Origin of the sequence: Bordetella genomosp. 6 (assembly GCF_002119705.1) — a bacterium.
GTDB lineage: Bacteria > Pseudomonadota > Gammaproteobacteria > Burkholderiales > Burkholderiaceae_B > Bordetella > Bordetella bronchiseptica_F.
Genome location: NZ_CP021107.1, coordinates 5056739 through 5163295, shown reverse-complemented (window position 1 = coordinate 5163295; position 106557 = coordinate 5056739). Strand labels below are relative to the sequence as shown.

Annotated in this window: 105 protein-coding genes, 4 tRNA genes and 1 pseudogene (1 of these 110 running past the window's edge); 82 read left to right on the top strand and 28 right to left on the bottom strand. The window is 64.9% G+C overall.

Annotation, left to right across the window (positions count from 1 at the left end; genetic code table 11):
- The first annotated feature begins 404 nt into the window (after window positions 1-404).
- The 5 genes from rpmH to CAL11_RS24295 all read left to right on the top strand — a co-directional run bounded on the left by rpmH (window position 405) and on the right by CAL11_RS24295 (window position 4718).
- Complete coding sequence (gene rpmH, locus CAL11_RS24315) at window positions 405-539, top strand: 50S ribosomal protein L34 (protein ID WP_003816025.1); 135 nt, start codon at window positions 405-407, stop codon at window positions 537-539.
- A 95-nt stretch (window positions 540-634) separates the two neighbouring features.
- Entirely contained in the window at window positions 635-1006 is a 372-nt protein-coding gene (locus tag CAL11_RS24310; protein ID WP_086094479.1) for a ribonuclease P protein component, read from the top strand.
- Window positions 1003-1275, top strand: a complete 273-nt coding sequence (yidD, locus tag CAL11_RS24305) for a membrane protein insertion efficiency factor YidD (RefSeq protein ID WP_086094478.1) — start codon at window positions 1003-1005, stop codon at window positions 1273-1275. The genes CAL11_RS24310 and yidD overlap by 4 nt, the downstream gene beginning before the upstream one ends.
- A gap of 48 nt (window positions 1276-1323) precedes the next feature.
- The gene (gene yidC / locus CAL11_RS24300) at window positions 1324-3012 is read left to right on the top strand and encodes a membrane protein insertase YidC (RefSeq protein WP_086094477.1); all 1689 of its coding nucleotides are present in this window, start codon (window positions 1324-1326) and stop codon (window positions 3010-3012) included.
- 266 nt (window positions 3013-3278) lie between these two features.
- Entirely contained in the window at window positions 3279-4718 is a 1440-nt protein-coding gene (locus CAL11_RS24295; protein WP_068927602.1) for a catalase, read from the top strand.
- A gap of 60 nt (window positions 4719-4778) precedes the next feature.
- Here the strand turns inward: CAL11_RS24295 and CAL11_RS24290 are convergent, their stop codons facing one another.
- The 10 genes from CAL11_RS24290 to CAL11_RS24245 all read right to left on the bottom strand — a co-directional run bounded on the left by CAL11_RS24290 (window position 4779) and on the right by CAL11_RS24245 (window position 15413).
- The gene (locus tag CAL11_RS24290) at window positions 4779-5660 is read right to left on the bottom strand and encodes an ABC transporter permease (RefSeq protein WP_086094685.1); all 882 of its coding nucleotides are present in this window, start codon (window positions 5658-5660) and stop codon (window positions 4779-4781) included.
- On the bottom strand, window positions 5657-6472 hold the full coding sequence (locus tag CAL11_RS24285; RefSeq protein WP_086094475.1) for an ABC transporter ATP-binding protein: 816 nt from the start codon (window positions 6470-6472) through the stop codon (window positions 5657-5659). The genes CAL11_RS24290 and CAL11_RS24285 overlap by 4 nt, the downstream gene beginning before the upstream one ends.
- A 1-nt stretch (window position 6473) precedes the next feature.
- Window positions 6474-7517, bottom strand: coding sequence for an ABC transporter substrate-binding protein (locus CAL11_RS24280; protein WP_033465669.1), 1044 nt, complete (start codon window positions 7515-7517; stop codon window positions 6474-6476).
- Between the two features lie 43 nt (window positions 7518-7560).
- Window positions 7561-8484, bottom strand: coding sequence for a TauD/TfdA dioxygenase family protein (locus tag CAL11_RS24275; RefSeq protein WP_086094474.1), 924 nt, complete (start codon window positions 8482-8484; stop codon window positions 7561-7563).
- A gap of 129 nt (window positions 8485-8613) precedes the next feature.
- The gene (locus CAL11_RS24270) at window positions 8614-9813 is read right to left on the bottom strand and encodes a M20 aminoacylase family protein (protein ID WP_086094473.1); all 1200 of its coding nucleotides are present in this window, start codon (window positions 9811-9813) and stop codon (window positions 8614-8616) included.
- A 58-nt stretch (window positions 9814-9871) separates the two neighbouring features.
- Window positions 9872-10888, bottom strand: coding sequence for an ABC transporter ATP-binding protein (locus CAL11_RS24265; protein WP_086094472.1), 1017 nt, complete (start codon window positions 10886-10888; stop codon window positions 9872-9874).
- Window positions 10885-11886 (bottom strand): ABC transporter ATP-binding protein, encoded by a 1002-nt coding sequence (locus CAL11_RS24260; RefSeq protein ID WP_086094471.1) that lies wholly within the window; start codon window positions 11884-11886, stop codon window positions 10885-10887. The genes CAL11_RS24265 and CAL11_RS24260 overlap by 4 nt, the downstream gene beginning before the upstream one ends.
- A gap of 29 nt (window positions 11887-11915) precedes the next feature.
- The gene (locus CAL11_RS24255; RefSeq protein WP_086094470.1) at window positions 11916-12836 is read right to left on the bottom strand and encodes an ABC transporter permease; all 921 of its coding nucleotides are present in this window, start codon (window positions 12834-12836) and stop codon (window positions 11916-11918) included.
- Window positions 12833-13807 (bottom strand): ABC transporter permease, encoded by a 975-nt coding sequence (locus CAL11_RS24250; RefSeq protein WP_033465680.1) that lies wholly within the window; start codon window positions 13805-13807, stop codon window positions 12833-12835. Before CAL11_RS24250 ends, CAL11_RS24255 begins: the two co-directional genes overlap by 4 nt.
- Before the next feature lie 19 nt (window positions 13808-13826).
- On the bottom strand, window positions 13827-15413 hold the full coding sequence (locus CAL11_RS24245) for an ABC transporter substrate-binding protein (RefSeq protein ID WP_086094469.1): 1587 nt from the start codon (window positions 15411-15413) through the stop codon (window positions 13827-13829).
- 116 nt (window positions 15414-15529) lie between these two features.
- Here CAL11_RS24245 and mnmE point away from each other — a divergent pair, with 116 nt between their 5' ends.
- Window positions 15530-16882 carry a tRNA uridine-5-carboxymethylaminomethyl(34) synthesis GTPase MnmE gene (gene mnmE, locus CAL11_RS24240; protein WP_086094684.1) on the top strand — a complete coding sequence of 451 codons (1353 nt, stop codon included), beginning with the start codon at window positions 15530-15532 and terminating at the stop codon, window positions 16880-16882.
- Here the strand turns inward: mnmE and CAL11_RS24235 are convergent.
- On the bottom strand, window positions 16827-18101 hold the full coding sequence (locus CAL11_RS24235) for an MFS transporter (RefSeq protein WP_086094468.1): 1275 nt from the start codon (window positions 18099-18101) through the stop codon (window positions 16827-16829). The genes mnmE and CAL11_RS24235 overlap by 56 nt on opposite strands.
- A gap of 559 nt (window positions 18102-18660) precedes the next feature.
- Here CAL11_RS24235 and CAL11_RS24230 point away from each other — a divergent pair.
- The 5 genes from CAL11_RS24230 to CAL11_RS24210 all read left to right on the top strand — a co-directional run bounded on the left by CAL11_RS24230 (window position 18661) and on the right by CAL11_RS24210 (window position 23978).
- Window positions 18661-19341: a response regulator gene (locus tag CAL11_RS24230; protein ID WP_003816057.1), complete on the top strand. Its 681-nt coding sequence runs from the start codon at window positions 18661-18663 to the stop codon at window positions 19339-19341.
- The gene (locus tag CAL11_RS24225) at window positions 19328-20791 is read left to right on the top strand and encodes a sensor histidine kinase (RefSeq protein WP_244172886.1); all 1464 of its coding nucleotides are present in this window, start codon (window positions 19328-19330) and stop codon (window positions 20789-20791) included. Before CAL11_RS24230 ends, CAL11_RS24225 begins: the two co-directional genes overlap by 14 nt.
- A 120-nt stretch (window positions 20792-20911) precedes the next feature.
- Entirely contained in the window at window positions 20912-21916 is a 1005-nt protein-coding gene (locus CAL11_RS24220) for a Bug family tripartite tricarboxylate transporter substrate binding protein (RefSeq protein WP_033465690.1), read from the top strand.
- Between the two features lie 104 nt (window positions 21917-22020).
- On the top strand, window positions 22021-22458 hold the full coding sequence (locus CAL11_RS24215; RefSeq protein WP_033465692.1) for a tripartite tricarboxylate transporter TctB family protein: 438 nt from the start codon (window positions 22021-22023) through the stop codon (window positions 22456-22458).
- Window positions 22455-23978: a tripartite tricarboxylate transporter permease gene (locus CAL11_RS24210; RefSeq protein ID WP_068927614.1), complete on the top strand. Its 1524-nt coding sequence runs from the start codon at window positions 22455-22457 to the stop codon at window positions 23976-23978. The genes CAL11_RS24215 and CAL11_RS24210 overlap by 4 nt, the downstream gene beginning before the upstream one ends.
- Before the next feature lie 76 nt (window positions 23979-24054).
- On the opposite strand, the gene CAL11_RS24205 is transcribed toward CAL11_RS24210, so the two are convergent.
- Window positions 24055-25221 (bottom strand): pyridoxal phosphate-dependent aminotransferase, encoded by a 1167-nt coding sequence (locus tag CAL11_RS24205; protein WP_033465696.1) that lies wholly within the window; start codon window positions 25219-25221, stop codon window positions 24055-24057.
- A 398-nt stretch (window positions 25222-25619) separates the two neighbouring features.
- Between CAL11_RS24205 and CAL11_RS24200 the strand changes: the two genes are divergently transcribed.
- The 20 genes from CAL11_RS24200 (at window position 25620) to rpoC (ending at window position 47757) form a co-directional block, all read left to right on the top strand.
- Entirely contained in the window at window positions 25620-25826 is a 207-nt protein-coding gene (locus CAL11_RS24200; RefSeq protein WP_003816068.1) for a cold-shock protein, read from the top strand.
- Between the two features lie 1869 nt (window positions 25827-27695).
- The gene (mnmG, locus tag CAL11_RS24195; RefSeq protein WP_033465700.1) at window positions 27696-29615 is read left to right on the top strand and encodes a tRNA uridine-5-carboxymethylaminomethyl(34) synthesis enzyme MnmG; all 1920 of its coding nucleotides are present in this window, start codon (window positions 27696-27698) and stop codon (window positions 29613-29615) included.
- Window positions 29612-30304: a 16S rRNA (guanine(527)-N(7))-methyltransferase RsmG gene (gene rsmG / locus CAL11_RS24190; protein WP_086094466.1), complete on the top strand. Its 693-nt coding sequence runs from the start codon at window positions 29612-29614 to the stop codon at window positions 30302-30304. Before mnmG ends, rsmG begins: the two co-directional genes overlap by 4 nt.
- Window positions 30301-31098 (top strand): ParA family protein, encoded by a 798-nt coding sequence (locus CAL11_RS24185; protein ID WP_003806879.1) that lies wholly within the window; start codon window positions 30301-30303, stop codon window positions 31096-31098. Before rsmG ends, CAL11_RS24185 begins: the two co-directional genes overlap by 4 nt.
- A gap of 6 nt (window positions 31099-31104) precedes the next feature.
- Window positions 31105-31911 (top strand): GNAT family N-acetyltransferase, encoded by an 807-nt coding sequence (locus CAL11_RS24180; RefSeq protein WP_033465704.1) that lies wholly within the window; start codon window positions 31105-31107, stop codon window positions 31909-31911.
- A 43-nt stretch (window positions 31912-31954) separates the two neighbouring features.
- A complete protein-coding gene (locus CAL11_RS24175; RefSeq protein WP_033465706.1) occupies window positions 31955-32872 on the top strand; it encodes a ParB/RepB/Spo0J family partition protein in 918 nt (305 codons plus the stop codon).
- Window positions 32865-33866 (top strand): asparaginase, encoded by a 1002-nt coding sequence (locus tag CAL11_RS24170; RefSeq protein ID WP_086094465.1) that lies wholly within the window; start codon window positions 32865-32867, stop codon window positions 33864-33866. Before CAL11_RS24175 ends, CAL11_RS24170 begins: the two co-directional genes overlap by 8 nt.
- A gap of 106 nt (window positions 33867-33972) precedes the next feature.
- Window positions 33973-34059, top strand: a tRNA-Tyr gene (locus tag CAL11_RS24165).
- A 188-nt stretch (window positions 34060-34247) separates the two neighbouring features.
- Window positions 34248-34321, top strand: a tRNA-Gly gene (locus CAL11_RS24160).
- 6 nt (window positions 34322-34327) lie between these two features.
- Window positions 34328-34402 (top strand) — tRNA-Thr (locus CAL11_RS24155).
- Between the two features lie 57 nt (window positions 34403-34459).
- Entirely contained in the window at window positions 34460-35650 is a 1191-nt protein-coding gene (gene tuf / locus CAL11_RS24150) for an elongation factor Tu (protein WP_003806883.1), read from the top strand.
- A 110-nt stretch (window positions 35651-35760) separates the two neighbouring features.
- Window positions 35761-35836, top strand: a tRNA-Trp gene (locus tag CAL11_RS24145).
- A 52-nt stretch (window positions 35837-35888) separates the two neighbouring features.
- A complete protein-coding gene (gene secE, locus CAL11_RS24140) occupies window positions 35889-36269 on the top strand; it encodes a preprotein translocase subunit SecE (RefSeq protein WP_068924419.1) in 381 nt (126 codons plus the stop codon).
- 9 nt (window positions 36270-36278) lie between these two features.
- Complete coding sequence (gene nusG / locus CAL11_RS24135) at window positions 36279-36812, top strand: transcription termination/antitermination protein NusG (protein WP_003806885.1); 534 nt, start codon at window positions 36279-36281, stop codon at window positions 36810-36812.
- A 63-nt stretch (window positions 36813-36875) separates the two neighbouring features.
- Window positions 36876-37307, top strand: coding sequence for a 50S ribosomal protein L11 (gene rplK, locus CAL11_RS24130; RefSeq protein ID WP_003806886.1), 432 nt, complete (start codon window positions 36876-36878; stop codon window positions 37305-37307).
- 2 nt (window positions 37308-37309) lie between these two features.
- Window positions 37310-38008 carry a 50S ribosomal protein L1 gene (rplA, locus tag CAL11_RS24125; protein WP_033465711.1) on the top strand — a complete coding sequence of 233 codons (699 nt, stop codon included), beginning with the start codon at window positions 37310-37312 and terminating at the stop codon, window positions 38006-38008.
- A 243-nt stretch (window positions 38009-38251) separates the two neighbouring features.
- Complete coding sequence (gene rplJ / locus CAL11_RS24120) at window positions 38252-38776, top strand: 50S ribosomal protein L10 (protein WP_003806888.1); 525 nt, start codon at window positions 38252-38254, stop codon at window positions 38774-38776.
- An 81-nt stretch (window positions 38777-38857) separates the two neighbouring features.
- Window positions 38858-39241: a 50S ribosomal protein L7/L12 gene (gene rplL / locus CAL11_RS24115; RefSeq protein WP_033465712.1), complete on the top strand. Its 384-nt coding sequence runs from the start codon at window positions 38858-38860 to the stop codon at window positions 39239-39241.
- A 159-nt stretch (window positions 39242-39400) separates the two neighbouring features.
- The gene (rpoB, locus tag CAL11_RS24110) at window positions 39401-43513 is read left to right on the top strand and encodes a DNA-directed RNA polymerase subunit beta (protein ID WP_033465714.1); all 4113 of its coding nucleotides are present in this window, start codon (window positions 39401-39403) and stop codon (window positions 43511-43513) included.
- Window positions 43513-47757, top strand: a complete 4245-nt coding sequence (rpoC, locus tag CAL11_RS24105; protein ID WP_033465716.1) for a DNA-directed RNA polymerase subunit beta' — start codon at window positions 43513-43515, stop codon at window positions 47755-47757. The genes rpoB and rpoC overlap by 1 nt, the downstream gene beginning before the upstream one ends.
- Before the next feature lie 106 nt (window positions 47758-47863).
- Here the strand turns inward: rpoC and CAL11_RS24100 are convergent, their stop codons facing one another.
- Window positions 47864-48268, bottom strand: a complete 405-nt coding sequence (locus CAL11_RS24100) for a TssQ family T6SS-associated lipoprotein (protein WP_086094683.1) — start codon at window positions 48266-48268, stop codon at window positions 47864-47866.
- Between the two features lie 240 nt (window positions 48269-48508).
- Between CAL11_RS24100 and CAL11_RS24095 the strand changes: the two genes are divergently transcribed.
- The gene (locus CAL11_RS24095; RefSeq protein ID WP_086094464.1) at window positions 48509-49759 is read left to right on the top strand and encodes a hypothetical protein; all 1251 of its coding nucleotides are present in this window, start codon (window positions 48509-48511) and stop codon (window positions 49757-49759) included.
- Window positions 49760-49774: 15 nt separating this feature from the next.
- Here the strand turns inward: CAL11_RS24095 and CAL11_RS24090 are convergent, their stop codons facing one another.
- From CAL11_RS24090 to CAL11_RS24080, 3 genes are read right to left on the bottom strand one after another with little or no spacing between them, the layout of a single operon-like run.
- Window positions 49775-52102 (bottom strand): CHASE2 domain-containing protein, encoded by a 2328-nt coding sequence (locus CAL11_RS24090; RefSeq protein WP_086094463.1) that lies wholly within the window; start codon window positions 52100-52102, stop codon window positions 49775-49777.
- A 16-nt stretch (window positions 52103-52118) separates the two neighbouring features.
- Window positions 52119-53225 (bottom strand): FecR domain-containing protein, encoded by a 1107-nt coding sequence (locus CAL11_RS24085; RefSeq protein WP_086094462.1) that lies wholly within the window; start codon window positions 53223-53225, stop codon window positions 52119-52121.
- Between the two features lie 17 nt (window positions 53226-53242).
- On the bottom strand, window positions 53243-53965 hold the full coding sequence (locus CAL11_RS24080) for a response regulator transcription factor (RefSeq protein WP_033465721.1): 723 nt from the start codon (window positions 53963-53965) through the stop codon (window positions 53243-53245).
- Window positions 53966-54340: 375 nt separating this feature from the next.
- On the opposite strand from CAL11_RS24080, the gene CAL11_RS24075 reads away from it, so the two are divergent.
- A complete protein-coding gene (locus CAL11_RS24075; protein WP_033465723.1) occupies window positions 54341-55048 on the top strand; it encodes a response regulator transcription factor in 708 nt (235 codons plus the stop codon).
- Between the two features lie 29 nt (window positions 55049-55077).
- On the opposite strand, the gene dmeF is transcribed toward CAL11_RS24075, so the two are convergent.
- Window positions 55078-56004, bottom strand: coding sequence for a CDF family Co(II)/Ni(II) efflux transporter DmeF (gene dmeF / locus CAL11_RS24070; protein ID WP_086094682.1), 927 nt, complete (start codon window positions 56002-56004; stop codon window positions 55078-55080).
- A 5-nt stretch (window positions 56005-56009) separates the two neighbouring features.
- The gene (locus CAL11_RS24065; protein ID WP_068924430.1) at window positions 56010-56285 is read right to left on the bottom strand and encodes a metal/formaldehyde-sensitive transcriptional repressor; all 276 of its coding nucleotides are present in this window, start codon (window positions 56283-56285) and stop codon (window positions 56010-56012) included.
- A gap of 577 nt (window positions 56286-56862) precedes the next feature.
- On the opposite strand from CAL11_RS24065, the gene rpsL reads away from it, so the two are divergent.
- The 15 genes from rpsL to rpsQ all read left to right on the top strand — a co-directional run bounded on the left by rpsL (window position 56863) and on the right by rpsQ (window position 66749).
- Complete coding sequence (rpsL, locus tag CAL11_RS24060) at window positions 56863-57240, top strand: 30S ribosomal protein S12 (RefSeq protein ID WP_005017264.1); 378 nt, start codon at window positions 56863-56865, stop codon at window positions 57238-57240.
- Between the two features lie 162 nt (window positions 57241-57402).
- Window positions 57403-57873, top strand: coding sequence for a 30S ribosomal protein S7 (gene rpsG, locus CAL11_RS24055; RefSeq protein WP_033465729.1), 471 nt, complete (start codon window positions 57403-57405; stop codon window positions 57871-57873).
- Window positions 57874-57890: 17 nt separating this feature from the next.
- Window positions 57891-59993, top strand: coding sequence for an elongation factor G (fusA, locus tag CAL11_RS24050; protein ID WP_086094461.1), 2103 nt, complete (start codon window positions 57891-57893; stop codon window positions 59991-59993).
- A 76-nt stretch (window positions 59994-60069) separates the two neighbouring features.
- Window positions 60070-61260, top strand: a complete 1191-nt coding sequence (gene tuf, locus CAL11_RS24045) for an elongation factor Tu (RefSeq protein ID WP_003806883.1) — start codon at window positions 60070-60072, stop codon at window positions 61258-61260.
- Between the two features lie 63 nt (window positions 61261-61323).
- Window positions 61324-61635, top strand: coding sequence for a 30S ribosomal protein S10 (gene rpsJ / locus CAL11_RS24040; RefSeq protein WP_003806903.1), 312 nt, complete (start codon window positions 61324-61326; stop codon window positions 61633-61635).
- Window positions 61636-61990: 355 nt separating this feature from the next.
- A complete protein-coding gene (gene rplC / locus CAL11_RS24035) occupies window positions 61991-62680 on the top strand; it encodes a 50S ribosomal protein L3 (RefSeq protein WP_033459515.1) in 690 nt (229 codons plus the stop codon).
- A gap of 4 nt (window positions 62681-62684) precedes the next feature.
- Window positions 62685-63302: a 50S ribosomal protein L4 gene (gene rplD / locus CAL11_RS24030; protein ID WP_003806905.1), complete on the top strand. Its 618-nt coding sequence runs from the start codon at window positions 62685-62687 to the stop codon at window positions 63300-63302.
- Complete coding sequence (gene rplW / locus CAL11_RS24025) at window positions 63299-63595, top strand: 50S ribosomal protein L23 (protein WP_003806906.1); 297 nt, start codon at window positions 63299-63301, stop codon at window positions 63593-63595. The genes rplD and rplW overlap by 4 nt, the downstream gene beginning before the upstream one ends.
- Complete coding sequence (gene rplB / locus CAL11_RS24020) at window positions 63596-64423, top strand: 50S ribosomal protein L2 (protein WP_033467235.1); 828 nt, start codon at window positions 63596-63598, stop codon at window positions 64421-64423. It abuts the gene before it with no gap.
- A 12-nt stretch (window positions 64424-64435) separates the two neighbouring features.
- Entirely contained in the window at window positions 64436-64711 is a 276-nt protein-coding gene (rpsS, locus tag CAL11_RS24015) for a 30S ribosomal protein S19 (RefSeq protein ID WP_003806908.1), read from the top strand.
- 3 nt (window positions 64712-64714) lie between these two features.
- Complete coding sequence (gene rplV, locus CAL11_RS24010; protein WP_003806909.1) at window positions 64715-65044, top strand: 50S ribosomal protein L22; 330 nt, start codon at window positions 64715-64717, stop codon at window positions 65042-65044.
- Window positions 65045-65053: 9 nt separating this feature from the next.
- Entirely contained in the window at window positions 65054-65845 is a 792-nt protein-coding gene (rpsC, locus tag CAL11_RS24005; protein ID WP_033467238.1) for a 30S ribosomal protein S3, read from the top strand.
- 2 nt (window positions 65846-65847) lie between these two features.
- The gene (gene rplP / locus CAL11_RS24000; RefSeq protein ID WP_003806911.1) at window positions 65848-66264 is read left to right on the top strand and encodes a 50S ribosomal protein L16; all 417 of its coding nucleotides are present in this window, start codon (window positions 65848-65850) and stop codon (window positions 66262-66264) included.
- A gap of 10 nt (window positions 66265-66274) precedes the next feature.
- Window positions 66275-66466, top strand: a complete 192-nt coding sequence (gene rpmC / locus CAL11_RS23995; protein WP_003806912.1) for a 50S ribosomal protein L29 — start codon at window positions 66275-66277, stop codon at window positions 66464-66466.
- Between the two features lies 1 nt (window position 66467).
- A complete protein-coding gene (gene rpsQ, locus CAL11_RS23990; RefSeq protein WP_033467241.1) occupies window positions 66468-66749 on the top strand; it encodes a 30S ribosomal protein S17 in 282 nt (93 codons plus the stop codon).
- Window positions 66750-66964: 215 nt separating this feature from the next.
- On the opposite strand, the pseudogene CAL11_RS23985 reads toward rpsQ, so the two are convergent.
- Both CAL11_RS23985 and CAL11_RS23980 read right to left on the bottom strand, forming a co-directional pair.
- A pseudogene (locus tag CAL11_RS23985) lies at window positions 66965-67829 on the bottom strand (alpha/beta fold hydrolase).
- Window positions 67830-67915: 86 nt separating this feature from the next.
- Window positions 67916-69343 (bottom strand): NAD-dependent succinate-semialdehyde dehydrogenase, encoded by a 1428-nt coding sequence (locus tag CAL11_RS23980; protein WP_033463380.1) that lies wholly within the window; start codon window positions 69341-69343, stop codon window positions 67916-67918.
- A 214-nt stretch (window positions 69344-69557) separates the two neighbouring features.
- Between CAL11_RS23980 and CAL11_RS23975 the strand changes: the two genes are divergently transcribed.
- The 19 genes from CAL11_RS23975 (at window position 69558) to rplQ (ending at window position 79783) form a co-directional block, all read left to right on the top strand.
- Entirely contained in the window at window positions 69558-70319 is a 762-nt protein-coding gene (locus tag CAL11_RS23975) for an aspartyl/asparaginyl beta-hydroxylase domain-containing protein (protein WP_432206080.1), read from the top strand.
- A 452-nt stretch (window positions 70320-70771) separates the two neighbouring features.
- Window positions 70772-71140: a 50S ribosomal protein L14 gene (rplN, locus tag CAL11_RS23970; RefSeq protein ID WP_003806916.1), complete on the top strand. Its 369-nt coding sequence runs from the start codon at window positions 70772-70774 to the stop codon at window positions 71138-71140.
- A 10-nt stretch (window positions 71141-71150) separates the two neighbouring features.
- A complete protein-coding gene (gene rplX / locus CAL11_RS23965; RefSeq protein ID WP_003806917.1) occupies window positions 71151-71471 on the top strand; it encodes a 50S ribosomal protein L24 in 321 nt (106 codons plus the stop codon).
- Window positions 71472-71483: 12 nt separating this feature from the next.
- Window positions 71484-72023: a 50S ribosomal protein L5 gene (gene rplE / locus CAL11_RS23960; protein ID WP_003806918.1), complete on the top strand. Its 540-nt coding sequence runs from the start codon at window positions 71484-71486 to the stop codon at window positions 72021-72023.
- Between the two features lie 12 nt (window positions 72024-72035).
- Complete coding sequence (gene rpsN, locus CAL11_RS23955) at window positions 72036-72341, top strand: 30S ribosomal protein S14 (RefSeq protein WP_003806919.1); 306 nt, start codon at window positions 72036-72038, stop codon at window positions 72339-72341.
- 10 nt (window positions 72342-72351) lie between these two features.
- Window positions 72352-72747 carry a 30S ribosomal protein S8 gene (gene rpsH / locus CAL11_RS23950; RefSeq protein WP_003806920.1) on the top strand — a complete coding sequence of 132 codons (396 nt, stop codon included), beginning with the start codon at window positions 72352-72354 and terminating at the stop codon, window positions 72745-72747.
- A 10-nt stretch (window positions 72748-72757) separates the two neighbouring features.
- Complete coding sequence (rplF, locus tag CAL11_RS23945; protein ID WP_015064757.1) at window positions 72758-73291, top strand: 50S ribosomal protein L6; 534 nt, start codon at window positions 72758-72760, stop codon at window positions 73289-73291.
- A 21-nt stretch (window positions 73292-73312) separates the two neighbouring features.
- On the top strand, window positions 73313-73675 hold the full coding sequence (gene rplR, locus CAL11_RS23940) for a 50S ribosomal protein L18 (RefSeq protein WP_015064756.1): 363 nt from the start codon (window positions 73313-73315) through the stop codon (window positions 73673-73675).
- A 15-nt stretch (window positions 73676-73690) separates the two neighbouring features.
- Window positions 73691-74215 (top strand): 30S ribosomal protein S5, encoded by a 525-nt coding sequence (gene rpsE / locus CAL11_RS23935; RefSeq protein WP_003806923.1) that lies wholly within the window; start codon window positions 73691-73693, stop codon window positions 74213-74215.
- A gap of 3 nt (window positions 74216-74218) precedes the next feature.
- Window positions 74219-74404 (top strand): 50S ribosomal protein L30, encoded by a 186-nt coding sequence (gene rpmD, locus CAL11_RS23930; RefSeq protein ID WP_003806924.1) that lies wholly within the window; start codon window positions 74219-74221, stop codon window positions 74402-74404.
- Between the two features lie 9 nt (window positions 74405-74413).
- Window positions 74414-74854, top strand: a complete 441-nt coding sequence (gene rplO / locus CAL11_RS23925; RefSeq protein WP_015064755.1) for a 50S ribosomal protein L15 — start codon at window positions 74414-74416, stop codon at window positions 74852-74854.
- Window positions 74855-74868: 14 nt separating this feature from the next.
- Entirely contained in the window at window positions 74869-76194 is a 1326-nt protein-coding gene (secY, locus tag CAL11_RS23920; protein WP_003806926.1) for a preprotein translocase subunit SecY, read from the top strand.
- A gap of 7 nt (window positions 76195-76201) precedes the next feature.
- A complete protein-coding gene (gene infA / locus CAL11_RS23915) occupies window positions 76202-76420 on the top strand; it encodes a translation initiation factor IF-1 (RefSeq protein WP_003806927.1) in 219 nt (72 codons plus the stop codon).
- Window positions 76421-76454: 34 nt separating this feature from the next.
- Window positions 76455-76568 (top strand): 50S ribosomal protein L36, encoded by a 114-nt coding sequence (gene rpmJ, locus CAL11_RS23910; protein ID WP_003806928.1) that lies wholly within the window; start codon window positions 76455-76457, stop codon window positions 76566-76568.
- Window positions 76569-76609: 41 nt separating this feature from the next.
- The gene (gene rpsM, locus CAL11_RS23905) at window positions 76610-76975 is read left to right on the top strand and encodes a 30S ribosomal protein S13 (RefSeq protein ID WP_003806929.1); all 366 of its coding nucleotides are present in this window, start codon (window positions 76610-76612) and stop codon (window positions 76973-76975) included.
- Window positions 76976-76990: 15 nt separating this feature from the next.
- Window positions 76991-77392 carry a 30S ribosomal protein S11 gene (gene rpsK / locus CAL11_RS23900; RefSeq protein ID WP_003806930.1) on the top strand — a complete coding sequence of 134 codons (402 nt, stop codon included), beginning with the start codon at window positions 76991-76993 and terminating at the stop codon, window positions 77390-77392.
- A gap of 11 nt (window positions 77393-77403) precedes the next feature.
- Complete coding sequence (rpsD, locus tag CAL11_RS23895; protein ID WP_003806931.1) at window positions 77404-78027, top strand: 30S ribosomal protein S4; 624 nt, start codon at window positions 77404-77406, stop codon at window positions 78025-78027.
- A gap of 215 nt (window positions 78028-78242) precedes the next feature.
- Window positions 78243-79229 carry a DNA-directed RNA polymerase subunit alpha gene (locus CAL11_RS23890; protein ID WP_015064754.1) on the top strand — a complete coding sequence of 329 codons (987 nt, stop codon included), beginning with the start codon at window positions 78243-78245 and terminating at the stop codon, window positions 79227-79229.
- Between the two features lie 158 nt (window positions 79230-79387).
- On the top strand, window positions 79388-79783 hold the full coding sequence (rplQ, locus tag CAL11_RS23885; protein ID WP_003806934.1) for a 50S ribosomal protein L17: 396 nt from the start codon (window positions 79388-79390) through the stop codon (window positions 79781-79783).
- A gap of 133 nt (window positions 79784-79916) precedes the next feature.
- Here the strand turns inward: rplQ and CAL11_RS23880 are convergent, their stop codons facing one another.
- Window positions 79917-80354 (bottom strand): HIT family protein, encoded by a 438-nt coding sequence (locus CAL11_RS23880; RefSeq protein WP_015064752.1) that lies wholly within the window; start codon window positions 80352-80354, stop codon window positions 79917-79919.
- A 106-nt stretch (window positions 80355-80460) separates the two neighbouring features.
- Between CAL11_RS23880 and cutA the strand changes: the two genes are divergently transcribed.
- From cutA to CAL11_RS23865, 3 genes are read left to right on the top strand one after another with little or no spacing between them, the layout of a single operon-like run.
- Window positions 80461-80802: a divalent-cation tolerance protein CutA gene (gene cutA, locus CAL11_RS23875; RefSeq protein WP_003806936.1), complete on the top strand. Its 342-nt coding sequence runs from the start codon at window positions 80461-80463 to the stop codon at window positions 80800-80802.
- 10 nt (window positions 80803-80812) lie between these two features.
- Entirely contained in the window at window positions 80813-82765 is a 1953-nt protein-coding gene (gene dsbD, locus CAL11_RS23870) for a protein-disulfide reductase DsbD (protein WP_086094459.1), read from the top strand.
- Window positions 82766-82806: 41 nt separating this feature from the next.
- Window positions 82807-83847 (top strand): DMT family transporter, encoded by a 1041-nt coding sequence (locus CAL11_RS23865; protein ID WP_086094458.1) that lies wholly within the window; start codon window positions 82807-82809, stop codon window positions 83845-83847.
- Here the strand turns inward: CAL11_RS23865 and hemB are convergent.
- The gene (hemB, locus tag CAL11_RS23860) at window positions 83844-84860 is read right to left on the bottom strand and encodes a porphobilinogen synthase (protein WP_086094457.1); all 1017 of its coding nucleotides are present in this window, start codon (window positions 84858-84860) and stop codon (window positions 83844-83846) included. The two genes, CAL11_RS23865 and hemB, sit on opposite strands and share 4 nt — an antisense overlap.
- On the bottom strand, window positions 84857-85480 hold the full coding sequence (gene yihA / locus CAL11_RS23855; RefSeq protein WP_033463390.1) for a ribosome biogenesis GTP-binding protein YihA/YsxC: 624 nt from the start codon (window positions 85478-85480) through the stop codon (window positions 84857-84859). The genes hemB and yihA overlap by 4 nt, the downstream gene beginning before the upstream one ends.
- A gap of 223 nt (window positions 85481-85703) precedes the next feature.
- On the opposite strand from yihA, the gene CAL11_RS23850 reads away from it, so the two are divergent.
- The 3 genes from CAL11_RS23850 (at window position 85704) to ccsB (ending at window position 89964) form a co-directional block, all read left to right on the top strand.
- Window positions 85704-86405, top strand: coding sequence for a c-type cytochrome (locus CAL11_RS23850; protein ID WP_033463392.1), 702 nt, complete (start codon window positions 85704-85706; stop codon window positions 86403-86405).
- 118 nt (window positions 86406-86523) lie between these two features.
- The gene (locus tag CAL11_RS23845) at window positions 86524-88620 is read left to right on the top strand and encodes a cytochrome c biogenesis protein ResB (protein ID WP_086094456.1); all 2097 of its coding nucleotides are present in this window, start codon (window positions 86524-86526) and stop codon (window positions 88618-88620) included.
- A 9-nt stretch (window positions 88621-88629) separates the two neighbouring features.
- Window positions 88630-89964: a c-type cytochrome biogenesis protein CcsB gene (gene ccsB, locus CAL11_RS23840; RefSeq protein WP_086094455.1), complete on the top strand. Its 1335-nt coding sequence runs from the start codon at window positions 88630-88632 to the stop codon at window positions 89962-89964.
- 73 nt (window positions 89965-90037) lie between these two features.
- On the opposite strand, the gene lysA is transcribed toward ccsB, so the two are convergent.
- Window positions 90038-91327 (bottom strand): diaminopimelate decarboxylase, encoded by a 1290-nt coding sequence (gene lysA / locus CAL11_RS23835; protein ID WP_086094454.1) that lies wholly within the window; start codon window positions 91325-91327, stop codon window positions 90038-90040.
- Window positions 91324-91521, bottom strand: coding sequence for an LPS translocon maturation chaperone LptM (gene lptM, locus CAL11_RS24595; RefSeq protein ID WP_085963109.1), 198 nt, complete (start codon window positions 91519-91521; stop codon window positions 91324-91326). The genes lysA and lptM overlap by 4 nt, the downstream gene beginning before the upstream one ends.
- A gap of 19 nt (window positions 91522-91540) precedes the next feature.
- On the opposite strand from lptM, the gene cyaY reads away from it, so the two are divergent.
- A complete protein-coding gene (cyaY, locus tag CAL11_RS23825; RefSeq protein ID WP_033463401.1) occupies window positions 91541-91870 on the top strand; it encodes an iron donor protein CyaY in 330 nt (109 codons plus the stop codon).
- A gap of 56 nt (window positions 91871-91926) precedes the next feature.
- Here the strand turns inward: cyaY and CAL11_RS23820 are convergent, their stop codons facing one another.
- Window positions 91927-94371, bottom strand: coding sequence for a penicillin-binding protein 1A (locus tag CAL11_RS23820; protein ID WP_033463403.1), 2445 nt, complete (start codon window positions 94369-94371; stop codon window positions 91927-91929).
- Window positions 94372-94484: 113 nt separating this feature from the next.
- On the opposite strand from CAL11_RS23820, the gene CAL11_RS23815 reads away from it, so the two are divergent.
- Genes CAL11_RS23815 through CAL11_RS23805 form a run of 3 tightly spaced genes read left to right on the top strand, consistent with a single transcriptional unit; the run spans window position 94485 to window position 97347 of the window.
- Window positions 94485-95120, top strand: a complete 636-nt coding sequence (locus CAL11_RS23815) for a shikimate kinase (RefSeq protein WP_033463405.1) — start codon at window positions 94485-94487, stop codon at window positions 95118-95120.
- Complete coding sequence (gene aroB, locus CAL11_RS23810) at window positions 95120-96196, top strand: 3-dehydroquinate synthase (protein WP_033463407.1); 1077 nt, start codon at window positions 95120-95122, stop codon at window positions 96194-96196. The genes CAL11_RS23815 and aroB overlap by 1 nt, the downstream gene beginning before the upstream one ends.
- Window positions 96193-97347, top strand: a complete 1155-nt coding sequence (locus CAL11_RS23805; protein WP_003806949.1) for a deoxyguanosinetriphosphate triphosphohydrolase — start codon at window positions 96193-96195, stop codon at window positions 97345-97347. The genes aroB and CAL11_RS23805 overlap by 4 nt, the downstream gene beginning before the upstream one ends.
- Window positions 97348-97520: 173 nt before the next feature.
- Here the strand turns inward: CAL11_RS23805 and CAL11_RS23800 are convergent, their stop codons facing one another.
- Both CAL11_RS23800 and uvrA read right to left on the bottom strand, forming a co-directional pair.
- Window positions 97521-98180, bottom strand: coding sequence for a glutathione S-transferase family protein (locus CAL11_RS23800; RefSeq protein ID WP_033463409.1), 660 nt, complete (start codon window positions 98178-98180; stop codon window positions 97521-97523).
- A gap of 55 nt (window positions 98181-98235) precedes the next feature.
- Window positions 98236-101094, bottom strand: coding sequence for an excinuclease ABC subunit UvrA (gene uvrA / locus CAL11_RS23795; RefSeq protein ID WP_086094453.1), 2859 nt, complete (start codon window positions 101092-101094; stop codon window positions 98236-98238).
- A gap of 155 nt (window positions 101095-101249) precedes the next feature.
- Between uvrA and CAL11_RS23790 the strand changes: the two genes are divergently transcribed.
- From CAL11_RS23790 to CAL11_RS23770, 5 genes are all read left to right on the top strand, one after another.
- A complete protein-coding gene (locus tag CAL11_RS23790; protein ID WP_068924443.1) occupies window positions 101250-102434 on the top strand; it encodes an MFS transporter in 1185 nt (394 codons plus the stop codon).
- 233 nt (window positions 102435-102667) lie between these two features.
- Entirely contained in the window at window positions 102668-103168 is a 501-nt protein-coding gene (ssb, locus tag CAL11_RS23785; RefSeq protein ID WP_086094452.1) for a single-stranded DNA-binding protein, read from the top strand.
- 182 nt (window positions 103169-103350) lie between these two features.
- Window positions 103351-105510, top strand: coding sequence for a TonB-dependent siderophore receptor (locus CAL11_RS23780; protein WP_086094451.1), 2160 nt, complete (start codon window positions 103351-103353; stop codon window positions 105508-105510).
- Between the two features lie 135 nt (window positions 105511-105645).
- Window positions 105646-106149: a 2,4'-dihydroxyacetophenone dioxygenase family protein gene (locus tag CAL11_RS23775; protein WP_033463417.1), complete on the top strand. Its 504-nt coding sequence runs from the start codon at window positions 105646-105648 to the stop codon at window positions 106147-106149.
- Window positions 106150-106167: 18 nt separating this feature from the next.
- Window positions 106168-106557, top strand: partial view of an HpcH/HpaI aldolase family protein gene (locus tag CAL11_RS23770; RefSeq protein ID WP_033463419.1) — the beginning only. It continues 390 nt past the right edge of the window; 390 of the gene's 780 nt are visible here — the first part of the coding sequence; the start codon lies at window positions 106168-106170; its stop codon lies off the right edge, out of view.

The window sequence follows — 106557 nt, the reverse complement described above, 5'->3', positions numbered from 1 at the left end:
GTCGCTCTTGTTCAAACCTCGATTCTACCCTGCCTGGGGGTAGGTTATCCACAGGCCGGGAAGCCGCGGCACTGCTCGGTCCCCCCTAACTGTTTGACAAGACAGAGAAAACTTGCTGAAATGATGGGCTTTTCCTAATTCTGTCTGTCAGAAGGTTCCAGGAGAAGCCAAGAGAAGCCAGGCTCACGCCTTGGCCGCTACGTGCAAGCCGCCTCATTGTGTATGCTGTGGGGCGAGCCAGTGGCGCCAACCGTGCGGCCGCCTCGGCCCCGTCTGATGACTGCCTGCCGCGCCGCCCAAGCATGCGCGCCAGCAGGCAGCCATCCAGATACCCGCCGCGGATCTTGGCCAGGAACCCCGTCGGGCAGGTCCCTTCTGACTTTTGTTCTTTTTGTGGATCGTCCATGAAACGCACCTACCAACCTTCCGTTACCCGCCGCAAACGCACCCACGGCTTTCGCGTGCGCATGAAGACCCGTGCCGGCCGCGCCATCCTGAACGCCCGCCGCGCCAAGGGCCGCAAGCGCCTGGCCGTCTGATCCAGGCGGACAACGGACGATTGCCCGGAATCGGCGGATTGCCTGTAACAGGAGCATCGCCGCCGGCCCCTGCGCCAGTCTCCGTCACGTCACCCATGCCGCGCGCCACGCTCCCTGCGGAGGCGCGATTGCATCGCCCCTCCGAGTTTGCCGCCGCCCTCAAAGGTCGGCGACTGGCCCGAGGGGCTTTCTTCATTGTCAGCGCCTCGCCCTGTACCCCGGCTGACGACCGGCCGGCGCGCGCGCGCCTGGGCCTGGTGATCGCCAAGCGCTTTGCCGCCCGCGCCGTGACGCGCAATACCTTGAAGCGTGTCATCCGCGAAGCCTTCCGGGCCCGCCGGCTTGCCCTGCCGGCCCGGGATTACGTGGTGCGGCTGCACAGCAAGCTGGCGCCGGCAAGTCTGACCGCCCTGAAACGCTCGGCGCGCGCCGAAGTAGACGCTCACTTCGAACGGATAGCGCGATGATCAGGAAGCTGCTTATCGCCCCGATCCGGTTTTACCGGTACTTCCTCAGCCCCTGGGTGGGCCGGCAGTGCCGCTTCACCCCGACTTGCTCGGCCTACGCCATCGAAGCGATTGAACGTCATGGCGCATGGCGCGGTCTATCGTTGGCGGCGCGCCGTATCGGCCGCTGCCATCCGTGGTCGCCGGGCGGCTACGACCCCGTTCCACCCGGCCACGGCGCCGGCGCGCAGGCCTGCTGCACGCATCGCCACCGCACCGAACCCGATTGACGCTACACTCGTGGGCTTTGCTGGCCCGCTTACAACTCCTCAGGCACCATGGATATCCGACGAACCGTCCTCTGGATGATTTTCTCTTTTTCGCTGTTGCTCCTCTGGAACAACTGGCAAATCCATAACGGCAAGCCGTCGCTTTTTGGCGGGCCGGCCCCCGAAGCGGCCGCCACGCAGCAGCCCAAGGCCGATGCGAACGGCACGGCGGCATCGTCCACCGCGTCGATTCCGAGCTCGCCAGCCGCCCCCGTCGCCGCATCGGTGCCGGGCGCCGCGACGCCCGCGGCCGCCAAATCCGAGCAGGTGGTAATCACCACCGACGTGCTGCGCCTGACTTTCGACTCCAACGGCGCGCAACTGATCCGCGCCGAGCTGCTGAAGTACCCGTCGAGCAGCCAGAGCGACAAGCCCACGGTGCTGATGGACCGCTCCGCCGACCTGGTCTACGTGGCCCAGACCGGCGTGGTCGGCGCGCCGCAAGGCGAATCCTTCCCCACCCACCAGACGCCGTTCCGTCTGGTTTCGAGCGAACGCTCGCTGACCGGCGACACGCTGGATGTGGTGTTCGAGGCGGAGTCCGGCGGCCTGAAGGTCACCAAGACGTACACGCTACATCGCGGCCGCTACGATGTGGACGTGCGCCACGCCATGGCCAACACCAGCGGCGCGCCCCTCAATCCGGCCCTGTACCTGCAGCTCGAGCGCGACGGCACCGACCCGGCCGGCACCTCCAGCTTCTATCACACGTTCACCGGCGTCGCGGTGTACTCCGAGCAGGACAAGTTCCAGAAGGTCACGTTCTCGGACATCGAGAAGAAGAAAGGCACGTACATCAAGCAGGCCGACAACGGCTGGATCGGTATCGTGCAGCACTACTTCGCCACGGCCTGGATCCCGGCCCAGGGCAAGCAGCGCACCAACGAACTGCTGCAGGTGCAGCAGAACCTGTACGCGGCGCGCACCATCGAAGCCGTGGGCACCATCGCCCCGGGTTCCAGCGCCAACGTCGACGCGCACCTGTGGGTCGGCCCGCAGGACCAGAAGGCCATGGCCGCGGTTGCGCCGGGCCTGGAGCTGGTGGTCGACTACGGCTGGCTGACCATCATCGCCAAGCCCCTGTTCACCCTCATGACCTGGCTGCACGGCCTGCTCGGCAACTGGGGCTGGACCATCGTCGCCCTGACGGTGATCATCAAGGCGGTGTTCTTCCCGCTGGCCGCGGCGAGCTACCGCTCGATGGCCCGCATGAAGCAGGTCGCCCCGCGCCTGCAGGCCCTGAAAGAGAAATACGGTGACGATCGCCAGAAGCTGAACCAGGCGATGATGGAGATGTACCGCACCGAGAAGATCAACCCGCTGGGCGGCTGCCTGCCCATGGTGGTGCAGATTCCGGTGTTCATCGCGTTGTACTGGGTGCTGCTGGCCAGCGTCGAAATGCGCGGCGCCCCGTGGATCCTCTGGGTGCACGACCTTTCCGTGCGCGATCCGTTCTTCATCCTGCCGGCCATCATGATGGCCACCATGTTCCTGCAGATCAAGCTCAACCCCACGCCGCCCGATCCCGTGCAGGCCAAGGTCATGATGATCATGCCGCTGGTGTTCGGCGGGATGATGTTCTTCTTCCCGGCCGGCCTGGTGCTGTACTGGTGCGTCAACAACACGCTGTCGATCGCCCAGCAATGGACCATCACGCGTAACCTGGAGCGCCAGGCCGCGGCAGCGGCCAACCGCTGATCGAGCCAGGCATCCACGAAGCGGCGCCCTGCGGGGCGCCGTTTTTTCGTCCTGGGAATGTGGCTGCTGCGTTGCAAGAAGGAGAACCGTCCCTCGTAGTTAGCTTTTATTAATTGCGTTGGATCAAGTAATCAATTTCCTAACAGCGCCCGGCTCACCTATGATGAGCAAGCGCCGTGCCGCCACCGTGTGACACGCGTTTTCAGGGCGAACCCGCGGGTTCGCGTCGTGGCCTAGCGTGCCGTACCCCGAGAAGGATGAACGCAATGACCGACAAGACCCTCACAACCGCCGCCGGTGCGCCGGTTGCCGACAACAACAACACCATGACGGCGGGGCCACGCGGCCCTGCCCTGCTGCAGGACGTCTGGTTCCTGGAGAAACTGGCCCACTTCGACCGTGAGCGGATTCCCGAGCGCGTGGTGCACGCCAAAGGCTCCGGCGCCTATGGCACCTTCACGGTCACGCATGACATTTCCCGCTACACGCGCGCGCGGATCTTCGCCGAAGTCGGCAAGCAGACGCCGTTGTTCCTGCGCTTTTCGACCGTGGCCGGCGAACGCGGCGCGGCCGACGCCGAACGCGACGTGCGTGGCTTCGCCATCAAGTTCTATACCGACGAAGGCAACTGGGACCTGGTCGGCAACAACACGCCGGTGTTCTTCATTCGCGATCCGCTCAAGTTCCCCGACTTCATCCACACCCAGAAGCGCGATCCCAAGACCAACCTGCGCAACGCCACCGCCGCCTGGGACTTCTGGTCGCTCAACCCGGAATCGCTGCATCAGGTCACCATCCTGATGAGCGATCGCGGACTGCCGCAGAACTATCGCCAGCAGCACGGCTTCGGCTCGCATACCTACAGCTTCGTCAACGACGCCGGCGAGCGGTTCTACGTCAAGTTCCACTTCAAGTCGCAACAGGGCATCGCCTGTTATACGGATGGAGAAGCCGCCGAGCTGGTCGGCCGCGACCGCGAAAGCGCGCAGCGCGACCTGTTCCAGAACATCGAGCAGGGCCAGTTCCCGCGCTGGACGCTCAAGGTGCAGGTGATGCCGGAAGCCGAGGCCGCCACGTATCACATCAATCCGTTCGACCTGACCAAGGTGTGGCCGCATGCCGACTACCCGCTGATCGAAGTGGGCGTGCTGGAACTCAACAAGAACCCCGAGAACTATTTCGCCGAAGTCGAGCAGGCCGCGTTCACGCCGGCCAACGTGGTGCCGGGCATCGGCTTCTCGCCCGACAAGATGCTGCAGGGCCGCCTGTTCTCGTACGGCGACACCCATCGCTACCGCCTGGGCATCAACCACCATCAAATCCCCGTCAACGCGCCGCGCTGCCCGTTCCACAGTTTCCACCGCGACGGCATGGGCCGGGTCGACGGCAATGGCGGTGCCACGCTGAACTACGAGCCCAACAGTTTCGGCGAATGGCGCGAAGCCAAGCACGCGGCCGAACCGCCGCTGGCACTGGACGGGCAGGCCGCCGACCGCTGGAACCATCGGGTCGACGAGGACTATTACTCGCAGCCGGGCGCGCTGTTCCGCCTCATGAACGACGACCAGAAACAGCAGCTGTTCGGCAACATCGGCCGCCACATGGCCGGCGTACCCGAGGAAATCCAGCGCCGCCAGCTCGAGCACTTCCGCCGTGCCGACCCGGCCTACGCCGCCGGCGTGGCCAAGGCCCTGGGACTGAAGTAAACGCGTAGACGCCGCGAAACAAGGCGGCCGCGCCCGCAACGGGCCGGCCGCCTGCGACACTCAGCGCTGCATGCCCCAGCGGCGCACCGTCACGCGCTCCAGCGTATCGAATACCAGGTTTTCCACAGCCAGGCCGATCAGCACCACGGCGGCCAGGCCGGCGAAAACGCGATCTGTGTATAACTCGTTGCGGTTCTGGAAGATATACCAACCCAACCCGCCTTTACCGCTGGACGCGCCGAACACCAGCTCGGCGGCGATCAACGTGCGCCAAGCAAACGCCCAGGCAATGCGCAGGCCCGACAGGATGGAAGGCAGCGCGGCCGGCACCAGGATCCCCAGCACATAGCGCAAGCCCGTCAGTCCGTAGTTGCGTCCGGCCATGCGCAGGGTTTCCGACACCGTCAGAAAGCCCGAGTACATATTCACAGCCAGCGCCCACAGCACGGAGTGAATCAATACGAAAACGAGGCTGCCCTGGCCCAGGCCAAACCACAGCATGGCCAGCGGCAGCAAGGCGATGGCTGGCAGCGGGTTGAACATCGCCGTCAGGGTGGACAGCAGGTCGCGGCCGAACCGCGTCGATACCGCCAGCGTGGTCAATACGAACGCCAGCGCCACGCCGGCCGCATAGCCCTTGAACAGCACGGAAAACGAGAGCGCGGCGCGCGCCGGCAATTGCCCCGAACCCAGTTCCTCGAAGAACGCCCGGGCGGTCTGCCATGCGCCAGGCAACAGCAGGTCGTTGTCGGTATAGCGCGCCACGGCTTCCCATGCCAGGGCCAGCAGCAGCAGGATCAGCACTTTGCGCAGCCACGCCCGACCCAGCAGGCGTTCGTGCCATGGCAGCGGCGCCTGTACCGCGATATCGGCCGGCAAGGGCGCCAATGATTGTTCGTATTCGGGCCGCGCAATGGCCAGGGGCAGGGCAGCGCGCGTCATGCGGCGGCCCATTGCGGTACGGCTTGCGGCTCGGCGTCGAACAACAGGCCGTGGATGCGGGCAGCAGCGGCCTGGAAGGCGGCCGAACCCATGCTGTGCAGCCCGAACTGCTGCGCATTCAATTCGGCGCGCACGCGCCCAGGGTGCGGCGAGAGCAACAGGATGCGGTTGCCCAGCACCAGCGCCTCTTCGATCGAATGGGTGACGAACAGCAGCGTGAACGGTGCGTCCTCCCACAATCCCAGCAGTTCTTCCTGCATGCGACGGCGCGTCAGGGCGTCGAGCGCGGCGAATGGCTCGTCCATCAGCAGAATGCGCGGCTGCATCGCCAGGGCCCGCGCGATCGCCACCCGCTGCTTCATGCCGCCCGACAAGGTATGCGGATACGCCTCGGCGAATGCACCCAGGCCGACCTTCTCCAGATAGTGCGTGGCGCGCTCCAGCGCCTGGGCGCGCGGCAGGCGGCGCGCCGCCACCAGGCCGAACGCGACGTTTTCCCGCACCGTCTTCCAGGGCGGCAACTGGTCGAACTCCTGGAACACCACCACCCGGTCCGGTCCCGGTGCGTCTATCGGCAGCCCATCGAGCAGGAACTGCCCTTCGCTGGGCGCCAGAAAACCGGCCGCGGCCTTGAGCAGGGTGGATTTTCCGCAACCGGACGGCCCAAGCAGGATGAAGCGATCGGCCGGCAACACGTCGAAGCTGACGCGATGCGTGGCGCGCACGCGGCGACGCGGCGTCTTGTACTCCAGCGTCACGCCATCGGCACGCAGCAGCGGTTCGGCCAGGGAGGTGAAGCGATGCGCGCTCATCTCAGCTTCCCTGCGCGGTGGCCGCATCGTCGAAGAAGTAATCGCGCCAGCTTTGCGGCTTGTTCTTGATCGCGCCGACCTTGTGCATGAATGCCGCCAGCGCATACGTGTTCTGCGGCGCCACCTTGAACTGCACCTCGGGATTGCTGATGATGCGGATCAGGAAATCGCGGTCGATCTTGGCGCCGGCCAGCTTGATGTAGATGTCGGCAGCCTGCTCCGGGTGCGCGCTTGCGAATTGCGCGGCCTCCTGCAGTGCGGCCTGGAACGCCGCATAGGTCTTGGGGTTTTCACGGCGGAATTTCTCCGTGGCGAACAGCACCGTCGATGAGCCCGGCCCGCCCAGCACGTCATAGGATTTCAGCACGATGCGGGCATTGGCGTTGCCGGCCAGCTCCTGCTCCTGGAACGGCGGATTGCCGAAATGACCGGTGATCTCGGTGCCGCCGGAGATGATCGCCGCGGCGGCGTCCGGATGCGGCAAGGCCACCGAGATGGCGTCCAGCCGGTTGTAGTGTTCGTCGCCCCACAGCTTGGCCGACGCAAGCTGCAACACGCGCGCCTGCACCGAAACGCCAACCGCGGGCAGCGCGATGCGGTCCTTGTCGGTGAAGTCGGCGATCGTCTTCACGTTCGGGTTGTTGCTGACCAGGTAATAGGGAAAGTTGCCCAGCGACGCCACGCCGCGCACGTTCTGGCGCCCCAGGGTGCGGTCCCAGATCGTCAACAGCGGCCCCACGCCGGCGCCGGCGATGTCGATGGCGCCCGAAAGCAGGGCATCGTTGACGGCGGCTCCGCCGGACAGGCGCGTCCATTGCACATCGATGTCCACGCCAGCCTGCCTGCCGTGCTTTTCTATCAGTTGCTGGTCGCGCGCCACATTGAGCAGCAGATAGACGATGCCGTATTGTTCGGCGATGCGGATGCGGCCTTCGGCCAGCGCGGGCGTGGGCGAGGCCAGCGCCAGGACGGCGATGAAGGCGCCAAGCAGGGACGCGGATACGTAGCGGGCAAGGCGTTGGCGAGCGGTTTCGTGGGATCGCATGAGGAATTCCTGGCTGATGTCGGGTAAGTGCGGGCAGGGCGCGTCAGAACGGCGCGTCGCCTTCGATCGTGGTTCGGTACAGCTTGCGACGCAGCTCGGCCGGACAACCGGCTGCCAGGTGGATCAGCGAACGGTTATCCCAGAACACCAGGTCGTGGTCGCGCCATTGATGGCGATAGATATGCTCGGCACGGGTGCTGTGCGCGAACAGCTCGTCCAGGATCTGCTGGCTTTCGTCCGGCGCAATGCCTTCGATGCGCGTCGTGAAGCCTTCGCTGACGAACAGCGCGCGGCGGCCGGTTTCCGGATGCGTGCGCACCACCGGGTGCACCACCTCCCGCACCTGCGCCAGCTGGGCGGCGCTCAGCGTCGGGCGCCAGTTTCCTTCCTTCTGCAGCTGGCCGTACTTGGCCAGATAGGAATGCACCGCATGCCGGCCATCGACGGCTTCGCGCAATGCGCGCGGCAGCGTTTCGTAGGCGCGATGCATGTTCGCGAACAGCGTATCGCCGCCGGCGGCGGGCAGTTCCTGCGCATGCAATAGCGAACCCAGGCTGGGCAGCGGTTTGTACGAGATATCGGAATGCCAGTACTTGCCGGCATCGCCAAGGCCGATGGGCGCGCCATTCTCGACGATGTTCGACACCACCAGGATCTCCGGGTGATGCGCAAGATGGAACTGGTGCAGCACATGGATCATCAGGCGACCGAAGCGGCGGCTGAAATCGATATGCTGCTGCGGCGTGATGCGCTGGTCGCGAAACACCACCAGGTGATGATCCAGGTGCGCACGGTGCACGCGGGCGAAATCGGCGGCGTTCAGCACGCGCGCCAGGTCGATGCCGACGATCTCCGCGCCCAGCGCGTCATTCAACGGCCGGACCGTAAAGTCCTGGGACGGACCGTGCGTGAGCACGTCGGGTGAAAAATCGATGGAAGGCTGGCGCAGTGCGTTGGCATGGGACATGGAACCGCTCCTTGTTCAGGAACGATCCATTATGAAAACGCGCAGGCCCTATACCAACGATTTAATCGGCCTTTGCACAAAGCCTGGTGTCATATGCCAATGCCGGCCATATGCATATAACCCGCCACGTCAGGCGACCGGCAGATAGGCCTGCACCAGCTTGACCCAGTAGCTTGCGCCCACCGGCAGCAGCGCATCGTTGAAGTCGTAGTTGGAGTTATGCAGCTGGCACGGCCCCATGCCGTGGTAGGTTTCCAGCCGGTGATCGCCATCGCCGTTGCCCAGGAACAGATAGCAGCCCGGCACCTTTTCCAGGAAGAAGGAGAAGTCCTCGGCGCCCATGAATGGCGGGATATCGCGGTCTACCTGGCCGCTGCCGAACGCCTGCTCGGCGACCTGCGCGGCGAACGCGGTCTCGGCCTCCCAGTTCACCAGCGGCGGATAGGCGCGCACGAAATCCAGGTCGCCGGTTGCGCCATACACCTGTGGCAGCGTGGTTGCGATGCGCCGCATGTCTTCCTCGATGCGGTCGAGCGCCGCCACCGTATAGGTGCGCACCGTGCCGCGCAGCACCGCGGTGCCGGGAATCACGTTGTAGGCGTCGCCGGCATGGATCTGCGTGATCGACAGCACCGCCGAGTCCAGCGGATCCTTGCTGCGCGAAATGACGGTCTGCAAGGCCTGCACCATTTCGGCCGCGATCACGATAGGGTCGATGGAGCGATGCGGCTGCGCGGCATGGCCCCCCACGCCGTTGATGACGATGTCCCAGCGATTGCTCGACGCCATGGCCGGCCCGGCCCGGAAACCGAATGTATTGGCCGGCATGCCGGGCATATTGTGCATGCCGAACACGGCGTCGCACGGAAAGCGATCGAACAGGCCATCCTCCATCATGGCGCGCGCCCCGGCGTTGCCGCCTTCCTCGGCCGGTTGGAAGATGAAATGCACCGTGCCGTCGAAATCGCGGTGCGCGGCCAGGTACTGCGCCGCGCCCAGCAGCATGGCCGTATGGCCGTCATGGCCACAGCCATGCATGCGGCCCTCGATGGTGGAGCGGTGCGCGAAGCGGTTGTGCTCGGGCATCGGCAAGGCGTCCATGTCCGCGCGCAGTCCGATCCGCTTGCCGCCCGAACCCGCGCGCAGCACGCCGACCACGCCGGTCTTGCCCAGCCCCGTATGCACCTCCAGCCCCCATTCACGCAACTTGTCCGCCACCAGGGCGGCCGTGCGCGTCTCGTTGAACGCCAATTCGGGGTGGGCATGGATATCGCGGCGCAGCGCGGTAAGGTCGGCGTGCGCGCGTTCGATGGCTTCGATGGTCTTCATGGCAAGGATCCGGACAGTGTGGACGTTTCCGTTTCTTTTAGCACAGCGTGCGGCGCGCTCAGGCCTGTTGCGGCGCCGCAATGTCATTGAGATGGCAGGCGCTGGTATGGCCCGGCGCGATCTCGCGCAACACGGGCCGTTCCACGCTGCAGCGCGGCATGGCGTGCGGACAGCGCGGATGGAACGCACACCCCGGCGGCGGCGCCAGCGGCGAAGGCAATTCGCCCTTGATGGGCCGGTACTGGCGCCGCTGCACCCGCAGCGTGGGCAGTTCGGCCAGCAGGGCCTGCGTGTACGGATGGTTGGCGTGCTCGAACACCTGGGCGGTCGGCGCCAGCTCGACGACACGCCCCAGGTACATGATGGCCACCCGATCCGATATATGGCTGACCACGCTCAGGTTGTGGCTGATGAACAGATACGTCAGCCCCAGCTCCTGGCGCAGTTGCGCAAACAGGTTGATCACCTGTGCCTGGATGGAAACGTCCAGCGCCGCCACGGCCTCGTCGCAGACGATGACCGCGGGCCTGAGCGCCAGTGCGCGCGCGATACCGATGCGCTGGCGCTGTCCACCCGAGAACTGGTGCGGATAGCGTTGCGCGTAGGCAGGGTCCAGGCCGACCTGCCGCATCAGCGCGGCCACGTACTCGGCCTTGTCGCGGGATTGCACCAGGCCATGGGCCACAGGCGCCTCGCCGATGATGTCCGTCACGCGCATGCGCGGATTGAGCGACGCATACGGATCCTGGAAGATCATCTGCACGCCCAACTCGTAGGCACGGCGCTGCGAGGCCCCCATCTGCGCCACCGGCGCGCCGCGCCATGCGATCGTGCCGCCCGAAGGCCGCAGAATGCCGGCGGCCATGCGACCCAGCGTGGATTTTCCGCACCCCGATTCGCCGACGATGCCCAGGACCTCGCCGGGCGCCACATCCAGGTCTACATCCGCCACCGCGTGCACCACCTGCGTGCGCAACCCGGCGCCAAACAGGTTGGCGATGCGTCCGGCGAGATCGACCGATTGCACGAAGCGCATTTCCAGTTGCCGCAAGGCAAGCACGGGCGCATCCATCATGCCTCTCCCGCGTGCCAGCAACGTACCCAGTGCGCCGCACGCACCTCGACCGGCTCCGGCGCCTGCAGGCAGGTCTGCGAAGCGCGCGGACAGCGTGTGCGAAACGCACAGCCCGCCGGCAGGTTCAACAGCGATGGCGTCATTCCCGGTATCTGCTCCAGCGGTTTGCCGCGCGTATCCGGCGTGGGAATCGACGCGATCAGGCCGTGCGTGTACGGATGCATCGCATGCTCGATCACGTCGGCGGCGCTACCCGTTTCGACGATGCGCCCGGCATACATCACCGCCACGCGATCGGCCAGTCCGGCCACCACGGCCAGGTCATGGGTGATCCATATCAAGGCCGTGCCGGTTTCCTCGCACAGCTTGCGCATCTCGTAGAGAATCTGGCCCTGTATGGTCACGTCCAGGGCGGTGGTCGGCTCGTCGGCGATGATCAGGCGCGGCGAATTCAGCAAGGCGATGGCGATCGCCACCCGCTGGCGCATGCCGCCCGACAGCTGGTGCGGATAGGCGCGCAGCCGCTCGCGCGGCGCCGGTATGCCGACCATGGTCAACACTTGCAGGGCGCGCTGGTAGGCTTCGCCACGGCTGACGCGACGGTGCGCGAGCACCGTCTCGACCATCTGCGTATCCACCCGCAGCACCGGGTTGAGCGTCATCATCGGGTCCTGGAAGATCATGGCCATGGCATCGCCGCGCAGCGCGCGCCAGCGCGCCGGCGCCGCCTGGCGCAGGTCTTCGCCCTCGAACCTGATCTCGCCCTCCGCCACGCGCCCCGGTTCGTCCAGCAGGCCCATCAGCGAGAATCCGGTAATGCTCTTGCCCGAACCCGATTCGCCCACCAGGCCCAGTATCTCGCCGTGGCGCAAATGCATATCCACCCCGTCCACGGCCTTGACCACGCCGGCGCGCGTGGCGAACTGTGTTTTCAGGCCCTTGACCTCCAGCACTGGCCGGGTGGCCGGTTCGGGCGGGCTGGACAGGCTTGCTTGCATGCGTGGCTCTTGGTTGGCGCCGGCGGGCCTCAGCCCGCATTGCGAGGATTCAGGACATCGCGCAGGTGGTCGCCCACCAGGTTGATGGCGATGATGGCGATCGCAAGCGCGATGCCGGGAAAGAACGAAATCCAGTAATGGCCGGACAGCAGGTACTCGAAACCGTTGGCGATCAGCATGCCCAGCGACGGCTCGGTCACCGGCACGCCGACGCCGAGAAACGACAACGTGGCCTCCAGCGCGATCGCGTGCGCCAGATCGATCGTGGCGATGACGATGAGAGGCGGCATGCAATTGGGCAGCACGTGGCGCAGCAGCACGCGCCCCCAGCCCAGCGACAGGCAGCGGGCCGCCTCGACGTATTCCTTGCCGCGCTCGACCAGCGCGGCGCCGCGCGCGGCGCGCGCGAAATAGGCCCATTGCACCACCACCAGCGCGATGATCACCTTGTCCACGCCCTTGCCCAGGATGGCCAGCAGAATCAGCGCCACCAGGATGGCCGGAAAAGAAAGCTGGATATCCACGATACGCATCAGCAAGGCGTCGATGCGGCCGCCGAAGTACGCCGCGATCAGGCCGACGGTGGCGCCGATGGCGAACGCCGCCAGCACCGACACCGTGCCGACGATCAGGCTGGTTCGCATGCCATAGATGATGGCCGACAGCACATCGCGCGCCAGGCCATCGGTACCCAGCCAATAGCGCATGCTGCCGTCGCCGGCCTCGCTTCCCGGCGGCAGTTTCGAATCCAGGATGTCCAGCCCGCCGATATCGTAGGGATTCTGCGGCGCGATCCATGGCGCGAACACGGCCGCTCCCACCACGACCAGCAGCAGCGCCAGGCCCAGCAGTGCCAGCTTGCTGGCGCAGAAATCGCTCAGGAAACGCCGCAGCGGCGCCTCTTGGCCAATCGGCGCCGGAACGGGAGAAAGTTGGGCAGGCGCGGTCATTGGCGGCTATCCAGGCGCACGCGTGGATCCAGCACCGTATAGATGATGTCCACGACGAGATTGAGCATGACCAGGAAGAACACGATCAGCAGCAGATAGGCCACCACCACCGGACGATCCAGGTTGATGATGGAATCGATCAGCAGCTTGCCCATGCCCGGCCACGAGAAAACGGTCTCCGTCACGACGGCGAACGCCACTACCTGGCCGAACTCCAGGCCGGCGACCGTCACGATGGGTATCAGGATATTCTTCAGCAAATGCACGCCCAGCACGCGCTTTTCCGGCAAGCCCTTGGCGCGCGCGAACTTGATGTAGTCCTGCGGCAGGCTTTCGCGCGTGGCCGCACGCGTCACGCGGATGATCATGGCGCACTTGGCCAGCGCAATGGTGGCCGCGGGCAGGATCAGGCTGGCCCAGCCGTCAAGGGTCAGGACGCTCAGCGACAGGCCGCCCACGCTGACGGTCTGGCCGCGTCCGCTGGCGGGCAGCCAGCCCAGCGTTACCGCGAATATCATGATCAGCATCAGGCCGACCCAGAAATTCGGCAGCGAAAACCCGAGCACCGAACCCGTCATGATGACGCGCGAAGCCGGCGCCTTGGGTTTGAGCCCCGCGCGTATGCCCAGCGGCACGCCGATCAGCACCGACAGCAGCATGGCCACGCAGGCCAGCTCCAGCGTGGCCGGCATGCGCTCCAGGATGAGCCGCATGGCCGGCTCGCCGGTCAGGAAACTGTTGCCGAAGTCGCCGCGCACCGCCTGGCCCATGAAGATCAGGTACTGCTTCCACAGGGGCTGGTCCAGGCCCAGCGATACGCGTATGGCCGTACGCTGCGCTTCGGTGGCCTCTGGACTGGCCAGCATCGACACGGGGTCGCCCACCATGTAGATGCCGGCGAATACCAGCGCCGACATCACCAGCATGACCACGACTGTCTGCAGCAGCCTGCGTATGATGGTTGCCAGCACGCGCGGCTCCGCGTCTCGGCTACTTCTTCACCGTGGCGTACTGCACCAGCGTAGTCTGGTCGGGACGCCCGGTATAGCGGATGTCGTTCTTCATGGCCCACACCGACAGCTCGAAATGCACCGGCAGCATTGCGTAGTCGTCCATGGCCAGATTGCTGGCCTTTTGCAGCAACTCCGCACGCTTGTCGTCATCCATGGTCGATGAAGCCTGCTTGACCAGTTCGTCCATCGCCGGGTTCGAATAACGGCTGCGGTTCGTGGTGCCCAGCCCGGCCTCGGGGTTGCGCGTGACCAGCAGCGAGGTCAGCGCGTTGGACATCTCGCCGCTGGTCACCGACCAGCCCGCCAGATAGGCGCTGAACGCATAGCTGTCGCGGTTCTTGAAGAACACCGGCGGGGCCATCGAATCAACGCTGGTCTTCACGCCGATACGCGTCCACATCGACGCGACGGCCTGCGCCACCTTGGCGTCGTTGACATAGCGACCGGACGGCGAACCCAGCGTGATCGAGAAACCGTTCGGATAGCCCGCTTCCTTCAACAAGGCCTTGGCCTTTTCCACATCGGCCTTGGGCGCCTGCGAATGCTCCTTGGAAGAACCGAACATCGGATAAGGCAGCAGATTGCCCGCCGGCTTGGCCACGCCGCCCATCACGCGATCGACGATCGCGTCACGGTTCAAAGCCAGCGACAGCGCCTCGCGTACCCGCTTGTCCTTCATCGGGTTCTTGTCCGTGCCCTGCACCCCCGGGCTGGGCTCGGCATACTGGTCCAGCGCTAGATACACCACACGCACCGATGGCGTTTCCTCGACGAACAGCTTCTTGTCGGCCTTCAGCTTGGGCAGGTCATCGGTGGGCGGATCCTCGATCATGTCGACGTCCCCCGCCAGCAAGGCCGCCACGCGCGCCGCCGCATTGGTCATGGGCCGGTAGGTCACCTTGTCCCAGGCAGGCGGCTTGCCCCAATAGTTTTCGTTGCGCGCCAGCACGAACTCGGCGCCGCGCTTCCACGACACGAACTTGTACGGCCCGGTACCGATCAGCCCGTTGCCGCTGTTGAGCTCCGTCGTCGTCTTTCCTTCCGGCGCCGGCCCCGAAGCGGCCTTCTTCGACATGATGGGCAATTGCGCCAGGTTCACCAGCAACAGGGGAGCCACGTCCTTGGTGGTGATGCGCACCGTCAACGGATCGACCGCCTCGGTCTTGGCCACCGCCCCCAGGTATAGCGTGAAGGGCGACGGGCTGTTGGGTACCTTGGGAATGCGGTCATAGGTAAAGACCACGTCTTCCGCCGTGAACGGCGTGCCATCGGAGAACTTCACGTTCGGGCGCAGCTTGAACGTCCACACCTTGCCATCGACGGTCCACGACTCGGCCAGCGCGGGCTGCGGCTTGAGCTGCTCGTCCACGCGCACGATCGGATCGAAGATGGTCTGGGAAATCTGGGTATTGGGAGTCAGCGCGTGGTACTGCGGATCCATCGAACTGGGTTCCGTCTTCAACGCCACCACCAGGTCGCGGGCCAGCGCGGCGCTTGCCCCGCCCAACGCCAACGCCACGATTACCGAGCCGCAGGTCACTACACGTGAAAGCCGAGAAATCATCTTGCTCTCCCATGGATGTTCGGGTTCAGGACCAACGGCCCACGTTAACCAGCAAACATCGGGCGGCGCAACAGTTATATTCCCTTATTGTCCTTACCTTTACGCGGATGCTTGCCATGTCCCTGTACGCCCCCATCGCTGCAATCGCCACGGCTCCCGGCCGCGGGGGCATCGGCGTGGTGCGCATATCCGGGCCCGATCTCGCCGAACTCGTGCAGCGGCTGTTCGGGCGTTCGCTGACGCCTCGCCACGCCCACTACCTGCCGTTTCGCGCCGCCGACGAGGAAGTGCTCGACGAAGGACTCGCCATCTATTTCCGTGCACCGCATTCCTATACCGGGGAAGATGTACTTGAGCTGCAGGGGCATGGCGGCCCCGCCGTGCTGCGCCGCATCCTGGCACGCTGCATGCAGGCAGGGCACGACCTCGGACTGCGTCCGGCCGAACCCGGCGAGTTCACCCGCCGCGCCTTCCTCAACGAGCGCCTCGACCTGGCCCAGGCCGAAGCCGTGGCCGACCTCATCGACGCCTCCTCGGAAGCCGCCGCGCGCGGCGCCATGGCCTCGCTGTCGGGCGAATTCTCGCAGCGCGTCAACGACCTGTCCGAGCGCATCGTCCATCTGCGCATGCTGGTGGAAGCCACCCTGGACTTCCCCGAGGAAGAAATCGACTTCCTCGAGAAATACCAGGCGCGGCCCACCCTGCAGGCCCTCACGCAAGACCTCGACGCACTCATCGCCCAGGCGCGCCAGGGCGTGATCCTGCGCGAAGGGCTGCATGTCGTGCTGGCCGGCAAACCCAACGTGGGCAAGTCCAGTCTGCTCAACGCCCTGGCCGGCGACGACATCGCCATCGTCACGCCCATCGCGGGCACCACGCGCGACAAGGTCGTGCAGGAAATCCATATCGATGGCGTGCCGCTGCACATCGTCGACACCGCCGGATTGCGCGACACCGACGACGCCGTCGAAAGCATAGGCATCGAACGCACCTGGAAAGAGATCGAACGCGCCGATGTCATCCTGCACCTGCAGGACGTCACCCAGCCGCCGGATCACCTCGACGCGCAAATCGTCAGGCGCCTGCCCGCGCGCACGCCGGTGCTCGACGTCTTCAACAAAGTCGATCTGCTCGACGCGGCGTTCCAGGGCCGGCCCGACAGCCTCGGCATCTCCGCGCGCGGCGGCATCGGCCTGGACGCACTGCGCCAGCGCCTGTTGCAACTGGCCGGCTGGAACCCCGGCGCCGAATCGCCCTGGCTGGCGCGCGAACGCCATCTGCATGCGCTGCAGCAGGCCGCGCAGCATCTGGAGCTGGCCACCGGACACGCCCGCGAGGACGACCGCGTGCTGGACCTGTTCGCCGAAGAACTGCGCCTGGCGCACGAAGCCCTGACCGGCATCACCGGCAAGTTCACCAGCGACGATCTGCTGGGCGAGATTTTTTCCAGCTTCTGCATCGGCAAGTAACCCGCCCGGCCAGCAGACAGGCGATGGCCGCGGCCTGCAGCAGCGCCGCCGCCACGAACAGCCATGGCGCCGGCGCCGCGTCCGAGATGCCGCGCAACATTCCGAAAGCCGCCGGCGCGAACGCGTACGCGGCTTGCGAGAAGGCGACGATGAGCGGCACCACGCGCCGCACGCCGGCCGGATCGAACTCATTTTGCGCGATCAGCGGCGGCAGCGAGGTGGCGTTGCCTATACCCGAGCCAAACAGCAGCAGGCCCAGCCAGACCAGGGCCGGCGTATCGCCGGCCGCCATCAGCAGCAGGGCCCCCAGCACCTGGATGGCATAGGCATACGACGCCAGCAGGCGGCGGTCGGATCCCGCGCCGGCAATACGGCCCACGATCGTGCGGCCGGCAATCGCGCAGCCGGTTGACACCCCCATTGCCAGGCCTGCCATGCCCGGGCCCAGGACGGGTACGAGCAGCGAGTACAGGTGCGCGACCAGGCCCATCTGGGCGAACAGGCCCAGCGACATGGCGGCGGCCAGAGTGACAAAGCGCCGATCCTCGCGCAGGCGTCCGGCAGGCCGGGCGGGCGGCGCCGGGTTTGCCGCCGGTTGGGGTACGACGGCCTCGCCGTCCGGCGCCTGCCCCGTGTTCGCCGGCGTACGCGTAAAGACCAGACCGGCCAGCACGCCGATCACCAGCACCATGGACGCGCCGACCACGCCCGCGGCCCAGGCGAACCCCCAGGCCTGGATCAGCAGCGCCCACAAGGGCGAGAAGATGATGCCGCCTACACTGGCGCCGTTGTACGCCATGCCCAGCGCGGCCGGCCGCCGGACCACGAACCACGGCTCGATCAAGGCATTGATCGCCGCGGCCCCCAGCGCCGCCCAGCTGGCGCCGCTCGCCAATGCGGCAATGGCCAATTGCCACGGCGTGGCCGCCACGGCCCAGCCGAATGTGCCCAGCGCGCTTCCCAGCGCTGCGCAGAATGTGACGGCGGGAATGCCGGCAAGGCGGTACAGCCGCCGCAGGTTGACCACGGCCAGCGCCCCCGCGAGAAAGTGCAGCGTCACCATGCCCGCCACCCATTGCAACGGCCAGCCGGTGCGTTCCACGACGGCATGCAGGAATATGGGTGGCCCGTAAAAGCCCAGGCCCCAGCCGTAGATGGCCATGACGAAACTTGCCGCCAGCACCTGGGGTCCGGCGAAGGGAGTCGAGTGTCCGGTCATGCCGCCTCGGATATTGATGTCGCGCGAGCCGCAGTATGGGCTGGCCAGCTCCTGTTTACTTCGGGCCAGGCCGAAGCGTGGAGGGCGCCCTCGGGTGCGGAAGCCGCTGCTCAATTATTGCGCATGACGCCCCAGGGGCCCCGTGGCCGGGCAGGGGCCGCGCGCGCTTGCCTCGCCGCGGATTTACGCTGTATGAGCCTGCCAGAAGGCTGTAAAACAGGGTTGCGAAACCGGGTTTTGCGCCGGAAAGGTGCCGGATGCGGGCCATGGCGGCCTGTGGATAACCACTGGGAGGCAAGCTTGTGCACAGTATGTGGACCCAGGTTGAACAAGCTTGCTTTTCGGCCATGGCCCGAAATGTTGTCCAACTTCGGCTCTCCAGCCAAACAGACCTAGTGCACAGCCTGAAAGCTTCGCAAGCGTATGAAATAAAATCGCTTTTCGGGGTTAAGGTAGTTATCCACAGCCCTTATTAATCATTAGTCTTTATATAAAGAACACTATAAGGAAAAACATCAAACATGCCAGCCGCCAGCCACTCGCGCTGCAAAATCCAGCCATGCGCATTCTGTTGATCGAAGACGAAGCCGAGCTCGCCCGTTGGCTGTCACGCAGCCTTGCCCGCCACGCCGGGTTCGTGGTCGAATGGGCAGATGACGGCCTGCTGGCCGAACGCCGCCTGGCCGTCGAAGAGTTCGATGCCATCATCCTGGACCTTGGCCTGCCAGGCATGGACGGCCATACGTTGTTGACCCGGATCCGCGCCCGCGACGACCGTACGCCGGTGCTGGTACTGACCGCACGCGATTCGCTGGCCGAAAGAGTGGGCACCCTGCATCAAGGCGCCGACGACTTCCTGCCCAAGCCGTTCGTGCTGGAAGAACTCGAAGCCCGCCTGACCGCACTGATCCGCCGCAGCCGCGGACGGGAACATCCCCGCTTGACGCTGGGCGACCTGGCGCTGGACACCGCCTCGCAGCGATTCACCGTCAAAGGACAGCCCCTGGCGCTGTCGCCGAGGGAACATGCTGTGCTGCGCGCCCTGATCCAGCGCAGCGGCGAACCCTTGAACAAGCAGCAGATCCTCGATCGCATCCAGTCCAGCGACAGCGATGTCAACCTGGAGGCCATCGAGGTCCTGGTCCATCGGCTGCGCAAGAAACTGGCCGACACCGGCGTACAGATCGTCACCATGCGCGGCATGGGCTATTGCCTGGAGAACGCTGTTGACAACCCGTAGGCAGGAAAAACCCCGCCATCGCACGCTGAAGACCGTGTTGCTGTGGTGGCTGATTCCCGCGCTGGTTTTCGTCATGACGGGGGCGCTGTGGCTGTCCAATCAGCAATTGCGCAATCAGGTCGATATTGCCTACGACCGCTCGCTTTCCGGAGCGCTGCGATCCATCGACCACAACATATCCACAGCCAGCGGAGGGCTCTCGCTGGAACAGCCTTACCTGATGCTGGAGTTCTTCGAGCTGACCGCCAACGGTAACGTGTACTACCGGGTGGCCACCGAAGACGGCCTGGCCGAGATCGGCAACCCCCAGCTGCCGCTGCCGCCGCAACCGTTGGTTTCCGGCCAACCGCAGTTTTTCTACGCCGAGTACCTGGGCCAGCCGGTACGGGTGGCGGCGCTGGCGCGGCCGATGGATCCCCCGCTCTACAACGATAAAGGGGGACGTATAATCGTCCAGGTCGCCGAAAGCCTGGAAACCCGGCAGGACTTCCTGCATCGGGCGCTCGTGCGCTCGGTGGAACGCGATCTGGCGGTGGTGATGATCAGCGTGTTGGTGGTCATCTGGAGCGTTTTCATGGCGCTGCGGCCGCTCGAACGGTTGCGCGAGGAAGTGGCAAGCCGTTCTGCGGACGATCTGAGCCCCGTGAGCGCGTCGGAGATGCCTGGTGAGGTCCAACCCCTCATTCACGCCGTAAACCTCCATATGGCCCGATTTACGGCCTTGGCGAGGGTGCAGCGGCAGTTCCTCGACGATGCGTCGCATCAATTGCGCACGCCGCTGTCGGTGTTGCGGACCCAGACGGCCTATGCCCTGCGTGAAACGGACCCCCAGGAGGTCCGTACAGCCCTCCTGGCGATGCAGGACGGCCTGGACAGGGCGGTACGCACCACCAACCAAATGCTCGCGCTGGCGCGCGCCAAGGACGCCTCGCTGGCCGAAGGCGGCCTGCCGCTGGAAACGGTCGACCTGGCCGAACTGGCCGACGGCGTCATCCGGGCCTTGCTGCCGGCGGCGCGGGCCAGGCAACTGGACCTGGGGCTGGACGTGCAGGGCGCGCCGGTCCGGGTACAGGCCGTCGAGTGGCTGTTGCGCGAGGCGCTGAGCAATCTGGTCGACAACGCCATCCGGTACACGGCGCCCGGCAGCGAAGTCACGGTCAAGGTCCACGCCGAGGATGGCCATGCCTGGCTGGCCGTGGAGGACAATGGGCCCGGCATGTCGGCCGAGGACATCGCGCGCGCCAGCGTGCGGTTTCGCCGTGGCGCGGCCGGCAAGAACAAGTCGGGGGCGGGCCTGGGGCTGGCCATTGTGCGGACCATCATCGAAATCCACGACGGCCGGCTGGTGCTGGAAAACCGCCAGCCGCAGCCGGGTTTGCGCGCGGCATTGGTGTTTTCCCTAGGTTTCAAGGGAAATGCTGCGCTGCCGCACGAAATTGCGGTGATCTGAAAGGTTCCGGAAAGCCACGGTTGGGTACGGTGCTCATCCGTTGGCCTCCGATCCGCGCGATCGTTCCATGGCCAGCCATGTCCGCATGACATGCCAACAACGATCTCGGAGACAGCATCGATGCATACCCTGGCGAAATTCCGCGCGACTGCCGCCGCCCTGGCCGGCCTGTGCGCCCTGTTCATTGGCAACGCCGCCCACGCGGCCGGCGACGAACCGCGTCGGCCCGAATGTATTGCGCCGGCCCAGCCCGGCGGCGGCTTCGACCTGACCTGCCGGCTGGCTACCGAAGGCCTGAAGCAATCGGGCGCGCTCAAGGCGCCCATGCGCATCGTCTACATGCCCGGCGGCATTGGCGCCGTGGCCTACAACAACATCGTGGCCCAGCATCCGGGCGAGGCCGGCACCATCGTCGCCTTTTCGGGCGGTTCGCTGCTCAACCTGGCGCAAGGCAAGTTCGGCAAGTATTCGGTCGACGACGTGCGCTGGCTGGCCGGCATCGGAGCCGACTACGGCGTGGCGGTGGTGCGCAACGATTCGCCCTATACCGACCTCAAGGGCCTGATGGAGGCCTTCAAGCAGGATCCCACCAAGATCGTGCTGGGCGCCGGCGGCACCGTGGGCAGCCAGGACTGGATGAAAGCGGCGCTGACGGCCAAGGCGGCCGGCGTCGATTTCAAGAAAATGCGCTTCGTCGCGTTCGAAGGCGGTGGCGAGGCAGTGACGGCGTTGCGCGGCGGGCACATCCAGGCCTACATGGGTGACGCCGCCGAGGCTTTCACCATGCTCGAAGGCGGCGCGCCGATCCGTGTGCTGGCGGTCTTCAACAGCGAGCGCCTGCCGGGCAAGCTGAACTCCGTGCCGACGGCCAAGGAGCAAGGCTATGACATCGTATGGCCGATCATCCGCGGCTTCTACGTAGGCCCCAAGGTCTCCGACAAGGATTACCAGTTCTGGGTCGACGCGTTCGACAAGACGATGAATTCGCCCGAATACGCCAAGCTGCGTGAACAGCAAGGCCTGTTCCCGTTCAGCAAGACCGGCAAGGACCTGGACGACTACGTCAAGCAGCAGGTCAAGAACTACGCCGAGCTGGCCGACAGCTTCGGCCTCATCAAGAAGTAAACCGATCGCGTGGCCGGCGGCAAGCGCCGCCGCCGCGCATCTTCCCTACGGTGCGCACGCAGTCGGGGCGGTCCGCGCCGTGTTCTCGAATTGGATACGGGATCATGAATGATCGAATGTTGGGCGTATTCGCCCTGATCCTGGCCGCCTTCATGACATGGGCGGGCTGGGACATCGAAGCGCCGTTTGCCTACGAACCGGTGGGACCGCGCGCATTTCCGATGCTTGTCGCACTGATCATCGGCTTGTGCGGCCTGCGTCTGGTCTACAAGGGCGGCCACCAGGTCGAGACCAACTCCGCCGGCGCCAACGCGCGCATCGCCCTGATGGTGGCATACGCGGCCGCCTATGCGTTCCTGTTCCAGTGGCTGGGGTTTGTCATCGCCACGGCGCTGATGACCGTCGCTGTCGGCCGCCTGTTCGGCGGCAACTGGATCAAGTGCGCCATCGGTGGCCTGATCATGGGCACATTGTTCTTCCTGTTGTTCGACAAAGTCCTGGACGTGGTGTTGCCGGCCGGGTTGCTGGAGGGTCTGCTATGAGCGGCATTCTCGATCATCTTGCCATCGGTTTCGGCGTCGCCTTTTCGCTGACCAACGTACTGGTCGCGGCCATCGGCTCGTTCTTCGGAACCATGGTGGGCGTGTTGCCCGGGCTCGGCCCGATCAACGGCGTGGCCATGCTGATTCCGATCGCATTCGCGATGAACCTGCCGCCCGAAACGGCGCTCATCCTGCTTGCGGCGGTGTACGTGGGCGCCGAATATGGCGGGCGCATCACGTCGATCCTGCTCAACGTGCCGGGCGAGGCCAGCGCCATCATGACCACGCTGGATGGCTATCCGCTGGCGCGCCAGGGCCTGGCCAACGTCGCGCTGTCGCTGTCGGCGTGGTCGGCCTTCTTCGGGGCCATCGTCTCGGTGACGGGCATCATCCTGCTGGCGCCGCTGCTGGCCAAGTGGGCGCTCGCATTCGGGCCGGCCGAATATTTCGTGCTGATGGTGTTCGCGTTCTGCTGCCTGACCAGCTTGCTGGGCAAGCAGCCGGTCAAGGGCGTGCTGGCGGCGATGATAGGGCTGGGCATTTCGGTGGTCGGGGTCGATTCGAACTCGGGCGTATACCGCTATACCTTCGATTCGGTGCACCTGTCCGACGGTATTGATTTCGTCGTCGTGGTGATCGCGCTGTTTGCCGTCAGCGAGATGCTGGAGATGCTGGAGAAGGTCGTGGCCGGGCACAGTATCGAGGTCAAGCCGAGCGGCCGGAAACTGTTCAACCTTAAAGAATTGGCGTTCACGTGGTGGAGCGTGGTGCGCAGTTCGCTGGTGGGCTTCGGCGTGGGCGTGCTGCCCGGTGCCGGCGCCAGCGTGGCGGCGGCCGTCGCTTATTCGCAGGAAAAGCGCATCATCGAAAGCAAGGATCCCAACGCCAAGTTCGGCAAGGGCGACATGCGCGGTCTGGTGGCGCCGGAGTCGGCCGCCACCGCGTCGGCGATCGGCTCTTTCGTGCCCATGCTGACGCTGGGCGTGCCGGGTTCGGGCACCACCGCCGTGATGATGGGCGCGTTGACGCTCTACAACATCACGCCGGGTCCGGTGCTGTTCGACAGCAAGCCCGAACTGGTGTGGGGCCTGATCGCTTCGCTGTTCATCGCCAACGTCCTGCTGTTCATCATGAACGTGCCGATGGTGCGCGTGTTCTCGAAGGTGCTGGCCGTGCCGGCGTGGATGATGGTGCCCGGCATCCTGTGCATCAGCTACATCGGCGTCTACGCGATCAATGCGGGTACGTTCGACCTGTTGATGGTGGTGGGCATAGGCGCGCTGGGCTATTTCCTGCGCAAGTTCGGCGTACCGATGGCGCCGCTGGTGCTGGGCGTGGTGCTGGGCGACATGATGGAACAGAACCTGCGCCGCGCGCTGTCCATCACCAATGGCGATCCCGTTGTGCTGTACTCCAGCCCGGTGTCGATAGGCCTGTGGATCGCGGCCGCCGCGGTGGTGATCATCCCGCAATTGATGCGTCGCCTGAGCGCGCGCCGCAGGCAAGCCCTTCAGTCGTAGTCGATTGCCCGATTGAAAAATGCCGCGGTGGATACCGCGGCATTTTTCTTGGGCGCGGGCTGTGCTGCGCGCGTGCTCAGACGTGGGCCAGGCGGTCGATCGCGGCGTCCAGCGTCGCGTCCTGCTTGGCGAAGCAGAAGCGCACCAGGTGGTGGTTGGATTCGGGCGCGGCGGGGTTCTGGTAGAACGCCGATACCGGAATCACGGTTACGCCATGGTCGATGGTGAGATGGCGCGCAAAATCGGCTTCCGCATGCTTGGCGATCTCGCTGTAGTCGGCCAGCATGAAGAACGTGCCGGGGCTGGGCAGGGGGCGAAAACGCGTGTTGGCCAGGCCCGCCGCGAGGCGATCCCGCTTGGCCTGGTAGAACGCAGGCAGCTCCAGGTAGGGCCTGGGATTGGCCATGTACTCGGCCAGCGCGAATTGCATCGGCGAGGATACGGTGAACACCATGAACTGGTGGACCTTGCGCAGCTCGGCGCTGAGTTGGCGCGGGGCGCAGCAATAGCCTACTTTCCAGCCGGTGGCGTGATACGTCTTGCCGAAAGACGAGATGACAAACGCGTGTTCGGCCAGCAGAGGGCGGCGCGACAGGCTGGCGTGCGGCTTGCCGTCGAACACGATGTGTTCGTATACCTCATCGGACAGCAACAGCACGCCCGTATCGCGCACGATGGATTCCAGCGCGTCCAGATCGCTTTCGTCGAGTACCGCGCCGGTCGGGTTGTGCGGGAAATTCAGCATCAGCAGGCGCGTGCGCGCGCCAATGGCGTCGCGCACGCGCTGCCAGTCGATGCGGTAGTACGGATCGTCGCGGGTGGGAGCGCGCAAGGGCACGGGCACGGCGGTGCCGCCGGCCAGACGTATCGCCGGCAGGTACGAGTCGTAGCAGGGTTCTATCACCACGACTTCGTCGCCAGGGCCCACGGCAGCCAATACGGTGGCCATCAACGCTTCCGTGGCGCCGCTGGTTACGGTGATTTCGGTTTCCGGATCGTAGGCATGGCCGTAGAGGGCCTGGACCTTGGCGGCGATGGCCTCGCGCAATGGCGCTACGCCAGGCATGTAGGGATACTGGTTGTGCCCGGCGGCCATGGCCTTGCCGACCAGGGCGCACAGTTCGGGGTCGGGATCGAAATCCGGGAAACCCTGGCCCAGGTTGATGGCCTTGTGCTCGATGGCGAGCCGGCTCATGACAGTGAAAATCGTGGTGCCGACGTCGGGCAGCTTGGATCGGATCATGGCGATGGTAGGAGTGTGGCTAAGCAAGGGAATGCGTTGCTCGTAAGTATCCCACTAACTTCATCACGTTCTTCGGAGCGCCGCCGGCGCGGGCGTGCGGTGCTTGGCGATGGGACCGGTAGCCGCGGTCGTTTGCGAAGCCGCCATGGCAGTTTCGGTTACTTGTGAGACAAGTGAAAAAAAAGCCACATAGGGGTAAACAACTATTTGTTCGCGTCGGAGGCGATGAGTATGCTGATCCTGCAGTTGATTCAAGCAGTGCGCAAACCCGGTTACTTGTAGACGGCAAGCCACAAACGCAACGTTAAAGCGGGTGCGTGTGCCCGCCGGTTGGTCAGTTGGTCAGCGTCCTTGATTCATTTGCATTTCTTTTTTTCGATATCAGGACGCTATAAAAAATGGCTCAAAAGGGCAAGGTCAAGTGGTTCAACGCCGACAAGGGTTATGGATTCATCACTCCGGACAGCGGCGGTACTGACGTATTCGCACATTTCTCGGCGATTCAAGGCCGCGGTTATCGCAGCCTGAACGAAGGTCAGGAAGTCGAGTTCGAAGTGAAGGATGGTCCGAAAGGACCTCAAGCGGCCGAAATTCGCCCGCTCTGAATCGGGAAATCCCGTTTTTCCCGCATACCAGGCCCAAGCGCCTGGTTACAACGCCCCAGAAACATTGCTTCTGGGGCGTTGTTGCTTTTGCCGGCGCCACGCGGCATACAGTTAGCGCTTACTAACATCACCGCGGGCTTGGATAACTTTGTGGATAAGCCTCGGCCCGTCACCGGCGGTGGACAAGTTTTCGCACACCGGCTTCGTGCATGGTGCTGGAGTTTTACACAGCGGATGACATCGTTATTTGGCGCCGCCGATGAGACGATGGCGGGCGTCGCCCCGTACAGGTTCTTCCGTTGATCCACGCTTCCCAGGGAAAATCTCCTGTAAATCCGTGGTGTTACGCCATGAGATAGGCATGCCGGGATTTCTGGCGCGGATCCTGACCAGGCATTTCGGCAACTTTGGACCGGCCGTCATTACGGGTCGGGCCCGATTTGTTCACAAAGATATCCCCAATTTTTTTGCCCGTATCGAGACATATTCCGGGGATAATCCCGCTCGAAAAATCTGTGGATACTTCTGGGGATTGATCCCCAATTCGGTGCGGTTTCGCAAAGACGCCATGGCTGCCCTGCGGCATGGCTGGCGGGGCCCCGGCTTCGCTGCAGCGATCACGTATGTGGGTGCGACCCGAAACGGCGGCTTCGCAATTGTGCGCGGATCCCGATGCGCCGCCTCCTGGTTGTCCACAGGGAGCGGTGGATAAGGCTATGTTCCAACCCGTACAAATTTCCGTGCCCGCGTATGAATGTTTCCTCGATGTTGCCAGTCTCTGGCGGCATGCTAGCCGAAAGTATTAAGCCGTTGGATGGTAGTGTTTCCCCTGCGCAATAGGGGGTAGGCCCGGGCGAGACACCGGTCTTATATTTCCGCCCAGAGGGTATTAGCGCTATTGAGTCGCGATGTTTCACGTGAAACCAAAATTGCCATCGGAGGAATCCTGTGGCTATGCCGTTTGCCGGCATACTTCCGGGCGCGTGACCGGCCACCCTTCGGTTCTGCCTTGACACCCATTCGACGCGTCACGGGTACGCCGGGCTGCCGTGCAGCGCCGTGCAGGGAGCGCCGCCTCGAACTGCACCGTCATGACCGAGTCGGGCGCGTATTCATACAGTTCCTGGTCGACTTCGCCACTGCCGCTGGTCCGGCCGACTCGTGAGTTCTCGAATTGGTGTCCGCGACCCGCGTCCGGCAGTAGGCATGCAGCTTGCTCACCGCGCTCGCAAGTCGCTCCATCGGCGGGCCATCCGTCAAGCGTGGGCTCATGCCCTGTGCGTGGTGATCAAAGCGCGCCAACTTTCCCCCGATCTGCCAAGGAGCGAAACGGGGCATCGTATGCATCCCGGCAACGCAGTCGTAGCGTGGGCCGCCATGTCGATGTACTCAGTGCACGGCAGGATACGTGGCCAAGCCAAACGGGAGACCCGACTCGCGGAACCGGGGAAGGAAAGGCAGCGTGTATTGGTTCTGGCTTGGCGGCTGGAGGATAAAACAGCGATTGTTTTGGCCTAGGGGTAGGGTAGGGGTGAAAACATCGTCGTTTTCATTGCCTAGGGTGGAGAGTCAAACCGCTGATGTCGGCGTTGTTTCACGTGGAACATTGTGCTTGTGATGTGAACGAGGCCGAGGCAATGCTGGGCCTAAGCATGTTGTTTCACGTGGAACATCTTTCCGCAGTATTGGGGTCGGAACAAGAGTTCATGTTTCACGTGAAACATTGCCTCAGCCCAGCTTTCTTGAGCGGCGCCGTGGTGCATAAGCCGCATAGAACGCATGGATTGTCGGGCTTACGATGTTTCACGTGAAACGTCCAACGGGGTGCCACTATAATGGCTGCGGAACGCTCTTTCATCTCTCCTCATCATGGATTTTCCCCGCGAATTTGATGTGATCGTCGTTGGTGGCGGTCACGCTGGCACGGAAGCAGCCCTGGCTGCAGCCCGTACCGGCGCACAGACATTGCTGCTTACCCACAATATCGAAACCCTGGGTCAGATGTCCTGCAACCCCTCCATCGGGGGGATAGGCAAGGGCCATTTGGTCAAGGAAGTCGATGCACTGGGTGGCGCGATGGCTATCGCCACCGACGAGGCAGGTATCCAATTCCGTATTCTCAACAGTTCCAAGGGGCCGGCAGTGCGCGCAACGCGCGCCCAAGCAGACCGGGTGCTGTACCGCAATGCTATACGTGCGCGCCTTGAGAACCAGCCCAATCTTTGGCTGTTCCAGCAGGCGGTTGACGACCTCATGGTGCAGGGCGACCGGATCGTGGGCGCCGTTACGCAGATCGGGTTGCGATTTCGTGCCCGTACCGTGGTGTTGACGGCTGGTACCTTCCTCAACGGCCTGATTCACGTGGGCCTGCAGAACTATTCCGGGGGTCGGGCCGGGGATCCTCCCGCCAACTCCCTGGGCCAGCGGCTCAAGGAGCTGCAGTTGCCGCAGGGCCGCCTGAAGACCGGCACGCCTCCGCGTATCGACGGCCGCAGCATCGACTACAGCGTGCTGGAAGAGCAGCCGGGCGATCTTGATCCCGTGCCGGTCTTCTCGTTCCTGGGCAAGGCATCCATGCACCCGCGCCAGCTGCCTTGCTGGATCACGCACACCAATGCCCGCACGCACGACATCATCCGCGGCGGCCTGGACCGTTCACCCATGTACAGCGGGGTCATCGAAGGAGTCGGGCCGCGTTACTGCCCGTCCATCGAGGACAAGATCCATCGCTTTGCGGACAAGGCGTCGCACCAGGTATTCCTGGAGCCGGAGGGCCTGAACACCCATGAGATCTATCCCAACGGTGTCTCCACCAGCCTGCCGTTCGACGTGCAGTACGAGTTGATCCATTCCCTGCCCGGACTGGAAAACGCGCACATCCTGCGGCCGGGCTACGCCATCGAGTATGACTATTTCGACCCGCGTGCCCTGAAGTCCACCCTGGAGACCAAGGCGATTTCCGGACTGTTCTTCGCTGGCCAGATAAACGGCACGACCGGCTACGAAGAGGCGGCTGCTCAAGGCCTGCTGGCCGGCGCCAATGCCGCCCTGCAGGCACAAGGAAAAGAGCCTTGGGTCCCGCGTCGCGATGAAGCGTATCTCGGCGTGTTGGTCGATGACCTGGTCACGCGTGGCGTGACCGAGCCTTATCGCATGTTCACGTCCCGTGCGGAATATCGCCTCAGCCTGCGCGAAGACAACGCCGATCTGCGCCTGACCGAAATCGGCCGCCGGCTCGGGCTGGTGGACGATGTGCGTTGGGATGCCTTCAGTCGCAAGCGCGATGCCGTCGCCCAGGAAGTCGAACGGCTCAAATCCACCTGGGTGAACCCGCGCGTCCTGCCGGCGCACGCCGCCGAAGCCTTGCTCGGCAAGGCAATTGAGCGTGAGTACTCACTATCAGATCTGCTGAAACGACCCAATGTGTCCTATGAGGCGTTGATGCAGGCCCGTACCGACGAGGGCGAGTTGCTGGCTGGCCCTGGCGTGCTCGAGGACGAAGTGCTGGCCGAGCAGGTCGAGATCCAGGTCAAGTACGCCGGCTATATCGCACGCCAGCAAGATGAAGTGCAGAAGCACCTTTCGCATGAGCAGCAGCCTATCCCCGCGGACATCGATTACGACGCCGTGACCAGTCTGTCGTTCGAGGTGCGCCAGAAGCTGAAGACGCATCGGCCCGAGACCATAGGGCAGGCCGCGCGCGTCTCCGGGGTGACGCCGGCCGCCATTTCCCTGTTGCTGATCCATCTCAAGCGCCTGCATTACGGCTCGCGCAAGCAAGCGGCATGAGCGCCGTTCCAGATATCCCCGGCGGCCCCGCGCAGCGGCTGGCCCAGGCTTGCGATGCGCTGGGATTGCCGGCCGACGCCGGCCAGCAGCAGAAGCTGCTGCGCTATGTCGAGCAGATGCAGCGCTGGAACCGCACGTACAACCTGACCGCCATCCGGGATCCGGGGCAGATGCTCGTGCAGCACCTGTTCGATAGCCTGTCGGTCGTGGCGCCGCTGGAGCGTGGCCTGCGCGCCGCCGAGCCGGGCGCGCGCGTCAAGCTGTTCGACGTCGGTTCCGGCGGTGGCCTGCCCGGCGTGGTGCTGGCCATCATGCGCGCCCACTGGGACGTCACCTGCGTGGACGCGGTCGAGAAGAAAACCGCATTCGTGCGGCAGATGGCCGGCGCCCTCGGGGTGCCCAATCTGCAGGCCGCGCACTCCCGCATCGAACAGCTCGAACCGGCGCAATGCGAGGTGGTGATCTCGCGCGCGTTCGCTTCGTTACAGGACTTCGCCGCGCTGGCCGGCCGCCACGTGCGCGAGGGTGGTACCCTCGTCGCCATGAAGGGCAAGGTGCCCGATGACGAAATCCAGGCGTTACAGCAACACGGCCACTGGACGGTCGAACGGATCGAACCGCTGGTGGTGCCGGAACTCGACGCGCAACGCTGCCTAATATGGATGCGACGCAGTCAAGGAAACATATGAAAAACATACCGCCCAGCAAGTCCGCCCGCGTGTTCTGCATCGCCAATCAAAAGGGCGGCGTCGGCAAGACCACCACCGCCATCAACCTCGCGGCTGGCCTGGCTACGCACAAGCAGCGGGTGCTGCTGGTCGATCTCGATCCGCAGGGCAATGCCACCATGGGCAGCGGCATCGACAAGAGCACGCTGGAATCCAACCTGTACCAGGTGCTCATCGGCGAGGCCGGTATCGAACAGACGCGCGTGCGTTCGGAGTCCGGCGGCTACGACGTATTGCCGGCCAACCGCGAGCTGTCCGGCGCCGAGATCGACCTGGTGCAGATGGACGAGCGCGAGCGCCAGCTCAAGGCCGCCATCGACAAGATCGCCGGCGAATACGACTTCGTGCTGATCGATTGCCCGCCCACGCTGTCGCTGCTTACCCTTAACGGGTTGGCCGCCGCGCACGGCGTCATCATTCCGATGCAGTGCGAGTACTTTGCGCTCGAAGGCCTGTCCGACCTGGTCAACACCATCAAGCGCGTGCACCGCAATATCAACAACGAACTCCGTGTCATCGGTTTGTTGCGCGTGATGTTCGATCCGCGCATGACCCTGCAGCAGCAGGTGTCGGCCCAGCTCGAATCGCACTTCGGCGACAAGGTGTTCACCACGGTGGTGCCGCGCAATGTGCGGCTGGCCGAGGCGCCCAGCTATGGCATGCCGGGCGTGGTATATGACCGCGCGTCGCGCGGCGCGCAGGCCTATATTGCATTTGGTGCGGAAATGATAGAACGCGTCAAAGAGCTGGATTGAACCTCGATGCCAGCTGTGCTTGCCGTTCCGGACGCTCAACCCATCCCCGCAGCGGGCGGCGGGCTGGCGCGCCTGGAAGAGGCGGCGCTCAACGCCACGACGGTTCGCGAGCAGATGCTCTACGAAGGCTGGCTGGTGCGTTGGGCGCCTGCGCGGGCCAAGCGCGCGCGTTGTGTCAATGTACTCGGGTTATCCACACGTCCGCTCGATGAGCGGCTGGCGTACTGTACCCGGTGGTATGCGCGCCACGGGGTGCCGCTGATCGTGCGGTTGACGTCCATCGGCCCCGATTTTTCCCTGGATGCACAACTGCATGAGCGCGGGTTCGTTGCGTTCGACCATACCTGCGTCATGGCGGCGCCCGTCGTGCCGGTCACGGCGCAAGCGCCGCCCGGGCTGGTGTTCGAGCGGACAACGCCGGCGCGCTTCGCCCGGGAAGCAGGGCGCCTGCGTGGCCACGACGATGCGGCCATGGCCGAACACGCGGCGCGCCTGGAGGCGGCGCCGTTGGAAAACGTGCCGCTGCTGGTGCGTGACGCTGGCGGCGAATGTATCGCGGCAGGGCTGGCGGCATTCGATGCCGGGCTGGTCGGGCTGTTCGATATCGTTACCGCGCCATCGCGGCGCCGCCAGGGTTGCGGCGCGGCGGTGCTGAAGTATTTGCTGGAGCAGGCCAGCCACGCCGGCGCGCGCCAGGCGTACCTGCAGGTCGAGCCGCAGAACACGGCCGCCCGAGCCTTGTATGCGCGTTTCGGCTTCGTGGATCGCTACACGTATTGGTATCGTTCAATGTCCGAAGCAACACCCGTTTGAGCGGTCAACGGTCAACTGCTGAAGGGAAGAGGATTTATTCGCTATGGCTACCAAGAAACCCAAGGGCTTGGGTCGAGGACTGGATGCCTTGCTGGGCGCTGACGTGCCCGCCATCGACAACATCGGCAAGGCCCCCGCGGCCGCGCCGGAAGGACCGCCGGCCACGCTGCCTGTGTCCAAGATGCGCGCCGGCAAGTACCAGCCGCGCACGCGTATGGACGAAGGCGCGCTCAATGAGCTGGCCGAGTCCATCCGTACCCAGGGCATCATGCAGCCCATCCTGGTGCGCGCGCTGGGCGCCGACGCGCCAGGTCAGTACGAAATCATCGCCGGCGAACGGCGCTTTCGCGCCGCGCAGCTGGCCGGCCTGAAAGAGGTGCCGGTTCTCGTGCGCGAAGTCGCCGACGAGAACGCCGCGGTCATGGCGCTGATCGAGAACATCCAGCGCGAGGATCTCAACCCCCTCGAAGAGGCGCACGGCGTTCGTCGCCTGCTCGACGAGTTCGGACTGACGCACGAGCAGGCCGCCCAGGCCATAGGCCGCTCGCGTTCGGCCACCAGCAACCTGCTGCGCCTGCTCAACTTGGCCGCGCCGGTGCAGACCATGCTGCTGGCGGGCGATGTCGACATGGGCCATGCCCGCGCCTTGCTGGCAGTCGATGCCGCCACGCAGATCCAGCTGGCCAACCAGGTCATCGCCAAGCGCCTGTCGGTGCGCGAGGCCGAGAAGCTGGTCGCGCGGGCGCAGAAAGAAGTCGACGCCGCGCCGCGCAAGAAGGGCAATGGTGCTTCGCGCGATGTCACGCGGCTCGAGGAAGCGCTGTCGGATCATCTCGGCACCCGCGTTGCGCTGAAGGTCGGAGCGCGTGAAAAAGGCCAGATCGTGATCGACTTCCATGGCTGGGAACATCTGAATTCGCTGCTCGAGCGCCAGGGCCTGTCCGGGGTCCTGGATGCCTGAGGCCCGGCCGCCGCGGATTGCCGTCCTGGCGACCGGCGGCACCATTGCCGGCGCGCAAACCGACGCGACCAGCGGCGCCTATCGAGCCGGCTCGTATGGCGTCGGGCAATTGCTGGCGGCCGTGCCTCAACTGGCCGGCCTGGCGCGCATCGACGCCGAGCAGATCGCCAACGTCGGCAGTCAGAACATGAGCCATGCCGTCTGGCGGCAGCTGGCGCTGCGCGCCGCGGCGCTGTGCGACGACCCCGCCATCGACGGCATCGTCATCACCCATGGCACCGATACGCTGGAAGAGACCGCTTATTTCCTCAGCCTGGTATTGCCTGTGGATAAACCGGTGGTACTGCTGGGCGCCATGCGCCCGGCCACCGCGTTGAGCGCAGACGGGCCGGCCAATCTGTATAACGCGGTGGCCTTGGCCTGCCATCCGGCCGCGCGCGGCCGCGGGCCCCTGGTCGTGATGAACGAAGATATCCACCTGGCCCGCCAGGTGCAGAAAATAGCCGCCTCGGGCATCGCCGCGTTCGCTTCGCCCAATACGGGCCGGGCCGGCGTCATGCAGGGCGGCCGGCCGGTGTTTCACGCCCGCGCCGAGCGCGTGGCCGGCGACGCGCTGCTCCGGCCGGGCGAATTGCCGCGGCAGGCCTGGCCGCGAGTCGACATCGTGCATGCTTGCGTCGATCTCGACGGCGAGCTCATTGATTTCATGGCCGGGCGTGCCGAGGGCATCGTGCTGGCCGGCGTGGGCGACGGCAACGCCACCGACGCGGCCCTGCGGGCCCTGGAGCGCGCCAGCGCGCAGGGTGTCGCGGTCGTGCGCGCATCGCGCACCGGCTCGGGCAGGGTGGGGCGCAATATCGAAATCGACGACGATGCCGGCGGGTTCATCGCCGCTGGCGACCTCAGCCCCCAGAAGGCCCGCGTGCTGCTTACCCTGGGCCTGTGCCAGACCCGCGATACCGCGCGCCTGCAGGCGTTGTTCGACAGCCGCTGAAGCCGGGCGGCGTGCCGGCCCCGCCGGCGGCCGGAGCGCGAATTCCGTTTCAACGCCCCAATTTGACATTCAATTTGAATGTGTTCATAATCTCAAATTCTCCGCTGGAGGAGTGCCCGAGTGGTTAAAGGGGGCAGACTGTAAATCTGTTGGCCTTGCGCCTACGTTGGTTCGAATCCAACCTCCTCCACCAGAGACCCATGTTCCGGTCCAGTATGACGCCAGGATCGGCGCTTTGCGAAAGCAGGGCGCCCGTACCAGATCCAGGCTCGGCAAGACAAAATCCAGGTGCGGTTCGGCCTGGATTTTGCAACGTAAGGCCAGGTGTCCTGGCTTGTCGCTGCGGGAATATGGAGGAGATGCAAGGTGAAAGGGTGGCCTGCGGGTGTAGCTCAATGGTAGAGCAGAAGCCTTCCAAGCTTACGACGAGGGTTCGATTCCCTTCACCCGCTCCAAGATTTGCCCATGTGGCTCAGTGGTAGAGCACTCCCTTGGTAAGGGAGAGGTCACGCGTTCGATCCGCGTCATGGGCACCATCGAATTTCTAGGTTCTTCTTCAAGTCAGAAGCTTCAATCCAGGTCAGGAGTCAGCCATGGCAAAAGGCAAGTTTGAACGTACCAAGCCGCACGTGAACGTGGGTACGATTGGTCACGTTGACCACGGCAAAACGACGTTGACGGCGGCGATCACGACGGTGCTGTCGAACAAGTTCGGCGGCGAGGCTCGCGGCTACGACCAGATTGACGCGGCGCCGGAAGAAAAGGCGCGTGGCATCACGATCAACACCTCGCACGTTGAGTACGAGACGGAGACGCGTCACTACGCGCACGTTGACTGCCCGGGCCACGCTGACTACGTGAAGAACATGATCACGGGTGCTGCGCAGATGGACGGCGCGATCCTGGTGGTGTCGGCCGCTGACGGCCCGATGCCGCAGACGCGCGAGCACATTCTGCTGTCGCGCCAGGTTGGCGTGCCGTACATCATCGTGTTCCTGAACAAGGCGGACATGGTCGATGACGCGGAGCTGCTCGAGCTGGTGGAGATGGAAGTCCGCGAACTGCTGAGCAAGTACGACTTCCCGGGCGATGACACGCCGATCGTGAAGGGTTCGGCCAAGCTGGCGCTGGAAGGCGACAAGGGCGAACTGGGCGAGCAGGCGATTCTGTCGCTGGCGCAAGCGCTGGACACGTACATCCCGACGCCTGAGCGCGCGGTCGACGGTGCGTTCCTGATGCCGGTGGAAGACGTGTTCTCGATCTCGGGCCGCGGCACGGTGGTGACTGGCCGTATCGAGCGCGGCGTGGTCAAGGTTGGCGAGGAAATCGAAATCGTGGGCATCAAGCCGACGGTGAAGACGACCTGCACGGGCGTGGAAATGTTCCGCAAGCTGCTGGACCAGGGCCAGGCGGGCGACAACGTGGGCATTCTGCTGCGCGGCACCAAGCGTGAAGACGTCGAGCGTGGCCAGGTGCTGGCCAAGCCGGGTTCGATCAACCCGCACACGGACTTCACGGCCGAGGTGTACATTCTGTCCAAGGAAGAGGGTGGCCGTCACACGCCGTTCTTCAACGGCTATCGTCCGCAGTTCTACTTCCGCACGACGGACGTGACCGGCACGATCGACCTGCCGGCGGACAAGGAAATGGTGCTGCCGGGCGACAACGTGTCGATGACCGTCAAGCTGCTGGCCCCGATCGCCATGGAAGAAGGTCTGCGTTTCGCCATCCGTGAAGGCGGTCGCACCGTCGGCGCCGGCGTCGTCGCCAAGATCATCAAGTAAGACGCGGTTTGCCCATGGATAGAGGGGCCGGATGCCCCTCTATCCATGTTTGCTGGAAAAGTAGTACTATGTATGGTTCCGCAAGGTGCCACATGTAGCTTGAAAGTTTTAGGGGTATAGCTCAATTGGCAGAGCGTCGGTCTCCAAAACCGAAGGTTGTAGGTTCGATTCCTACTGCCCCTGCCACCCGCCGGAGAGTATCGCGAGTTGCGCATTCACGGCGGGCTCGTGTCGCAAAATGTCTAATACCAGCGTAGAAACCGTTACCAGTACCGCTGACCGGATCAAGCTCGGGTTGGCGGTTCTCGTCGTTATTGCTGGCATCGTTGGGTTTTCCATGCTCGACGCGCAGCCCATGGTGGCGCGTATCGGCGTGTTTGTCGGCGGCTTGATCGTCGCGGCCTTGCTTGCGTGGTTCAGCGAACCCGGCCGTCGTACCCTCAGCTTTGCCGGCGAGTCGTACAACGAAGTCAAGCGAGTCTCGTGGCCCACGCGCAAAGAGACGATCCAGATGACCGGTATCGTCTTCGCCTTCGTCGCGGTGATGGGTCTTCTGATGTGGGTGCTCGATAAAGGCATCGAGTGGGTTCTCTACGGCCTGTTGCTGGGCTGGAAATAAGGACGGCGCATGAGTAAACGTTGGTATGTCGTCCATGTGTATTCCGGCATGGAGAAAAGCGTACAAAAGGCTCTGAACGAGCGCATCGAGCGCGCGGAGCTGCAGACGTCTTTCGGCCGCATTCTTGTTCCCTCCGAAGAAGTCGTCGAGGTCAAGGGCGGACAGAAGTCGATCACCGAACGCCGTATTTTCCCCGGTTATGTCCTGGTTGAAATGGATCTGACCGACGAAACGTGGCATTTGGTCAAGAACACCAACCGTGTCACCGGCTTCTTGGGTGGTTCGGGTAACCGTCCGACGCCGATTTCCGAGCGGGAAGTCGAGAAGATCCTCAACCAGATGGAAGAGGGCGTCGAGAAGCCCCGGCCCAAGATTCTGTTCGAAGTCGGCGAGATGGTGCGTGTCAAGGAAGGTCCGTTTGCTGACTTCAACGGCAACGTCGAGGAAGTCAACTACGAAAAGAGCAAGGTGCGTGTGTCGGTCACCATTTTTGGTCGCGCGACGCCCGTCGAACTCGATTTCAGCCAGGTCGAAAAGACCTGATTTTCAAACCCCGGGGAGCTCTGCGCATAGCCGCAGGGCGATATAACCCGCAAGGAGCAAAGCATGGCGAAGAAGATCGTCGGCTTTATCAAGCTGCAAGTGCCGGCTGGTAAGGCAAACCCCTCTCCCCCGATTGGCCCGGCGCTGGGTCAGCGCGGCCTGAACATCATGGAATTCTGCAAGGCGTTCAACGCCAAGACCCAGGGCATGGAGCCCGGTCTGCCGATTCCGGTGGTGATCACCGCCTTCGCGGACAAGAGCTTCACCTTCATCATGAAGACCCCGCCCGCGACGGTCCTCATCAAGAAGGCGTCCGGCGTGCAAAAGGGTTCGGCCAAGCCGCATACCGACAAGGTCGGCACGCTGACCCGCGCCCAGGCTGAAGAAATCGCCAAGACCAAGCAGCCCGACCTGACCGCGGCCGATCTGGACGCCGCCGTCCGTACGATCGCTGGCAGCGCCCGCAGCATGGGCATCACGGTTGAGGGGGTTTAATCATGGCTAAATTGTCCAAGCGCGCCGCCGCCATTGCGCAGAAGATCGACCGTACCAAGCTGTATCCGGTCGGCGAAGCCCTGAACCTGGTCAAGGAAACCGCCACCGCCAAGTTCGATGAATCCATCGACGTGGCCGTTCAGCTGGGCATCGACCCCAAGAAGTCGGACCAACTGGTCCGCGGTTCGGTCGTGCTGCCCGCCGGTACCGGCAAGACCGTGCGCGTTGCCGTGTTCGCCCAAGGCGAAAAGGCTGACGCCGCCCGCGCCGCCGGCGCCGACATCGTTGGCCTGGACGACCTGGCCGAGCAGATCAAGGCTGGCCAGATGGACTTCGACGTGGTCATCGCCTCGCCCGACACGATGCGCGTCGTGGGCGCCCTGGGTCAGGTGCTGGGTCCCCGTGGCCTGATGCCGAACCCCAAGGTCGGTACCGTGACGCCCGATGTGGCCACCGCCGTGAAGAACGCCAAGGCCGGTCAGATCCAATACCGTACCGACAAGGCTGGCATCATTCACGCCACCATCGGCCGCGCCTCGTTCGGCGTGGAACAACTGCAAACCAACCTGGCCGCCCTGGTCGACGCCCTGCAAAAGGCCCGTCCCGCCGCCGCCAAGGGTATTTACCTGCGCAAGCTGGCCGTTTCGTCCACCATGGGCGGCGGTGCTCGCGTGGAAATTGCTTCGCTGTCGGCCAACTAACAGGCCGCTGGCACATAGAACTTTGGGCCGCATCCGGACTCGTCCGGATGCTGCTGTCAAAGACCGCTGGAGCGCTAGCCGGTTGTTTTGGCGAATGCTTAATCCCGAAGCTGGTTCAGTTCGGATCCAGCGTAGACGGCGTCCCCAGGAAGATTTCTTTACCCGAAGAACTCAACCAGGCGCCGCATTCGGTTGACGTGCAAGGCTAGCGCCCCAAGCGTCTTTTGATGGAGTGTTCAAACCGTGAGTCTCAATCGCCAAGAGAAAGCGGTGGTAATCGAGGAAGTCTCGGCACAAGTGGCCAAGGCGCAATCGATTGTTATCGCCGAGTACCGTGGTCTGGACGTCGCCTCTGTCACCGTACTGCGCAAAACTGCGCGTGAATCGGGCGTTTACCTGCGTGTTCTGAAGAACACGCTGGTCCGTCGTGCGGTTGCTGGCACGGCTTTCGAGCCGCTGTCCGAGCAACTCACCGGTCCGCTGATCTATGGTATCAGCGCTGATCCGGTCGCCGCGGCCAAGGTCCTCGCTGGTTTCGCAAAAAGCAACGACAAGCTGGTCATCAAGGCGGGCTCGCTGCCCAACAGCCTGCTGACCCAGGATGGCGTCAAGGCCCTGGCCACGATGCCCTCGCGCGAGGAGTTGCTCTCGAAACTGCTGGGCACCATGCAAGCCCCGATCGCGCAATTCGTGCGTACGCTCAACGAAGTTCCGACCAAGTTCGCCCGCGGCCTCGCTGCCGTGCGCGACCAGAAAGCGGCGGCCTGATCAGGCTCCGTGTCCGGAATTCGCTGAACGACAAAGCGACACCCAACCCTGGCATTACCCAATTTTGGAGTTCTAAACAAAATGGCACTTAGCAAAGCTGAAATCCTTGACGCCATCGCTGGCATGTCCGTGCTCGAGCTGTCCGAGCTGATCAAGGAAATGGAAGAGAAGTTTGGCGTGTCGGCTGCTGCCGCCGCCGTGGCCGTGGCCGCTCCGGCCGCTGGTGGCGCTGGCGCTGCCGCTGCTGAAGAGCAGACCGAGTTCACCGTTGTGCTGCTCGAAGCCGGCGCGAACAAGGTCAGCGTGATCAAGGCCGTGCGCGAGCTGACCGGTCTGGGTCTGAAGGAAGCCAAGGACCTGGTTGACGGTGCTCCGAAGCCCGTCAAGGAAGCGCTGGCCAAGGCTGACGCCGAAGCCGCCAAGAAGAAGCTGGAAGAAGCTGGCGCCAAGGTCGAAGTCAAGTAAGACCTCGCGTCGACGCCCGGGGACAGCGCTCTTAGCCGTCCCCGGGCTTTTGCGTTTCCAGGAAACCCCTACTGAAGGGTCGAGTTCAGCAGGGTTTCCTGGAGTCGTATCACCTGGGGCCGTGGTTTACGGTCCATGCAACCTCGAGTCGGAGTGCTCATGCCTTACTCGTACACCGAAAAAAAGCGCATCCGCAAAAGCTTTGCCAAACGTGAGGACGTTCAAAACGTTCCCTTCCTGTTGGCGACACAGCTTCAATCCTACCTAACTTTCCTGCAAGCCGACACCGCGACCTCGGATCGCGTCAATGAAGGCCTGCAGGCGGCGTTCTCGTCGATTTTTCCGATTGTCAGCCATAACGGAATGGCGCGCTTGGAGTTCGTCAGCTATGCGCTGGGCGAGCCGGTGTTTGATGTCAAGGAATGTCAGCAGCGCGGCCTGACCTATGCGTCGCCGCTGCGCGCCAAGGTGCGCCTGGTGCTGCTGGACCGCGAAGTCAGCAAGCCGACCATCAAGGAAGTCAAGGAGCAGGAAGTCTACATGGGCGAAATTCCGCTCATGACCAGCACCGGCTCGTTTGTCATCAACGGCACCGAGCGCGTCATCGTCTCGCAGCTGCACCGCTCGCCGGGCGTGTTCTTCGAGCACGACCGCGGCAAGACGCACAGCTCGGGCAAGCTGCTGTTCTCGGCCCGCGTGATTCCCTACCGCGGCTCGTGGCTGGACTTCGAATTCGATCCCAAGGACGTGCTGTTCTTCCGCGTGGACCGTCGCCGCAAGATGCCGGTGACGATCCTGCTGAAGGCCATCGGCATGACGCCCGAATCGATCCTCGCGCACTTCTTCGACTTCGATAACTTCGAACTCAAGAGCGAAGGCGGCATGATGGAATTCGTCGCCGAACGCTGGAAGGGCGAGATGGCGCGCTTTGACATCGCCGACCGCGCCGGCAAGGTGATCGTCGAGAAGGACAAGCGCATCAACGCCAAGCACCTGCGCGACCTGGCTGCCGGCGGCATCCAGCGCGTGTCGGTGCCCGAGGATTTCCTGTACGGCCGCGTGCTGGCCAAGAACATCGTCGATCCCGACACCGGCGAAGTCGTGGCGCATGCCAACGACGAGATCACCGAAAGCGTGCTCAACGCGATGCGCGCCGCCAACGTGCGCGACATCCAGACGCTGTACACCAACGACCTGGATCGTGGCCCTTACATCTCGCAGACGCTGCGCGCCGACGAAACCGCCGACCAGATGGCCGCGCGCGTGGCGATCTACCGCATGATGCGTCCTGGCGAGCCGCCCACCGAAGAAGCGGTGGAAGCGCTGTTCCAGCGTCTGTTCTACAGCGAAGAGACGTACGACCTGTCGCGCGTGGGCCGCATGAAGGTCAACAGCCGCCTGGGTCGCGGCGACGACAGCACCGGTCCGATGACGCTGACCAACGAGGACATCCTCGAAACCATCAAGGTGCTGGTCGAGCTGCGCAACGGCCGTGGCCAGATCGATGACATCGATCACCTGGGCAACCGCCGCGTGCGTTGTGTCGGCGAGCTGGCCGAGAACCAGTTCCGCGCCGGCCTGGTGCGTGTCGAGCGCGCCGTCAAGGAGCGTCTGGGCCAGGCCGAGACCGAAAACCTGATGCCGCACGACCTGATCAACTCCAAGCCGATCTCGGCCGCCATCAAGGAGTTCTTCGGTTCGAGCCAGCTGTCGCAGTTCATGGACCAGACCAACCCGCTGTCGGAGATCACGCACAAGCGTCGCGTTTCCGCACTGGGCCCGGGCGGCCTGACGCGCGAACGCGCCGGCTTCGAAGTGCGCGACGTGCACCCGACCCACTACGGCCGCGTCTGCCCGATCGAAACGCCGGAAGGTCCGAACATCGGCCTGATCAACTCGATGGCGCTGTACGCGCGCCTGAACGAGTACGGCTTCCTGGAAACCCCGTATCGCAAGATCATCGACGGCAAGGTCAGCGACCAGATCGACTACCTGTCGGCCATCGAGGAAAGCCACTACGTGATCGCGCAGGCCAACGCCGCGCTCGATGACGAAGGCCGTTTCGTCGACGACCTGGTGGCTTGCCGCGAAGCGGGCGAAACCATGCTGACCGCGCCGGGCAACGTGCACTACATGGACGTGGCGCCGTCGCAGATCGTGTCGGTCGCGGCGTCGCTGATCCCGTTCCTCGAGCACGACGACGCCAACCGTGCACTGATGGGCGCCAACATGCAGCGCCAGGCCGTGCCTTGCCTGCGTCCGGAAAAGCCGCTGGTCGGCACCGGCGTCGAGCGCACCGTTGCGGTCGACTCGGGAACCACCGTGCAGGCCCTGCGTGGCGGCGTGGTCGACCACGTCGACGCCGACCGCGTCGTGATCCGCGTCAACGACGAAGAGAACGTCGCTGGCGAAGTGGGCGTGGACATCTACAACCTGATCAAGTACACGCGCTCCAACCAGAACACGAACATCAACCAGCGTCCCATCGTGGCCCGCGGCGACAAGGTCGCCAAGGGCGACGTGCTGGCCGACGGCGCGTCCACCGACCTCGGTGAACTCGCGTTGGGCCAGAACATGCTGATCGCGTTCATGCCCTGGAACGGCTACAACTTCGAAGACTCGATCCTGATCTCCGAACGCGTCGTGGCCGACGATCGCTACACCTCGATCCACATCGAAGAGCTGACCGTGGTCGCTCGCGATACGAAGCTGGGACCCGAGGAAATCACGCGCGACATCAGCAACCTGGCTGAAACGCAGCTCAACCGCCTGGATGATTCCGGCATCGTCTACATTGGCGCGGAAGTCAGCGCCGACGACGTGCTGGTGGGCAAGGTCACGCCGAAGGGCGAAACCCAGCTCACGCCGGAAGAAAAGCTGCTGCGCGCCATCTTCGGCGAAAAGGCGTCCGACGTTAAGGACACCTCGCTGCGCGTGCCCTCGGGCATGACCGGCACGGTGATCGACGTGCAGGTGTTCACGCGTGAAGGCATCGTGCGCGACAAGCGCGCCCAGTCCATCATCGACGATGAACTGCGCCGCTATCGCCAGGACCTCAACGACCAGCTGCGCATCGTCGAAAACGACCAGTTCGACCGTATCGAGAAGATGCTGGTCGGCAAGACCGTCAACGGCGGCCCGCGCAAGCTGGCCAAGGGCGCCTCGCTGACCAAGGCCTACCTGGCCGACCTGGATCGCTGGCAGTGGTTCGACATCCGCCTGGCCGACGAACAGCACGCTGTCGTGCTGGAGCAGGCCAAGGAATCGCTCGAGCAGAAGCGCCACCAGTTCGACCTGGCCTTCGAAGAGAAGCGCAAGAAGCTGACGCAGGGCGACGAACTGCCGCCGGGCGTGCTCAAGATGATCAAGGTCTACCTGGCCGTCAAGCGCCGCCTGCAGCCGGGCGACAAGATGGCCGGCCGTCACGGCAACAAGGGCGTGGTTTCGCGCATTACGCCGGTCGAGGACATGCCCCACATGGCCGACGGCACTCCCGCCGACATCGTTCTGAACCCGCTGGGCGTGCCTTCGCGGATGAACGTCGGCCAGGTGCTGGAAGTCCACCTGGGCTGGGCCGCCAAGGGCGTGGGCTATCGCATCGCCGACATGCTGCGCGACGAGCGCACGGCGCAGGCCAAGAATGTCCGCGGCTACCTGGAGAAGGTGTACAACACCACCGGCAGCAGCGCGCATATCGACACCCTGACCGACGAGGAAGTGCTGGAACTGGCCAACAACCTGAAGAAGGGTGTGCCGTTTGCCACGCCGGTGTTCGACGGTGCGACTGAAGAAGAAATCGGCAAGATGCTGGAGCTGGCCTATCCCGACGACGTCGCCGCGCGCATGCGCCTGACGGCGTCGCGTTCGCAGGCATGGCTGTATGACGGCCGTACCGGCGAGCAGTTCGAGCGTCCGGTCACGATCGGCTACATGCACTACCTGAAACTGCACCACTTGGTGGACGACAAGATGCACGCGCGTTCCACCGGCCCGTACTCGCTGGTCACCCAGCAGCCGTTGGGCGGCAAGGCGCAGTTCGGCGGCCAGCGTTTCGGGGAAATGGAAGTGTGGGCGCTGGAAGCCTACGGCGCCTCCTACACCCTGCAGGAAATGCTGACGGTGAAGTCCGACGACATCACCGGCCGCACGAAGGTTTACGAAAACATCGTCAAGGGCGACCACGTCATCGATGCCGGCATGCCGGAATCGTTCAACGTGCTGGTCAAGGAAATTCGCTCGCTGGCCCTGGACATGGATTTGGAGCGTAACTGATGAAAGCGCTACTCGACCTCTTCAAGCAAGTCTCGCAAGACGAGCAGTTCGATGCCATCAAGATCGGCATCGCCTCGCCCGAGAAGATCCGTTCGTGGTCTTTCGGCGAAGTTCGCAAGCCCGAGACGATCAACTACCGTACGTTCAAGCCCGAGCGTGACGGCCTGTTCTGCGCCAAGATCTTCGGTCCCATCAAGGACTACGAATGCTTGTGCGGCAAGTACAAGCGCCTGAAGCATCGTGGCGTGATCTGCGAAAAGTGCGGCGTGGAAGTCACCGTCGCCAAGGTGCGCCGCGAGCGCATGGGCCATATCGAACTGGCCAGCCCGGTCGCGCACATCTGGTTCCTCAAGAGCCTGCCGTCGCGCCTGGGCATGGTGCTCGACATGACGCTGCGCGACATCGAGCGCGTGCTGTACTTCGAAGCCTGGTGCGTGATCGAGCCCGGCATGACGCCGCTCAAGCGCGGCCAGATCATGTCCGATGACGACTTCCTGGCCAAGACCGAAGAGTACGGCGACGATTTCCGTGCCCTGATGGGCGCCGAAGCCGTGCGCGAACTGCTGCGCACCATCGACATCGATCGCGAAGTCGAGACGCTGCGCGGCGAGCTCAAGGCCACCAGCTCGGAAGCCAAGATCAAGAAGATCTCCAAGCGCCTGAAGGTGCTGGAAGGCTTCCAGAAGTCCGGCATCAAGGCCGAGTGGATGGTCATGGAAGTGCTGCCCGTGCTGCCGCCGGACCTGCGTCCGCTGGTGCCGCTGGACGGCGGCCGCTTCGCGACCTCCGACCTGAACGACCTGTACCGCCGCGTCATCAACCGCAACAACCGTCTCAAGCGCCTGCTCGAACTGAAGGCGCCCGAGATCATCCTGCGCAACGAAAAGCGCATGCTGCAGGAAGCCGTCGACTCGCTGCTGGACAACGGCCGCCGCGGCAAGGCCATGACCGGCGCCAACAAGCGCCAGCTCAAGTCGCTGGCCGACATGATCAAGGGCAAGAGCGGCCGTTTCCGCCAGAACCTGCTGGGCAAGCGCGTCGACTACTCGGGCCGTTCGGTCATCGTGGTGGGCCCGCAGCTCAAGCTGCACCAGTGCGGCCTGCCCAAGCTGATGGCGCTCGAGCTGTTCAAGCCGTTCATCTTCAACCGCCTGGAGATGATGGGCCTGGCCACGACCATCAAGGCTGCCAAGAAGCTGGTCGAAAGCCAGGAACCGGTGGTGTGGGACATCCTCGAAGAGGTGATCCGCGAGCACCCGGTCATGCTCAACCGTGCGCCGACGCTGCACCGCCTGGGCATCCAGGCGTTCGAGCCGGTGCTGATCGAAGGCAAGGCCATCCAGCTGCACCCGCTGGTCTGCGCCGCCTTCAACGCCGACTTCGACGGCGACCAGATGGCCGTGCACGTGCCGCTGTCGCTCGAAGCGCAGCTCGAAGCGCGTACGCTGATGCTGGCCTCGAACAACGTCCTGTTCCCGGCCAACGGCGAGCCGTCGATCGTGCCGTCGCAGGATATCGTGCTGGGCCTGTACTACACGACCCGCGAACGCATCAACGGCAAGGGCGAAGGCATTTTCTTCGCCGACGTGTCGGAAGTGCAGCGCGCCTATGACAACGGCGAAGTCGAACTGCAGACCCGCATCACCGTGCGCCTGACCGAGCACGAGCGCGACGAGCAGGGCGAATGGCAGCCGGTCAAGCATCGTCACGAAACGACGGTCGGCCGTGCGCTGCTGTCCGAGATCCTGCCCAAGGGCCTGCCCTTCACGGTGCTGAACAAGGCCCTGAAGAAGAAAGAGATCTCGCGCCTGATCAACCAGTCGTTCCGCCGTTGCGGCCTGCGCGACACGGTGATCTTTGCCGACAAGCTGATGCAGTCGGGCTTCCGCCTGGCCACGCGCGGCGGCATCTCGATCGCCATGGAAGACATGCTGATCCCCAAGGCCAAGGAAGGCATCCTGGCCGAGGCCAGCCGCGAGGTCAAGGAAATCGACAAGCAGTACTCGTCGGGTCTGGTGACCTCGCAAGAGCGCTACAACAACGTGGTCGATATCTGGGGCAAGGCCGGCGACAAGGTCGGCAAGGCGATGATGGAACAACTGGCCACCGAGCCGGTGGTCAACCGTCATGGCGAGGAAGTGCGCCAGGAATCGTTCAACTCGATCTACATGATGGCCGATTCGGGCGCCCGTGGCTCGGCTGCCCAGATCCGCCAGCTGGCCGGCATGCGCGGCCTGATGGCCAAGCCTGACGGCTCGATCATCGAGACCCCGATTACCGCCAACTTCCGCGAAGGCCTGAACGTACTGCAGTACTTCATCTCGACGCACGGCGCGCGTAAGGGCCTGGCCGATACCGCGCTGAAGACCGCGAACTCGGGCTACCTGACGCGCCGTCTGGTCGACGTGACCCAGGACCTGGTGATCACCGAAGACGATTGCGGCACCAGCCATGGCTACGCGATGAAGGCCTTGGTCGAGGGCGGTGAAGTCATCGAGCCGCTGCGCGACCGTATCCTCGGCCGCGTGGCCGCGATCGACGTCGTCAACCCCGACACGCAGGAAACCGCCATCGCGGCTGGCACCCTGCTCGACGAAGACCTGGTCGACCTGATCGACCGCCTGGGCGTGGACGAAGTCAAGGTCCGCACGCCGCTGACGTGCGAAACGCGTCATGGCCTGTGCGCGCATTGCTACGGCCGCGACCTGGGCCGCGGTTCGCACGTCAACGTGGGCGAGGCCGTCGGCGTCATCGCCGCGCAGTCGATCGGCGAACCGGGCACGCAGCTCACCATGCGTACGTTCCACATCGGTGGCGCCGCTTCGCGTTCGGCCCTGGCCAGCGCCGTGGAAACCAAGTCCAACGGCACGGTCGGCTTCGCCAGCACGATGCGCTACGTCACCAATGCCAAGGGCGAGCGCGTGGCGATTTCGCGGTCCGGCGAACTGGCCATCTTCGACGACAACGGCCGCGAGCGCGAGCGCCACAAGATCCCGTATGGCGCGACCGTCCTGGTTGGCGACGGCGAAGCGGTCAAGGCCGGCACCCGCCTGGCCAGCTGGGATCCGCTGACGCGTCCGATCGTGTCCGAATACAGTGGCGCGGTGCGCTTCGAGAACATCGAAGAAGGCGTTACCGTTGCCAAGCAGGTCGACGAAGTCACCGGCCTGTCGACGCTGGTCGTGATCACGCCCAAGACGCGCGGCGGCAAGATCGTCATGCGTCCGCAGATCAAGCTGGTCAACGAGAACGGCGAAGACGTCAAGATCGCCGGCACCGATCACTCGGTGAACATCTCGTTCCCGGTGGGTGCGCTGATCACCGTGCGCGACGGCCAGCAGGTTGCGGTCGGCGAGGTCCTGGCGCGTATTCCGCAGGAATCGCAGAAGACCCGCGACATCACCGGCGGTCTGCCGCGCGTGGCCGAGCTGTTCGAGGCCCGTTCGCCCAAGGATGCCGGCATGCTGGCCGAAGTCACGGGTACGGTTTCGTTCGGCAAGGACACCAAGGGCAAGCAGCGCCTGGTCATCACCGACCTGGAAGGCGTCAGCCACGAGTTCCTGATCCTCAAGGAAAAGCAGGTTCTGGTGCACGACGGCCAGGTGGTGAACAAGGGCGAAATGATCGTCGACGGCCCGGCCGATCCGCACGACATCCTGCGCCTGCAGGGCATCGAGAAGCTGGCGACCTACATCGTCGACGAAGTGCAGGACGTCTACCGTCTGCAGGGCGTGAAGATCAACGACAAGCACATTGAAGTGATCGTCCGCCAGATGCTGCGCCGCGTGAACATCGTCGATCCGGGTGACACCGAGTTCATCCCCGGCGAGCAGGTCGAGCGTTCGGAACTGCTCAACGAGAACGACCGCGTGGTTGCCGAGGACAAGCGTCCGGCTTCGTACGACAACGTGCTGCTGGGCATTACCAAGGCCTCGCTGTCGACCGATTCGTTCATCTCGGCGGCGTCGTTCCAGGAAACGACCCGCGTGCTGACCGAAGCGGCGATCATGGGCAAGCGCGACGACCTGCGCGGGCTGAAGGAAAACGTGATCGTCGGCCGCCTCATCCCGGCCGGTACTGGCCTGGCGTATCACATTGCCCGCAAGGACAAGGAAGCGCTGGAAGCCGCCGAGCGCGAAGCCGCACGGCAGCTGGCCAACCCGTTCGAGGATGCGCCGGTTACGGTCGGTGGCGAACCGGAGGCTCCTGCCGCCGATATGCCGTCGGACGACTCGGCCGAGTGATGCCGTACTGACTGGAAGGCGCGCCCGGCAAGGGCGTGGCCCGACAGCCAGAAAAAGGCCGCTGATGTGAATCAGCGGCCTTTTTGCTTGATGCCGGCGTTCGCGATCAGGCGCCGGCTTTCGATTGCGCGGCCCGAAAGACCGGGCCCCAGGCGGGATGGCCGGCTTCGTTGGGCGCCAGGGTGAAACTGGAATCCAGGCGCAGTATGCGCACGAATGCGTCTTCGCACAGCTGAGTGTAATTGCTCACGCAATAGCTGAATGCCTGCAGCTTGAACGCTTCGATACGCACTGCCTTCGGCGCGGCCGCCAGGTCATCGGAGCGCGCCACGCGGCGGATGACCTCGCCGTAATGGCCTGCGCCATATTCCGTACGCACTTCGGCCAGGGCCTGCAGCGCGGCGGGGGTTGCGGGCGCCTCGGCAGCGGGTTTGGACAGGTTGGCACAGCCGCTTAGCGCAAGCACGGCCAGGGAAAGACTGGACAGGGTGGGGCGGAGCATGATGGGCATGATGGACGAGGGCAGGAAACGGGGTTCGAGGTTGGTATATCCTTGCGCCGCGGGCATATTCGTAAAATCGGGCCAAGTAGCCTGGATAATATCCAGAACGCCGCCCGCAAGAATGGGCGTGCCCTGCGAAGTGCGTCGAGACGACAACATGTTTGTCGAAACGTAAGGATAGCCGCGCTTTCAGCATCACAAGCACAATATCCGGTTATCGCTGCCGTTTTTTGCTTTCGTTATAGAACTATGCCTCTTTCCGCCGCCTCCCAGCCTCCCCGCAGCCCTTTTGCAGGCGCCGCGCCCCTCGCGCATCGTCCGTTGAGCGCTATTGCGGCCACCGCTGCCGGAGGTGTGCCGCAAGCCCGTATCAAGCGCCTGCTGGGCGAGCTGGTGCCGCAGCTGGCCAGCGTGCACGAACAGGGCCATATCTGTGGCGATATCACCGTCGATTCGGTGGGGCTGGATGAAAGTGGGCGTGCGCATCTGCTGGCGCTCAACGGGCCGGCCCAGGGCGACGCCGCGCTGCCCGCGCCGGGATACGCGCCATTCGAGCTTTACGTGGACGATCCCGCCTGGCCGCGTGGCCCGTGGACCGACATCTACGCATTGAGCGCCGTGGCGCATTCGCTCATCACCGGCCGCCGCCCGCCCGCGGCGCCGGAGCGCTCGGTCAACGACGGCTATCAGCCGCTCGCGGAGCGCGACCTGCCCAAGTATGACAACGATTTCCTGCGCGCCATCGATGCCGGCCTGGCCGTGCAGCCGCAGGCGCGGCCGCATACGCTCGAAGCGTTCGTTGCCTCGCTCAAGTTCCCGGAGCCGGAGGCGCCCGCCGAGGCCGTGGTGCCCGTGCCCAATGAACCGCCACCACACGACGAGGTGCGCGAAGAAGAGCCGCCGCGGCAGCGTCCGGCGGTACGCAGCGTTCTGTTCGCGATCCTGCTGGCGCTGGCGACGCTGGGCGTGGCTGTCTATTGGTGGCAGCGCCTGACCGGTACGCCCAGCGGCGTGATCACCAGCTCCGAGCGTGTGACGGCGCCTGGCGCGGCCGTCACGCCGTCAGACTCCCGCGAGGCCGAACCGCCGCCGGTCGCCGGGGCCGCGTCGCCGCGGGATGGCAATGCAGGCAGCGCCGCCGCCACATCGAATGACGCGGCGCCGCCGGCGCCTGGCACGCAGGAACAGGCGGGCCCGGATGCCGATTCCACGCCCAATGTAGCGCCGGAGGCTGACGCAACGGGCGCGCACGCCGAGTCCGAGGCCGCCGCGACGCCGGCGCCGGCTGCTGCCCGCGTGACGGTACGCATCAACGTGCAGCCTTGGGGCGAGATCTGGATCAATGGCGTGCGGCGTGGCGTCAGCCCGCCCATGAAGGAGTTGCGCCTGGCGCCGGGGCGCTATTCGGTCGTCGTGCGCAACGCCGACCTGCCGCCGTACCGGGCCACGCTCGAGGTCAAGGCGGGCCAGCCGGCTCGCATCACGCACGTATTCCAGTAAACGGCCGGATGGCGCTCAGCCAGGCGGCGGGCTGGCCGGCAGGCGCAACCGGAAAGTGGAGCCGGCCAGCCCGCCGCCCGATGGCGGGCTGATGACCTCGGCCCGGCCACCCAGCCGTTCGGCGACGGTGCGCACGAAGGCAAGCCCCAGGCCCGCGCCGTCCACGTCGTTCGAGCCGGCGGTGTTGACGCGCGTAAAGGGCTGGAAGATCTGCAGCTGGTCCTGGGGAGCGATGCCAGGTCCTTCGTCCTGGATCGAAGCCACCCAGTCATCGGCCTCACGTACGACCGTGCAGCGGATGCGGCTATCGGACGGACTGAACTTGATGGCGTTGTCCAGCAGGTTGCTCAGGGCACGCCGCAGCAAGGTGTCGTCGCCGCGCACCAGGGCAATGGGCAGGGGTTCATCGATCTCGATGCGGATGCCGCGTGCGCGCGCCGGCGCCCAGAAATCGTCGGTCGCCTCGCGCAACAGCTCGCTCAGGTCCAACTCCGTCGGCGCGATCTTCATGGATTCCGCACGCGTCAGGTGGACGAAATCGTCGACCAGCCGCAACGTGCGGTTGGCCAGCATCGCGATACGTGCCAGCGCGTCGCGCTGCTGCGCGCCATCGGGCGACTCCTGGTTCATGGCCACCAGGGCCAGTATCGAATTCTGCGGCGCGCGCATGTCGTGCGAAATGAAGCGCAGCGTCTCCTCCCGCTTGCGCTCGGCCTGTCGTATGACGGTGATATCCGTCAGGGTGGCAACCGTGCCGGCGAAAGCGCCCTCGTCGGTGCGGATGGGCGCGCACTTCAGGATCAGGTCGCGTCCGGCCTGGTCGCGGACCTCCATGTCCACGTTCCATGGCGAATCCTGTGCATCGGGCGGCGTATGCCGCAGGGTCTCGGTCAAGGCCTGGCGGTTGCGTTCGTCGGTGATGGCGCGCTGGAACAGATCGGCGGCCAACTGGCCATGGCGCGGGGCGCGCAACCCCAGGCTGCGAAAGTACTGGATCGCCGCGCGGTTGCGAAACTGCAGCCGGCCGCGCGGGTCGAACACCAGCGTCGCGTCGGGCATGCCGTCCAGGCCATCGGTCAGGAAGCGCCGCAGGTTGCGCACGCGCGCCAGCGCTTCGCGCAACTTGCCCAGGCGGTCCTCCAGCGAACGGTTCACCAGCAGCGTGTGGGTGCGGCCTTCGTTGAGCACCGGCGGATACTCGCGCTGCAGCCGCTTGAGTTCGTTGTCCATGTAGCGCAGCACGGCTTCCTGGCTGCGCCAGCTCCAGATCGGATAGCACAGCGCCAGCACCAGCATCGTGGCCGTCGGCGGAAACCACACTTGGCCAAAGCGCAGGGCCAGATAGGTGGCCGGCAACACGGCCAGCAATATGGCGCCGTTGAGCACCAGCGCCGCCTTGGGCGAGAGAACCCGCAGGCCCAGGCACAGCAGCAGTACGGGCAGCGCCGCGGCCAGTGCGTTATGCCAGGGGCTGGCGACGGTATAGGAAATGTTCTGGCGCGCGGCCTGCAGCATGTTGCCGATGATCTCCACGCCCGCCATGCCGTTGGCCTGGTGCGAGACGGGCGTGGGGAATGCATCGGTCAGGCCCGTTGCCCACGATCCCACCAGCACGTACTTGCCGCGGATCCACTCGGGCGGTACGTTGCCCTGCAGGACGCTGATGTACGACACCGTGCGCAAATGGCCGGGCGGGCCGGCGTACGGAATGCGGGTCTGGCCCGCCGCCAGTTGCGCGGTGGCAAACCGCAGGGCCTGTTGCGCCTCGCCGCCCACGCTCATCAGCGACAGCGAGAAATGCGGCCATAGCGCGGTGCCGACCTGGGCCGTCCAGATCGAGCGCCGCAGCACGCCGTCGGTATCGAGCTCGACATTGATGAAGCCCAGCGCGGCGGCGGCCTGCGCCAGCGACTCGAGCGGTGGCTCGTGGCCTGTCGCGCGCGGCAGGCGATTGAGCACCACTGGCAGCACTACCTTGCCGTTGCGGCGGATGGCGTCGGCCAGTTGCGCGTCGACCTCGGGATCGGCGCGGTCGGGTTCGGCAAAGATGATATCCAGGCCTACCGCGCGGGCCTCGCCCAGCTTGTCCAGCAGCGCCGCGTGCACGGTCCTGCTCCAGGGCCAGCGCCCCAGCGTGGCGATACTGTCGTCGTCGATCATGACGATCAGGATTTCGGGGCTGGCCGGCCGGCCCGACAGCGACACGGCCCGGTCGTACAGTGTCTGGTCGATGCGGCCCATGCCGCCCAGGGCGCCCAGCAGTCCCGCGATCGTCACCAGCACCATCGTCAGCATGATGCCGGTGCGCGCCGCCAGCCAGCGCCGGGCGGGGGAGTCGGGCATGGGGCGGCGGCGCACCTTAGAATTCGCTGAGCAGCACCAGGTCGCCGGTGCCGGTGGCTACGGACAGGCCATAGGGCGTGGACAGCACATTGGCGCCTTCGAAAGGCTGCATGGCTTCGCGCCCGTTCAAACCGGAGGCATCCACGGCGCGAACTGCCACGTAGTACGTTCCGGCGCCAGGCGCGCGGAACCGCACATCGTTGGTATCGAACCGGTCGGACGCCACCACGTGCATGCCCTCCGCGTCGCGCGAAACCTTCACTATATAGGCGGAAGCGCCGGGGACGGGCGCAAACGGCACCGTCCAGCCGCCCGAGGAGGCGCGGGCCGGGGTCTGCAGGTCGGGGGCGGGCAGCAGGGCCTGCACGCCCGAGAACGCGCCGTCGCTGCCGATATTGGCGCCGTAGCCCGAGGCCACGGCTACCGGCGTGGCCGGCGCGGCGTCAGGGGCGTGCGGCTGCAGGCGCACGCTGCCTTCCAGGACTTCGCTGCTGGCGCCCTGGGGGCCGCTCTTGACGCGGAAGCGGGTGCCGCGCACGCCCGTGACCGCCACCGGTGTGCGGATCTCGAAGCGGCCAACGCCCTGGCCGCCCGGGGCCACGCGTGACTCGAGTTCGCCTTGCTGTACCTGGAAGATCGAATCGGTAAGCGGCACGCGCTGGAATTGGCGCAGGCGGTTGGCCGCCACCGTGCCGTTTTCGGGAATCGTCACCTGGCTGCCATCGGACAGCTTCAGGGTAACGAAGCTGCCGGACGCGGTCCTGATGGTGCTGCCTTCGACGATCTGCATGCCCACCTGCAGGGCCTGGCCGTCGGCGGTGGCGTTACCGGTGACGTGGACCACCTCGGCGCCTGCCGCCTGCACCGGAATCATGGCCAGCGGAATGCGCAGTTCGAGGGCGATCGGCAGGCGCTGCGGATCATCCACCCGGTTCAGCGTCTGCAGGACCGACCAGTTGGATTCATTGCCAGTGTAAGTGCTTGCTAGCGCTATAAGCGTATCGCCAGCGCGCACTCGGTAAAGAAAATTCTCTCCCAGGCTGCCTGCGGGCTGGGCTTGTACTGCGGCGCTGGCCACAAGGGCGCACACCAGCATGAACGCTGGCGCGAACGGCCGAATCATGAACTTCTCTCCTTGGATTAGTCGTCTTTGGCGTCGTCGCCCTGCGGCTGCGGGTCGCTGACCAATTCCAGCCGATAGCCCAGGGCATAGGACGAAGACAGGCGCACCCCATTCTGGGGGCGCAACTGCAACTTCTGGCGAATATTCGACAAATGCGTATCAAGGGTGCGCGAGGTAGCCGGGATCTCACGGTTCCACACGCTTTCCGCAAGCACGTCGCGCGAAAGCAGGCGTCCGACGTTGCGAAAAAACAACTGCGCGAGCTCGAACTCCTTGGGCGGCAGGGGTACGACCTGACCGTCCAGGGCGATGGAGCGCTCATTGGGATCGATGCGATAGCCCGCGACCGAGAACGGCAGATAGTCGGGCAGGGCGCCCTGGCTGCGGCGCAGCAGGGCCGCCACGCGCGCCAGCAATTCGGCTGGCCGCATGGGCTTTACGATGTAGTCGTCGGCGCCGGCCTGCAGACCCTGCACCAGGTCGCTTTCCTGGTCACGGCTGGTCAGGAAAATGATCGGCACGGCAAAGCCGTAGCTTGCGCGCAGCCGGCGCACGACCTCGTCGCCGTTCATGTCGGGCAACTGCCAGTCGAGCAGGATGAGGTCGAACGCCTGTACGCGCAGCGCCGCCAGCAGGTCCAGGCTGCGCGGATAGCTGGTACATGTGTATCCGGCCGCGGAGAGCACCTGCTGGATATGCTGCGCCTGGTCCAGATCGTCTTCGAGCGACGCAATTTTCATTCGTTGTGACACAGAGCGATGCTCGCACGGCAGACTGCGAGCAGGTTACGGACGAGGTCGGGCTCCGGTGCGGCGAACCGCGCGTTCGCCAATCTTTCACGAGCGCATCTGGGTTCCCAGAAGCTTATTGTTCGCATATTGGCGTAGGCGTCATCCAAAAGTGTATGGAACCCTGACCAAACGCATGATAACCCGTGGCTCTTGTTACATCGTCTCCAATGAGCATAAGTGTCAAACATTGCAAAGTTGACAAATGTTGACTGGCTCTATTGCGCAACACCGCGCCACACTGTCTCAAATGCGTACAGGCGCGCGCTTTCCCTTTTGAGCGCCTGAAAGCCGGCCGCGAACCCCGCGGACTGGCAGGGATTCGTTATGAAGCAATTGAGCACGTTGATCATGACGCCCGACGACGCCGATCGCGACCGCATCATTGCAGCAATGTTGCTGGCCGGGATATCGGCCAAGGGCTGTTCCACGCCCCTGGAGCTGTTCGGGCTGTTGAGTGAGGATACCTACGACGCGGTCGTGATGGACATTTCCGAACTGGGCGAGTTGGGCTACGCCCTGGTGGCGCGCCTGCGCGGCTCGCCGGAACTGGGCATCGTCGTCATTGGCGGCAATCTGACCCTGGATGCGCGCCTGCGCTGCCTGCAAAGCGGCGCGGACGCTTGCGTGCCGCTGCCGGCCGACGAGCGCGAACTGGCATGCGTACTGCTTGCCCTGGCGCGGCGCCTGCCCGCCTGGCAGGAAGAGGAAGAGAGCGCCCCGCAACGGGGTACCGACGAGGGTTGGGAGCTGCGCGACCAGGACTGGACGCTCGTGGCGCCTGGCGGGGAAGAACTGTCGCTGTCGGCCAACGAGCGGCAGATCGTCCGCTTGCTGCTGGGCGCGGCCGGGCGCGCCATCGGCCGCGCGGAATTGGCCAGCGAGCTGGCCGTCGAAGGTCCGGCGGTGCGTTCCACCGGCGAGCGCAGCATCGACGTCATCGTCAGCCGGCTGCGCCGCAAGGCCGAGCTGGCCGGCCTGGTGCTTCCCATCCGGACCGTATACGGCAGCGGCTACCTGTTCGCCAACTCCTAGGAGCGCGGGGCGCCGTTCGAGGCCGGCCGCTATGCCGGCACCAGTTCCACCGTCAGGTGCCGGACTTCGTGGATCGGCGACACTCTTTCCCGTATCTGGCTGACGGTGACGTCGCGGCCAGCCACGACGCTCACGATCGCGGCATGGGCTTCGGGACCGATCTGCCAGACATGCAGGTCGGCGACCGTGGCGTCACCCGCGGTTTCGACGGCGTCGCGGACCTCCGCTTCCAGGCGGTGGTCGGCCTTGTCCAGCAGGATGGCGCCCGTGTCGCGCATCAAGGTCCAGGCCCAGCGCGCAATGACGATGGCTCCGACCATTCCTATCACCGGGTCGAGCCAGATCCAGCCGAGATAGCGGCCGGCCAGCAGCGCGACGATGGCCAGGACGGAAGTCAGCGCATCCGCGAGCACATGGACATAGGCGGACCTCAGGTTGTGGTCATGGCCGTGCGGGCGGCGTGCATGCCCATGCTGATGGTGTTCGGCGTGGGCATGGCCGCCGCCCAGAAGCAGCGCGCTCACGAGATTCACGCCCAGGCCGACGACAGCGATGAGCGTGGCTTCGCCGAACGCCACGTTGGTCGGCTGAATCAGCCTGATGGCCGATTCGACCCCGATGGCCAGCGACACCATGGCCAGCATGAGCGCGGATGCAAAACCGGCAAGCTCTCCTACTTTGCCGGTGCCGAAGCTGAACGCCCGGTTGTCGGCGTTGCGCTTCGCGTAGGCATAGGCGACGGCGGCAAGACCCAGGGCGCCCGCGTGCGTTGCCATGTGGAAGCCGTCGGCCAACAGCGCCATCGAGCCCGTGACGTACCCGGCGACGATTTCGCCGACCATCATGGCCAGCGTCAACAGGACGACCCATCTTGTCCTCCTGGCATTTTCGTCATGCGCGGAGCCCAGGAACGAATGGCCATGCCGGCCTGGCGGGGACGGAGGCTGGATGTCCATGGTCTTCACTTTGAATAGCGCCGGATGGCGCTGACCAGCGCCTCCAGGCCCTTGCTGCGCGCATCTGGCGTCAGGTCAGGGTGCGCCACGTGTTCGCGGGCATGCGCCTCGAGGATTTCATCCAGGAGGCCATTGAGCGCGCCTCGCGTGGCGGCCACCAGATGGAGAATGGTTTCGCAATCGGCCCCGGCTTCCAGCGAGCGCTGGATGGCCTGCACCTGGCCCGCGATCCGCTGCGTCCGTTTGAGAAGTTCGTCTTTGTGGTCTGATAGGTGTGACATAGCATACCCCCCTAGGGTACAAAAATCATAACACCCCCGAGCGCGGGAGGCGGCGATCGGTCCGCGGCAGACGTTTTCCGCGAGGGCGCGTCGCGCCAGGGCCACAGACGCTGCCGCCACCTCGCGGCGGTGCAAAATTCGGGCGTTCGCCTTTGACAGGCGAGGATAACTAAGTTAAGCTGAAGGGCTTACTGCTTTATCTGCATGCAATTTTCGGCATGGCAGGTTCAAGCCGGTAATGCCCATACATCGATCGGTCTGAAGCCAGCCAACCCATGAACGGGTGGCAAAGGCTTGCGCCAGCTTCCGGAAGCATGTTGCAGGTTTTCCGGGCCGGGGTGCGTCACGAGCCCTCTATCCTGGATGCATCGATCGTCGTAAGGCACCGCCGGCCTGGCCATGCAGTGTTGTACGCATTATTTGTCTGCAAGACCCGCTCTTTTACGTAAACGAACGTTTGAGGCGGTTTTGCGTGAACTGCCTCCCCCTCGCTTGGGGCCAGATTGGTCGCCGAATGCTGGGAGGGTGCGAGTACGTAAGTACTTACCAGTGGTACGTAAAAGGGATTTCAAAGGTCATGCCTACCATTAGCCAGCTCGTGCGCAAGCCGCGCGAAGTCAGCATCATCAAGAGCAAGAGCCCCGCGCTCGAGAACTGCCCGCAGCGTCGCGGCGTTTGCACTCGCGTCTACACCACCACCCCCAAGAAGCCGAACTCCGCGCTGCGTAAGGTTGCCAAGGTGCGTCTGACCAACGGTTACGAAGTCATTTCGTACATCGGCGGTGAAGGCCACAACCTGCAGGAGCACTCGGTGGTTCTGGTGCGTGGCGGTCGTGTCAAGGACTTGCCCGGTGTGCGTTATCACATCGTGCGCGGTTCCCTCGACCTGCAAGGCGTCAAGGATCGCAAACAGGCCCGTTCGAAGTACGGCGCCAAGCGTCCGAAGAAGGCCTGAGCTCTATAGCAGTACCCCAGGTTGCGGATGTCCGCGGCCCGGAAAGTGCAGCTGCGTCCTTCGCATTGCGAAGACAGCGCAGCATGTAAGGGGTCGTCCCTCTAGGCGGCCATGGCCGTGTCAAGAGACGCGGTTCAACTGAACAGACACAAGGAAGCAAAAATGCCCCGTCGTCGCGAAGTACCCAAGCGCGAGATTCTGCCCGATCCCAAGTTCGGCAGCGTCGAACTCGCCAAATTCATGAACGTTGTGATGCTGGACGGCAAGAAGGCCGTCGCCGAGCGCATTATCTACGGTGCCCTCGAGCAAGTGCAGACCAAGACCGGCAAGGATGCCATCGAGGTCTTCAACCTGGCCATCAACAACATCAAGCCGATCGTCGAAGTGAAGAGCCGCCGCGTGGGCGGTGCCAACTATCAGGTGCCGGTTGAAGTGCGCCCCGTGCGCCGCCTGGCCCTGGCTATGCGTTGGCTCCGTGAAGCCGCCAAGAAGCGTGGCGAGAAATCGATGGATATGCGTTTGGCTGGAGAACTCATCGACGCCTCCGAAGGTCGTGGCGCCGCGATGAAGAAACGCGAAGACACGCACAAGATGGCCGAGGCCAACAAGGCCTTCAGCCATTTCCGCTGGTAAATTAAGGACTACCTACCATGGCCCGCAAAACCCCGATCGAGCGCTATCGCAACATTGGTATCTCTGCGCACATCGATGCAGGGAAAACCACCACCACCGAACGCATCCTGTTCTACACCGGCGTCAACCACAAACTTGGCGAAACCCATGACGGCTCGGCCACCATGGACTGGATGGAGCAAGAGCAAGAGCGTGGCATCACCATTACGTCGGCTGCTACGACGGCGTTTTGGCGTGGCATGGCCGGCAACTATCCCGAACACCGCATCAACATCATCGACACCCCGGGGCACGTGGACTTCACCATCGAGGTGGAGCGTTCCATGCGCGTCCTGGACGGCGCCTGCATGGTGTACTGCGCGGTGGGCGGCGTGCAGCCGCAGTCCGAAACCGTATGGCGCCAGGCCAACAAGTACGGCGTGCCCCGCCTGGCCTTCGTCAACAAGATGGACCGCACCGGCGCGAATTTCTTCAAGGTCTATGACCAGCTGAAGACGCGCCTGCGCGCCAACCCCGTGCCCATCGTGATCCCGATCGGCGCCGAAGACTCGTTCACCGGCGTGGTCGACCTGATCAAGATGAAAGCGATCATCTGGGATGAGGCCAGCCAGGGCACCAAGTTCGAATACGGCGACATTCCGGCCGAGCTGGAAGGCACGGCCAACGAGTGGCGCGAGAAGCTGGTGGAAGCCGCCGCCGAGTCGTCCGAGGAACTGATGAACAAGTACCTCGAGACCGGTTCGCTGGACGAAGACGACATCAACGTCGCGCTGCGCCAGCGCACCATCGCCGGCGAAATCCAGCCGATGCTGTGCGGCACCGCGTTCAAGAACAAGGGCGTGCAGCGCATGCTCGACGCCGTGATCGATTATCTGCCTTCGCCGGCGGACATCCCCCCGGTCGACGGCCAGGACGACGATGGCAACCCCATCAAGCGCAGCGCCGACGATTCCGAGAAGTTCTCGGCGCTGGCGTTCAAGCTGATGAGCGATCCGTTCGTGGGCCAGCTGACCTTCGTGCGCGTGTATTCGGGCGTGCTGAAGTCGGGCGATACCGTCTACAACCCCATCAAGGGCAAGAAAGAGCGTATCGGTCGCCTGCTGCAGATGCATGCCAACAACCGCGAAGAGATCAAGGAAGTGCTGGCCGGCGACATCGCCGCCGTGGTGGGCCTGAAGGATGTCACCACCGGCGAGACGCTGTGCGACATCGATTCGCACATCCTGCTCGAGCGCATGGAGTTTCCCGAGCCCGTGATTTCGCAGGCCGTCGAACCCAAGTCGAAGGCCGACCAGGAAAAGATGGGCCTGGCGCTGTCGCGCCTGGCGCAGGAAGATCCGTCGTTCCGCGTGCGCAGCGACGAGGAGTCCGGCCAGACCATCATTTCCGGCATGGGCGAGCTGCACCTGGAAATCCTGGTCGATCGCATGCGCCGTGAATTCGGCGTGGAAGCCAACGTCGGCAAGCCGCAAGTGGCCTACCGCGAAACCATCCGCAAGAACTGCGACGAAGTGGAAGGCAAGTTCGTCAAGCAGTCGGGCGGGCGCGGCCAGTACGGCCACGTCGTGCTCAAGCTGGAACCCCTGCCCCCGGGCGGCGGCTACGAATTCGTGGACGCCATCAAGGGCGGCGTGGTGCCGCGCGAGTACATCCCGGCGGTCGACAAGGGCATCCAGGAAACGCTGCCCGCGGGCATCCTGGCCGGCTACCCGGTCGTGGATGTGAAGGCGACGCTGTTCTTCGGTTCGTACCACGATGTGGACTCGAACGAAAACGCGTTCAAGATGGCGGCTTCGATGGCCTTCAAGGAAGGCATGCGGCGCGCCAGCCCGGTCCTGCTGGAGCCGATGATGGCTGTGGAAGTGGAAACGCCGGAAGACTACGCCGGTACCGTGATGGGCGACCTGTCGTCCCGCCGCGGTATGGTGCAGGGCATGGACGACGTCGTCGGCGGCGGCAAGACCATCAAGGCCGAGGTTCCCCTGGCCGAGATGTTCGGGTACGCCACCAACCTGCGTTCGCTCACGCAAGGTCGCGCCACCTACACGATGGAATTCAAGCATTACGCCGAAGCGCCCAAGAACGTCGCTGACGAAGTCATCGCCGCTCGGGGCAAGTAAGTAACCGTCGCCGCGCTTTCAGGTTGGAAGCGCGGCACAACAACCAAGTTTCCTTGAAAGTCAAAGGATAGAAATCATGGCAAAAGGCAAGTTTGAACGTACCAAGCCGCACGTGAACGTGGGTACGATTGGTCACGTTGACCACGGCAAAACGACGTTGACGGCGGCGATCACGACGGTGCTGTCGAACAAGTTCGGCGGCGAGGCTCGCGGCTACGACCAGATTGACGCGGCGCCGGAAGAAAAGGCGCGTGGCATCACGATCAACACCTCGCACGTTGAGTACGAGACGGAGACGCGTCACTACGCGCACGTTGACTGCCCGGGCCACGCTGACTACGTGAAGAACATGATCACGGGTGCTGCGCAGATGGACGGCGCGATCCTGGTGGTGTCGGCCGCTGACGGCCCGATGCCGCAGACGCGCGAGCACATTCTGCTGTCGCGCCAGGTTGGCGTGCCGTACATCATCGTGTTCCTGAACAAGGCGGACATGGTCGATGACGCGGAGCTGCTCGAGCTGGTGGAGATGGAAGTCCGCGAACTGCTGAGCAAGTACGACTTCCCGGGCGATGACACGCCGATCGTGAAGGGTTCGGCCAAGCTGGCGCTGGAAGGCGACAAGGGCGAACTGGGCGAGCAGGCGATTCTGTCGCTGGCGCAAGCGCTGGACACGTACATCCCGACGCCTGAGCGCGCGGTCGACGGTGCGTTCCTGATGCCGGTGGAAGACGTGTTCTCGATCTCGGGCCGTGGCACGGTGGTGACCGGCCGTATCGAGCGTGGCGTGGTCAAGGTTGGCGAGGAAATCGAAATCGTGGGCATCAAGCCGACGGTGAAGACGACCTGCACGGGCGTGGAAATGTTCCGCAAGCTGCTGGACCAGGGCCAGGCGGGCGACAACGTGGGCATTCTGCTGCGCGGCACCAAGCGTGAAGACGTCGAGCGTGGCCAGGTGCTGGCCAAGCCGGGTTCGATCAACCCGCACACGGACTTCACGGCCGAGGTGTACATTCTGTCCAAGGAAGAGGGTGGCCGTCACACGCCGTTCTTCAACGGCTATCGTCCGCAGTTCTACTTCCGCACGACGGACGTGACCGGCACGATCGACCTGCCGGCGGACAAGGAAATGGTGTTGCCGGGCGACAACGTGTCGATGACCGTCAAGCTGCTGGCCCCGATCGCCATGGAAGAAGGTCTGCGGTTCGCCATCCGTGAAGGCGGCCGCACCGTCGGCGCCGGCGTCGTCGCCAAGATCATCAAGTAAAGCAGTACCCAACCAGCGAGGGCGGTAGTCGCCGCCTTCGCTTTTCGTTCTTTAGGAAACGCCATGAAAAACCAAAAGATCCGCATCCGTCTGAAGGCTTTCGATTACAAGCTGATCGATCAGTCCGCGGCGGAAATTGTCGACACCGCCAAGCGTACCGGCGCTGTCGTGCGCGGTCCGGTTCCGCTGCCCACGCGTATCCGTCGTTACGACGTGCTGCGTTCGCCCCACGTCAACAAGACGTCGCGCGACCAGTTCGAGATCCGTACCCATCAGCGCCTGATGGACATCGTGGATCCCACCGACAAGACCGTTGACGCGCTGATGCGTCTGGACCTGCCGGCTGGCGTCGACGTCGAAATCGCGTTGCAGTAAGACGTGTCCGGGTGGCGCTCCTGTGGCGCGACTCGTGAAAAATGGCCGCATTCCCTCGGGAGTGCGGCCATTTTGCTTTGGCGCGTAAGCCATGCCGCGGCGTCGGCGCCACAGTTTGCCCGCGGTGCGGGCCTGTTTGGCTAAGTGCTTGTGTTGCCAGGAAAAAGCATGCTAATATGCGAGACTTGCCATTTTGTGGCGAGAGAAACTATGGGCGCGCGCAACAGGCCGCCAGCTAGCCATCGGCTGGCCGGGGTTCGGGGCGGCGTTCCAGGTTACTTAGTCCTGTAGGGCGCTGGCCGTTACCCGGCGCCTGATTAGCCCCGACCAATCGCAGTCGGGAATGGAGAAAACAATGTCGAATTCGACGCCCACGCCCGCCGCCCATCGGCTGGGTCTGGTGGGTCGCAAGGTCGGCATGACCCGTATTTTCACGGAGGATGGCGAGTCCATCCCTGTGACTGTGCTGGACGTGTCGAACAACCGTGTGACCCAAGTCAAGTCCCTGGAATCCGACGGCTACGCCGCCATCCAAGTGACTTATGGCACCCGCCGCGCCACGCGCGTGGTCAAGCCGCAAGCCGGCCACTACGCCAAGGCTGGCGCGGAAGCCGGTAGCATCCTGAAGGAATTCCGCCTCGATCCCGCTCGCGCCGCCGAATTTGCGGCTGGTGCGGTCATCGCCGTGGAATCCGTGTTCGAAGCCGGCCAGCAGGTCGACGTCACGGGCACCAGCATCGGTAAGGGTTTCGCCGGTACGATCAAGCGCCACAACTTCGGTTCGCAGCGCGCCTCGCACGGTAACTCGCGCTCGCACCGCGTCCCCGGCTCGATCGGCCAGGCGCAGGATCCGGGCCGTATTTTCCCCGGCAAGCGCATGTCCGGCCATATGGGTGACGTCACCCGTACCGTTCAAAACCTCGACGTGGTTCGCGTCGATGCCGAACGCGGCCTGCTGATGGTCAAGGGCGCTGTCCCGGGCCACGCCGGCGGTGATGTCATCGTGCGTCCGGCTATCAAGGCGCCGGCCAAGAAGGGGGCGTAAGTAAATGGATCTCAAGCTCCTGAATGACCAAGGTCAGGCCGCTACGTTCAGCGCGCCCGACACCATCTTCGGTCGCGACTTCAACGAAGCGCTGGTTCACCAGATCGTGGTGGCCTTCCAGGCCAATGCCCGCAGCGGCAACCGCGCTCAGAAGGACCGTGCCGAAGTCAAGCACTCCACCAAGAAGCCCTGGCGCCAGAAGGGTACCGGCCGCGCTCGCGCCGGTATGACCTCGTCGCCGCTGTGGCGTGGGGGTGGTCGCGCGTTCCCGAACTCGCCTGAAGAGAACTTCAGCCAGAAGGTCAACAAGAAGATGTACCGCGCCGGGATCCGCTCGATTCTGTCGCAGTTGGCCCGTGAAGACCGCGTCGCCGTCGTCGATACGTTCACGCTCGAATCGCCCAAGACCAAGCTGGCTGCCGCCAAGCTGAAGAGCCTGGGCCTGGATTCGGTCCTGATCATCACCGACAACGTCGATGAGAATGTTTATCTCGCCACGCGCAACCTGCCGCACGTTGCCGTGGTCGAGCCCCGCTATGCCGATCCGTTGTCGCTGATCCACTACAAGAAAGTGCTGATCACCAAGCCGGCCATCGCGCAACTCGAGGAGATGCTGGGATGAATGCCGAACGCTTGATGCAAGTCATTCTGGCACCGATCGTGACCGAAAAGGCCACCTTCGTTGCCGAGAAGAATCAGCAAGTCGCTTTCCGTGTCGTGGCTGACGCTACCAAGCCGGAAATCAAGGCTGCCGTCGAACTGCTGTTCAAGGTGCAGGTCGAATCCGTGCAGGTCCTCAACCGTAAGGGCAAAGTCAAGCGCTTTGGCCGCTTCGTTGGCCGTCGTCGCAATGAGCGCAAGGCCTATGTCGCGCTCAAGGACGGCCAGGAAATCGACTTTGCGGAGGTGAAGTAAATGGCCCTCGTTAAAGTCAAACCGACCTCGGCTGGCCGCCGTGGCATGGTGAAGGTCGTCAGCCCGAAGCTGCACAAGGGCGCGCCTCACGCTGCGCTGCTCGAGAAGAAGACCCGTGGCTCGGGCCGTAACAACAACGGCCACATCACGGTTCGCCATCGTGGCGGCGGTCACAAGCAGCACTACCGCGTTGTCGACTTCCGTCGCAACAAGGACGGCATCCCGGCCAAGGTCGAGCGCCTGGAATACGACCCCAACCGTACCGCGCATATCGCACTGCTGTGCTATGCCGACGGCGAGCGTCGCTACATCATCGCGCCGCGCGGCCTGGAAGTGGGCGCCACGCTGATCTCGGGCATCGAAGCCCCGATCCGCGCCGGCAACACCCTGCCGATCCGCAACATCCCGGTGGGCACGACGATTCACTGCATCGAAATGATCCCTGGCAAGGGTGCCCAGATGGCCCGTTCGGCCGGCGCTTCCGCCGTCCTGATGGCCCGTGAAGGCACGTACGCCCAGGTGCGCCTGCGCTCCGGCGAAGTGCGCCGCGTGCACATCGAATGCCGCGCCACCATCGGTGAAGTCGGCAACGAAGAACATAGCCTGCGCCAGATCGGCAAGGCCGGCGCCATGCGCTGGCGTGGTGTTCGTCCGACGGTTCGTGGCGTTGCCATGAACCCGATCGATCACCCGCACGGCGGTGGTGAAGGCCGTACCGGCGAAGCTCGCGAACCGGTGAGCCCGTGGGGTACCCCGGCGAAGGGCTTCAAGACCCGTCGCAACAAGCGGACGAACAATATGATCGTCCAACGGCGCAAGCGCAAGTAAGAGGCGAACACTATGTCACGTTCGATCAAGAAAGGCCCGTTTGTCGACGCGCACCTGATCAAAAAGGTGGATGCGGCTGTCGCGGGCAAAGACAAGAAGCCGATCAAAACCTGGTCGCGTCGTTCCACGGTCCTGCCGGAATTCATCGGCCTGACGATTGCCGTCCACAACGGCCGCCAGCACGTTCCCGTTTACATCAACGAGAACATGGTCGGTCACAAGCTGGGCGAGTTCGCGCTGACCCGTACGTTCAAGGGTCACGCCGCGGACAAGAAGTCGAAGAGGTAAGCGATGGAAACTACTGCCATTATCCGTGGTGTTCACATCTCGGCCCAGAAGACCCGTCTGGTTGCGGACCTGATCCGCGGCAAGTCGGTGGCTCAAGCCCTGAACATCCTCACCTTCTCGCCCAAGAAGGCCGCCGTCATCCTGAAGAAGGCTGTCGAGTCGGCTATCGCCAACGCCGAGCACAACGACGGCGCCGATATCGACGAGTTGAAGGTCACCACCATTTATGTGGACAAGGCTCAATCGATGAAGCGTTTCTCGGCTCGCGCCAAGGGCCGCGGCAACCGTATCGAGAAGCAGACCTGCCATATCACGGTCAAGGTCGGAGCTTAAGGAGTCACGATGGGTCAGAAAATTCACCCCACTGGGTTCCGTCTCGCGGTCACCCGTAATTGGTCCTCGCGTTGGTTCGCCGACGACAAGGCTTTCGGCACCATGCTGGCCGAAGACATCCGCGTTCGCGAGTACCTGAAGAAGAAGCTGAAGAGCGCTTCCGTTGGTCGCGTCATCATCGAGCGTCCCGCCAAGAACGCCCGCATCACCGTTTACTCGGCCCGTCCGGGTGTGGTGATCGGCAAGCGCGGCGAGGACATCGAGAACCTGAAGGCCGATCTGCAGCGTCTGATGGGCGTGCCCGTGCACGTCAACATCGAGGAAATCCGCAAGCCGGAAACCGACGCTCAGCTGATCGCCGACTCGATCTCGCAGCAGCTCGAAAAGCGCATCATGTTCCGCCGCGCGATGAAGCGCGCCATGCAGAACGCCATGCGCCTGGGCGCCCAAGGCATCAAGATCATGAGCTCGGGCCGTCTGAACGGCATCGAAATCGCGCGCACCGAATGGTACCGCGAAGGCCGTGTACCGCTTCACACGCTGAAGGCGAACATCGACTACGGCACCTCGGAAGCCCACACCACCTACGGTGTGATTGGCATCAAGGTGTGGGTCTACAAGGGCGACATGCTGGCCAATGGCGAGCTGCCTCCCGAAGCCGCCACCCCGCGTGAAGAAGAGCGTCGTCCGCGTCGCGCCCCGCGTGGCGATCGTCCGGATGGTGCCCGTACCGGTCGTCCGGGTGGTCGTGGCCGTGGTCCCCGCAAGGCGGACGCGGCTCCGGCGCCTGAAGGAGAATAACCATGCTGCAACCCTCTCGCAGGAAGTACCGCAAAGAGCAGAAAGGCCGGAACACGGGCCTGGCTTCGCGCGGCACGCACGTTTCGTTCGGCGAGTTCGGCCTGAAGGCCACCGGCCGTGGTCGCCTGACCGCGCGCCAGATCGAAGCCGCTCGTCGTGCCATCAACCGTCACATCAAGCGTGGCGGCCGTATCTGGATCCGTATCTTCCCGGACAAGCCGATCTCGCAAAAGCCGGCCGAAGTCCGTATGGGTAACGGCAAGGGCAACCCTGAGTACTGGGTCGCCGAGATCCAGCCGGGCAAGGTGCTCTACGAAATGGAAGGGGTCAGTGAAGAACTGGCGCGCGAGGCGTTCCGCCTGGCCGCTGCCAAGCTGCCGATCTCGACCACGTTCGTCGCGCGTCATATCGGTGCTTAAGGAGTACTAAATGAAAGCCAGCGAACTCCGTTCCAAAGACGCCGCCGAGCTCGGCAAAGAGCTCGAGAGCCTGCTGAAGGCACAATTCGGTCTGCGTATGCAGAAGGCCACGCAGCAGCTTGCCAATACCAGCCAGCTGCGCAACGTGCGCCGCGACATCGCGCGCGTGCGTACCTTGCTGACCGAGAAGGCAGGGAAATAATATGAGCGAAACTCAAAACACTCAGGTTGCCAAGCGCCAGCGCACGCTGGTTGGCAAGGTTGTCAGCAACAAGATGGACAAGACGGTCGTCGTTCTGGTCGAACGCCGCGTCAAGCACCCCATCTTTGGCAAGATCATCATGCGTTCGGCCAAGTACAAGGCGCATGACGAATCGAACCAATACAACGAAGGCGATACCGTCGAAATCGCGGAAGGCCGCCCCATCTCGCGCTCCAAGGCGTGGCGTGTGGTGCGTCTGGTCGAAGCGGCGCGCATCATCTAAGTTGCACGCAGTACACCGGAACGGCTTGCCGTTCCGGCATGAAACGGCAAGAGCCTGGCTCTTGCCGTTTTTTTTTGTTCATCGAGCATTGCCCCTCTGCAGGGGGCGGGCGGGAGCCTGTCCCCGCCGGGACAGGCTCCCGCCATACGCCGTGAACGCTTGACGGCCAGGACGGTATCTGTCCCCTGCGGGGAATGTCAGTACGACAATGCGCGTCAGGCGAGCGCAGCGGGTGCCCCGAGAAAATCGGCGACGGCCTGGATCTGCGCCGTGACGTTGAGCGCCGGGGCGTGGCCACAACCAGGAAAATCGATACGCAGGGCGCGCGGCCCGCGCTGCGTCATGGCGTGCGCGACGTCCGGCAACAGCAGGTCGGAGTCGGCGCCACGCAGTAGCAATACGGGCATGCGCAGCGAATCGTATTCGGACCAGCGTTCGTAGTCGGTGGGGTGATGGTGGAATTGGCCGACGATGGCCGGGTCGTAGTGCGTGGTGACGCGTCCATCGGGCAGGCGGCGCATCGAGGTTTCCGCCATGCGGCGCCATTGCGCGTCGCTCAGCCATCCATAGGGACGGTAGGCGGCTCGCAACCACGTTTCCAGCGCGCCGACCGTATCGAATGACGGCGGTTCGCCTGCGTACGCCAGGATGCGTTCGACGGCCGGCGCGGGAAGCGTCGGGCCGATATCGTTGAGCACCAAGTGCGTCACGCGTCCGCGCAGCGCGGTGGCGGCACCGTGCAGGCCGATCGCGCCGCCCATCGAGGTGCCGATCCAGCGTACCTGCGGCAGGTCCAGCTGGTCGAGCAGCCCGCACGCCAGCGTGGCGTAGAAATCCAGGCAGTATTCCTGCGCAGGCCGGGGACTCCATTGCGACATGCCGCGGCCTATCGTGTCGGGGCAGATGACCCGGTACCGGTCGGCCAGGGCCTGCGCCAGGTCGTCGAAGTCGCGGCCGGTACGCGCCAGTCCATGCCACATGACCAGCGGCGGCGCATCCCGGCGACCCCATTTCGACGTAGTGCAGCTCGCGTCCGGCGCACTGCGCGTAGTGCGATGTGGGCAGAGGCAGGCATGACATGGTCTTTCTCCCGGTTTCGCCGGCTTGCCGGCCACGAAAAACCCCGCCGGATCGCGGCGGGGTTGGCTTGAGCCCGGCAGCCCGGATCAGATGTGCGTGATGTACTTCGTGACCAGGTAGCCGTCGAAGGTTTCCAGGCCGCCTTCGCTGCCGATGCCGCTGTCCTTGATGCCGCCGAAGGGCGTTTCGGCCAGCGCGCTGCCGAAGTGATTGATGTTGACCATGCCGGCCTCCAGCGCATTGGAGACCTTGGTGGCGGTCTTCAGCGAGTTGGTGAACACATACGAAGACAGGCCGAACGGCAGGCTGTTGGCGCGTCGCAGCACTTCGTCAGTGTCGGTGAAGCGCACCACCGGCGCCAGCGGGCCGAAGGGTTCCTCGGTCATCAGCATGGCATTGTCGGGCAGCTCGGTGACCACGGTGGGGCTGAAGAAGTAGCCCTTGCGGTCCGGAGCGTCGCCGCCAAGCACCACCTTGCCGCCGTGCTTGAGCGCATCGTCGACGAACGTGCTCATGGCGGGAACGCGGCGCTCGTGCGCCAGCGGGCCCATGTCGGTGCCTTTCTCCAGCCCGTCGCCGACCTTGATGTTCTTGAGCACCTCGGTAAAGCGCGCCAGGAACTGCTCGTAGGCGCCGTTCTGCACATAGAAGCGGGTGGGCGACACGCACACCTGGCCGGCGTTGCGGACCTTGAAGCGCGCCAGCATTTCCGCGGCCCGATCGATGTCGGCGTCGTCGAACACCAGCACGGGCGAATGGCCGCCGAGCTCCATGGTGACACGCTTCATGTGCGCGCCGGCGAGGGCGGCCAGCTGCTTGCCGACCGGCACGGAGCCCGTGAACGACACCTTGCGCACGATGGGCGAGCGGATCAGGTAGTCGGAGATCTTGGCCGGTTCGCCCCAGACGATGTTCAGGCAGCCCTTGGGCAGGCCGGCCTCGTGGAACATGCGGGCAATCGCCATCACGGCGCTGGGGGAGTCTTCAGGCCCCTTGAGCACCACCGTGCAGCCGGCGCCCAGGGCGGCGGCGATCTTGCGGATGGCCTGGTTGTACGGGAAGTTCCAGGGCGTGAACGCGGCGCACACGCCGATGGGCTCGCGCACCACCAATTGGCGGACATCCGGGTTGCGCGGCGGGATCACACGGCCGTAGATGCGGCGGCATTCTTCGGCATGCCAGTCGGCGTGCTCGGAGCAGGAGGCCACTTCGCCCACCGCTTCGGCCAGGGGCTTGCCCTGGTCCAGCGTCATGTTGCGGCCGATTTCCTGGGCGCGGTCGCGCGAGAGCTGGCCAACCTTGCGCAGGATGGCGGCGCGTTCCATGGGCGAGGTGCGCTTCCACGATTCGAAGGCGCGTTGCGCGGCGGCCAGGGCGCGGTCCAGGTCGGCTTCGGAGGCGTGCGGCAACTGGCCAAGCACCTCGAGCGTGGCCGGATTGACGACGTCCTGCGTGCGCCTGCCGTCGCCCGTCAGGAACTCGCCATCGATATACAGTGCCAACTGTTCATACATGCTTGTCAGTCCTCGCGAATTTATTGGGGGGGGGGTGTTTTTTGCCAGTCTAAACCAGCTTGCCCTGTCGCGGGGGGGCCACTAGGAGCCGGGACCACGGAGCCAATGGTGCCGGGGCGGCGCCGTTGGTATGATCGGAGCCGCCCGGGCCGCAATCCAGGCAACGGTAGTCCAGGATGCGCCCACAGACATCTCAAGCTCCGAAAAAAGTACCGTGTCAGCCGACCATTTGCCGAGCAGGCCGCCCAGCCTTTATTCCAGGGCTCTCTTCCGTTTCATCGACTGGCTGCGCGGACGCATCGCGCGCGCCTCGCTGGTGGGCGATCAGCCCATCTTCGATAATGCGCGCTTTCCCTGGGTGGCGGGCCTGGAGGCCCGGGCCGACGCGATCCGTGGCGAGCTGGACGAACTGCTGCGCGAGCGCGAGAGGCTGCCCGCGTTTCACGAGATCTCGCCGGACGTGGGCATGATCACCAACGACGATCAGTGGAAGACGTTCGTGTTCATGGGGTATGGCATGCGCTCGACCCGCAACCTGGCGCGCTGTCCCCGGACCGCGCAGGCCCTGCGGCGCATCCCCGGCTTGCGCACGGCGTTCTTCTCCATCCTCGAGCCCGGCAAGCGCATTCCCTTGCATCGCGGCCCGTACAATGGCGTGCTGCGCCTGCACCTGGCCCTGATCGTGCCGGAGCCGCGCGAACGGTGCTGGATCGAGATCGACGGCCAGCGCCATGTCTGGCAGGCCGGCCGGGCGGTCGTGTTCGACGACCTGTATCCGCACCAGGTCCACAACGATACCGATGGCGTGCGTGCGGTGCTGTTCGTGGACTTCGAGCGGCCCTGCCGCTGGCCGGTGCGCTGGCTGAACCGGCTGGTGTTGGCGGCGGCGCCCTTTTCGGACGAGATCCGCCGGGGCAAGGCCAACCACGATGCCTGGGAGCGCGGGTACTATGGAAGAAAAACGGGGCCGCATTAGCGCCCCGCCTGCCCCGCCGGCGGACGTTGGTTTGAGCCGACACTGTGGGGCAAATGTACAATGGCCTTGCATAGTTTCGCCCAGCGGGGTAGAATTACCAGCTTTCCCAAATTGTTGGTTCGATTGGGCCGGTTTTGGTTGGACTTCCGGGGTTCTAGGCTTGGGTTAAACGAAACGACCTGGGTGAAATGAGCCTTCGGGCCTGGCATGGCCAGGCGGTGCCAAGCGACAGGCAGGCGGCAGAAGCGGAGCGGGCAGGTGTCGGGCAACCGGTGTTTGCAAGTTCCTGGTTCGGCGGCCAGATCAGCTGGCAAGAGGGAAATTTCCGCAGGATTTCAACCCAGGGTCGTTCGTTGCCAGCAGGCTGCGCACGGACCTGACGGGACCAAAACTGGCAGGAAATGCGAACCTGGGAAGGGCGTGTTTTCAGTTAAGTTGGAACAGGAAAAATCATGATCCAAATGCAGACCACGCTGGACGTGGCCGACAACACTGGTGCGCGTGCTGTCATGTGCATCAAGGTGCTCGGTGGCTCCAAGCGCCGTTATGCCGGTATCGGCGACATCATCAAGGTGAGCGTCAAAGATGCGGCTCCGCGCGGACGCGTCAAGAAAGGCGAAATCTACAACGCTGTGGTGGTGCGTACCGCCAAGGGCGTGCGCCGCAAAGACGGTTCGCTGATCCGTTTCGGTGGCAATGCCGCCGTGTTGCTCAATGCCAAGCTGGAGCCGATCGGCACCCGCATCTTCGGACCCGTTACGCGTGAACTGCGTACCGAGCGGTTCATGAAGATCGTGTCGCTGGCCCCGGAAGTGCTGTAAGGAGCCCGCGATGAACAACATCCGTAAAGGCGACGAAGTCATCGTCCTGACCGGCCGCGACAAGAAGCGTCGCGGCACCGTGCTGGCCCGCGTTGACGCCGACCACGTGCTGGTCGAAGGCGTGAACGTCGTGAAGAAGCACGTCAAGGCCAACCCGATGGCCAACAATCCTGGCGGCATCGTCGAAAAGACCATGCCGATCCACGTTTCGAACGTGGCGCTGTTCAATCCGGCCACCGGCAAGGGTGACCGCGTCGGCGTGCAGGAAGTGGACGGCCGCAAGGTTCGCGTGTTCCGTTCCAATGGCGCCGTGGTCGGCGCCAAGGCGTAAGGGGCGACAGACATGTCTCGTTTGCAAGAATTTTACAAAAGCAAGGTCGTTGCCGACCTGCAGGCCAAGTTCGGCTACAAGTGCGTGATGGAAGTGCCCCGCATCACCAAGATCACCCTGAACATGGGTGTCTCGGAAGCGGTCGCCGACAAGAAGGTCATCGAGCACGCTGTTTCCGACCTGACCAAGATCTCCGGCCAGAAGCCCGTGGTGACCAAGACCCGCAAGGCTATCGCCGGGTTCAAGATCCGCGAGAACTATCCGATCGGTTGCATGGTCACGCTGCGTGGTCAGCGCATGTACGAATTCCTGGATCGCCTGGTTGCGGTCGCGCTGCCGCGCGTGCGTGACTTCCGCGGCATCTCGGGCCGTGCGTTCGACGGCCGTGGCAACTACAACATCGGGGTGAAAGAGCAAATCATCTTCCCCGAAATCGAATACGACAAGATCGACGCGCTGCGTGGGCTGAACATCAGCATCACCACCACCGCCAAGACTGACGACGAAGCCAAGGCGCTGTTGACGGCCTTCAGCTTCCCGTTCCGTAACTAAGGGGCTGATGACGTGGCTAAACTCTCCCTCATCAATCGCGATATCAAGCGTGCCAAGCTGGCTGACAAGTATGCCGCCAAGCGCGCCGAATTGAAGGCGATCATCGACGACCAGTCGAAGACCGACGAAGAACGTTACCAAGCTCGGCTCAAGCTGCAACAGCTGCCGCGCAATGCCAACCCCACTCGCCAGCGCAATCGCTGCGTGGTTACCGGTCGTCCGCGCGGCGTGTTCCGCAAGTTCGGCCTGACCCGCCACAAATTGCGTGAAATGGCGATGAAGGGCGAAGTTCCCGGCATGACCAAGGCCAGCTGGTAGGAGAACGAATATGAGCATGAGCGATCCCATCGCCGATATGCTGACTCGCATTCGCAATGCGCAGCAAGTTGACAAAACCACGGTGACCATGCCCGCCTCGAAGCTGAAAGTGGCCATCGCCACCGTGCTGAAAGACGAAGGCTACATCGATGGCTATTCGGTCAAGGGCACCCAGGCCAAGCCTGAGCTCGAGATCACCCTGAAGTACTACGCCGGCCGTCCGGTCATCGAGCGCATCGAACGCGTCTCGCGCCCGGGTCTGCGTATCTACAAGGGCCGCACCAGCATTCCTCAGGTCATGAACGGCCTGGGCGTGGCTATCGTTTCGACCTCGCGCGGCGTGATGACCGACCGCAAGGCTCGCGCCAATGGCGTGGGCGGCGAAGTCCTGTGCTACGTGGCCTAAGGAGAGTCGAATGTCACGTATCGCTAAATACCCGGTAGAACTGCCCAAGGGTGTTGAAGCCAGCATCCAGCCGGACCAGATCACCGTCAAGGGCCCGCTGGGCACCCTGGTGCAATCGCTGACCGGCGACGTCAACGTCGTCCAGGAAGATGGCAAGCTGACGTTTGCCGTTGCCAACGACAGCCGCCATGCCAACGCGATGTCGGGCACCTTGCGCGCCCTGGTCGCCAACATGGTGACCGGCGTGAGCAAGGGCTTCGAACGCAAGCTGAATCTGGTCGGCGTGGGTTACCGCGCCCAGATTCAAGGCGACGCGGTCAAGCTGCAGCTGGGCTTTTCGCACGATGTCGTGCACCAGCTGCCCGCCGGCATCAAGGCCGAATGCCCGACCCAGACGGAAATCGTCATCAAGGGCCCGAACAAGCAAGTCGTCGGTCAGGTGGCCGCTGAAATCCGCAGGTACCGTGAACCTGAGCCCTACAAGGGCAAGGGTGTACGTTACGCGGACGAACGCGTCGTCATCAAAGAAACCAAGAAGAAATAACGGCGCACGCAAGGACGAATCATGGACAAAAAAGTTTCCCGTTTGCGTCGTGCGGTTCCGACCCGCCGGAAGATTGCGCAGCTGCGAGTGCATCGCCTGTCGGTTTTCCGCTCGAACCTGCACATCTACGCCAACATCATTTCGCCGGAAGGCGATCGCGTGCTGGTCAGCGCCTCGACGCTGGAAGCCGAAGTTCGCGCGCAGCTGGGCGCCGCCGGCAAGGGCGGCAACGCCACCGCCGCCGCGCTGGTGGGCAAGCGTGTCGCCGAGAAGGCCAAGGCCGCCGGCATCGAACTGGTTGCCTTCGATCGCTCGGGCTTTCGTTACCATGGCCGCGTGAAAGCGCTGGCCGAAGCCGCGCGTGAAGCCGGCCTGAAGTTCTAAGCGAGGATCTGTCAAATGGCTACTAAAGTACAAGGCAAGCACGCCGCGGAAAAAGAGAACGACGACGGTCTGCGCGAGAAGATGATCGCGGTCAACCGCGTGAGCAAAGTGGTCAAGGGTGGTCGCACCATGAGCTTTGCCGCGTTGTCCGTGGTGGGCGACGGCGATGGCCGTATCGGCATGGGCAAGGGCAAGGCGCGTGAAGTGCCGGTGTCGGTTCAGAAGGCAATGGAACAGGCCCGTCGCGGCATGTTCAAGGTTGCCCTGAAGAACGGCACGCTGCACCATACCGTGGTGGGCAAGCACGGCGCCTCGACGGTGCTGATTTCGCCGGCCGCTGAAGGTACCGGTGTGATCGCCGGCGGCCCGATGCGCGCCATTTTCGAAGTGATGGGTGTGCGTAACGTGGTTGCCAAGAGCCTGGGCTCGAGCAACCCCTACAACCTGGTTCGCGCCACGTTGAATGGTCTGCGCGCTTCCCTGACCCCGGCGGAAGTTGCTGCCAAGCGCGGCAAGTCCGTCGAAGAGATCCTGGGGTAAATCATGGCTCAGAAGCAGATCAAAGTTACGCTCGTGCGCTCCGTGATCGGCACCAAGCAATCCCACCGCGACACCATTCGCGGTCTGGGCCTGCGCCGTATCAACAGCAGCCGCGTTCTGGTCGACACGCCCGAGGTGCGCGGGATGATCCACAAGGTGGGTTATCTCGTCTCCGTCTCGGAAGCCTAAGGAATCACGATGTCGGATATTCAACTCAATACGCTGAAGCCCGCCGAGGGCAGCAAGCACGCCAAGCGCCGCGTCGGCCGTGGCATCGGCTCGGGCCTGGGCAAGACCGCCGGCCGTGGCCACAAGGGCCAGAAGTCGCGTTCGGGCGGCTTCCACAAGGTTGGCTTCGAAGGCGGCCAGATGCCGCTGCAGCGTCGCCTGCCCAAGCGCGGTTTCACGCCGCTGGGCCAGCACCTGTACGCCGAAGTGCGCCTGTCCGAACTGCAATTGCTGGAAGCCGAGGAAATCGACGTCCAGGCGCTCAAGGCGGCTGGTGTGGTTGGCCAAAGCGTGCGTTACGCCAAGGTCATCAAGTCGGGTGAACTCTCGCGCAAGGTGGTGCTTCGCGGCATTACCGCGACGGCCGGCGCTCGCGCCGCCATCGAAGCCGCGGGCGGCTCGCTTGCTTGAACGCGAGGTGACGAGTGGCTAAAGCGCAGGCTCTGGGCAAAACCGGTGCACGGTACGGCGATCTGAAGCGCCGTCTCGTGTTCCTGGTGCTCGCCCTGGTGGTTTACCGCCTCGGTACCCACATTCCCGTGCCGGGCATCAACCCGGACGCGCTGGCGGACCTGTTCCGCCAGCACGAGGGCGGGATCCTGGGCCTGTTCAACATGTTCTCGGGCGGGGCGCTGTCGCGCTTTTCCATCTTCGCCCTGGGGATCATGCCGTACATTTCGGCATCCATCATCATGCAGTTGATGTCGGTGGTGGTGCCGTCGCTGGAAGCCCTCAAGAAAGAGGGCGAGGCCGGTCGTCGGAAGATCACCCAGTACACCCGCTACGGCACCGTCGTGCTGGCGCTGGTGCAGGCGGTGGGTATTTCGGTGGCGCTGGAGTCCCAGCCGGGGCTGGTCATCGACCCGGGCATGTTGTTCCGCTTCACGACAGTGGTCACGCTGGTTACCGGCACCATGTTCGTCATGTGGCTGGGCGAGCAGATCACCGAACGGGGGCTGGGCAACGGCATCTCGATCCTGATCTTCGCCGGTATCGTCGCGGGCCTGCCCTCGGCGCTGGCGGGACTGCTGGACCTGGTGCGGACGAACTCGATGTCGGTGCTGTCGGCGCTGTTCATCGTGGCCCTGGTCGTGCTGGTTACCGCCTTCGTGGTGTTCGTGGAACGCGGACAGCGCAAGATCACGGTGAACTATGCCAAGCGCCAGGTGGGCAACAAGGTGTATGGAGGCCAGAGCTCGCATCTGCCGCTCAAGCTGAACATGGCCGGGGTGATTCCGCCGATCTTCGCATCGTCGATCATTCTGTTCCCGGCCACGATCACCAGCTGGTTCTCGAGCGGCGAACGCATGGCCTGGCTGCGTGACCTTGCTGCCGCGCTCGAGCCTCGTCAACCGCTGTACATCACGCTGTACTCGGTCGCGATCATTTTCTTCTGCTTTTTCTACACGGCCCTGGTGTTCAACAGCCGCGAAACTGCAGACAACCTGAAGAAGAGCGGCGCCTTCGTTCCGGGCATCCGTCCGGGCGAGCAAACCGCGCGTTACATCGACAAGATTCTGATGCGCTTGACGCTGGCTGGTGCGATTTACATCACGCTGGTGTGCTTGCTGCCGGAATTCCTGGTGATGCGTTGGAATGTGCCGTTCTACTTCGGTGGTACGTCCCTGTTGATTATTGTCGTGGTGACGATGGATTTCATGGCGCAAGTACAGGCCTACATGATGTCTCACCAATACGACTCGCTGCTCAAGAAGGCGAACTTCAAGGGCTCGGGTTTGCCGATGCGGTAAGCAGAGAATGTCTAAGGACGACGTCATCCAGATGCAAGGAGAGGTTCTTGAGAACCTCCCCAACGCGACCTTCCGCGTCAAGCTCGAAAACGGCCACGTGGTGTTGGGCCATATTTCCGGCAAGATGCGTATGCATTACATCCGGATTCTGCCCGGCGACAAGGTCACAGTGGAGCTCACGCCCTATGACCTCACGCGAGCCAGAATTGTTTTCCGCTCCAAGTGAAGCGGACCGGATTACGGAAAATTAGGAGTCAACCATGAAAGTAATGGCATCGGTTAAGCGGATCTGCCGCAACTGCAAAGTTATCAAACGTCACGGCGTGGTGCGTGTCATCTGCACCGACCCGCGTCACAAGCAGCGTCAAGGCTAACCCAGTTAGCGGTACGCAACGGATTTATTCAAGGAACAGTCATGGCCCGTATTGCTGGCATTAACATTCCGCCGCAACAGCACGCCGAGATCGGCCTGACCGCCATTTTTGGCATCGGTCGTACGCGCGCCCGCAAGATCTGCGAAGCTGCTGGTGTGCCCGTTACCAAAAAGGTCAAGGATCTGACCGACGCCGAGCTGGAGCGCATCCGTGAACACATTGGCGTGTTCGCGGTTGAAGGCGACCTGCGTCGTGAAGTTCAGCTCTCGATCAAGCGTTTGATCGACCTGGGAACCTACCGCGGCATGCGCCACAAGCGTGGCCTGCCCGTGCGCGGCCAGCGCACCCGCACCAACGCCCGCACCCGCAAGGGCCCGCGTCGTGCTGCTGCGTCCCTGAAGAAATAATCGAGGATCTAGATTATGGCGAAAGCTTCCACCAGCGGCGCTTCGCGCGTACGCAAAAAGGTCAAGAAGAACGTCTCGGACGGCATCGCGCACGTTCACGCTTCGTTCAACAACACCATCATCACCATCACCGACCGTCAGGGCAATGCCCTGTCGTGGGCGACGTCGGGTGGCGCAGGCTTCAAGGGCTCGCGCAAGTCGACGCCGTTCGCCGCGCAGGTTGCCGCTGAAACGGCTGGTCGCGTTGCCATGGAATATGGCATCAAGACCCTCGAAGTGCGCATCAAGGGCCCCGGCCCCGGCCGTGAATCGTCGGTGCGCGCGCTCAATGCGCTGGGCATCAAGATTTCGAGCATCGCCGACATCACGCCCGTTCCGCACAACGGCTGCCGTCCGCCGAAGCGTCGTCGTATCTAAAGGGAATCCACATGGCACGTTATATTGGACCCAAATGCAAGCTCTCGCGCCGCGAGGGTACCGACCTGTTCCTCAAGAGCGCACGCCGCTCGCTGGATTCCAAGTGCAAGCTGGATTCCAAGCCGGGCCAGCATGGCCGCACCTCGGGTGCCCGTACTTCGGACTACGGTCTGCAGCTGCGCGAGAAGCAGAAGCTCAAGCGCATGTACGGCGTTCTGGAAAAGCAGTTCCGCAAGTACTTCGTTGAAGCCGAGCGTCGTCGTGGCAACACCGGCGAAACGCTGATCCAGCTGCTCGAATCGCGCCTGGACAACGTCGTCTACCGCATGGGCTTCGGCTCGACGCGCGCGGAAGCCCGCCAGCTGGTGAGCCACCGCGCCATCGAGCTGAACGGCCACACCGCCGACATCGCGTCGATGCTGGTCAAGGCCGGCGACGTGATCTCGATTCGCGAGAAGGCCAAGAAGCAAGGCCGCATCCGCGAATCGCTGGATCTGGCTGCCAGCATCGGCCTGCCCCAGTGGGTGGAAGTCGACGCCAGCAAGATGACCGGTACGTTCAAGTCGGCCCCCGATCGCGCCGACGTCGCCCGCGACGTCAACGAGTCGATGGTCGTCGAACTGTACTCGCGTTGATCGCCGCGCGCCGCCGCCTTCGGGATGGCGGCGCACTGGTGGCTGTGCGAACCGTTTTGCCTCACCCGCGCCAGCCCGCTTTCGCCATTTTGGCGGGGCGGGCTTTGCGGTAGAAACGGCGGCCGCTTTCGGGCCGCGGTTTATGCGTTGTTTCACTTAATTCCATCAGCCTTATCGGTGTAACGAGCCGAGGGTATTGAAAAGGAAAACAGTACATGTCCACTCAAGGTTTTCTGAAGCCGCGTTCCATCGAAGTCGAACCGGTCGGGGCGCATCACGCCAAGATCGTGATGGAGCCGTTCGAGCGCGGCTACGGCCACACGCTGGGCAACGCCCTGCGCCGCATTCTGCTGTCGTCGATGACCGGCTACGCGCCGACCGAAGTGCAGATGACCGGCGTGGTGCACGAATATTCGACCATTGCCGGTGTTCGCGAAGATGTCGTCGACATCCTGCTGAACCTCAAGGGCGTGGTGTTCAAGCTGCACAACCGCGACGAAGTGACCCTGGTGCTGCGCAAGAATGGCGCCGGCACCGTGGTGGCCAGCGATATCGAGCTGCCGCACGACGTCGAGATCATCAATCCGGACCACCTGATCTGCAATCTGACCGACGCCGGCAAGATTGAAATGCAGATCAAGGTCGAGAAGGGGCGCGGCTATGTGCCGGGCAACGTGCGCGCGCTGTCGGAAGACCGCACGCACACCATCGGCCGCATCGTGCTGGACGCCTCGTTCAGCCCCGTGCGCCGCGTCAGCTATGCCGTCGAAAGCGCTCGCGTCGAGCAGCGTACCGACCTCGACAAGCTGGTGCTGGACATCGAAACCAACGGCGTGATCTCGCCCGAGGAAGCGGTGCGCCAGGCTGCCCGCATCCTGATGGACCAGATCTCGGTGTTCGCGGCGCTGGAAGGCGCGGGCGATGCGTACGAGCCGCCGGTGCGCGGTACGCCGCAGATCGATCCGGTGCTGCTGCGCCCGGTCGACGATCTGGAGCTGACGGTGCGTTCGGCCAACTGCCTGAAGGCCGAGAACATCTACTACATCGGCGACCTGATCCAGCGTACCGAGAACGAACTGCTCAAGACCCCCAACCTGGGTCGCAAGTCGCTCAACGAGATCAAGGAAGTGCTGGCCGCACGCGGCCTGACCCTTGGCATGAAGCTGGAAAACTGGCCCCCGCTGGGCCTCGAGCGTCCGTAAGCGGTCAAGCGCGGCGGGCGCGGCATGCGCCCGCCGCGATGTTTTCATGCATCGAAAGGTGCATACTTTTTCCACCGGACCGCGGCCTGCCACAGGCCGATAGAAGAGCCGGATAACCCGATGGCGGAAACGCCGTCCTTAGATTCAAAGGAAATATCATGCGTCACGGTAATGGCTTGCGTAAGCTCAACCGCACCAGCAGTCACCGTCTTGCCATGTTCCGCAACATGGCCGTTTCGCTGATCACGCACGAAGCGATCAAGACCACGCTGCCGAAGGCGAAAGAACTGCGCCGCGTCATCGAACCCCTGATCACGCTGGGCAAGGAGCCCACCCTCGCGAACAAGCGTCTGGCGTTTGCCCGTCTGCGCGATCGCGATGCGGTGGTCAAGCTGTTCGCCGAAATCGGTCCGCGCTACGCGAACCGCAACGGCGGCTACACCCGCGTGCTGAAGATGGGCTTCCGTCAAGGCGACAACGCGCCCATGGCTTTCATGGAGCTGGTTGACCGTCCGGAAGTGGATGCATCCGAAGCGGACAGCGACGCCGAGTAAATCCGGCAGCGCGGAAAGCGGCAAGGGCGGGTCTTCGGACCCGCCCTTGCTTTTTGCGGCCCGCCCGGGCCTTGCGCGGGCCGGCCGCGCCGGGCGACCGGGCAACGGCGCCCCTGGCGCCAGGGCGGGGGCCTCAGGCCTTGGTCAAGGCGGCGCGCAGGTCCTGCGCCACGGACGCGAGCTGCTCGGCCGGCGGCTGCGGCGGCATGACGAAGGTCAGGTCCTTCTGTTCGATGTACTGGGTGGAGGTGACGTCCTGCGGGTGGTGCATCGGAATCAGGTGGGCATGGGCATGCGCCACGTGGATGCCGGTGAAGGCAAAACCGACTCGCTCGACCGAATACAGGCGTTTCATGTGGCGGGCCAGGCGTTGGCCCAGATTCAGGATATGTCCGGCGAGATCGGCCGGCATGTCCTCGAAATAGGGATAGTGCTGGCGGGGAATGATCAGGACGTGGCCTGGCCGTACGGGGTGGATGTCCAGGAACGCCAGCAGCCGGTTGTCCTGGTGAATGACGTGGGCCGGGATCTCCTCGCGGGAAATGCGGCAGAACAGGCAATCGTGCGACATGTCTGGCGGTCTCCTTGTTGGTCGGGCGCGGCGCAGGGACATACCCGCCGGTCGTTATCGATAAAATACCCACAGTATCCCTCAATGCCCGTTCGCAGGAGCTGCCATGTTGCGAGATGACGACGTCGTGCTGGTGATCAGCAATGCGCCAGACATGCTGCTGGCCAAGCGCATGGCTCATGTGCTGGTCGAGGACGGCCTGGCCGCCTGTGTGAACCTTGGCGCCCCGGTGCTGTCTGTGTACAGGTGGAAAGGCGAGGTAGAGGGCGCCGACGAGATTCCTCTGTGGATCAAGACCACCTACGCCCGGCACCAGGCGGTGGTGCAGACGCTGGCGCAATTGCACCCCTACGAAGTGCCGGAAATCATCGTTTTGCCGGTCATCGGCGGCATCGCGTCCTACCTGGACTGGGTACGCGAGCAAAGCAGCGGCGTCGATTCGCAATAGAGAGGAAGGAATGATGCAGTACGGACACGCGCTGGCCATCGGGCACGGCGCGAGCGCAAGAGGCCGCCTTGGGGCCGCGGGGCGCTGGCTGGCGTTGATGCTGGCCTTGGTGCTGACGGTGTTCGCCCGCCCCGCGGCCGCGCTGACCGAAGACGATTTCCTGCCGCCCGAGCAGGCTTTCGTGTTCAGCGCCGCCATGGCCGACCCCGCTACGCTGGTCCTGAATTACCGGATCGCGCCCGAGTACTACATGTACCGCGAGCGTTTCGGCCTGTCGGCCAGCCCGGCGCAGGCGGCAACGCTGGGCGAGGCCGCCTATCCACAAGGCACGGTGAAGTATGACCCCACCTTCGACAAGGATATGGAGGTCTTTTACGGCGCCGTGGCGGTGCGAGTGCCCTTGTCGCAGGGCAACGGGCAGCCGTTCACCCTGACCGTCACCAGCCAGGGTTGCGCCGACGCAGGCCTGTGCTACCCGCCGATGGACAACACGGTGCAGCTGACGCCCGTGGCGGGCGGCTACGCGCTCGCGGCGGGCACGGCGTCCGCGCCGCCGGCCGCGGCGTCGCAAGGCGGGGGCGCGCTCGACAATCTGCTGGAAGCCGGCGATACGCGGCTTGCGGACTTCATCGGCGGCGGCGGGTGGCTGAAGACGGCGGGCGTGTTCCTGCTGCTGGGCATGCTGCTGGCGTTTACGCCCTGCGTATTGCCGATGGTGCCGATACTCTCGTCCATCGTGCTGGGCGGTTCGCAGGCGCAGCGTCCGAGCCGCTGGCGCGGCCTGGGCCTGGCCGCAGCCTATGTGCTCGGCATGTCGGTCGTCTATACCGCGCTGGGCGTGGCGGCCGGCCTGAGCGGCGCGGGCCTGGCGGCGTGGCTGCAGACGCCGTGGATCCTGTCGCTGTTCGCCGTCCTGCTGGCCGTGCTGGCGCTGGCGATGTTCGGCGCCTTCACGTTCCAGATGCCGGCCGGCCTGCAGGCCCGCTTGAGCGAGCGTTCCAACCGGATCCCGGGCGGCCGCGTGACGGGCGCCCTGGTCATGGGCGCGCTGTCGGCGCTGATCGTCGGCCCTTGCGTGGCCGCGCCGCTGGCGGGCGCGTTGCTGTATATCTCGCAGACCGGGGACGTGATCCTGGGCGGCGCGGCCCTGTTCGCGATGGCCTGGGGCATGGGCATTCCACTGTTGCTGGTGGGCGCGTCGGCGGGCACGCTGTTGCCCCGTACCGGCCCGTGGATGGAAAGCGTCAAGCGCGTGTTCGGGATGCTCTTGCTGGGCACGGCGTGGTGGATGCTGATCCCGGTGGTTCCCACCTGGGTGCAAATGCTGGGCTGGTCGTTCCTGGCGGTGGTGGGCGCGGTCATGCTGCGCGCCTTCGATGCGCTGCCGGCGGGCTCCGGCGCGCCGCGCATGTTCGCCAAGGGGCTGGGCCTGCTGCTGGCGCTGGCCGGCGCGGCCTGGCTGATCGGGGCGCTGAGCGGCGGCCGCGACGTGCTGGCGCCGCTGTCGCACCTGGCGGCGCGCGCGCCGGCGGGCGCCGCCGTTGCCGCCGCCGGGCCGGCGGCCATGGACAAGACGCGCTTCGTGCGCGTGCGCAGCAACGCCGAGCTCGATGCCTTGCTGGCCCGCAGCACCCAGCCCGTCATGCTGGATTTCTATGCCGACTGGTGCGTGTCGTGCCGCGAGATGGAGCACTTCACTTTCAGCGATCCCACGGTGGCCGCGCGCATGTCGCAAATGCTGCTGGTGCAGGCCGACGTCACCAAGAACAATGCTGATGATCGCGCCTTGCTCAAGCGTTTCCGCCTGTTCGGCCCGCCAGGCATCATGTTCTTCGAGCCCGGCGGCAAGCTGATCGAGGACATCCGGGTCGTGGGTTTCCAGGATGCGCGGCGTTTTGCCGGCGTGCTGGAGCAGGTGGCGGACAGGTCCGGCGCGCCGGGCCCGACGCAAGCGGGCTCCTGACGCCGCCTCGCATCGCCCCGGGGCGCGCCCGGGGCGATGGCGTGCCCGAGAGGCTGGTACGATGTTGCCCATACCAGCCGCGCCGGCGGAATCCGGTAGCCCTCCACCCTTCATCCCATTACGTGTCCACCGCCATCGCGTCTCCGGCCAATGTCGGCCGTGTGTATCTGCAGTTGCTGCTGGTCATGGCCGCCTGGGGCGTCAATCTCGTCGCCGTCAAATACCTGACGTTCCACATGGACGTGCAGGTGGTCGCCGCGGTGCGCATCGTGGTGGCCTTCGTGGCGGTGTCGGCGATCCTGCTGTGGCGCCTGCACGGGGTGCCGCGCCTGTCGTTGCGGCAATTCGGCTGGCTGGCCTGTGCCGGGCTGCTGGTGGTGTACGCGCACCAGATCCTGCTGGTGAGCGCGCTGCGCCTGACGCCGGCGGCCAATGCAACGCTGATCATGGCGACCAGCCCCCTGTTTTCGGTGGTGCTGGCGGCTTTCTTCTACCGTGAGCGCCTGACCGCCTCGCGCATCGGGGGCGCGGCGCTGGGGCTGGGCGGCGTGGCCCTGGTGGTGGCCGGCGGCGATGGCGTGCTGGCCAGCGTCGGCCGGGGCGACGTGCTGGCCCTGTGCGCGGTGATCGTGTTCGTCATCGGCGGCCTGATCATCCAGCGCGTATCCCGCGCCCTCGATCCCCTGACCATCCTCTGGTACATGTACCTGGTGGGCGCGGTCACCCTCAGCGCCCATGCGGCGCTGTCGCCCGCCACCTACCTGGCCTCGTCGTGGACGCTCGAACCCTGGCCGTGGCTGGTGGTGCTGTTTTCCAGCGTCATCGCGTCGGGTGTGAGCAACCTGCTATGGAATGCCGGCATTGCCCGCCTGGGCATGAGCCGGGCCGCCATGTTCGTGAACTGGCTGCCCATTTTCGGGCTGCTGGCGGCCGCGGTGTTCCTGGGCGAGCGCATCACGGCGCTGCATTTCGCCGGGCTGGCCTGCGTGCTGTCGGGCACCTGGCTGGGCCTGCGGACCGCGCCCGCCCCGGCGACGGAGCAGGCGGATGTGCGGCGGCCGGCCCCGGCCAGACGGGCCTAGCGCTGCTGTTGCAGCAGCGTGGCGGCCTCGAGGGCGAAGTAGGTCAGCACGCCGTCGGCGCCGGCACGCTTGAAGCCGAGCAAGGCCTCCATCATGACCTTGTCGTGGTCGAGCCAGCCATTGGCGGCGGCGGCCTTGATCATGGCGTACTCGCCGCTCACCTGGTAGGCGAAGGTCGGCACGCGGAACGCGTCCTTGACCCGCCGCACCACGTCCAGGTAGGGCATGCCGGGCTTGACCATCACCATGTCCGCGCCTTCCTGCAGGTCGGCGGCGACTTCGCGCAGCGCTTCGTCGATGTTGCCCGGGTCCATCTGGTAAGCCATTTTGTTGGACTTGCCCAGGTTGCTGGCCGAGCCGACCGCGTCGCGGAACGGGCCGTAGAAGGCGCTGGCGTACTTGGCCGAATAGGCCATGATGCGGGTGTGGATATGCTGCTGGCCTTCCAGCGCCTGGCGTATCGCGCCGATGCGGCCGTCCATCATGTCGCTGGGCGCGACGATGTCCACCCCGGCGGCGGCCTGCACCAGCGCCTGCTTGATGAGGATTTCGACGGTAGGCTCGTTCAGTACGTAGCCGTCGGCGTCGATCACGCCGTCCTGCCCGTGGCTGGTGTACGGGTCGAGGGCGACGTCGGTGAGCACGCCGAGCTCGGGAAAGCGCCGCTTCAGCTCGCCCACTATGCGCGGGATCAGGCCTTCGGGGTTGGCCGCCTCGATGCCGTCGGGCGTCTTGAGGGCCGGGTCGATGGCCGGAAACAGCGACAGCACCGGGATGCCCAGCTTCACGCATTGCTCGGCCACCGGCAGCAACGTGTCGAGCGAGTAGCGCACCACGCCGGGCAGCGAGGGCACGGCCTGCTGTATGCCTTTGCCTTCGGTCACGAAGACCGGGTAAATCAGGTCGTCGGCGGTCAGCGTGTTCTCGCGCACCAGGCGGCGCGTGAAATCGTCGCGGCGCAGGCGGCGGGGGCGGGATACCGGGAATGCGGCGGAAATGATCTGCGGGTTCATGGCACTACCTTGGGAGAGATCCAGTTCTCGATGTGGGCGCCGGCCTCTTCCAGGCCGATGCGTTCGGTCGATGAAAACGGCACCATATGCAGCGCGCCGATATCGGCCAGGTCCTTGCGCACGGCGAATACCGTGCGCATGCGTTGCCCGTACGGCAGCTTGTCGGCCTTGGTCAGCAAGGCCAGCACTGGCCTGCCGGTGGGCGCGATAAAGTTGGCCAGGCGGCGGTCGAGATCGGTGACGCCGCGGCGGATGTCGATGAGCAGCACGATGCCGGCCAGCGATGCGCGGTCGCGCAAGTAGCCGCCCAGGATGTCGGCCCATTTTTCCTTCTCGCGATGGGCGACCGAGGCATAGCCGTAGCCGGGCAGGTCGACCAGGAAGCCCAGGTGTTCGCCGGGCGCGAGGGGGTCGGGCAGGCCGAACATGTTGATCAGCCGCGTGCGGCCGGGCGTCTTGCTTGAAAACGCCAGGCGCCGCTGGTTGCACAGCACATTGATGGCCGAGGATTTGCCGGCGTTGGAGCGGCCGACGAAGCAGACTTCGGGCGCGCCGGCAGGCGGCAACTGGTCCAGACGGGCTGCCGAAATGTAAAAAGACGCGCGATGTAGGAGGGACACGGTTGAGTCCGATACGGTTGGTTTCGATCCCTATTGTATAATCCGGCGTTTGCAACATTAGTCTCCGCGCGCGGGGCTGGCTTTTTCGCGTTCGAGGACGCAGGCCGGCGCCGATGCCAGGGCTGGATGGGGCGGAGACGTTTTCGTCCACTCTCGCAGCCGCGCGGGCAGGCATGGGAGGGCGCTTTAGGCGCCTTGATCGAGTCCGATCGTCGAGGATTTCATGAAGCGTGTGCTGTCCCGGATGTTGGTAGCAAGCGGACTGGTGCTGGGTGCATCGGTTCACTCCATGAGTTTCGCCGCCGACGGCGCTGCGGGCCCGGCCAAGCCGGACGCCGCCAAGGGCGCCCAGCTGTACGATCAGGGCGATGCGTCGCGTGGCGTCATCGCCTGTGCGTCCTGTCACGGCGCGGCAGGCAGCAGCACCATACCGGCCAACCCGAACCTGGCGGCCCAGCCGCACGAATACCTGGTCAAGCAATTGACGGAATTCAAGGTCAAGGAAGGCGAGAAGCTGCCGCTGCGCATGGGGCCGGGGGGCAATCCCACGCCCATGACCGCCATGGCCCAGCCCCTGACGGCGCAGGACATGCAGAACGTCGCCCTGTATCTGTCGCAGCAGCCGCTCAAGGAGCCGGCCACCGCTGGCCACGAAAGCCTGGTCGAATTGGGCCAGAAGATCTGGCGCGGCGGCCTGGCCGATCGCAATGTGCCGGCCTGTGCGGCCTGTCACGGCGCCACCGGCGCGGGCATTCCGGGCCAGTATCCCCGCCTGTCGGGACAGTTTTCGTCGTACATCGAAGAACAGCTCAAGCTGTTCCGCAGCGGCGAACGTGGCAATAGCGTGCCCATGCACGACATCGCGGACCGTATGTCCGACGCCGATATCAAGGCTGTCGCCGATTACGCCGCGGGCTTGCGCTGACCGGGCCTGAGACGGGCGCGGCCAGGTGCCGCGCCAGAATTTAACCGGGCGCCGGAACAAGTTTGCCGAGCCCGTTGTCTATGAGGGGGGAAGCCGATTGCGCGGCCCCCCTTTTTTCATGAACGCCACCTCCACAGCCCCCTCTTCCCGTCACACCCTGCGCAGCCTGGCCGGCGACTTCTTCGAACTGCTGGGCTCGATGCGTTTCGCCGTCAGCCTGCTGATGTTCATCTGCATCGCCAGCATCGTGGGGACGGTGCTGGCCCAGAACCGTCCCAGTAATGTGTACGTGGACCAGTTCGGGCCGTTCTGGTTCGAGGTGTTCGACAAATTCTCCATCTGGCACGTCTACAACAGCTGGTGGTTCCTGCTGATCATGACGTTCCTGGTGGTGTCCACCTCGGTGTGCCTGATCCGCAATACCCCCAAGATGCTGCGGGAGGCGCGTTCGTTCCGCGAGCACGTGCGCGCCAGCAGCCTGCGGGCTTTTCCGCACCGCGTCCAGGCCGAGGTGGCGCAGCCGGTCAGCGAGACGGCGCAGGGCGTGACCGGCCTGCTGGGCCAGTTCGGCTACGCCGTGCGCGAGCGCCGCGACGGCGACGGCATCATGCTGGCGGCCAAGAAAGGCAGCGCCAACCGCCTGGGCTACGTCTTCGCGCACTCGGCGCTGGTCATCATCTGCATCGGCGGCCTGCTCGACAGCGAGGCGCCGGTGCGGCTGCAGGTGCTGTTCGACGGCAAGCAGCCGATCGCCATCAACGGCGAAATGGCGCGCGCGGACATCCCGGACAGCGCCCTGCTGTCGGTCAACAACCCCAGCTACCGGGCCAATCTCTGGGTCCCGGAGGGCAGCAACGCGAGCCTGGCCACCATCGCGGTCAACGACCGGTCGCTGGTGCAGCCGCTGCCGTTCTCGCTGCGGCTGAAGAAGTTCACGGTCGATTACTACTCCACCGGCATGCCCAGCCGCTTTCTCAGCCTGGTCGAGGTCACGGATCCCGAGACTGGCGAGATGTTCGACCAGACCATCGAGGTCAACGAGCCGTTGCGCTACAAGGGTGTGACCGTCTACCAGAGCAGTTTCGACGATGGCGGCAGTTCGGTCAGCCTGACCGGCTATCCGCTGGTGGGCGCGGGCGATACGCCGTTCAAGGTGGATGGCGTGGTGGGCCGGACGTCGGAGATCGGCGCGCGCATCGGCGACCAGCCCAAGAGCATGAAGATCGAGTTCACCGCGCTGCGCGTGATCAACGTCGAGGATTTCTCGGGCGGGCAGCCGGGCGCGCAGAATCTCAGCCTGCGCGACCATGTGGCGTCGGTGGCCGGCAGTGCCGCGGGCAAGAAGAACGAAAACCTGCGCAATGTGGGGCCGCGCATCGATTACAAGCTGATCGACGACGCCGGCCAGGCGCACGAATTCCAGAATTACATGCTGCCGGTCGTGCTCGACGGGGTGCCGGTATTCCTGAGCGCGGTGCGCAACAACCCGGCCGACGATTTCCAGTACCTGCGCATTCCGGCCGACGACCAGGGGTCGCTGGCCGAATTCATGCGCCTGCGCGCGGCCCTGGCCGATCCGGCGGCGCGCCAGGAGGCGGCCCGCCGCTTCGCCGAGCGCAACGCGCCCAGCGGCGCCGATCGCCAGCCCCTGGAGACCGCGGCGCAGCGGGCCCTGGCCACCTTCGCGGACGGCGGCCTGCAGGCCATTGCGGACTTCCTGCAGGCCAATACGGCGCCCGACGACCTGGAGCGCGCCGCGGGCATCGTGGTGCGCCTGGTGGGCGCCAGCGTGGCCGAGCTGCGCGATATCGCCCGCGCCCGGGCCGAACTGCCGGCGCTGCCGCAAAGCGGCCCGCAGGCCGACGAGGCGGCGCAATGGTCGCGCGTAGCGGTGGCGGCGCTGTCGGACCTGGCCTTCTATCCGGCGCCGGTCATGTTCAGCCTGACCGATTTCCAGGAGCGCCAGGGCAGCGTTTTCCAGGTGGCCCGCACGCCCGGCAAGAATGCCGTGTACCTGGGCTGCGTACTGCTTATCCTGGGGATTTTCGCCATGTTCTATATCCGCGACAGGCGGATATGGGTGTGGGTCAAGCCCGCCGCCGACGGCGCCGGCAGCAGCATCGAGGCAGCCATGACCTCGCAGAAGCGTACACTGGACTTCAATCAAGAGTTCGATCGCCTGCGCGAGGCATTATTGCGACAGAGCAAGCCGTAAGGGGTTTTCATGTCTACCACCACCAGCAATTCCGCCGCGGCCTGGACGAGCGGTTTTTCCCAGACGGGCGACGGACGCGCGCAGCGCGGCCGGCCCGACTGGACCGATATCGCATTTTTCCTGCTGTTGGCGGCGGGGGCGGGCTTTGCCCTGACCCGCTTCAGCGGCGCCATGGATTATTACGAGAAGCTGATTCTCTGTGGCACCGTGCCGGCGTTGGCCTGGCTGGGGTGGCTGTGGCGGCCGCTGCGCCACCTGATGATCGCCTGTGCGCTTGCCGCCGGGCTGGCGCTGCTGCTGTACCAGAACGACCTGGCGCGCGCCGAGCAGGTGTTCTTCCTCAAGTACCTGCTTTCGTCGCAATCGGCCATCCTGTGGATGAGCGCGCTGTTCGTGCTGGCGATGCTGTGCTACTGGATCGGGATCCTGAGCCCGACGGCGGCCTGGCTGGGCACGGCGCTGACGTGGGGCGCAGTCTTCGCCGGCACGACTGGCCTGCTGGTGCGCTGGCGCGAAGGCCATCTGATGGGGCCCGATCTGGGTCATATTCCGGTCAGCAACCTGTACGAAGTGTTCGTGCTGTTCGCGCTGATCACGGCGCTTTTCTACCTGTACTACGAGCGCAAGTACGCCACACGGGCGCTGGGCGGGTTCGTCCTGCTGGTCATCACATCGGCCACCATCTTCCTGCTGTGGTATTCGTTCACGCGCGACGCCGGCCAGATCCAGCCCTTGGTGCCGGCGCTCAAGAGCTGGTGGATGAAGCTGCACGTGCCGGCCAACTTCATCGGCTACGGCACGTTCTCGCTGGCGGCCATGGTGGGCTTCGCCTACCTCGTCAAGCAGCATGGCCAGACCACGTCGTGGCTCAAGCTGGCGCCGCTGTTCGTGCTGGGCGTTGCCCTGTGCGTCGAGCCCATCGTCTTCCGCACCGAGGGCCTGTCCGCCACCTGGATGATCTACTGCGGCGCGGGCGTGGTGATCGTGGGCGGCATTCTGCTGGCCCGCGCGCGCATCGCGCAGGCATTGCCGTCGCTCGAAGTGCTCGACGACATCATGTATCGGGCCATCGCGATCGGGTTCGCATTCTTCACCGTGGCGACAGTGCTGGGGGCGCTGTGGGCCGCCGACGCCTGGGGCGCCTACTGGCAGTGGGATCCCAAGGAGACCTGGGCGCTGATCGTGTGGCTGAACTATGCCGCCTGGCTCCATATGCGCCTGATCAAGGGCCTGCGCGGCACCATGGCGGCGTATTGGTCCCTGGTGGGCCTGCTGATAACGGGGTTCGCCTTCCTGGGCGTGAACATGTTCCTGTCGGGCCTGCACTCGTACGGCGAGCTCTGAACCGCGTCGTGCCCCCAAAGACAATGCCCCGCGGATGCGGGGCATTGTCTTTGGGGGCGCCGCCGGCGGCGCGTCAGGGCAGCGTGGATTCGCCCTGGTACAGCGACTCCAGCGTTTCGCGCTGGCGCACGACGTAGTGGCGGTTGCCGTCGACCATGACTTCGGCCGCGCGCACCCGGGTATTGTAGTTGCTGGCCATGACCATGCTGTAGGCGCCGGCGGACTCCACCGCCAGCACGTCGCCGGCCTGGATCGCCAGGGCGCGGCCGCGGGCCAGCCAGTCGGCGCTTTCGCAGACCGGTCCGACGACGTCGTATTCGACCCGCTTGTCGGCACGCGGCGTGACCGGCTGCACGCCGTGGTAGGCCTCGTACAGGGCCGGGCGCAGCAGGTCGTTCATGGCTGCGTCGACAATGGCGAAGTTGCGCGCCTCGGCGTGCTTGAGGTACTGCACCGTGGTCAGCAGCACGCCGGCATTGCCGACCAGCGAGCGGCCGGGTTCCAGCACGATGTGCAGGTGAGCCAGGCCGCGCGCGCTGATGCGCTCGAACACCCGGTCGAGCAAGGCCTTGGGCGAGGGCGGGATTTCGTCCGTGTAGCGGATGCCCAGGCCGCCGCCGAGGTCCAGGTGCTTGATGGCGATGCCGTTTTCGGCCAGTTGCTGGATCAGGTCCAGCAGCTTTTCCAGTGCGTCGAAGTACGGACTGATGTCGGTGAGTTGCGAACCGATATGGCAATCGACGCCGACCACTTCGACGCCGGGCAGGCGGGCCGCCAGCCGGTATGCCGCCGGGGCGGATTCGATGGCGATGCCGAACTTGTTTTCCTTCAGGCCCGTCGAGATGTAGGGGTGGGTCTGGGCGTCGACGTCGGGGTTGACACGCAGCGACACGCGCGCGCGCCGGCCCATGGAGACGGCGACTTCGGACAGGCGTTCGAGTTCGGCCTCGGACTCGACGTTGAAGCACTTCACGTCGGCTTCCAGCGCGGCGCGCATTTCCCAGACCTGCTTGCCCACGCCGGAGAACACGACCTTGGCGGGGTCGCCGCCCACGGCCAGCACGCGCGCCAGCTCGCCGCCGGACACGATATCGAAGCCGGCGCCCAGGCGTGCGAATTCCTTCAGCACGGCCAGGTTGGAGTTGGCCTTCATGCCGAAGCACACCAGCACCGGGCGCTCGCCGATGGCGGCGCGATAGTTCTCCCAGGCCGAGCGCAGCGCGGCGCGGGAGTAGACGTACAGCGGCGTGCCCAACTGGGCGGCCAGGCTGTCGAGCGGCACGTCTTCGGCGTGCAGCACGCCGTTCTGGTAGCGGAAATGGGGCGAACCAGCCAGGTCGGGCTGGACGGAAACGGCGGTCATGGCAGGGACGGAGCAGGGGGGATGGAGGGGGGCGGCGTTTGCTGCCCTGTGGGCGCGGGCTGGCCGGGCTCGGGCGGCGGCAGATACAGGGGACCCTTGTAGCCGCAGGCGGCAAGCAGCCCGCCGAGGGCCAGCGTGGCTACAATGCGTAGAGCCAGACGGTTATGTGCCGAATGGAACACAGGGAACTCCATAATTGTTGCAGGTTGGATTATGACGGAAACCGAATTTCTTGCGTTGGTCGACCAGGTGCTCGACAGTATCGAAAGCCAGGCGGACGATTGGGCGGCGGGCCTGGATGTCGATATCGAAGCCACCCGCAGCGGCAATGTGCTGACGCTGGTGTTCGAAGACGGCACCCAGGTCGTCGTCAATGCGCAGGCCGCCATGCAGGAGCTGTGGGTCGCCGCGCGCACCGGCGGTTTCCACTATCGCTACGATGGCCAGCACTGGAACGATACCCGTGGCGGCCCGCGCCTGCCCGATGCCCTGTCGCAGATCTGTTCCGGGGCGGCCGGCGTGCCGGTTTCCGTACGCCTCTGACCGCATCAGTGTAAGCCGGGCCGGGACGCTTGCGTCCCGGCCCGGCCGCCAACGGGTCAGAACGGGATGTTCTGGCTCCAGGGCTGCGACCCTTGCGTGCCCACGCCGGGCGCCACGCGGATCGAATTGTCGTTGCCGCCGGTCAGGCCGTTCAGGAAGTCGCCCAGCGCGTCGCCGGCCTGGGGCAAGCCCAGGCGCGCCACCGCCTGGCCAGGCGGGAACTCGCTGAAATAGAGCTCACCGTTCTCCACCAGCAGGCCATCGGGGCGCGGCCGTTGCTTCTCCTCGGGCACGCCCTTGAGCGCATCCTTCATGTAGTCGAGCCAGATCGGCATGGCCACGCCGCCGCCGGTCTCGCGCGAACCCAGCGATTTCGGCTGGTCGAAGCCCAGCCATGCTGTTGCCACCAGGCTGGGCGTATAGCCCGAGAACCAGGCGTCGACCGATTCGTTGGTGGTGCCGGTCTTGCCGGCGATGTCGCCGCGCTTGAGCGTGGCGCGGGCGCGGGCGGCGGTGCCGCTGGTGGCCACGCCGCGCAGCATATCGTCCATGACGAAGGCGGTGCGCGCGTCGATGGCGCGCGCCGCCGCATCGCCGGCGATGACCGGACGCGACTGCATCAGGACCTTGCCGGAGCTGTCGGTGACGCGATCGATCAGGTAGGGCGTGACGCGGTAGCCGCCGTTGGCGAACACCGCATAGGCGCCGGCCAGCTGCAGGGGCGTGACCGAGCCGGCGCCCAGCGCCAGCGGCAGCACGGCGGGCTGGCGCGCCTTGTCGAATCCGAAGCGGGTGAGGTAGTCCTGGGCATACTGCGGACCGATGGCCTGCAGGATGCGGATGGACACCATGTTCTTCGACTTGTACAGGCCCTGGCGCATGGTCAGCATGGGCTCGTACTGGTTGCCGTAGTTCTTCGGATGCCAGGCCTTGGAGCCGGTCTGCGCCGCGGACAGTTCGAACGGCTGGTCGGAGATCTGGGTGGCCGGCGTCAGGCCGCGCTCGAGCGAGGCGGCATAGATGAACGGCTTGATGTTCGAGCCGGGCTGGCGCCACGCCTGCGTCACGCGGTTGAAGTTTCCGCGGTAGAAGTCGAAGCCGCCGACCATGGCGCGGATGGCGCCGTCCTGCGGCGAGAGCGCCACGAACGCGGCCTGCACCGCGGGCATGTTGATGACTTCCCAGTTGTCGTTGTATTTGTGGATGTAGACGACCGAGCCGCGCTTCAGGCGCATCTCGGGCTTGGCCTTGTCCGTCAGCGCCCGCGCCACCACGCCCAGCGCCTTCTTGTCGGTGATGGAGATGACTTCGCGCGAGCTGCGCACCAGCTTGATCTCGGTGGGACTGGCCGACAGCACGACGGCGGTCAGCAGGTCGCCGCTGTCGGAGAACTTGTCGAACACGCCATCGAGGAAATCGTCCAGCGCCTGCGGGTCGTTCTCGACGCCGGCCGGCATGTCCAGCTGTTCCTCGGGACCGGGGTAGGGCGCGCGCCGCGTGTACTCCAGCACGCCATCGCGCACCGCGCGATAGGCCGATTCCTGGTCCTTCGACTGGACCGTGGTGTAGATGTTGATGCCGCGCGAATACAGGTTGTCCTGGTACACGTTGTAGAGCAGCTGGCGCGCCAGTTCGGCGACGTATTCGCCGTGGATGGCGTAGCCGCCGGCCGGCGTGCCTTCGGCCGACTTGATCACGATGGGCTGCGCCACCGCTTCCTTGTATTCGGGCTCGGTCAGGTAGCCCAGCGAATACATGCGGCCCAGCACATAGCGCTGGCGCAGTTCGGCGCGCGGGCGGTTGGAAATAGGGTTGAAGCGCGACGGCGCCTTGGGAATGCCGGCCAGCATGGCGGCCTCGGACGGCGTGACCTGCGACAGCGGCTTGCCGAAATAGGTGCGCGAGGCTGCGGCGAAGCCGTAGGCGCGATGGCCCAGGTAGATCTGGTTCATGTACAGCTCGAGGATCTGGTCCTTGGTGAGCTGCGATTCGATCTTGAAAGTGAGCAGCAGTTCGTAGAACTTGCGCGAGTAGGTCTTCTCGGACGACAGGTAGAAGTTGCGCGCTACCTGCATGGTGATGGTGCTCGCGCCCTGCGACTTCGACATGCTGATCAGGTTGGTCAGGCCGGCGCGGATGACGCCCATCCAGTCGATGCCGCCGTGCTGGTAGAACCGATCGTCCTCGGCGGCCAGCACCGCCGACTTCATGACATCGGGAATTTCGTTGAAGCGCAGCACGTTGCGGCGCTCTTCGCCGAATTCGCCGATCAGCACCCGGTCGGCCGTATAGACGCGCAGCGGCACGCGCGGCCGATAGTCGGTCATGGCGTGCAGGTCGGGCAGGTTGGGCCAGGCCAGCGCCAGGGCCATGCCGGCCAGCAGCACGCCGCACAGCGCCAGGCCGCCAAAGAAGATGCCGGCCTTCAGGAAGAACCGCAAAATCGCTGAACCGCTCTTGGCGGGCTTGTCCTGCTTGGTTGAATTCTGGCGCTTGCTCATCGCGGCGATTGTACGGTTATCTCCCATTGTCCCAATTGGGGCCATGGCAGTTTCTGTAACAGAATCGTTCAGTGTGGTAAGCGGGCAACTGACAGCGATGGGATAATGCCGGCATGAATGCTTCCGCTAATTTATGCGCGGCGTCGGCCAACGACCCGCAACCGGGCGACCAGGAGGCCGCCCACCCTGTAGCCTGCGCCGGCGACGAGCCGGCGGCGTCCCTGCCGCACGACCTGCCGATCTTTCTGGTGGGAATGATGGGCGCCGGCAAGACCACCATAGGGCGAGGCCTGGCGCGTGCGCTGAGGCGCGAATTCATCGATCTCGACCATGAGTTGGAGGCGCGATGCGGCGTGCGGGTTCCGGTCATCTTCGAAATCGAAGGCGAAGCCGGGTTTCGCCGGCGGGAAGCTGCCGCACTGCAAGAGTGTACCCAACGCCGGCAGATAATTCTTGCCACCGGCGGGGGCGCGGTGCTGGCCGAGGAGAACCGGCAGGCCCTGCGCGAGCGCGGCATCGTGATCTACCTGCGCGCCAGCGTGGAAGAGCTGTTCCGGCGTACCAGCCGCGACCGCAACCGCCCCTTGCTGGCCACCGCCGATCCGCGCGCCACCCTGCGCGAGCTGATGGTGGCGCGCGAACCCCTGTATAACGAGGTGGCCGATCTGGTCATCGATACCGGCAGCATGCCCATCGCCACGCTGGTGAAGTCCCTGCTGCCCAAGCTGCAAGCCTACGAGAAGAAATAATGGACGTTGTCGAGGTCGCCACGCCCGGTGGCAGTTATCCCATCCACATCGGCCCCGGACGCCTGGATGCGCTGGACGCGTCGATCCCGGCCGACGCGACGGCCATCGCCGTGGTCACCAATCCGACCGTGGCGGGCCTGTACGGCGCGCGCGTCGAGGCGGCCCTGGCGCGCACCGGCAAGCGGGTGCTGCGCATCGAGTTGCCCGATGGCGAGGCCCACAAGGACTGGCAGACCCTGAATCTGATTTTCGACGCCCTGCTGGAAAACCGCCTGGACCGGCGCGCCGTCCTGGTGGCGCTGGGCGGCGGGGTGATCGGGGACATGACGGGTTTCGCGGCCGCCGTATACATGCGCGGAATCCGCTTCCTGCAGGTGCCGACCACCCTGCTGGCGCAGGTGGATTCGTCGGTGGGCGGCAAGACCGCGGTCAACCACCCGCTGGGCAAGAACATGATCGGCGCGTTCTACCAGCCGGTGGCGGTGGAGATCGATACCGAGGTGCTGGGCACGCTGCCGGCGCGGGAAGTGTCCGCGGGGCTGGCCGAGGTGATCAAGTACGGTCTGATCCTGGACGCCGGCTTCTGGCAGTGGTGCGAGGACAACGTCGGCGCCTTGCGCGCGCTGGAGCCCAAGGCGCTGGCCTATGCGATCCGGCGCTCGTGCGAGCTCAAGGCGCAGGTGGTGGGGCAGGATGAGCGCGAATCCGGCCTGCGCGCCATTCTCAACCTGGGGCATACCTTCGGCCATGCGATCGAGTCCGGCCTGGGTTACGGCGAATGGCTGCACGGCGAGGCCGTGGGCTGCGGGATGGTGCAGGCGGCCGAGCTGTCCACCCTGGTGGCGGGCTTTCCCGCCGCCGATGTGCGGCGGGTGCGCGATCTGGTGCGCGGGATCGGCTGCCCCACGGTGGCGCCGGACCTGGGCGCCGAGCGCTGGCTGGCGCTGATGCAGGTGGACAAGAAGACCGAAGGCGGCGAGATCCGTTTCGTACTGATGCCGCGCATTGGCCAGGCCTTGAGCCGGGCGGCGCCGGAAGCGGACGTGCGGACCGCGCTGGAACGAACCACGCGATGAACAAGGACGGGACGGTAGTGCTTATGAACGAACTGGCTTCTTATGCATCCGACCCGTCAAAAACGCGCGGGCGCAGGCACAGCGAGCCGCCGCCCGAGAACCGCACCGAGTTCCAGCGCGACAGGGATCGCATCATCCACTCCAATGCGTTCCGGCGGCTGGAATACAAGACCCAGGTCTTCGTCAACCACGAAGGCGACCTGTTCCGCACCCGCCTGACGCACAGCCTGGAAGTGGCCCAGATCGCGCGCACGCTGGCGCGCAGCCTGCGGGTTTCCGAGGACCTCACCGAGGCCATCGCGCTGGCGCATGATCTCGGGCATACGCCGTTCGGCCATGCCGGGCAGGACGAACTCAATGCCTGCATGCGCGAACTGGCGCCGCAGGCGGGCGGTTTCGAGCACAACCTGCAGAGCCTGCGCGTGGTCGACGAGCTGGAAGAACGCTACGCCGAATTCAACGGCCTGAACCTGTGCTTCGAGACCCGCGAAGGCATCCTGAAGCATTGCTCGGCCACGCACGCGCGCCAGTTGGGGGCGGTGGGCGAACGCTTTCTCGACCGCACCCAGCCGTCGCTGGAGGCCCAGCTCGCCAATCTGGCCGACGAGGTGGCCTACAACAACCATGACGTCGACGACGGGCTGCGTTCCGGGCTGATCACGCTGGAGCAGTTGCAGGAGGTCGGCATTTTCGCGCGCCACTACGCCGAGGTGGCGCGCCGCTATCCGCAATTGGCGCCGCGCCGCGCCACGTCGGAGACGATCCGGCGCATGATCAATACGCTCATCGTCGACTTGACCGCCACCTCGCTGGCGCGCATCCGCGATCACGCGCCGGCCAGCGCCGACGACGTGCGCCGGGCGCCGCCGCTGGCGGGGTTCTCGGCGGCGGTGCGGCGCGAGGCGGACGAGCTGAAGAAGTTCCTGTTCGACAATCTGTACCGCCACTACCGCGTGGTGCGCATGACCACCAAGGCCCAGCGCATCGTGCGCGAGCTGTTCCAGGCCTTTCTGGGCGATCCGCGCTTGCTGCCGCCGGACTACCGGCGCGAGCAGCCGCAGGACCAGGCGCGCGCCATCTCGGATTACATTGCCGGCATGACCGATCGCTACGCGATCCGCGAGCATCGGCGGCTGTTCGAAATGGGCTGAAGGGCGGCCTCGCCCATGCGGCCTACCCCAAATGGGGGGTGCGGGCCGCAGGCCCGCCGGGCTAGCATAGAGCCAGCACTTCGCCGTGCTTTTATTCGCCGGCTCCGCGGCAGTCCAGGGGCATCTGCTGACGGCAACGGGGCTGGCGGATTTTTTCGTCCGCGCAGCGCGGCTCAGCGGTGCGTGCGGTACGGTTCGTCGTCGGCGACGAAGGTGGCTTCGGCCAGCGCGTCGCGGGTCCAGGCCTGCATGGCCGGCAGGGCCTGCACGGCCTCCATGTAGTCGCGCACCGCGCCGGCGGCGGCCACGCCGTAGGTCTGGAAGCGCGAGACCACGGGGGCGTAGAACGCATCGGCAATCGAGAAACGACCGAACAGGAACGGGCCCGACTGGCCGAACTCGGCGCGCGTGTCGTGCCAGATGGCCTGGACACGCGAAATATCGCCCTGCGCCGCGCCCAGGTCGATGCCCGGCAGCCGGGCCTCGACATTCATGGGCATCGTCTGGCGCAAGGCGCCAAACCCGCTGTGCATCTGCGCCGCGAGCGAGCGCGCACGGGCGCGCGCGCGCCGGTCGGCCGGCCACAGCTGGGCGTCGGGATGGCGCTCGGCCACGTACTCGCAGATCGCCAACGAATCCCAGACCGCGAAATCGCCGTCGAGCAGCACCGGCACCAGGCCGGCCGGCGTGATGGTTTGCAGCCGTTGCGTGAAGGCCTCGGTCAGCAGGCCCAGTTTCTGTTCTTCAAACGGAATGTCTGCCTGGCGCAACGCCAGCCAGGCGCGCAGAGACCAGGACGAGTAGTTCTTGTTGCCGATCAGCAGGGTATACATGGCGGCCAGGCGGAAAGAAAAGGGGGCGGACGGTTCGTGTCCGTGCCGCCCTAGTCTAGCGCTGTTTGCCGTTGCGCAGCACGCGGCCCAGGTAGTGGCCGGTGTGGCTGTCGGGGCTGGCCGCCACCTGCTCGGGCGTGCCCACGGCCACCACGCGTCCGCCGCCGTCGCCGCCTTCCGGCCCCATATCCACCAGCCAGTCGGCGGTCTTGATGACGTCGAGGTTGTGCTCGATGATCAGCACCGTGTTGCCGCTGTCGACCAGCTGGTTGAGGACCTTGAGCAGGAGCTCGATGTCATGGAAATGCAGGCCGGTGGTCGGCTCGTCCAGGATGTACAGGGTGCGGCCCGTGCTGCGGCGCGACAGTTCCAGCGACAGCTTGACCCGTTGCGCCTCGCCGCCGGACAGCGTGGTGGCGCTTTGTCCCAGCCGGATATACGACAGGCCCACGTCGATCAGCGTGTGCAGCTTGCGCGCGATGGCGGGCACCGACTCGAAATACTCAAGCGCCTGTTCGACCGTCAGGTCCAGCACTTCGCTGATGTTGCGGCCGCGGTAGCGGATTTCCAGCGTTTCGCGGTTGTAGCGCTTGCCGTGGCAGACGTCGCACGGCACGTACATGTCCGGCAGGAAGTGCATCTCGACCTTGACCACGCCGTCGCCCTGGCAGGCCTCGCAGCGTCCGCCCTTGACGTTGAAGCTGAAGCGGCCCGGGTCGTAGCCGCGCGCGCGCGCCTCGGGCACGCCGGCGAACAGTTCCCGGATGGGCGTGAACAGTCCGGTGTACGTGGCGGGGTTGCTGCGCGGCGTGCGTCCGATCGGGCTTTGGTCCACGCTGATGGTCTTGTCGAAGTGCTCCAGCCCGGCCAGGCCGGCATAGGGCGCCGGTTCGCCTTGCGCATGGTTGAGCTGGCGCGCCAGCGCCACCGCCAGCGTGTCGTTGACCAGGGTGGATTTGCCCGAGCCCGAGACGCCGGTGACGCATACCAGGCGCGCCGCCGGGATGCGCAGGTCGACCGATTTGAGGTTGTTGCCGGTGGCCCCGGACAGGTGCAGCCAGGGCTGGTCGTCGGCGACCGGCCGGCGCGCCGGGATCTCGATGGCGCGCGCGCCGCTCAGGTACTGGCCGGTAAGCGATTGCGGGTCGCCCTGCACCGTCTCCGGCGTGCCCTGCGCCACCACCTGGCCGCCGTGCTCGCCGGCGCCCGGGCCCATGTCGACCACCCAGTCGGCGCAGCGGATCATGTCCTCGTCGTGCTCGACCACGATGACGCTGTTGCCCAGGTCGCGCAGATGCTGCAGGGTGCCGATCAGCCGGTCGTTGTCGCGCTGGTGCAGGCCGATGGACGGTTCGTCCAGCACATACATGACGCCGGTCAGGCCCGAGCCGATCTGGCTGGCCAGCCGGATGCGCTGGGCTTCGCCGCCCGAGATCGTATCGGCGCTGCGGTCCAGCGACAGGTAGTTCAGGCCGACATTGTTCAGGAAGCTGAGGCGGGCCTCGATTTCGCGCACGATGCGCTGCGCGATCTCCTGCTTGGCGCCGGTCAGCTGCAGCTGGCGGAACCAGTCCAGGCATACCGACAGCGGCATGCTCTCGACCTCGAAGATCGCCTGGCCGTGGCGTTCGCCTTCGCGCGGCTCGGCGCCGATCAGCACGTTGCGCGCCTCGGGGCGCAGGCGCGAGCCGCCGCAGTCCGGGCAGGTCTTGATGTTGCGGTACTTGCCCAGCTCCTCGCGCACCGTGGCCGAATCGGTTTCGCGCCAGCGGCGCTCCAGGTTCGGGATCACGCCCTCGAACGGGTGGCGCTTGACGGTGCTGCGGCCCTTTTCATTGACATAGAAGAAGGCGATCTCTTCCTCGCCCGAGCCATGCAGGACCTTCTCGCGCACCTCGGCCGGCAACTCCTCGAAGGGGGTATCGATATCGAATTCGTAATGCGTGGCCAGGCTGGTCAGCAGGGAGTGGGTGAAGGAGTTGCGGCGGTCCCAGCCGCGGATCGCGCCGGCGGCCAGGCTCAGCTCGGGGAAGGCCACCACGCGCTTGGGGTCGAAAAAGCCCACCTGGCCGATGCCGTCGCAGCCAGGACAGGCGCCCATGGGGTTGTTGAAGCTGAACAACCGCGGCTCCAGCTCGGCCAGGCTGTGGCTGCAGATCGGGCAGGCGTAGCGGCTGGAGAACACCTGCTCGCGGCCGCTGTCCATGTCCAGCGCGATGGCGCGGCCTTCGGCCAGCTGCAGCGCGGTCTCGAAGCTCTCGGCCAGGCGCTGCTGGCTTTCGGGGCGGATGCGCAGGCGGTCGATGACCACGTCCAGGTCGTGCTTCTCGGTTTTCTTCAGCGCGGGCAACTGGTCGATTTCCTGCAGCTGGCCGTCCACCCGTAGCCGTACGAAGCCCTGCGCCTGCAGGCTGGCCAGTTCGTCCTCGAAGCTGCCCTTGCGGGCCCGCGCAATGGGCGCCAGCACGGCCAGGCGCGCCTCGGCCGGCCAGGCCAGCACCGCGTCGACCATCTGGCCCACGCTCTGCGCCTGCAGCGGCAGGCCATGGTCGGGGCAGTAGGGCGTGCCCACCCGCGCGTACAGCAGGCGCAGGTAGTCGTGGATTTCGGTAATGGTGCCCACGGTCGAGCGCGGATTGTGGCCCGCCGACTTCTGCTCGATGGAGATCGCCGGCGACAAGCCTTCGATCAGATCGACGTCGGGCTTGTCCATCAGCTGGAGGAACTGGCGCGCGTATGCCGACAGGCTTTCCACGTAGCGACGCTGGCCTTCCGCGTACAGCGTGTCGAACGCCAGCGACGACTTGCCCGACCCGGACAGGCCCGTCACCACGACCAACTGGTGGCGCGGCAGGTCCAGCGAGACGTTCTTGAGATTGTGGGTGCGCGCACCCCGAATGCGAATCGCGTCCATTGGGCGTTTAAGCAGTTTCAAAGGCCAACTTGGTACTATAGCGCGCCGAATCGTCCCCCGTTCGCTGGCCCATAGTCTGTCCGGCATGCGCAAGGGGCGGCCGGCGCGCCCGGCCCCAGGCCGTTTCCGTCACTCTCCTCATTTCCTATGCCTGCATGCCGGCCGACCAGAAACTGCAACTGACCCGCTCCGAGCGCCGCGCCAGCGTGGCCTTGGCCGGCCTGTTCGCATGCCGGATGCTGGGCCTGTTTCTGCTGCTGCCGGTATTCGCGGTGGCCGCGCGCGACCTGCCCGGCGGCAACGACCCCGCGCGCGTCGGCCTGGCGCTGGGCATGTACGGGCTGACCCAGGCCTTCATGCAGATCCCCTTCGGCCTGGCCTCCGACCGCTGGGGGCGCCGTCCGGTGGTGGTCGCCGGCCTGGTGCTGTTCGTCATCGGCAGCGTGGTCTGCGCGCTGGCCGACGACGTCTACTGGATCACGCTGGGCCGGGCCATCCAGGGCGCGGGCGCCATTTCGGCGGCTGTCACGGCCTGGCTGGCCGATGCCACCCGCGACGAGGTGCGGACCCGCGCCATGGCCATGGTGGGCGGCTCGATCGGCCTGTCGTTCGCCGTGTCGCTGGTTGCCGCGCCGGTGCTGGTGGGGTGGTGGGGGCTGTCGGGGCTGTTCTGGACCATCGCGTGCCTGGGCCTGGCCAGCCTGGCGGTGGCCCGCTGGATGGTGCCGGTGGTGCCGCGCACCGGGGCGCGCACCATGCAGGGCGCCAGCGCCCGCGCCGTCCTGCTGCACACCGACCTGCTGCGGCTCAATTTCGGCGTGTTCGTGCTGCACCTCATCCAGGTCGCCCTGTTCGTGGTCACGCCGTCGCTGCTGGCGCGCCTGGGCGGGCTGGATGCGCGCGACCTGTGGCGCGTCTACCTGCCGGTCATCCTGGTTTCCTTCGTGCTGATGGTGCCCGCCGTGTTCGTCGCCGAGAAGCGGCGCGCCCACCGGGGGGCGCTGCGTGCCGCCGTGGCGGGCCTGATCGTGGTCTGCGCCTTGCTGCCGCTGGCCGCCCACGGCTTCTACGCCCTGGCCCTGGCGCTGACCGGCTTCTTCGTGGCCTTCAACATCCTCGAGGCCCTGCAGCCCTCGCTGGTGTCGCGGGTCGCGCCGGCGCAGTACAAGGGCCTGGCCCTGGGGTTCTACAACACCGCGCAGGCCGCCGGCCTGTTCGCCGGCGGCGCGCTGGGCGGCTGGCTGGCGGCCCGCGGCGGGGCCGACGCCGTCTACATCGCCGCCGCCGCGCTGGCGGCCCTGTGGCTGGCCGTGACCTGGGCGCTGCGGCCGCTGCGCTGATCCCTCCGGACCCGGAAAATGTTACAGCGGGGTGGACAATTCTGCCCCGCCAGCGGTTGGCGCGGCCATGCGTTATCGTCGATAATGACGGTCATCACAGGGCTTCACCCAGCATGCGCCGGTCACCGACCGGCGTGTTTCATGAAGCCGGTCTTAAACACAGTTTTGTATGCGCAGCCGGCTGCCGCGACGTTTCACGCGGCGGCGCCGGCGGGCAACAGAGGGGCATCGGCATGGCATCCGTCAACAAAGTCATTCTCGTCGGCAATCTGGGTCGCGACCCGGAAGTGCGTTACAGCCCGGATGGGGCGGCCATCTGCAACGTGTCGATCGCCACGACCTCGCAATGGAAGGACAAGGCCAGCGGCGAGCGCCGCGAAGAAACCGAATGGCACCGTGTGGTCATGTACAACCGCCTGGCCGAAATCGCGGGCGAATACCTGAAGAAGGGACGTTCGGTCTACATCGAGGGCCGCCTGAAGACCCGCAAGTGGCAAGACAAGGAGACCGGCGCCGACCGCTACAGCACCGAGATCGTGGCCGACCAGATGCAGATGCTGGGCGGGCGCGATAGCGGCGGCGACAGCGGCGGCGGCTATGGCGGTGGCTACGACGACGCGCCGCGCCAGCAGCGCGCCCCGGCCCAGCGCCCGGCGGCGGCTGCGCAGCGCCCCGCGCCGCAAGCCGCCCCGGCCGCCAACCTGGCCGACATGGACGACGATATTCCGTTCTGAGGCGCCTGCAGCCAAGCGCTGGATGCGAAAACCCTGCCTCGGCAGGGTTTTTTTTCGGCCGCGGCAGAACGCTATGGGCAGTGCCGGGGTATCCGGGAGCCTGTGTAATCAATAATAATATTGCGAACAAGTCGCATTCATAATAAAACACGAGTTTTTCTTGGCCACACTGGAGAAATTTCGTGCCTCGTCTCACTTCCCGCCGTACACGCCAGGCGCAGCCCGTCCTCGTGTCCGCGTTCTTCATGCTAGCCCTGGGCGCCGCCGCGAGCGCGCGCGCCCAGTCCACGCCGGCGGGCGGTCCGGACACGCAAGGGGTGGCGCAGATGCCGGCGGTCACGGTCAACGCCGCGCCGGTGGACGACACGCTGGAGCACCTGGAGGCGCCGGTCGATACCGGCGCGCTGGGGCGGCGCACCCAGCTCGAGACGCCTTTCTCCACCACGGTGGTGACCGCGCGCGACATGGAGGAGCGCCAGGTCAACAAGCTGGGAGACGTATTCGCGCTGGACGCATCGGTGACCGACAACAGCGCGTCCTATGGCGCGTGGGCCAGCTACCTGACGGTGCGTGGCCTGCCGCTGGATTGGCAGAATTCGTACCGCATCGATGGCCGGCCTTTCCTGAGCTACGTCACGACCCTGCCGTTCGAGCACTTCGAGCAGATCGACCTGCTCAAGGGAGCGTCGGGCTTCATGTATGGTTTCGGCTCGCCGGGCGGCCTGGTCAACTACGTTACCAAGAAGCCGACCGACGAAGCGGTGCGCAGCGTGGAGCTGGGCTACGTGTCCAAGGGGCTGCTGCGCGAGCACGTGGACCTGGGCGGCAGGGTGGGCGGGAGCGGCGCGTTCGGCTATCGGCTGAACGCCACGCACGAGGAGGGCAACACCTACAACGGCGGATCGCTGTATCGCGATTCGGTTTCGCTGGCGCTGGATGCGCGCCTGAGCGAGCGGTTGACCTGGGACTTCCAGTCCATCTACCAGGATCGCAAGGCCATCGGGCAGGAGCCCACCATCTATGCGGGCACCATGACCGGCAGCGAGCTGCCATCGCCGGTGCGCAACGACAATGACAAGCTGGTCGGGCAGGGGCCGTACGCGGACAATGCGTTCCGTTATTACTCGACCGGTTTGAAGTACCAACTGGCGGATGAATGGACGTTGAGCACCAACTACAGCTACAGCTCCACGCGTACCCGCCGCAACGAGTCGGTGCTGTTCCTGCGCGACCAGGCGGGCGACTATGACGATTACCGCTCGGACTATGGCGAGGCCTATGGCTACAACCAGTGGCAGGCCATGCTGGAGGGCAAGTTCGCCACCGGCCCCCTGAAGCACCATGTGGTGGCCGGCGCGTCATGGCAGAAGCAGAAGAACGACTACAGCGCCAACGGGGTCTATCAACTGCAGGGCACGGGCAACCTGCGCGCGCGCAATACCAATACGTACTACAGCGAAGGCCAGCTGCACCTGTACCGCGCCGCCGAGATCACGCAGAAGGCGCTGTACGCCAGCGACACGGTGGATCTGACCGGCGGCTGGTCGGTACTGGGCGGGCTGCGCTATACGAACTACGCGCAGCAAGGGTTCGACGCCACGGGCGCGCGCACATCGCGCTACGACAAGAACGGCGTGCTGACGCCGACCTTCGCCCTGATGTACAAGCTGACGCCGCGCACCATGGCCTATGCGAGCTACATTGAATCGCTGGAGCCAGGCTCGTCGGTAGGCGCCACGTATGCCAACTTCGGCGCCTTGCTCGATCCGTTGAAGAGCAAGCAGTACGAACTGGGCATCAAGACCGAACAGGACGGCTGGGCCGCCACGGCGGCGCTGTTTCGCATCGAGAAGAAGGCGGAGTACGCGAATGCCGCCAACGAGCTGGTGCAGGACGGCAAGACCCTGTACCAGGGGTTGGAGCTGGGCGCCTCCACGCGCATCGCCCGGGACTGGAACGTGGGGGGCAGCCTGATGTTCCTGGATTCGGAATACAAGAAAGGTTCGGATTTCACCGGCAACCGCGTGGCGGGAGCGCCGAAGTTCGTGGCGGCCGCGCAATTGGCGTATTCGGTGCCGCAGGTGCCGGGGCTGAAGCTGCGCGCCGATGTGAAGTACACCGGCAACACCATGCTGGGCGCGAGCAACCGGGTGAAGGTGGATGACTACGCCATCGTCAACATCGGCGCCACCTACGACACGCAGATCCACGGCTACGAGGCCAGCTTCACCGCCGGCATCAACAACGTGGCCAACAAGCGCTACTGGCTGTACCAGTCGTCCGACTACGTGAAGGCGGGCGACCCGCGGACCTATGGCCTGACCGCCAGCCTGAAATTCTAGAAAGCGGCGGCGGGCCGCCTGGCGGCCCGCCCGGGTTTACCCGGCATTGACCGGCCCGGATCGCGCGGATTAGTCTATATCCAGATATCCGGATATCTGGATATAGAAGAGCCCGACCACTTGGAGGAGAGCACGATGGGGCATGGCATAGCGGGAGGCACGGGGCTGACGGCCCGCAACGAGGCGCCGGAGCTGATCCGGGCGCTGGACCGCGACGATGAGCGCTGCTGGGTGCCGCTGGCGCCCGGCGCCTGGTTCTACCCGATGGCGTTCGATGTGCGCAACGGCGCCTGGCACAGCGTCTTTCGCGTGGCTCCGGGCGCGCAGCTGCCGACGCATTACCATCTGGGGCGCGTGGTCGGCTGTACGTTGCGGGGGCGCTGGCATTACCGCGAGCGCGACTGGGAGCATCGGCCCGGTTCGTACCTGCTGGAGGTGCCGGGCGATAGCCACACCTTCGAGGTGATCGGCGAGGAAACCGTGGAGCTGTTCACCGTCAACGAAGGGGGTTTCCTGTTGCTGGACGAACGCGGCGATGTCATCGGCATTACCGACGTGCTGCTGCGCCTGGAGCAGGCCCGCGCGCATTACGAGCGCGTCGGGCTGGGCCGGGCCGTGATCGATTCGCTTATCCGCTGACCGCGACAGGAGCCAGCCATGACGACCTTGAAAGCGCGCCTGCGCCAGGGACAGGCGATCACCATGATCGGCAACAGCCTGCCGGATACCTATGCGGCCGAGATGGTGGCCAGCGCGGGATTCGATGCGGTGATGATAGACCTGCAGCATTCCGCCATCGGGCTGCACGAAGTCAACGACCTGGCGCGCGCGGTGCGCGCCCAGGGATGCGCGCCGGTGGTGCGCGTGGCGGCCAATGATCCGGCGGCGATCACCAAGGTGCTCGATGGCGGCGTGGATGCCGTGGTGGCGCCCATGATCAACAGCGCCGAGGCCTGCCGGCAGTTCATCTCCGCGTGCTACTACGCGCCGCTGGGAGACCGCAGTTTCGGCCCGTACCTGGGCCAGGTCATACAGCGCCAGAGCATC

Bases quoted from the DNA above. Each gene is read 5' to 3' on its own strand.
- CAL11_RS24175 (WP_033465706.1), top strand. From the start codon at position 31,955: ATGGCTACCAAGAAACCCAAGGGCTTGGGTCGAGGACTGGATGCCTTG.
- rpsE (WP_003806923.1), top strand. From the start codon at position 73,691: ATGGCTACTAAAGTACAAGGCAAGCACGCCGCGGAAAAAGAGAACGAC.
- CAL11_RS24230 (WP_003816057.1), top strand. From the start codon at position 18,661: ATGCGCATTCTGTTGATCGAAGACGAAGCCGAGCTCGCCCGTTGGCTG.
- rpsL (WP_005017264.1), top strand. From the start codon at position 56,863: ATGCCTACCATTAGCCAGCTCGTGCGCAAGCCGCGCGAAGTCAGCATC.
- rpsS (WP_003806908.1), top strand. From the start codon at position 64,436: ATGTCACGTTCGATCAAGAAAGGCCCGTTTGTCGACGCGCACCTGATC.
- rplX (WP_003806917.1), top strand. From the start codon at position 71,151: ATGAACAACATCCGTAAAGGCGACGAAGTCATCGTCCTGACCGGCCGC.
- CAL11_RS24215 (WP_033465692.1), top strand. From the start codon at position 22,021: ATGAATGATCGAATGTTGGGCGTATTCGCCCTGATCCTGGCCGCCTTC.
- tuf (WP_003806883.1), top strand. From the start codon at position 34,460: ATGGCAAAAGGCAAGTTTGAACGTACCAAGCCGCACGTGAACGTGGGT.
- yidD (WP_086094478.1), top strand. From the start codon at position 1,003: ATGATCAGGAAGCTGCTTATCGCCCCGATCCGGTTTTACCGGTACTTC.
- rpmD (WP_003806924.1), top strand. From the start codon at position 74,219: ATGGCTCAGAAGCAGATCAAAGTTACGCTCGTGCGCTCCGTGATCGGC.
- ccsB (WP_086094455.1), top strand. From the start codon at position 88,630: ATGTCTACCACCACCAGCAATTCCGCCGCGGCCTGGACGAGCGGTTTT.
- CAL11_RS24220 (WP_033465690.1), top strand. From the start codon at position 20,912: ATGCATACCCTGGCGAAATTCCGCGCGACTGCCGCCGCCCTGGCCGGC.
- CAL11_RS23850 (WP_033463392.1), top strand. From the start codon at position 85,704: ATGAAGCGTGTGCTGTCCCGGATGTTGGTAGCAAGCGGACTGGTGCTG.
- fusA (WP_086094461.1), top strand. From the start codon at position 57,891: ATGGCCCGCAAAACCCCGATCGAGCGCTATCGCAACATTGGTATCTCT.
- rsmG (WP_086094466.1), top strand. From the start codon at position 29,612: ATGAGCGCCGTTCCAGATATCCCCGGCGGCCCCGCGCAGCGGCTGGCC.
- secE (WP_068924419.1), top strand. From the start codon at position 35,889: ATGTCTAATACCAGCGTAGAAACCGTTACCAGTACCGCTGACCGGATC.
- CAL11_RS24085 (WP_086094462.1), bottom strand. From the start codon at position 53,225: ATGATTCGGCCGTTCGCGCCAGCGTTCATGCTGGTGTGCGCCCTTGTG.
- rplV (WP_003806909.1), top strand. From the start codon at position 64,715: ATGGAAACTACTGCCATTATCCGTGGTGTTCACATCTCGGCCCAGAAG.
- CAL11_RS24270 (WP_086094473.1), bottom strand. From the start codon at position 9,813: ATGAAGACCATCGAAGCCATCGAACGCGCGCACGCCGACCTTACCGCG.
- rplN (WP_003806916.1), top strand. From the start codon at position 70,772: ATGATCCAAATGCAGACCACGCTGGACGTGGCCGACAACACTGGTGCG.
- tuf (WP_003806883.1), top strand. From the start codon at position 60,070: ATGGCAAAAGGCAAGTTTGAACGTACCAAGCCGCACGTGAACGTGGGT.
- CAL11_RS23980 (WP_033463380.1), bottom strand. From the start codon at position 69,343: ATGTATGAACAGTTGGCACTGTATATCGATGGCGAGTTCCTGACGGGC.
- ssb (WP_086094452.1), top strand. From the start codon at position 102,668: ATGGCATCCGTCAACAAAGTCATTCTCGTCGGCAATCTGGGTCGCGAC.
- dsbD (WP_086094459.1), top strand. From the start codon at position 80,813: ATGATGCAGTACGGACACGCGCTGGCCATCGGGCACGGCGCGAGCGCA.
- CAL11_RS24285 (WP_086094475.1), bottom strand. From the start codon at position 6,472: ATGAGCGCGCATCGCTTCACCTCCCTGGCCGAACCGCTGCTGCGTGCC.
- hemB (WP_086094457.1), bottom strand. From the start codon at position 84,860: ATGAACCCGCAGATCATTTCCGCCGCATTCCCGGTATCCCGCCCCCGC.
- rpoC (WP_033465716.1), top strand. From the start codon at position 43,513: ATGAAAGCGCTACTCGACCTCTTCAAGCAAGTCTCGCAAGACGAGCAG.
- CAL11_RS24255 (WP_086094470.1), bottom strand. From the start codon at position 12,836: ATGACCGCGCCTGCCCAACTTTCTCCCGTTCCGGCGCCGATTGGCCAA.
- aroB (WP_033463407.1), top strand. From the start codon at position 95,120: ATGGACGTTGTCGAGGTCGCCACGCCCGGTGGCAGTTATCCCATCCAC.
- rpsM (WP_003806929.1), top strand. From the start codon at position 76,610: ATGGCCCGTATTGCTGGCATTAACATTCCGCCGCAACAGCACGCCGAG.
- rpsG (WP_033465729.1), top strand. From the start codon at position 57,403: ATGCCCCGTCGTCGCGAAGTACCCAAGCGCGAGATTCTGCCCGATCCC.
- CAL11_RS23820 (WP_033463403.1), bottom strand. From the start codon at position 94,371: ATGAGCAAGCGCCAGAATTCAACCAAGCAGGACAAGCCCGCCAAGAGC.
- rplB (WP_033467235.1), top strand. From the start codon at position 63,596: ATGGCCCTCGTTAAAGTCAAACCGACCTCGGCTGGCCGCCGTGGCATG.
- CAL11_RS24185 (WP_003806879.1), top strand. From the start codon at position 30,301: ATGAAAAACATACCGCCCAGCAAGTCCGCCCGCGTGTTCTGCATCGCC.
- CAL11_RS23890 (WP_015064754.1), top strand. From the start codon at position 78,243: ATGTCCACTCAAGGTTTTCTGAAGCCGCGTTCCATCGAAGTCGAACCG.
- rpsC (WP_033467238.1), top strand. From the start codon at position 65,054: ATGGGTCAGAAAATTCACCCCACTGGGTTCCGTCTCGCGGTCACCCGT.
- CAL11_RS24065 (WP_068924430.1), bottom strand. From the start codon at position 56,285: ATGTCACACCTATCAGACCACAAAGACGAACTTCTCAAACGGACGCAG.
- rpsH (WP_003806920.1), top strand. From the start codon at position 72,352: ATGAGCATGAGCGATCCCATCGCCGATATGCTGACTCGCATTCGCAAT.
- infA (WP_003806927.1), top strand. From the start codon at position 76,202: ATGTCTAAGGACGACGTCATCCAGATGCAAGGAGAGGTTCTTGAGAAC.
- rplF (WP_015064757.1), top strand. From the start codon at position 72,758: ATGTCACGTATCGCTAAATACCCGGTAGAACTGCCCAAGGGTGTTGAA.
- rplR (WP_015064756.1), top strand. From the start codon at position 73,313: ATGGACAAAAAAGTTTCCCGTTTGCGTCGTGCGGTTCCGACCCGCCGG.
- CAL11_RS23790 (WP_068924443.1), top strand. From the start codon at position 101,250: ATGCCGGCCGACCAGAAACTGCAACTGACCCGCTCCGAGCGCCGCGCC.
- CAL11_RS24260 (WP_086094471.1), bottom strand. From the start codon at position 11,886: ATGCAAGCAAGCCTGTCCAGCCCGCCCGAACCGGCCACCCGGCCAGTG.
- CAL11_RS24080 (WP_033465721.1), bottom strand. From the start codon at position 53,965: ATGAAAATTGCGTCGCTCGAAGACGATCTGGACCAGGCGCAGCATATC.
- CAL11_RS24210 (WP_068927614.1), top strand. From the start codon at position 22,455: ATGAGCGGCATTCTCGATCATCTTGCCATCGGTTTCGGCGTCGCCTTT.
- cutA (WP_003806936.1), top strand. From the start codon at position 80,461: ATGTTGCGAGATGACGACGTCGTGCTGGTGATCAGCAATGCGCCAGAC.
- mnmG (WP_033465700.1), top strand. From the start codon at position 27,696: ATGGATTTTCCCCGCGAATTTGATGTGATCGTCGTTGGTGGCGGTCAC.
- nusG (WP_003806885.1), top strand. From the start codon at position 36,279: ATGAGTAAACGTTGGTATGTCGTCCATGTGTATTCCGGCATGGAGAAA.
- rplE (WP_003806918.1), top strand. From the start codon at position 71,484: ATGTCTCGTTTGCAAGAATTTTACAAAAGCAAGGTCGTTGCCGACCTG.
- rpsQ (WP_033467241.1), top strand. From the start codon at position 66,468: ATGAGCGAAACTCAAAACACTCAGGTTGCCAAGCGCCAGCGCACGCTG.
- rplD (WP_003806905.1), top strand. From the start codon at position 62,685: ATGGATCTCAAGCTCCTGAATGACCAAGGTCAGGCCGCTACGTTCAGC.
- rplQ (WP_003806934.1), top strand. From the start codon at position 79,388: ATGCGTCACGGTAATGGCTTGCGTAAGCTCAACCGCACCAGCAGTCAC.
- rpsK (WP_003806930.1), top strand. From the start codon at position 76,991: ATGGCGAAAGCTTCCACCAGCGGCGCTTCGCGCGTACGCAAAAAGGTC.
- CAL11_RS24100 (WP_086094683.1), bottom strand. From the start codon at position 48,268: ATGCCCATCATGCTCCGCCCCACCCTGTCCAGTCTTTCCCTGGCCGTG.
- CAL11_RS24245 (WP_086094469.1), bottom strand. From the start codon at position 15,413: ATGATTTCTCGGCTTTCACGTGTAGTGACCTGCGGCTCGGTAATCGTG.
- CAL11_RS23805 (WP_003806949.1), top strand. From the start codon at position 96,193: ATGAACAAGGACGGGACGGTAGTGCTTATGAACGAACTGGCTTCTTAT.
- CAL11_RS24205 (WP_033465696.1), bottom strand. From the start codon at position 25,221: ATGATCCGATCCAAGCTGCCCGACGTCGGCACCACGATTTTCACTGTC.
- CAL11_RS24265 (WP_086094472.1), bottom strand. From the start codon at position 10,888: ATGATGGATGCGCCCGTGCTTGCCTTGCGGCAACTGGAAATGCGCTTC.
- CAL11_RS24090 (WP_086094463.1), bottom strand. From the start codon at position 52,102: ATGCCCGACTCCCCCGCCCGGCGCTGGCTGGCGGCGCGCACCGGCATC.
- rplO (WP_015064755.1), top strand. From the start codon at position 74,414: ATGTCGGATATTCAACTCAATACGCTGAAGCCCGCCGAGGGCAGCAAG.
- CAL11_RS23775 (WP_033463417.1), top strand. From the start codon at position 105,646: ATGGGGCATGGCATAGCGGGAGGCACGGGGCTGACGGCCCGCAACGAG.
- CAL11_RS23880 (WP_015064752.1), bottom strand. From the start codon at position 80,354: ATGTCGCACGATTGCCTGTTCTGCCGCATTTCCCGCGAGGAGATCCCG.
- CAL11_RS24075 (WP_033465723.1), top strand. From the start codon at position 54,341: ATGAAGCAATTGAGCACGTTGATCATGACGCCCGACGACGCCGATCGC.
- rpmJ (WP_003806928.1), top strand. From the start codon at position 76,455: ATGAAAGTAATGGCATCGGTTAAGCGGATCTGCCGCAACTGCAAAGTT.
- CAL11_RS23845 (WP_086094456.1), top strand. From the start codon at position 86,524: ATGAACGCCACCTCCACAGCCCCCTCTTCCCGTCACACCCTGCGCAGC.
- rplL (WP_033465712.1), top strand. From the start codon at position 38,858: ATGGCACTTAGCAAAGCTGAAATCCTTGACGCCATCGCTGGCATGTCC.
- lysA (WP_086094454.1), bottom strand. From the start codon at position 91,327: ATGACCGCCGTTTCCGTCCAGCCCGACCTGGCTGGTTCGCCCCATTTC.
- CAL11_RS24200 (WP_003816068.1), top strand. From the start codon at position 25,620: ATGGCTCAAAAGGGCAAGGTCAAGTGGTTCAACGCCGACAAGGGTTAT.
- CAL11_RS23800 (WP_033463409.1), bottom strand. From the start codon at position 98,180: ATGTATACCCTGCTGATCGGCAACAAGAACTACTCGTCCTGGTCTCTG.
- CAL11_RS24275 (WP_086094474.1), bottom strand. From the start codon at position 8,484: ATGTCCCATGCCAACGCACTGCGCCAGCCTTCCATCGATTTTTCACCC.
- dmeF (WP_086094682.1), bottom strand. From the start codon at position 56,004: ATGGACATCCAGCCTCCGTCCCCGCCAGGCCGGCATGGCCATTCGTTC.
- CAL11_RS24095 (WP_086094464.1), top strand. From the start codon at position 48,509: ATGCCTCTTTCCGCCGCCTCCCAGCCTCCCCGCAGCCCTTTTGCAGGC.
- CAL11_RS24290 (WP_086094685.1), bottom strand. From the start codon at position 5,660: ATGACGCGCGCTGCCCTGCCCCTGGCCATTGCGCGGCCCGAATACGAA.
- rplW (WP_003806906.1), top strand. From the start codon at position 63,299: ATGAATGCCGAACGCTTGATGCAAGTCATTCTGGCACCGATCGTGACC.
- cyaY (WP_033463401.1), top strand. From the start codon at position 91,541: ATGACGGAAACCGAATTTCTTGCGTTGGTCGACCAGGTGCTCGACAGT.
- CAL11_RS24170 (WP_086094465.1), top strand. From the start codon at position 32,865: ATGCCTGAGGCCCGGCCGCCGCGGATTGCCGTCCTGGCGACCGGCGGC.
- rpoB (WP_033465714.1), top strand. From the start codon at position 39,401: ATGCCTTACTCGTACACCGAAAAAAAGCGCATCCGCAAAAGCTTTGCC.
- yidC (WP_086094477.1), top strand. From the start codon at position 1,324: ATGGATATCCGACGAACCGTCCTCTGGATGATTTTCTCTTTTTCGCTG.
- lptM (WP_085963109.1), bottom strand. From the start codon at position 91,521: ATGGAGTTCCCTGTGTTCCATTCGGCACATAACCGTCTGGCTCTACGC.
- rpsJ (WP_003806903.1), top strand. From the start codon at position 61,324: ATGAAAAACCAAAAGATCCGCATCCGTCTGAAGGCTTTCGATTACAAG.
- rpsD (WP_003806931.1), top strand. From the start codon at position 77,404: ATGGCACGTTATATTGGACCCAAATGCAAGCTCTCGCGCCGCGAGGGT.
- rpmH (WP_003816025.1), top strand. From the start codon at position 405: ATGAAACGCACCTACCAACCTTCCGTTACCCGCCGCAAACGCACCCAC.
- CAL11_RS24280 (WP_033465669.1), bottom strand. From the start codon at position 7,517: ATGCGATCCCACGAAACCGCTCGCCAACGCCTTGCCCGCTACGTATCC.
- CAL11_RS24310 (WP_086094479.1), top strand. From the start codon at position 635: ATGCCGCGCGCCACGCTCCCTGCGGAGGCGCGATTGCATCGCCCCTCC.
- rplP (WP_003806911.1), top strand. From the start codon at position 65,848: ATGCTGCAACCCTCTCGCAGGAAGTACCGCAAAGAGCAGAAAGGCCGG.
- rplA (WP_033465711.1), top strand. From the start codon at position 37,310: ATGGCTAAATTGTCCAAGCGCGCCGCCGCCATTGCGCAGAAGATCGAC.
- uvrA (WP_086094453.1), bottom strand. From the start codon at position 101,094: ATGGACGCGATTCGCATTCGGGGTGCGCGCACCCACAATCTCAAGAAC.
- rplC (WP_033459515.1), top strand. From the start codon at position 61,991: ATGTCGAATTCGACGCCCACGCCCGCCGCCCATCGGCTGGGTCTGGTG.
- rplK (WP_003806886.1), top strand. From the start codon at position 36,876: ATGGCGAAGAAGATCGTCGGCTTTATCAAGCTGCAAGTGCCGGCTGGT.
- CAL11_RS23815 (WP_033463405.1), top strand. From the start codon at position 94,485: ATGAATGCTTCCGCTAATTTATGCGCGGCGTCGGCCAACGACCCGCAA.
- CAL11_RS24180 (WP_033465704.1), top strand. From the start codon at position 31,105: ATGCCAGCTGTGCTTGCCGTTCCGGACGCTCAACCCATCCCCGCAGCG.
- mnmE (WP_086094684.1), top strand. From the start codon at position 15,530: ATGTCCCTGTACGCCCCCATCGCTGCAATCGCCACGGCTCCCGGCCGC.
- CAL11_RS24295 (WP_068927602.1), top strand. From the start codon at position 3,279: ATGACCGACAAGACCCTCACAACCGCCGCCGGTGCGCCGGTTGCCGAC.
- rpmC (WP_003806912.1), top strand. From the start codon at position 66,275: ATGAAAGCCAGCGAACTCCGTTCCAAAGACGCCGCCGAGCTCGGCAAA.
- CAL11_RS24235 (WP_086094468.1), bottom strand. From the start codon at position 18,101: ATGACCGGACACTCGACTCCCTTCGCCGGACCCCAGGTGCTGGCGGCA.